This is a genomic window from Pasteurellaceae bacterium RH1A, from assembly GCA_012221805.1.
Classification (GTDB): Bacteria; Pseudomonadota; Gammaproteobacteria; order Enterobacterales; family Pasteurellaceae; genus RH1A.
On the sequence record CP015195.1, the window covers coordinates 227,113 to 342,455 of the forward strand.

The window sequence follows — 115,343 nt, forward strand, 5'->3', positions numbered from 1 at the left end:
ATCTGATCCTCTTCCCCTCACAATGAAAATACGGTTAAGGGAAATTTTTAAATCCCCCTAACCCCCCTTTTTCAAAGGGGGGAATTTTTTGGGAATGTATATTAATCCGGCGAATAATAAAGCTTGCCGATCTCAATCCGTTGGCGACCGGTTTCTAGACGCCACTTGTTGCTGTCCCGCAGGGAATAGACACAGCCGCAGTATTCCTGCTGGTAGAAACGTTCCCGCTTGCTGATTTCGATCATGCGTTGCGAGCCGCCGCCCTTACGCCAGTTGTAGTCCCAGTAAACCACATCATCATACTTTTCTGCTGCCCGATGGCCACAGCCGTTGATCTGGTTCATGTCCTTCCAGCGGGAAATGCCCAAGCAAGAGGTAAAGACCGGGAAGCCATTTTCGTGGGCGTATTGGGCCGCCTTTTCAAACCGCATATCAAAACACATGGTGCAGCGAATGCCTCGCTCGGGTTCCCACTCCATGCCTTCGGCCTTTTTGAACCATTCCTTGCGGTCGTTTTCGTAGTCATCATCCACATCAATAAAGGGAATATTGTGCTTTTCGGCAAAGCGAATATTCTCCTCCTTGCGGATCATATACTCCTTGAGTGGGTGGATATTGGGATTGTAGAAGTAGATGGTAAACTCAATCCCCGAAGCCAAAATGGCCTCCATGACCTCGCCTGAACAAGGTGCACAGCAGGAATGCAGGAGCAGTTTGTTATGCCCATCTGGCAATTCCAATTTAGGGCGAACAAAAGGAGCGTTTGGATCCTTCTGCCGGCGTCTAGCACGGACGCTTTGTTGGTGTTCAAGCGGTTGCATTAGTCAAATAATCCCTTGATGGTGAGAGCCAACCAGTCCCAGGCCTTGCCGAAGATGCCGGCTTCTTCCACATCCTGCATGACTTGCAGATCAACACTGGCAATATCCTTGTCATTGAGGGTATAAATCACCTTACCCACCACTTGGCCACGAGCCAAAGGAGCCTCAAGATGTTTACGTTCTAGCTGGTAACGGGCCTTGAGTTCGGCTGACTTGCCCTTTGGCACGGTAATAAAACTGTCCTTGAGTGTGCCTAGTTGCACCTTGTTAAGTGAGCCATAATAAACCGACTGCTCAGACACATTTTGGCCGGCTGAAAGCGGTTTGAGGGTTTCAAAGTTGGCAAAGCCCCATTGGAGGAGCTTCTTGCTCTCAACCTCACGGCCCTTGTAGGTTGGCACGCCCATGACCACCGAAATTAAGCGGGTGTTGGAATTGGTGGCCGAAGCAACCAAGTTGTAGCCGGCCTGATCGGTGTGGCCGGTTTTCATGCCATCTACTTGAATAGATTTGTCGTTTAACAAACCATTGCGGTTATGCTGCTTGATCTTATTGAAGGTAAACTCTTTTTCCGCATAGATTGGGTATTCTTCAGGCAAATCACGAATAACGTGGGCGCCGATAATAGCCATATCACGGGCAGAAGAATATTGCTCTGGGTGATCGAGGCCGTGAACAGTAGCAAAATGGGTGTTTTTCAGGCCGAAACGTTGCACATAGTCGTTCATCTTGGCGATATAGGCCTGTTCAGAACCGGCAAGATGATCGGCAACCGCCACCGTGGCATCGTTACCTGAAACAATGATAATCCCCTTGTTGAGATCACCCAAGGAAACCTGCTGGTTCACATTGAGGAACATGAGGGAAGAGCCTTTAAATTTCGGATTTTGGCTCCAAGAGTTTTCGGTAATGGTCACCAAGTCCTCATTACGTGCCCTGCCCTGCTTGACCTCTTGGCCTAGCACATAGCTGGTCATCAGCTTGGTCAGGCTGGCTGGATATTGACGTTGGTCTGGGTTAAGACTGGCCAAAATCGCCCCTGAATTGTAGTCCATAAGGACAAAGGTTTGGGCGTTGAGTTGTGGGGCGGTTAGGCCATAATCCACATCATTGGCCTGGCTGGTCAGGGCAAAACTCGCCAGGCTGACACTTAGAAAGAGTTTCTTCAAGTTCATTATCTATCCTATTTATTTTTGAGAATAAGTGAAAATTTGGTTATGGGTTAAACGGGCCAGTTGGCGCTTCACCTGGCTGGACTCTAGGTTGCTGCTGGTATGCACCACCAAGTCAAAGCCCTTGCCATTCGCTCGCAGCTCGGTTTTAGGCTTAATGGCCCGGGCCAGTTGCTTGGCTTCTTTTTCGCTTTTCAGGCCGGCCACCTTGAGGCCAAAGGCTGGCTTAGAGGCATTGGCCTTGGCAATCTGCTCCTTGGTGGCAGGTACAGCCTTGACGGCCAGGTTATCACCAGAACCCCGCACCTTGAGGTTTAGGCCCTCTTTTTTGGCCAGGCGAATCAGGGATTGGGTACCCTTGCCTGAAATATAGCCATCTTTATCCACCTGCAAGGCTTCAACCCGCACCTTGGCCACACCCGAATGCACCATGCCAATTTCAGCCGCAGCCGCCTTGGACAGGTCAATGATCCGCGCCTTGCTAAATGGGCCACGGTCGTTAATTTTCACGATAACCTGACGGCCATTACGCAAATTGGTCACTAAGGCATAAGAACCCAAGGCCAAGGTTTTATGGGCAGCAGTATAAAGTTTATCGTTAAAAATTTCACCATTAGCGGTCTTTCTGCCATTAAATTTCCCTGTGTAGTAGCTGGCAACGCCTGTGGCACTGTATAAGCGGGAGCTTTCCTTGCTGGCCGTGGAGTAGGTTTTACCCTTTTCGCTGTAGCTGTAACGCTTGGTGGACACCTTGGTTGGCTGTAATTTAGCCCCTTTTACACCATAAAGCCGCTTGGTTTCATTGGTTGTTTGTTTTTTTGCACTGGATTTTACCGACTTCTTGGTGGTCGATTTTTTCGTGCTTATCGCGGTTTTGGCCTTGCTGGTTTGGGTCGTCTTGGCCTCTAGGGCAAGTGGATTGAAGACCAAGAGCGAGGCCAGTAACACCAGTGCAATTTTCTTTAATTGCATAATATTCTCCTATACAAGCGGTTGCTTTTGCAGGTTTTTTCCCATTTTTGACCGCTTGTTAGCGGCTATAAGGGTTGTCTGCCTTTCGTTTTCGATGCACATACACCGACATCATGAGGCCGAAAGCGGCCATAAGGGTCACGAAAGAGGTTCCGCCGTAGCTAAATAAGGGTAAGGGCACGCCCACAACAGGCAGAATGCCACTTACCATACCAATATTGACGAACACATAAACAAAAAAGAGTAGGGCTGTGCCGCCAGATAAAATACGCCCGAAGGCTGAGTCGGATTTGGCCCCGATCATCAGGCCCCGTGCAATAATAAACAGATAAATCCCCAAGAGAATGAGTACGCCAATCATGCCGTGTTCTTCACTCAAGACTGCAAAAATAAAGTCGGTATGCGGTTCAGGCAAAAATTCTAGTTGGGATTGCGTGCCTTCCATCCAACCCTTGCCCTCAATACCGCCAGAGCCGATGGCAATCTTGGACTGAATAATGTGGTAGCCCGCCCCCAATGGATCCTTCTCAGGGTCTAACAAGGTCATCACCCGGGTTTTCTGGTAGGGGTGCATGAGGTAGAACCACATGATGGGAATAAAGCCCGCTAGAAAGACCACGCCCGCCCCAATAAGTTTCCAACTTAAGCCTGCCAAAAAGAGCACGAACATCCCGGCAGCACAGACCAAAATTGAAGTACCCAAATCTGGTTGAGCTGCAACCAAGAGGGTTGGCACAATAATAATAGCCAGGGCAATGGCCGTATCCTTAAAGGTGGGCGGCAAAGGCCGATTGCCCAAGAAAGTGGCCACCATCAGCGGCACGGCCAGCTTGGCCACCTCAGAGGGCTGAAAACGCACAAAGCCCAAGTTGAGCCAGCGTTGCGCCCCCTTGGAGGTTTCCCCCACCAAGTCCACCAAGACCAACATCACAATACAAACGGCATATAAATAAGGCGAGATCCGCTGGTAAAAACGGGGTGGAAAGAAGGACATAACCAACATCACCCCCATACCTAGGCCCACCTGCACCACCTTGTTGGTAAACATCCGCTCGCTGCCGCCGCTGGCACTGTAAAGCACCAGCATACCGTAGGCCGAAATGGCCACCAGGCCCACTAGCAGGAAAATATCCAAGGAAAAAAGTTTCCAAAAACGTTTAAAAAAGGCCTTACTCACGGGTTTCCTCTTTAGCAAGCGGTTCAGTTGGGCTGGTTTCTTGCAAATTTTTTCTTAACACATAGTCCAAAATCTTACGGGCCACTGGGGCAGCTGCACTGCCCCCCCACCAGCATTTTCTAAAATCAGTGAAACCACGGCTTTGGGTTCTTCATAAGGGGCATAGCCAATAAAGAGGGCGTGGTCGTGTAGCTCCTTCCTTAGGGTCTTGGCATTATAGTTCTGGTTTTCGGCCAAGCTAAAGACCTGGGCTGTCCCGGTTTTGCCCGCGGCCCGATAAGGCGCACCTGCAAAGGCCTTGCGGCCGGTTCCGTTACTGGCATTGATCACATTGTACATACCATAACGGGAGGCCTGCCAGTAGGCTTTAGGCACATCGTTTAAGTCTTCATAGAGCAAGGGGTCTTTGTAGGGTTCAATCTCCTTGCCCATGATTTCCTTCATCAAATGTGGGGTATTCACCTTGCCATCGTTAATCACAATGGCAGTGGCCTTGGCCAGTTGTAGCGGGGTTGAGGTCCAATAACCCTGGCCAATCCCAACGGGAATGGTATCGCCCTGGACCCAAGGCTTCTTGTAACGTTTCTGCTTCCATTCCCGAGTGGGCATAATGCCAGATGATTCCTCGGCAATATCAATGCCAGTTTTAACCCCAAAGCCAAAGCGTTTCATCCAATCCGACATGCGGTCAATGCCCAAGTCGTAGGCCAGTTGATAGAAATAGGTATCCGAGGACTCGGCGATGGCCTTGTTTAAATTGGTCACCCCATGGCCTGAACGCTTCCAGTCACGATAACGTTTGGTGGTGTTGGGCAAGATCCAATAGCCTGGGTCGAAGACCGTGCTGGTGGTGGTAATCTTATTTTCCATCAGGCCGGCAATGGCCATAAAGGGCTTAATGGTGGAGGCCGGCGGATAGACCCCTTGAGTGGCCCGACTATAGAGGGGACGGGCAGGGTCGTCCAAAAGTTGCTTATAGTCCCGGCCAGAAATCCCGCCCACGAAGAGGTTGTTGTCGTAGCTCGGGTTGGTGACCATGGCCAGAATGCTGCTGTCTTTAGGATCTAAAACTACTACGGCCCCCTTGTGATCACCCAAGAGGTTGGCCACATACTGTTGAATGTCCACGTCAATGGTCAGCTTGACGCTGCTGCCAGCCACCGCAGGCTGATCCCGCAACTTGCGAATCACCTTGCCCCGGTTGTTGATTTCCACCTCTTCAAAGCCCGTTTGGCCGTGGAGCTGATCCTCATAAAACTTCTCAATCCCTAACTTACCAATATCGTGCGAACCCGCATAATTGCCGAATTTACCCGCCTCAATCAGCCTTTGCTTGTCCTTGTCGTTGATTTTGGCCACATAGCCGATGAGATGGGTTAAGACATCGCCGTAAGGGTAATTACGCTTAAAATAAGGGTGAACATCCAGGCTCGGGAAGCGGTGCTGATTGACGGCAAAGCGGGCCATCTGCTCCTCAGTCAGGTCGCCCTTGAGCAAAATCGGCGTATAGCGGGAGGTGCGTTTTTTCTCCTTACGGAAGGCTTCAATATCCTCCTCGCTCAGGCCAATCACGCTTTTGAGTTCGGTTAAGGTGGCTTCTAAATTATCGGTTTTCTCCGGCACAATATAGAGGCCGAAGAAGGTCAGGTTCTCGGCCAATACCTTGCCATTGCGGTCGTAAATCAGGCCTCGTGTTGGCGGCACAGGCAGGAGCTTGATGCGATTGCCGTTGGAGCGGGTTTGATAGGAGTCGTAATTGACCACCTGTAGGCTATAAAGATTAGCAAATAAGACACCCGTTAGGCCCAAAACCCCCAAAAAAGCAATAAGGGCACGGCGGGCGAAAAGGTTACTTTCCGCCACGCTATTACGCACAATTTGCTTGGGTTTTGCTTTCTTTCCTTTGCCAAACATAAGTCTTTACTATTCTCGGTGATAGGGATGATTGGTGGTCAGCGACCAGGCACGATAGAGGCTTTCCGCCACCACCACCCTAACCAAGGGATGAGGCAGGGTAAGGGGAGAAAGTGACCAGCTCTGCTCGGCCGCCGCCTTGCATTCAGGCGATAGGCCTTCAGGGCCGCCAATCAAGAGGCAAACATCTCGACCATCGTTTTTCCAGGCCTCCAATTGCTCAGCCAACTGCTCGGTTTTCCACGGTCGGCCGGGAATATCTAGGGTAACAATCCGCCCCCGGCCAGCAGCTGCCAGCATGGCCTTGCCTTCCTGGTCTAAAATCCGCTTAATATCAGCATTCTTGCCCCGCTTGCCCGCTGGAATTTCAATCAATTCAAAGGGCATATCCTTAGGAAAACGGCGTTGATATTCCTCAAAACCGGTTTTAACCCAATCAGGCATCTTGGTGCCAACCGCAATCAGTTGAATCTTCATCTTAGAGCAAAGCCTAGGCCCAAAGTTTCTCTAGCTGGTAAATTTCCCGGCTTTCCTGCTGTAAAATATGCACAATGGCCTGGCCAAAATCGACCACCACCCAATCAGCCGTGGCCTTACCCTCTGAGGCAAAGACTTCCACACCGGCCTTTTTGCTTTCTTCCACCAGGTTATCAGCCATGGAGCCCACATGACGGCTGGAAGTCCCGGTACAAATAATCATGGTATTGGTAATGCTGGACTTACCCCGCACATCCAGGGCCTGAATGTCCTGGGCCTTGAGGCCGTCCAAGGTTTCGACTAAAAATTCTGCTAAATTCATTGCTATCTCAAATCTATTTACTTAAAAGAGCGGAATTTTAGCATAATTTTCAACAGATTGAGCGACCAGCAAAAGAAAAGCGGTTGGTTTTGCAAAGAAATCTGCAAATCCAACCGCTTGCTCTTTTGGAAAAAAGACTAACTATTGACCATAATCCGAGAAATTCGCCCAGCCTTTTCCTCTTCCTCACGAATGGTCATGACCTCACAACCGTCCTTGGTCACCACAATTTGGTGTTCGTACTGGGCTGAATGGCTGCGATCCTTGGTTTTAACCGTCCAGCCATCTGACATGAGGCGAATTTCCTTCTTGCCGGCATTGATCATCGGCTCAATGGTAAAGACCATACCCTCTTGCAGTACCACGCCACCGTCATCGCCGTGATAGTGAATGACCTGCGGATCGCAGTGGAACTCAGTGCCGATACCATGGCCGCAGTATTCCCGCACCACCGAAAAGCCCTGTTTTTCCACATACTGCTGAATCACCCGGCCAATTTCTTTAAGGCGAATGCCCGGCTTAACCGCCCGCAGGCCCACATAGAGCGACTCTTGGGTGACTTCGCACAGACGTTGGCTTTTGACATTGGTTTCCCCGCCCACGATGTACATTTTGGAGTTATCGCCAAAGTAGCCGTCCTTGATCACGGTCACATCAATATTGATAATATCGCCCTTCTTCAGCACCTTACCTATGCTTGGAATGCCGTGGCAGACCACTTCATTGACCGAAATGCAAGTGGCATTTGGGAAGCCGTGGTAGTTAAGGCAGGCAGGAATCACCTTCTGCTCATTGACCATATAATCGTGGCAGATCTTGTCCAACTCGCCCGTGGTCACGCCCACCTTAACATAGGGTTCGATCATCACCAGTACATCAGAAGCCAGCTTACAGGCCTCCCGCAATTTTTGGATTTCTTCTTCCGTTCTAATTGGGATATTTTTCATAATTTCTCTTATAAAATATTGAAAACATAAGCACCAGCCTAAAGGCTGGCGCTATCGATATCAGTAAATATTAGCTATTGTCGCATTTTTGAAAGGCCTTCGTCAAAAGTGATTTTTGCAAGTTTTTTGGGGAAGTGACCGCTTGTTGATAACTTTGCTTCCAATCATTTATATAAAACGCAGTTATTTTTTATGCAATTATTGCAAAAAAAAAAAATCAATTTACAATGCTTTTTTACAGCTAAATAAGTAAAAATTAGGTTATTTATAAACGGTAAACAAATCAAAACCTCTCATTTTACCTTCTTTCTTCTCCCTAATAAGTTTTATAGAGCTGCTTATTTTAAAGCAATATTTCCTATTTATTGGAGTAAAAAATGTCTAATACTGACCATTCTAATCATCAACATTTCGCATTTTCATCTCTCGAAAATATTCGCAAACGCCTTCTAGATTTAACCAACCGAAGCCCCTTACTTAACTATAAGTTTCCTAAGGTCAGATCGCTAAACCTCTTTGATTTATCTCCTAATGCTATTGTTGAACTTTTGTCTAAGGGGGGAAAATTAGGCTTTCGCTATGTCCCCCTGCCAAGTGAAAAAGAGTTGATAGAGCATGGATATATAGAGGCCTCTGCGGAGAAGAAGATAGTAAGCTTAGATAAAAAAACCAATCTAGAGGATGAAGAAGACCAAGAAGAAAAAATCAACATTCCTCCTGCGGAGGAGTGGGCCAAAAAGATTGGATTAAATATCCAACATGATCTGCCCCTGACCAGCCAGCAGCTCCATACTTTTCAGACTACTCTTTATCCAACCCAGTTAGATAACAAATTAAAGTCCCTACGACTACAGGCTGAATCAGCCATTGAAGAAACAGGGGCCAATATCCTCTATCTAGTTTTAGGCTTCTTGGAGTGGCAGGAAGAGGGTAATTCGGCCCAGAAAAAACGTCACCTAGCCCCCCTCTTTACCCTACCAATTCAAATTACCGCTGAACGTATTGATGTTAAAACCGGTACTCGCTTATATTCCATCAGCCTCAAGGATGATGACAGCTTTAGCAATGTGACCCTAAAAGAAAAGCTAGCCAATGATTTTGGCCTAACCCTGCCTCTGGTTGAAGAAGATACCCAGCCCGAAGATTATTTCAAAGCAGTGGAAGATATGCTGGGCAACATTAAGCCAGATTGGAAGATTAAACGCTACGGTTGCTTGGCCTTGCTCAACTTCTCTAAACAAGCCATGTATGAGGATCTCAATCCTGAAAATTGGCCCGCATGGGCCCCGCTTGAGCAACATCATATCGTTCAACAGCTCTTTGCTACACATACCACCAAACCTGCCGAGGGAAGCTTAACCCGCTTAAGCGAATACCCTCTAGATGAGATGGGCAGGGATATTCATCATCAATTTCCCCTTATTTATGATGCCGATAGCTCCCAGCATAGTGCTTTGATTGATGCGGTAAGCGGAAAGAATTTAGTGATCGAAGGCCCGCCTGGGACGGGTAAGTCGCAAACCATTACTAACCTGATTGCAGCTTGTCTCAATAGTGGTAAGACAGTCTTGTTTGTGGCAGAAAAAATGGCCGCCCTTAATGTGGTAAAAGACCGCTTAGATCGAGCGAGCCTGGGAGATTTCTGCTTGGAATTGCATAGCCACCGCACCAACAAACAGAAGATGTTGACGGATCTGGTGCAAAAAATGGACAAACAGGACAAGTATAGAGATATTAAGCACATTGATGATGAAATAGACCGCTACGAAAACTATAAAGAAAAGCTCAAATACTATGCCGAATTGCTCAACCAAGAATGGCAACAAACCGGCAAGACTATTCACCAAATTTTGACAGGAGCAGTTCGCTATCGCCACGAACTTGAGCTTTCACCCGACCAAATATCCCTTGATGATAGCAAAATCAATCAGATCACCAAGCTTTTAAGCACAGAATTAATTGAAAGCGGTAAGATGTTAGTTGATATTTACAAACAGGTAGCTGAACAGTCTCCAGACGGAAATATAGAGAGCCATTACTGGCATGGAATTCAAAAAGAAAGCTTCCTAGACTATGAGGAAAAAGCCCTAATTGATGCTCTGAAACAATGGAATAGTGCTCTAGAGGCCCTTTATGCTTTTTATCAAGAGTGGCAGGCAACTTTTGGTTTTGAGCTTGAGTTTTCTTTATTGGGTGAAGATTTAAGCAGCTTTTCTACCGCATTGAGTGAATTACCTGTCTTGCAAGGAGGAGAGAAGTTTAGTGCAGACTTGGCACAGGGAGAAAATATTCAAGCCCTCAGCCAATTTGTGCAGGATTGTAAAACCGTGCAAGATCACTTTGCTCAAGCGGCAAGGATAATCAAACAAGATAAGATCAATGCCCCACAAACTATTGTGCAAATTTTCCAAAAAATTGACCCGCTTGTGGCTCTTTATCCAGACCTAAATGTCAGTCTAAGCCAGTCTGCCTTCCATTTGGAAACAGCTCGTCAAATACAAGCTAAACTTAACCTGCTGGAATCCGAATTAGAAAAAATTCGCCCTAATTTACCTACTGATTTGCAACCCATCTTACACTGCAATTTATCCAGCTTTGAAGAATTGACAACCCTTGTCAAATTCATTAACCACCTGCAACCAACCTTGTGGAATAAGCGAGAAGCTTTGTTTGATGATGTAGATCTTGCTCCCTTGCTTAGTGAATTGGAACGGCGTTTTAGCCTCTTACATCCATTACATCAAAAACTTATGCCGGTTTTCCAACTAGAACAAGTGCCGGATTTAGCAACACTTCGCCAACTTCGTACTTACCTGCAAAATGGTGGGTTATTTAGGATTTTTTCCAGCCAGTGGCGAGGAGCAAAACGGGATTTACTTGCCTTAGCCAAAGAGGAACAAGCAGATTTCGACAAGTTGCAAAGCCTGCTACCTGATCTTATTCTCTATCAGGAGTTATTACTTAAAATTAAAGATCTCAACCATAGCAAACCTCGCTTGAAAAAATATTATCAAGGCATTAAGACGCCTATTTCAGATTTAAGAAATCTATGGAATTGGTATCAGGAAGTACGAACAGAATACGGCAGAGGCTTTGGTGATAGGGTAAAAATAGGCTCAGCGCTCTTTAGCCTAAACCAAGATTTAGCATTTGCTCTCAGTAAAAGTTATGAGCAAACATTGGCTACTTTGATAAAAGATATTCAAACAGGGATTAAATTGCTAAACACCCCAATTAAGCCACTCTATCGCATCGGTCCAGAGACCAATTTATCCGAAGGTTCTAATCCACTAGAGCAATTGATTAAAACCTTGGTTCAGGCTCAAACAGGATTAAGTGATTACTTTGCGGAGGGAAAACTAACCCTTAGCCAAATTATGCAGGCGACACAGGGACTAAAAGAAGCCCAAGCCCTCAAAACAAAAATAACCAACAAGAAAAACACTCTGACCTTCTTGCCAGCAAGTTGGACAACGGATTTTGATAGTCAAGCGATTACCGAAGCAGATCAAACCCTCTTGGTGATGCAAAGCCTCAACCGCCACCCACAAGTGCTAGAGGCTTTTTTAAGCACCCCAACCCAAACTGGTTATTTGTCCTTGCAAAAACTTGCTGAAAAGCTACCGCTTGTCCAAGCTCACCTAAGCAGCAAAGAAAATGCCTTTATGCAGGCAGGCCAAGTGGACAGACAGCTTTGGATTGACTCGCAAGACAGCCTAGAAGCCCTCTTACAGAAGAACCAAATCGCCATCGCTAAACCACGCTGGTTACATACTTGGACGCAATATCAACAAGCTAAACAAGAGATTATGCAGCAAGGCCTAGGCAAGATTATCGCTTGCTTGGAGCGTAAAACTCTAGATCCTGACCAGCTTCATACAGCAATTAACCTAGCTATTTATCACCAGTTAGCCCAAGAAATTTTTACCAACAACCCTGATATTCGTAAATTCAATGCCACGAGCCATAACAGTATTATTCAACGCTTTAGGGAATGCGATAAGCATTTGATGGCTCTACAACAGGAGAAAATTGCCTATAATGCCTCTCGCAGGCCGGTAGCAGCAGGGACAATGTCGGGCTTGGTGCGTAACTATACCGAGGCGGCTTTAATTCGCCACGAACAAGCCAAAAAAACCCGCCATATTTCCATTCGAAACCTCTTGGATCGGTCTTCCAATGCTATTCAAGCTTTGATGCCATGTTTTATGATGAGCCCGATGTCCGTTGCTCAATACCTCAAACCAGGTAACTTCCAATTTGATGTAGTGGTTATGGATGAAGCCTCACAGATCTTACCAGAAGATGCAATTGGAGCCTTGGCTCGTGGTATGCACCAAGGCTCTTCTGTGGTAATTGTGGGCGACCCTAAACAGTTGCCACCAACCAGCTTCTTTAGTGCTAGTCTTAATCAGGATGAGATAGATAACGACGCTATTGCGGTAGAAAAAAGTGAATCGATTTTAGATTCAGCCATGAACCATCAGCTCTTTAAGACCCGCCGCCTGCGGTGGCACTATCGTTCCCGCCACGAATCCCTCATTGCCTTTTCTAACCAGCAGTTCTACGATTCTGATCTAGTACTCTTCCCCTCACCAATGGAAAGAGCCGGTGATTTAGGTATCCGTTGGCACAGAATGCAAGGGTTGTTTGAGAACAAGATCAACCGCCAAGAAGCCCAAGCCATGGTCCAGATGATGGCAAAAATCCTCCGCCAATCACCAGAGGAATCTATCGGCCTGGTGGCCATGAACAGCACCCAGCGGGATGCCATTAGTGAAGAACTTGATCGTTTCTTACAAGACAATCCTGATGTACAAGACTTATATGAGAAAAAGGCAAAAGTTGAGCCTATTTTCGTCAAAAACCTTGAAAACGTACAGGGTGATGAGAGAGATGTTATCCTCATTTCCATGACCTATGGGAGGAAAAAGGCAGGTGAACGGGTTATGCAAAACTTCGGCCCAATCAATGCTAACGGTGGTTGGCGACGCTTGAATGTACTCTTTACCCGAGCCAAAAAACGCATGCACATTTTTTCCTCCATGGGCTCAAGCGACATTGTCCTGACTCCAACAAGCTCACAAGGCTTACGAGCCTTGCATGATTTCTTGGCTTATTGTGAAAATCAGCAAACCTACACCCTTGACCGCCCTGAGAATGAAACAGACAGCGACTTCGCCCTTGCCGTGAAAACAGCCCTGGCCCAGGCAGGTTATAACAGCCAGCCACAAGTAGGGGTAAATGGCTTCTTCTTGGACCTTGCGGTTCGCAATCCAAATTACCCAAGCCAGTTCCTCATAGGGATTGAATGTGATGGCCCAACCTACCATTCTGCCAATACTGTCCGAGACAGAGATCGCCTCCGTCAAGAGGTCTTGGAAAACCTAGGTTGGGAAATCCACCGCATTTGGTCTACCGACTGGTATAAAAACCCCGAAGCAGCGCTAACACCTGTATTACATCGCTTGAAGGCTCTTCAGGAAAAATCTGCTCTGGAAGCCGAAAATCCACTGGATTGGTCGCTTGATTTTGACTTCACTCCGCCAGCTAAACTTGACCTTATTGAAGCAGATGGAGAAGAGTCGGAGGTATGCCCAGACAAGCCCCTGCTTGCACCTTGTGCTGAGGATCTAGACTGGTTTGAGCAACCCTTATCACTTGAAGAGGCGATAATTATAGGTGTGATTGAGCCTGCTCAACTGGAAGATATTGAGCTTGAAGAAGTTGGCTTTGATAAAGAAAAAGAGCCTGAGCCAACCCTGATTTCTCAATCTCCAGAAAGCCTGGTAACTAAGCCTATTGAGGAAGAGTCTCCAGCCCTAACCCTTAAGGAACGCTTACAGGCCCTAGCCCAGGAGATTGAGCAGGCCAACCCAAATCCAACAGGCAACCGCCTCTTAAGGCCTGGTATGATTGAAATGTTCCTAATCCATCAACCCTTTACCAGAGAAGACTTTTTAAGAGAGATTCCTGACTACTTCCGTAACGGCACAGCGGTTGAAGAAGCCCGGGATTATTTGGATAGAGTCTTGGCAATCATTGCTGAAGGCTAAGTAACAAGAGGTGCAGATCAATTTTGCACCGCTTGTTATCGTGATAGGATTTTTATTTATGACAAATATCTTTAAACAAGCATGGGAAGGTTTGTTTGGCTCATCCCCAAAAAACGATGTTGATTCCAAGCTCAAAAAATTAGCTGAACAAGGTCAGGCAGACGCTCAATGCGACTTAGCTCAAGCCTATTATGAACAAGAAAACTATACCCTAGCCAAAATGTGGTTTCAGCAAGCAGCTGAACAAGGCCATACACGGGCCCAACACGAATTAGGTCTTATGTTTTTTGCTGGACATGGTGTGGCACACAATATTGAATTGGCACAATATTGGCTAGAGCAAGCAATTGAAGGAGGGCGCTCTGATAGTCTGTTTGCCTTAGAGAATATAAGAGAAAATACCAATGCTTACAGTCAAGAAAGGATTTACTTTTTGCAGGAACAAGCAAAGCAAGGAGATGCAGAAGCCCAATTTGAGCTAAGTCTAGCTTATTATTATGGCCAAGGTATTGAGCAAAACTTTGATCAAGCCATTCTTTGCCTTACAAAAGCCGCAGAACAGGGACATTTTATCGCTCAATACAATTTAGGCATTTCTTATGAAAATGGACAGGGAGTGAAACAAGATTACAATCAGGCTATCTATTGGTATCAACAATCCGCCCAACAAGGCTACCCTGACGCCCAATATAATTTAGGTGGAATGTATTTTCACGGAATAGGTGTAAAACAAGACTATCAAAAAGCAATATTTTGGTATGATCAGGCAGCAGAACAGGGCTATGATGGAGCTTATGTCAATTTAGGATTTGCCTATTTGAATCTAGAAGGTTCAGAAAATATGGATCAAGCCTTTAAATGGTTTAGCAAGGCGGCTGATGAAGGAGATGCTAGTGGCCTATATATGTTGGGAGGTTGTTACATGGAGGGGATAGGCACCACCAAGAATCTAACCTTAGCAAAAAAGTATTTTGGTCAAGCCTGTGATCGGGGACTTCAAGAAGGTTGCGAGGCCTATCAGGATTTGCACAATAGAGAAAGATAGTACAAAGCAAGCGGTGCAAATTTTTAAAAATTTTGCACCGCTTGCAATCTAACGATACCTATCCAAATAACGATAATACTGCTTTCCAATAGCCATAGCCGATTTCTTGACCCACTTCCCTCCATAGATACCAGGCACCTTAAGTTTTTCAAATACCCTTAAGCGTTCATCATTGCCCCCTATAGCTTCGGCCATAATTCTGCCCGCTAACCCCGTGAGAGCTACCCCGTGGCCTGAAAAGCCTTGGGCGAAGTAGATGTTGGGTTGGATACGCCCAAAGTGAGGGGTGGAATTGATAGTCATATCAATGGGGCCAGCCCAGCCGTAGTCGATTTTAACCGCTTCCAACTGAGGAAAGACCTTAAGCATATTGGCCCGCATTTGGGCGACCATATCCACGTTTGTGGAGGAATCACTGCCAAAGAGCAGGCGGTTGTCAGCGCTCAAACGATAGTAGTCTAAAAAGAGATTGTTGTCGCAGACTGACATGCCGTTGTTAATCACACTGTCGGCGGTGGCCTGATCCAGCGGTTCGGTGGCGATAATAAAACTCTCCACAGGCAAAATCTTGCGGGCAATGCCCCGATGGATAGACTTGGGCAGGGCATCAATATAGGCATTAGTGGCTAGCACCACATTTTCTGCCCGAACGCTGCCTTTGTCGGTTTTAACGGTCACGATAGCTTGCCCTGAAAGTTCCAGCACAGGCGATTGTTCGTAAAGGGTTACCCCCTCTTGCACACAGGCTTGAGCCAGACCTAGGCAATAATTGAGTGGGTGCAAGTGGCCTGACTGGCTGTCATAAAGCCCCCCCACATAAAGCTGACTGCCAACGTGGGCTTGCACCTGTTTTCTATCCCAAATTTGCCCCTGTTGGTAACCGAAGATTTCACGGCTGGCCTTGTCGGCTTCGATTAAGTCCTGCATACGGCGTTCGTTCAGGGCCAAAGTGGCATAGCCCCGCTTCCAGTCGCATTGAATGCCATATTTGGCTATCCGTTCATCGATGATATCAAGGGCCTCCAGCGACATGGCCCAGAGCTTGCGGGCATTTTCCAGGCCGACCGTTTCGATATATTCATCAATCCCGTCCTCAAAGCCGTTAATGGCCTGGCCACCTGACCGACCCGAAGCCCCAAAGCCCACTCTGGCCCCTTCCAGCACGATAACCTTCTTGCCCTGTTGGGCCAGTTCTAGGGCGGTGGAAAGGCCTAAAAAGCCGGCTCCAATAACGCAAACGTCGGCAGATTGGTCGCCTTGTAGGGCTGGAAAGGAAAATTCTTGGTTACGGGTATCAAAATAGTAGGACTTGCGATGTTCCTGATGGGCAAATTTCAGCATAAAAGATAAAAATAAAGAAAAGTCGCTGAATTATAAGGGATTTTGGGAGATTTATGAAGAAAGTGTTTTGAAATGGCGCACCCGAGAGGATTCGAACCTCTGACCGCTCGGTTCGTAGCCGAGTACTCTATCCAGCTGAGCTACGGGTGCGTTGATTGACTTACTTGTTCTTTTCACATTTTAGGGGATAGAAATAAAATGGCGCACCCGAGAGGATTCGAACCTCTGACCGCTCGGTTCGTAGCCGAGTACTCTATCCAGCTGAGCTACGGGTGCTGAACAAGTAAATGGCGGTGAGAGAGGGATTCGAACCCTCGATAGAGCTTTTTAACCCTATACTCCCTTAGCAGGGGAGCGCCTTCAGCCTGCTCGGCCATCTCACCATCATTGGTTTGTGGAGGCGTATGATATAGATTTATGAAAATATGTCAAACGCTTTTTGGCAATTCTGACCTGTTTGTGCAGTTTGCAAGCAAAATGCCTTATTTTTGGATCTTTTGGGCGATCAGGTCTGCAAAGGCTTGGGGGTTTTCCCAATGGGCATTGTGGCCTGCATTTGCAAGAATATGATGATTTAGGCCCGCAAATTCCACCATAGTGCGGAATTTTTTATCCCGCTGGCCAATTACAAAATGGATATTGGTGGCCTGTTTGAGCTGTTTTAAATAATAGGGCTGCTTGGCCAGCGATGTTGCCATAAGTATTTGGGCGATTTGCCTACCATCATTATGCTTGCGTTTTGCTATCAGAGCCTGCCTTTTTGCAAGATTGAGATCAGCAAAGACCGCTTGCTGGTACCAATCTTCCAACACGCTTTCAATGGGTTCAGAGGAAAAACGCTCCGCCCAGGCCTGATCGTTAGCCAGGCGGACTGCACGCTCCTCTTCCGTTGCCAAGCCTAGGTTTGCCCCCTCTAAAATCGCCCCCTGTAGATTAGGATTATTGGCTTGCAGGGCGTAATCCAGGGCAATCCGCCCACCCAGGGAATAGCCTACCAGCCAAAAGGGTTGAGAGCCAATCAGGTTTTGAAGGGTTTGATCTAGCCAGCCCCTGACGGCTGCAAAACTCTGACAAACGAGAGCTTGGTTGCTTCCGTGGCCAGGCAAATCTAGGGCAAGCGGGTAAAAAGCAGGATTTTTTTGCAAATGGGATAAAACGGCTGACCAGTCGTCTTGGGAGCCAAGGAGGCCGTGGAGAAAAATAATTCGCTCCCCCCGTTTACGGGGGAGCTGCCGAAGGCTGAGGGGGAACGCTTGATGATGGCGCCAGCGTCCTCGCTGGTGCCTTATTATGATAAGCACCAGCCTGGAGGCTGGCGCTATCTATGGGGAAGCTTCGCTCACTCATCCTTAATCAATCGATGCTCTCGAAATCTGCTCAATCAAGGACTTATAGAGGTTACTGCCATCCTGATCATTAACCTTGATTTCCACAATGGTCACGCCCCGGCGGGCATAGGCCTGTTTGAGCTTGGCATTGAGATCAGCCCAAGTGAAGGGGCGGATATATTCCAAGCCAAACATGGTGGCGATTTGGGAGAACTCAAAATTATGCGACAGGCGGTAGAAGCGATCCTTGGCCTTGGCTTCCACCGGCAGCATATCGAAAATAGCCCCACCGCTGTTATTGACCACAAAGAGAATGGTCGGGTGGCTGATTTGGCGTAACAAGGCGACAGAGTTGAGATCGTGCAGGGCGGATACATCGCCAATCACCCCCACAGTTGGCCGTTCGCTGGCCTTGGCCAGGCCTGCCATGGTGGCAATGAGGCCGTCAATCCCGCTGGCTCCACGATTGGTAAAGACTGGGTAGGCTTCAGGCAGCTTGCACAGTGCATCCACCAGGCGGACAAAGAGACTGTTGCCGATAAAGAGATTGCCATTGCTAGGCAGCACCTGCTGGATATGGTGGGCCAATGAAGCCTCGTTGAGGTTGCCGCCCACCTGCTGTTCGATAAAGCCAGCACAGAATTGCGACAGGGCCAGAGGCTCCAAGAGCCAAGGTTTTTGGCGTAGGGCTGGGTGAACCCGGGTAAAATGATGAGCCTTGGCCACAAAGCGGGTTTGGCTGTGGGCGTGAGGATTGATGTAGTCCTGATACTCATCCACCAACCAATATTCGCCCTTAAAGTCAGCCAAGAAATTATTGACCCGCTTGCTGACCACCTGGGTGCCAAATTGCACCACAATATCGGCCTGCAAGAGGCGCTGGCGGACAGTTTCGTTAGACAGCCAAATATCCGCATAAGGCAGGCTGGCTTCAATGCAGGATTGCACATCACTCAAAAGACACCAGCCCAGGGTTTCAGCCCAAAGTTTAAGGCCGGAACCCTGTTCAATCGGCAGCTTACCAACAATCACCACGCCCCGTTTGGTGCGCCAATAGTCCCAGTTTTCATGCATAAGCACATCTTTTTGGGTAGCCTGACCATCCAACCACTTGGCTTGTGGCTGGTTGAGCCAACGGGAAAGCGGGGCCAGCCAAGGGTCAGCCCCAATCGCTGCCTCATCGGCCTGGTAGAGGGGTTCGGCAAAAGGCGCGTTAACATGTACCACTCCACCCTTTTGGGCTTGATCGTTGCAGGCCTTTTCAACTGAGGCTGCCAGCCAGTTAGCGGTATAATCCCGGCTTGGTTTAGGTAAATTAAGGCTAGCCACAGGGTAGGAGGCAAAAATGCCTTGCTGTTCAATGGCCTGATTGACCCCACAGCCGATCAGCTCTGGCGGACGGTCGGCCGACAGCACAATCAGCTTCTGGTGGGTTAAGCTGGCCTCAATCACCGCAGGATAGAGGTTGGCCACCGCCGTGCCCGAGGTTACGATCACCGCTACAGGTTCATTGGTCGCCTTAGCCATCCCCAAGGCGAAAAAGCCCAGGCCCCGTTCATCAAAATGGCTGTGGCATTGCACCAGGCCCAGGCCTTCTAAATGGAGGGCCTCAAGGGTAAGCGGGGTGGAACGGGAGCCAGGGGCGATACAGATGTGCTTGAGGCCATAAGGCAACAAGGCGTGTAGCACCACCCTGGCCCAAGAACGGTTAAAAGCGCTTGTGCTGTTCATGTGGTCTTTTTCCTAGGAATTGGGCTTCAAATAAGGGCTATGATATAACAAGATTGGGTTTGTTCAAAATGGAAAGCAGGGATTGGCCGGCCTTTTGGGGCTTATCTGATGAGTAAGGGAAACAAGCGGTCGGTTTTGGGCTGGAATTTGCAGGTTTTTAGGGGGAGGTGACCGCTTGTAATATGATAATTATCCCTTTGTTATACAATTAATTAGCTGCTGGCTGGCAGATTTTAACTGATTGGCTTCTTTTGTGGAAAAACCGAGATCGGAAAAAACATTGCCATCAGCAGGGGTGATGTGGCGAATTTGAGTATCAATTTTTTCCATTGTGTAATTCCTTAATTGCATTATACCTAGCTTCGATAATTTATAAGATATCTATATACCCCCAAATTAAATTTCAAACCTACCTAAATAAAAGCAGTCGGATTTGCAAATTTTCCTGCAAATTCAACCGCTTGGCGATTACCTGTGTTTGTTTTTTATAAGGGATGTAGGGCATTCGTAACTCGCTTGAGGGGAAAAATTAAGCTAGATAATGTCGCCTACATCAGGAATGTACTCACTCATAGTATCTCCTTACCCACAAGTTCACTCGTGGATATTGCAAGTTGCATATTGCCTCCCGTGTCTTGAATATTGTTATACTTTGTAATAACTGATTATTTAACAGGGCAATGTGTTTGAGAAGCATAAAAATGCGGCCTCTTTGCAAGTTTTTTGCAGATTTGACCGCTTTTTAATATAAATATATTGATAACTAAGATTTATCTTTTTTCTTATCTGCTGTTTTTGCAGCTAATACAGCAAGGCCTGCAACACCAGCAGCTACTAACACATTACCCAAGAAACCACCTACTGCTTTATCAAAGTCTTTGGCTCCTTTTTTGCGTCTATCATCGACAGAATCCTCTTTGACACAAGCAACCAGTTTATGATTAGAACCCCAATCAGCTTTAAATCTGTTTTTTGCTTCAGTTACATTACGAGCAACATACTTAAAATAAGCACGACTATTAGTATGAGTATTTATTGAAGTAACTGTGAAGTGGTAAAGTTTTTCAGACATTTTGATCTCCTATTTTAATTTTTCAATTAACCAATAGCGGTTATTTAATAAGAAGGTTTCCACTGTTGAAAGACTTACTACAAATCTTATCTGGCCTGGCAATACGTTATAAATAATCCCCGCAACTCGGATAATCATCTCATCATTTTGCAAAGCAGATGCCGTTAAGGTTAAACCGTTTGATTTTAGTTTTTCAATAATACCATCAGCATTATTTTTTAAGAACTTTCCTAAAACGGAGTTATCTTCAGCGTCTTCTTTAGATTTAGTTGGTTGAGAATTTATTTCCTCACAAAGATAAGGAGCCTCAGGTTCGTTAATTCCATCAGTTCTTTCGCTAAGACAACAGCTAACTTCTGGCTGCTGAACAGCCTCTAGTTCTGAATTTCTTACTATTTTTTTAGATTTGTGTATAGATTGGTTTACTGGTGAATTTTCTGTTACTAATTCAGACTCTTTAGTGATAAGAGTAATATTTTTAGGTTCTTCAACTCCATTTTTCACAAACTCAATAAATTCAAAAAGGTATTTTGCTAATAACTTAGTGTCTTTTTCAGAAGAAATACACCAAATTCTGTAATGTATATTTGCTTCAGAATTTACAAAAAACATATCTGATTTATTGCTTGTTACTTGTGAGAAATCCCTTAAATCTCCCCAAGAAACACGACTATAATACTTGTGATAAAATCTATCTTTTGTAATAATTAATCCTTCTTTTGCACTACCAAAAACAGTATTATCCAAAAGCAATACGACATCTTCAGGTTTAATATTTTCCGCATAAGTTTTTATCGCATTAAAGAGTTTCTTTTCTGGAATATTAGGATACACATATATTGACGAATTTTCAAACATTGGCGGTGTTGGATTTTTATTCATAATAATTACCCCTGTGACCTTTTTTCTAATAGTATTGTTTAGCTTCCTCTGTCAAGAGGAAGCTAAAGGGTATACCCTTTGCTAATCGTTCATTCTTTAGACAAACAAAAACCCCTAGAACCTTCCAGCTCTAGGGGCTTTTTATTGATTTTAACGGTAGGCAGGGATGCCCACCCTACGAATTATTCTTCGCTAAAATCACCTTCTGCATTGAGTAATGCAGCAAGGTTTTGTGTGGCTTCATCTGCCACGAACTCAAATTCGGCTTCAATGTCCGCATCGGTGGCGAAGCTTGACACTGGGGCTTCATTTGCAAGTTCTGGGGCAATTACGTCCGCTTGTTGGCGTTTCTTGGCTCGAGCTTGGTGGTAGGCAAAGCCTGTACCAGCTGGAATTAAGCGGCCAACGATAACGTTCTCTTTGAGACCACGCAACTCATCACGTTTACCTGCAACCGCAGCTTCAGTAAGCACACGGGTGGTTTCTTGGAAGGAGGCCGCAGAAATGAAGGATTCTGTGGCAAGTGAGGCCTTGGTAATACCCAAGAGTTCACGTTCAAATTCCACCAGCGGTTTGCCTTCTTCGGCACGTTTGCGGTTGACGATTTTCACGCGGGCCACTTCCACTTGCTCGCCTTCGAGGAACTCGGAGTCGTAAGCATTGGTGATGGTGGCTTTACGCAACATTTGGCGAACGATTACTTCGATGTGCTTGTCGTTAATTTTTACCCCTTGGAGGCGGTAAACTTCTTGCACTTCGTTGACGATGTACTCAGTTACGGCGTGAACACCACGCAGGCGGAGAATATCGTGTGGCGTTTCTGCACCATCTGAAATCACATCACCACGTTGTACCATTTCGCCTTCAAACACGTTGAGCTGACGCCATTTTGGAATCATCTCTTCATAGGCCTCACCCTCGGCTGGAGTAATCAGCAAGCGGCGTTTACCCTTGGTTTCTTTACCGAAGGAGACGATACCTGAGATTTCCGCAAGAATTGCAGGCTCTTTCGGCTTACGAGCTTCAAAGAGGTCGGCAACGCGTGGAAGACCACCGGTAATATCCTTGGTTGCGGTCGATTCTTGTGGAATACGAGCAAGCGCTTCACCCACGGAGATTTCTGCACCATCATTTAAGGTCACAATGGCCTTACCTGGTAAGAAGTATTGGGCTGGCACGTCTGTACCAGGAATCAATACATCATTGCCTTGGGCATCCACTAAGCGGATGGCTGGGCGGAGATCCTTACCTGCTGTTGCACGTTCACCCACATCTTGTACTACGATGGAGGAAAGACCGGTGAGCTCATCGGTTTGGCGGGTAACAGTCAAGCCGTCCACCAAGTCGCTGAATTGAATGCGACCGCTTACCTCAGAGATAACTGGCATGGTGTGCGGATCCCAGTTGGCCACTACTTCACCGACTACCACTTTGTCACCATCATTTTTGCTGAGCACTGCACCGTAAGGCACCTTATAGTTCTCTTTGGTACGGCCGAAGGTGTCGATGACGGTTAATTCGGTGTTACGGGAGGTAAGCACAATCTTACCGTCTTTATTGGTAACGAATTTCGCGTTGGCCAGTTTGAGTGTACCGGCATTTTTCACCTGAATGCTAGACTCTTTAGCTGCCGCAGAAGCTGCACCACCGATGTGGAAGGTACGCATGGTAAGCTGTGTACCAGGCTCACCGATAGATTGGGCAGCGATAACACCCACTGCTTCACCTTGGTTGATGAGGTGACCACGGGCCAAGTCACGGCCGTAACATTTGGCACAGACACCGAAGTCGGTATCACAGGTTACCACAGAACGTACCTTAACGCTGTCTACTGAGTTTTGGTCTAAGACATCACACAGTTTTTCGTCTAAAAGGGTGTTACGGGCAATCAACACTTCGTCTGAGCCTGGTTTTAACACATCTTCAGCCGCCACACGACCAAGCACAAGCTCACGCAATGGCACTTTCTCATCACCACCCTCGATTAACGGGGTCATGACGATACCTTCGTGGGTGCCACAGTCGTCTTCTACGATCACCAAGTCTTGGGCTACGTCTACCAAACGACGGGTCAAGTAACCAGAGTTAGCGGTTTTCAAGGCCGTATCGGCAAGACCCTTACGGGCACCGTGGGTTGAAATAAAGTACTGAAGAACGTTCAAGCCTTCACGGAAGTTTGCCGTGATTGGGGTTTCGATGATGGAGCCGTCTGGACGAGCCATCAAACCACGCATACCGGCAAGCTGACGAATCTGAGCCGCAGAACCACGCGCACCAGAGTCAGCCATCATAAAGATACTGTTGAAGGAGGCTTGTTTTTCTGGGTTGCCTTCACGGTTGATGACTTCCTCGGTTGAGAGGTTTTCCATCATGGCTTTTGCAACACGTTCGTTGGCTGCCGCCCAAATATCGATCACCTTGTTATAGCGTTCGCCAGCAGTTACAAGACCTGAGTTGAACTGCTCTTGGATTTCCGATACTTCAGCTTCCGCTGCACTGATGATGTCGTGTTTTTGATCTGGAATCACCATATCATCAATACCAACAGAGGCACCAGAACGGGCCGCATAAGCAAAACCGGTGTACATAATTTGGTCAGCAAACATAACCGAAGCCTTGACCCCTAAGCGGCGGTAACATTCGTTAATTAGCTTAGAAATGGCTTTTTTGCCCAAGGTTTGGTTGAAGAGGCTGTAAGGCATACCTTTTGGTGAAATCATCCAAAGAATAGCACGGCCAACGGTGGTATCGACCAAGTTGGTTTTGGCTTCAAATTCGCCTGCTTCGTTCTTCTCGTATTCAGTTACACGCACTTTAACACGTGAGTGAAGTTCTGCCTGACCGGTGCGGTAGGCTTTTTCAGCTTCACGTGGGTCTAGGAAGTACATGCCTTCGCCCTTGCCGTTTACCTTCTCACGGGTCATATAGTAAAGACCGAGAACAACGTCTTGTGATGGTACGATAATCGGATCACCGTTGGCTGGTGATAGCACGTTATTGGTGGACATCATCAAGGCACGGGCTTCTAATTGGGCTTCAAGGGTAAGTGGTACGTGTACCGCCATTTGGTCACCATCGAAGTCCGCGTTGAAGGCCGCACACACAAGCGGGTGAAGCTGGATGGCCTTACCTTCGATCAAGAGCGGTTCAAAGGCCTGAATACCCAAACGGTGCAGGGTTGGTGCACGGTTAAGCAGGATTGGGTGTTCACGGATAACTTCGGCTAGGATATCCCATACAATCGGCTCTTCACGCTCAACCATTTTCTTAGCAGCCTTGATGGTTGAAGCAATGCCACGGCTCTCAAGTTTGGAGTAGATAAATGGACGGAAAAGCTCCAAGGCCATTTTCTTCGGCAAACCACATTGGTGGAGTCGGAGGTATGGGCCTACGGTGATTACAGAACGGCCTGAGTAGTCCACACGTTTACCGAGCAAGTTCTGACGGAAACGGCCCTGTTTACCCTTGATCATATCGGCAAGGGATTTAAGTGGGCGTTTGTTAGAACCGGTAATAGCACGGCCACGGCGACCATTGTCTAATAATGCGTCCACAGACTCTTGTAGCATACGTTTTTCGTTACGTACGATGATGTCTGGGGCAACCAAGTCTAAGAGACGTTTTAAACGGTTGTTACGGTTGATCACACGGCGATAGAGATCGTTCAGATCTGAGGTCGCAAAACGGCCGCCATCGAGTGGCACGAGTGGACGCAGATCTGGCGGAAGCACTGGAAGCACGGTCATCACCATCCATTCTGGTTTGTTGCCAGATTGAATAAAAGCCTCTAGGATTTTCAGGCGTTTAGTGATTTTCTTGCGTTTGGTTTCTGAATTGGTTTCTTGTAATTCTTCACGCAAGACTTCGCACTGGTGCTCAAGGTCGAGGTCACGCAAGAGGGCTTGGATACCTTCTGCACCCATTTTAGCCTCAAACTCATCGCCCCAACGCTCTTCCGCATCCCAGAATTGTTCTTCGGTGAGTAGCTGACCTTTTTCTAAGTCAGTCATGCCTGGCTCGATCACCACATAGCTTTCAAAATAAAGCACACGTTCAATATCACGCAGTGGCATATCCAAAATTAAGCCGATACGGGACGGCAGCGATTTTAAGAACCAGATATGTGCCACAGGGCAGGCAAGTTCGATGTGGCCCATACGGTCACGGCGAACCTTGGTTTGGGTCACTTCAACGCCACATTTTTCACAGATCACACCACGGTGTTTTAAGCGTTTGTACTTACCACACAAGCACTCGTAGTCCTTAACTGGCCCGAAGATACGAGCACAGAACAAGCCATCACGTTCTGGCTTGAAGGTACGGTAGTTGATGGTTTCAGGTTTTTTCACCTCACCGAAAGACCAAGAACGGATCTTGTCTGGTGACGCTAAACCAATTTTAATCACATCAAAATCGTCTGATGATTTAGATTGTGCTTTTAAAAACTTTACTAAGTCTTTCACTTTTTGCCCCTGTTGAGGTTGTTTTTGTTGGCAGGAAGCCTGCCTTACGAAATTTTTTGCCTTCTGCTCCCTCCCCCGCCTGCGGGGAGGGTTGGGGTGGGGGGATTAACTTACAAGCGGATTAAATTTTCCCAAAATTTGCAAATTTTGCCGATTTTTGACCCGCTTGTCTCTTGAGCTTCGCTCAATCCCCCCTCCCTAGCCCTCCCCCGTAAACGGGGGAGGGGATTTTCATCGGGAGGGTTTAGGCCTCATCCAGCTCCATATCAATCGCCAAGGCACGGATTTCCTTGGTGATTACGTTAAAGGACTCTGGCATACCTGGTTCCATATAATGGGTTCCGTCCACGATGTTCTTATACATCTTAGTACGGCCGTTTACGTCATCCGACTTAACGGTAAGCATTTCTTGAAGGGTATAAGCCGCACCATAAGCTTCAAGTGCCCACACCTCCATCTCACCGAAACGCTGACCACCGAATTGGGCTTTACCACCCAGCGGTTGTTGGGTAACCAGGCTGTAAGAACCGGTTGAACGGGCGTGCATCTTGTCATCAACCAAGTGGTTGAGTTTGAGCATATACATATAACCTACGGTTACAGGACGCTCGAATTTCTCACCGGTACGGCCATCATAAAGGGTGATTTGGCCTGAAGTTGGCAAGCCACCTAACTCTAATAAACCCTTGATTTCGCTTTCGTGGGCACCGTCAAATACTGGTGTCGCAAGCGGTAGACCCTTACGTAGGTTGTTGGCCAAGCGGATCACTTCTTCATCAGAGAAGGTGCTGAGATCCACTTCTTGTGCACCGTGGCCCAGGTCGTAGGCTTTTTGCATATATTCACGCAATTTAGCCACAGACTGTTGTTGCTTGATCATTTCGTTGATCTTGTCACCGATACCACGGGCAGCTAAGCCTAAGTGGGTTTCCAAAATCTGACCGATGTTCATACGAGACGGTACGCCCAGTGGGTTGAGGACGATTTCAACTGGCTGACCGTTTTCGTCATACGGCATGTCTTCCACAGGGTTGATTTTTGAGATAACACCCTTGTTACCGTGACGGCCGGCCATCTTATCGCCTGGTTGAATTTGGCGTTTAACCGCGAGGTAAACCTTAACCACTTTGAGCACGCCAGGGGCAAGATCATCCCCTTGAATGATCTTGTTACGCTTGATTTCGAGCTTGCGTTCAAACTCTTTGCGGAGTTCTTCGTGCTGTTCGGCAAGTTGCTCAAGCTGGTTCTGTTTGGCTTCGTCGTCAAGGGTTTGTTCTAACCACTTGTCACGGCTGAGCTTGTCTAGGTCAGCTTCTTTCACGCCGCCTGCAATCAAGAGACCACGCACACGAGCAAAGAGGCCTGCTTCTAAGATCTCGAACTCTTCGGTCAAGTCTTTCTTAGCATCACGCAACTGCATTTCTTCAATTTCTAATGCACGCTTGTCTTTTTCCACGCCATCACGGGTGAATACTTGAACGTCGATAACCGTACCTGATGTACCGTTTGGCACACGAAGGGAGGAGTCTTTCACATCAGAGGCTTTTTCACCGAAGATAGCACGGAGGAGCTTCTCTTCTGGGGTAAGTTGGGTTTCGCCTTTTGGCGTAACTTTACCAACCAGAATATCGCCACCTTTTACTTCAGCACCGATGTAAACAATACCAGATTCGTCCAATTTGCTAAGGGCAGACTCACCCACGTTTGGAATATCGGCAGTGATTTCTTCTGCACCCAATTTGGTGTCACGTGCCACACAAGAAAGCTCTTGAATGTGGATGGTGGTGAAGCGATCTTCTTGTACCACACGCTCAGACACCAACATGGAGTCTTCAAAGTTATAACCGTTCCAAGGCATGAAGGCCACACGGATATTTTGACCAAGGGCAAGTTCACCTAAGTCTGTTGAAGGGCCATCGGCAAGGATTTCGCCACGTTCCACAGGCTCGCCCAATTTCACACATGGAATTTGGTTGATACAGGTGTTTTGGTTAGAACGGGTGTACTTGATCAGGTTGTAAATATCAATACCTGCTTCGCCTGCAATGGTTTCATCTTCGTTAACTTTCACCACGATACGAGATGCATCCACATACTGAATGGTACCACCACGTTTAGCGATAACTGCCACACCAGAGTCAAGGGCGATTGGTTTTTCCATGCCCGTACCGACTAATGGCTTGTCAGAACGGAGAGTTGGTACAGCCTGACGTTGCATGTTGGCACCCATCAAGGCACGGTTAGCATCGTCGTGCTCCAAGAATGGAATAAGGGCCGCTGCCACAGAAACCACCTGCTGAGTGGAAACGTCCATATATTGGACTTCTTCAGGGCGATAGAGACCAGACTCACCACGCTCACCACGAGCCGTTACATAGGTGTCGGTAAAGCGGAAGTTTTCATCTAAGTTTGAGTTAGCCTGAGCGATGATGAAGTTGGTTTCATCAATGGCTGAGAGGTACTCAATTTCTTCAGTTACTACGCCATTTACCACTTTACGGTATGGGGTTTCCAAGAAGCCGTAGTTGTTGGTACGGGAGTAGACTGAAAGCGAGTTGATCAAACCGATGTTCGGGCCTTCTGGGGTTTCGATTGGACACAAACGGCCATAGTGGGTGTTGTGTACGTCACGCACCTCAAAACCTGCACGCTCACGGGTTAAACCGCCTGGACCAAGAGCCGAGATACGGCGTTTATGGGTCACCTCTGAAAGCGGGTTGTTTTGGTCCATAAATTGCGAAAGTTGCGATGAACCAAAGAATTCTTTAACCGCGGCTGAAATTGGTTTGGCATTGATGAGATCTTGCGGAGTCACTCCGTCTAGGTCGCCTAGGGAGAGGCGTTCTTTCACCGCACGTTCTACACGTACCAAGCCGATACGGAATTGGTTTTCTGCCATTTCGCCCACAGAGCGGATACGACGGTTGCCCAGGTGGTCGATATCGTCCACTTCGCCGCTGCCATTACGGATGTCCACCAATTTCTTCATTACAAGAATGATGTCTTCCTTGCTTAAAATGCCTGTGCCTTCGCCTTCTGGAATGTTGAGCGAGCGGTTGAATTTCATTCGACCTACTGCAGATAAGTCGTAGCGGTCGGTTGAGAAGAACATATTGTCGAACAAGCCTTCTGCCGCTTCTTTTGTTGGCGGCTCGCCTGGACGCATCATGCGGTAGATTTCCACCAAGGCACTTAAACGGTCGTAGGTTGGGTCCACACGTAAGGTTTCAGAAATGTAAGAACCTTCGTCCAAGTCGTTGGTAAAGAGGACTTCAATTTCCTTGTGACCTGCCTGGCTGAGCTTAGCCAAGAGCTCCAAGGAAATTTCCATATTGGCCGCACAAAGCACTTCACCAGTTTCAAGATCAATGTAGTCTTTGGCAGATACCTTGCCGATGATGTATTCCACAGGCACATCAATAAAGGCAACTTTATCCTTTTCCAACTCACGCACGTGACGAGCCGTAATACGGCGGCCTTCTTCTACATAGACCTTACCATTGGCTTCAATATTGAATTTAGCCGTTTCACCACGCAAACGCTCTGGCACAAGGGTCATTTGTAATTGATTGTTGTCTGAAACCTTGTAAGTGACCTTTTCAAAGAAGAGGTTGAGGATTTCTTCAGTGGTGTAGCCAAGTGCACGCAAGATGATGGTGGCCGGCAATTTACGGCGACGGTCGATACGGGCGTAGAGGTTGTCTTTCGGGTCGAACTCGAAGTCTAACCAAGAACCACGGTAAGGGATAATGCGGGCATTATATAAAACCTTACCTGAGGCGTGGGATTTACCCTTGTCTGAATCGAAGAACACGCCTGGGCTACGGTGTAATTGCGAAACGATAACACGCTCAGTACCATTGATTACGAAAGTACCGTTATCGGTCATGAGTGGAATTTCGCCCATATAGACGTTTTGTTCTTTGATGTCTTTAACGGTGCCAGCTGCTGCTTCACGGTCGTAGCTGACCAAACGCAGTTTTACCCGCAGTGGGGCGGCATAGGTGGTGCCACGGATTTGACATTCACGCACGTCAAAAACAGGCTCGCCAAGTTCATAAGAAACGTATTGCAATTCAGTTGCCCCATTGTTGCTCACAATTGGGAAGACTGAACGGAATGCCGCTTCTAAACCTTGTTGTCCTTCAGGATCTCTTTGGATAAATTTATCAAAAGAATCAAGCTGAATGGTTAATAAATAAGGGACGTTAAGCACTTGCGGACGTTTGCCGAAGCTCTTACGGATACGTTTTTTCTCAGAATATGAGTACGCCATTGTTGGGCCTCTAGTTTATTGATTCTCTTTGGGTTGATGTTTCACAATCCTGCCGGTTGGCTGGAAGTGGCAGAGTACGAGGTGTCGTTTTCCCCTCAACCAGGCTGTAAGTCAAAAATCACTACTTACAGGGGTTAAGCGGTGCGGGAGTGCTCACACAAGCGGGGCAAAAATAGATAAAATTTGCAAATTTTTAGCAAAACCTTACCGCTTGCAAGCCAAAATTCAAGCCAATTAAAACGACGAAAATTGCTCAAATAACAAAACACAAATAGCTGACTGGATTTTCCGTCAGCTAAAAGGTTTAAAAGGGTTGGTTATTATAGTATTTTGGTTAAAATTTGGCAAGATGGAATTTATAAATTGATGGCTTCTATTAAGCAGGAAACCGTCTTCGCATCTCACTGATCACCTCTAGCGGATCGAGATTTAAGCCCTCACAATAGGCTAAAAACTCAAACACATCCAAACGCCGATCACCTGTTTCTACTTTTCCAATAAAGGAATAGAGCACGTCCATTTTTTCAGCTAATGCACGTTGAGTTAGGTTTAATTCCTGGCGGCGTTTAAGGAATAAATCCCTAAGCCATTGATGTTCAGCAGAGTGAATGGATAAACGTAGGTTCTTCATTGAACCTATTTTAGGTTCTAAATTTATTGAACCGTTTTTAGGTGCAAGCTATAATGCAATTGAACCTGTTTTAGGTTCAAAATATACCGTAACTCATTTAGGAGAACCAAATGATGAAAAAAATCTTCGTTTTATGTGTTTTAGCCGGCCTTACATCAAATGTTTTTGCTGCCAGATGTTCCGATTTTGCAACCCAACAATAAGCCCAAGCCTATATGAACCAGACTGGTGCTAGAAATTTAGATCGAGATAGAGATGGCGAAGCCTGTGAATGCTTGCCTGGAGGCAGTAAATATGGCCATAGTATTTGTCGTCGATAAGTGAAAACCAATATGAGAAGAAAGTTATTCTTCCTAACATTTACCCTTTTCACTAGCTCTCAAGTTTTTGGAAACAGCTCTAGGCTTGTCGATTGCCCTGAGGAATTAAATATCAAGGAACAATCAACACAACAGTGTCTAAAAGGCAAAGTAAAGCTCATTAACCGTTATCAACCTGAACTGGAAGATAATTAGGCTTAAAGAAACAAAACCCCGATATAACTATCGGGGTTTATTATATATCATAAACTATCTCGCTCTTGAGGCGGGCTGAGGTCACGATCTTCTAGAGTTTGGATAAAAGCATCATCAAAACCTGAAAAAAGATCTAAAAATCTATCATCTGCATCCAGCTTAACGGTGTTTAAAATCTTATTTTCATTATATTCAAACATAATTTTTGTATTAATTCCTTGGACTGTTAATATTTTGAAGCCTATATTTTATTCCCTAGGATAACAAGTTACCCACGGACAAACAAAAACCCCGATGTTTCCATCGGGGTTTGAGAACCTTTAGAAGGGTCAGTATCCGTTATTACTTAACTTCTACTTCTGCACCAGCTTCTTCTAATTCTTTCTTAAGGGCTTCAGCTTCAGCTTTAGAGATGCCTTCTTTGAGGTTAGCTGGAGCGGACTCAACGAGGTCTTTAGCTTCTTTTAAGCCTAAGCCTGTTGCACCACGTACTGCTTTGATTACAGCTACTTTGTTAGCACCAGCTGATTTCAATACTACATCGAATTCAGTTTTTTCTTCTGCTGCCGCTGCACCAGCTGCTGGAGCTGCTGCGACCGCCGCTGCTGCTGAAACGCCGAATTTTTCTTCCATCGCTGCGATAAGTTCAACGATTTCTGATACTGATTTAGAAGCAATCGCTTCAATGAGTTGTTCGTTAGTTAATGACATAACAATCGATTCCTAAAATAAATAAAATTAAACGAGATAAGAAGTGCTTTAGACTTAAGCTGCTTCTTGTAATTTGTCGCGTAATGCTGCCAAAGTGCGAACAAGTTTGCCTGCCGCAGCTTCTTTCATTGTGCCCATTAAACGTGCGATCGCTTCTTCGTAAGTTGGTAGTGTTGCTAAGAATTCAACATCCTGTACCTTACCTTCAAAGGCTGCACCTTTAACTTCAAACTCTTTGTTTGCTTTTGCAAATTCAGTGAACAAACGTGCGGCTGCACCTGGGTGTTCAGTTGAGAATGCAATAAGAGTTGGACCGGTAAACTTATCTGCTAAGCATTCGAATTCGGTGTTTTCTACGGCACGACGTAATAGGGTATTACGTACAACACGCATAGAAACGCCCGCTTCACGAGCAGACTTACGTAACTCAGTCATTTTTTCTACAGTCACGCCACGTGAGTCGGCGATAACAGCAGAAAGGGCACCTCTGGCAGCTTCGTTTACTTCAGCAACAATTGCTTTTTTGTCTTGAAGATTTAATGCCATTGGTTTTAGCTCCTGATACACTCCACAAAAAGCGTGGAATTTTACAAAAAATCTCAAAAACGCACCGCTTGCACGGCTATTCTTGAGCCTCTGGTGTCCAGAAGCAGAAAATTCTGTCTGTTCACCATCTATGTAGGACATTAAGCGTTGCCGCACCTACAGTCTTGGACGGGGCTTGATAGGCAAGCACCATCAGATTTACCGCCTAAACGGCAAAAAGAGGCGACATTATAGTCAGTCGCCTCCTGCTTGTAAAGGCCTTTTCGCAATTAAAACGATCTTTTAGGATCTTAATCTTCCTTGCCCAAAAGCTGATTGACCTCGCTCTTATAAAGCACGGCCTTGGCCCCGAAAATGGCCTGGATGCCGCCGCCTACTTCCAGTACGTCAATGGCACCAAGGCGTTTTAAATCCAGCTTATTGACGCTGGCCACGTTTTTAACAGAGACCCGAAGGCGAGTAATACAGGCATCCACATTTTCAATGTTATCCGCCCCACCAAGTGCCGTGATGATCTTGCGGGCATTATCGGTTAAAGACGTTTCGGTTTGCTCAAGGACATCCTCCACATCATCGGCCCGGCCTGGAGTGGCCACGTTAAACTTGCGAATCAGGAAGAGGAAGGAGAAGTAATAGAGCAAGGCCCAAGGCAGGCCGACCATGACCACTCGTAGCCAATGGGTGTTTTCATTGCCCTGCAAGATACCGAAGAGCAAGAAGTCGATAAAACCTCCAGAGAAGGTGTTACCGATGGAAATGTTGAGCAGATCGGCAATATAGAAGGAAACCCCATCTAAGAAAGCATGGAAGACATAGAGCCAAGGGGCCACAAAGAGGAACATAAACTCAATCGGTTCGGTAATGCCCGTGATAAAAGAGGTTAAGGCAGCACCCAAGAAAAGACCGCCGATTTTAGTCCGTTTGGCCTTAGGCACGGCATGATACATGGCCAAACAGGCCGCTGGCAGGCCGAACATCATGGTGTCAAAACGACCGGCAAAGAAGCGAGTGCCTTCAGTAAAGAGGCCTTGGTGGTTAGGGTCGGCCAACTGGGCAAAAAAGATTTTTTGAGCGCCCACAATGGTTTCGCCATTAACGATTTCCGTGCCTCCCAATTCGGTGTACCAGAAGAGCGGGTAGATCATATGGTGTAAGCCCACTGCCCCACTTAAACGCATGAGGAAACCATAGAAGAAGGTCCCGATTTCGCCCATAGCCGCAATGCCCTGGCCGGCAGACACCAGCCAGCCTTGGAAGGTTGGCCAAATAAGGAAAAAGATGGCCCCAACAAAGATGGCCGCAAAGGCCGTCACAATGGGCACAAAACGGGAACCGCCAAAGAAGCCCAGGATTTGCGGCAGTTGAATGTTGTGGTAGCGGTTATGCAGTTTAACCGTGATCAAGCCCATCACCAGCGCCCCAATCACGCCCGTATCAATGGCTGTGACCTCAGGCGAAAACATAGGGATAAGAGCAGCAATGGTGCCGGTCATAATCAAATAACCCACCACAGCCGCTAAAGCCGCCACGCCCTTGTCCCGCTTGGCCAGGCCAATACCCAAGCCGATACAGAGCAAAAGAGCCAGATTAGCAAAAACCACCGTTCCAGCGGCTGACATAATCTGGAAAATCCCCTGAAGGGTTGGGTTATCCAGCACAGGATAGGCCTGGATGGTGGCTTGATTGGAAAGCGCCCCGCCAATCCCCAAGAGCAAACCCGCAGCTGGGAGAATAGCAATGGGCAACATAAAGGCCTTACCGACCTGTTGAAGTTGTTTAAACATAGAACCTCCTTAAATAAAACGCCTGCTTATTATGGATCAAGTCCGATGAAATGTAAGCAAAATTTGCAAATTTTCCGCCTTTTTGGCCCGCTTGTTGAGAGTAACAAGCGGGTAACTTTCTGCGATTTTTTGCAAAATTTGAGTTATGCCCCAAACAGATCTATACTGTTCAAGTTTAAGTCTTTATAGGAACTTGTTATGCGTATTGATACTTCTGAATTGTGTGATGTGTATTCCGATCAGGTGGACGTGGTTGAACCCATTTTATCCAGCTTCGGCGGCGTGCCTGCCTTCTTCGGCAAAATTACCACGGTCAAATGCTTTGAAAGCAATGGCTTAATTGAAGAAGTGCTGGAAGAAAATGGGGAAGGCCGGGTTCTGCTGATTGATGGCGGCGGCTCGGTACGCCGTGCGCTTATCAATGGCGAACTGGCCCAACTGGCGGTGGATAACGGCTGGGAAGGCATTATTGTTTACGGTGCCGTCCGTCAGCTGGATATTTTAGAAACTCTGGACATCGGCATTCAGGCCATCGCCCCTATTCCAGTGGGAGCGGACGAGCAAACCATCGGCGAAGTTGATACGCCAGTTAATTTTGGCGGCGTGACCTTCTTCCCAGAAGACTATGTTTATGCCGATTTAACCGGTGTCATTCTTTCGCCTGAATTGTTAGACCTAACCGATTTTGCCGAAGACGAATAAAACACAATGCCAGTTATACTGGCATTTTTATTGACCAAGTGACAAGAATGCGAATGATTTCGCCACAAATTTTTTCTAATTGATAAAATTTGCGAAATTTTTGCAAAAAATATTGACAAAAACTGCCTTGACAGGTAGACAGGTAGACAGGTAGACAGGTAGACAGGTAGAATAATAGGGTAAATTTGAGGACAGTCCAAGACTTTAAAGACTTTATTCATAAAATCCTTCATCGTAGTAAAGCTCAAATTTACAAACTAAAATGGATACTCTGACCAAGTATCCATTTTTTCTTTTTAGGCTTTTTTCAGCACCACCAAGCACCGCTCTCCCACCAAGTCCGGCACCACAAGCGGGTGGATTTGCTCGATTTTTACCAAATCCTGAATAGGACTGGCTTCTTCCTCTGAAAAAATCCCCTTAAGGGCATAAAAACGGCCGTTTTCATTGGGCAGGTGATAACACCAGTCCACCATATCCTTGAGCGAGGCAAAGGCCCGGCTCAGTACACCATCAAAGGTTTGGCCCTGGTATTCCTCCACCCGAGCTTGAACGGCCTGCACGTTCTTAATTCCCAACTGCAAGAGCACCTGTTGAATAAAGCGGATCCGCTTGCCCAGGCTGTCCAGCAGAACAAACTCCTTATCAGGATTGATAATGGCCAGAGGCAGGCCCGGCAGGCCGGGGCCCGTGCCCACATCGATAAAACGTTGGCCCTCTAGATAAGGGCTAACCACCAGGCTGTCCAAGATATGCTTGACCCACATTTCATCAGGGTTTCGCACCGAAGTCAGGTTGTAGGCCTTGTTCCACTTGTCCAGCAATTCAACCAGCTTGAATAGCTGATTTTTTTGCTGATCGGACACAGAAAAAGGCAGCTCTTTGAGCAGGCTTTCGGCCCTTGCAAGATTCATCATAATTCGCCCCGCTTGAGCATACCTTGTTTTTTCAAGGACACCAGCAAGATTGAAATGGCTGCCGGCGTAATGCCTGAAATCCGTGAGGCCTGGCCGATGGAAACTGGGCGATGTTGAAGCAGTTTAGCCCGCACCTCGTTGGATAAGCTTTCTACCTTGTCATAGTCAAAGGCCTCTGGAATGAGGGTGTTCTCATGGCGTTTATGCCGTTCAATCTCATTTTGTTGGTGCTCAATATAGCCCTGATACTTGATGGAAATCTCTACCTGTTCTGCCGCCTGCCTATCTTCTAGGGCAGGAGCAAAAGGCTCAAGGGCAGTCAGTTTATCATAGGTCACCTCTGGCCGGCGGAGCAGATCTTCGCCGTTGGCTTCACGGGTTAGCGGGCTATTGACCATCTGATTAACCGCCTCTAAGTGGGCCGATTGCGGGTGAATCCAGATCTGCTTGAGGCGTTCTTTCTCCTTGGCCATATTGTCCATCTTCTGATTAAATCGGGCCCAGCGGGCTTCATCAATCAAGCCAAATTCGTGGGCGATTGGGGTTAGGCGGATATCGGCATTGTCTTCACGCAGGAGCAGGCGGTATTCGGCCCGGGAAGTAAAAACCCGGTAAGGTTCTTTAGTGCCTAGGGTGCAGAGGTCATCCACCAAGACCCCAGTATAGGCCTGGTCACGGGTTGGGTACCAGGCATCACAGCCTTGAACCTGCAAGCCAGCATTAATCCCGGCCAAGAGGCCTTGGGCGGCGGCTTCTTCATAGCCCGTTGTCCCGTTGATTTGGCCGGCAAAGAAAAGCCCCTCAATAGCCTTGGTTTCTAGGGTCGGTTTAAGATCACGTGGGTCAAAGTAGTCGTATTCAATGGCATAGCCTGGCTTGATAATCCGGGTTTTTTCCAGGCCCTTCATGGAATTAACAATCCCCATCTGCACATCGAAAGGCAGGCTGGTAGAAATCCCGTTTGGGTAAACTTCGTTAGAGGTCAGGCCTTCTGGTTCTAGGTAGATCTGGTGGCCGTTACGATCACCAAATCTCATCACCTTATCTTCAATGGATGGACAATAACGCGGCCCGATCCCCTCAATAATCCCCGTATACATAGGGCTACGATCCAGATTATTGCGGATAATATCGTGGGTTTCCGTATTGGTATGGGTGATATAGCAAGGGATCTGGCGAGGATGTAGATCGGTACTGCCCATAAAGGAAAAGACCGGCAGTTCCGCATCACCATGTTGTTGGGCTAAGACCGAAAAATCAATGGTACGAGCATCTAAACGAGGAGGGGTACCGGTTTTAAGCCGATCCACTCGTAAATTGAGATCACGCAAGCGGGCCGCCAAAGTAGTGGCCGCTGGATCGCCTGCTCGTCCACCCGCATAGTTATCCAAACCAATATGGATCTTACCGGCCAAGAAGGTGCCTGCAGTCAAAATAACTGATTTGGCCTTAAAGGTCAGGCCCATCTTGGTCACTGCCCCCACCGCACGGTGGTTTTCGACCAAAATATCCACCACTTCCTGCTGGAAGATATCTAAATTAGGCTGGTTTTCAAGGGCAACTCGCACGGCTTGGCGGTAGAGCACCCGGTCGGCCTGGGCCCGAGTGGCTCGCACAGCAGACCCCTTAGAAGAATTGAGGGTACGGAACTGGATCCCGGCCTGATCGGTAGCTAAAGCCATCAACCCGCCCATGGCATCGATCTCCTTGACCAAATGGCCCTTGCCGATCCCCCAATGGCTGGATTACAGGACATTTGGCCCAGGGTATCAACATTATGGGTAAGAAGGAGGGTTTTTAGCCCCATGCGGGCTGGTGCAAGTGCTGCCTCCGTGCCTGCGTGACCACCACCAACGACAATCACATCATAAATTTGGTTATAAATCATATCTTCTATCAAGTAACAAAAAGTGGGCTATTTTACCTGAAAAAAGGCATTTCTCAAAAAGGCTTTTGGAAAAGTTTAACGCACTAATATAAAAGATCTATTTATATATAAAGATCTTGTTATAGTGATTATTAGTGATCGCAAGATCTGTGTATAAGTAGATCTTCTCTTCTAAGATCAAGTGCTTATGAAGATCATAACCCTTTAAGATCTTGCTTTTTAGATCAAGAAAGAAGGTGGATAAGCAAGCGACTTATGCACAGTTCTAGAATGTTGCTTAAAAAATAAGGAATAATACTTAGCTTATCTCAAGGATTTTCGCTACTTATCCACAGCTTTTAAAAATCCCTACCTACTTGTAAAACTCATTTATCTATTTCAACAAGCAGGCTGGGATAATGATACTTTTATTGAAGGGGGTTTTTAGCTTAAATCTACATTCTTTGTTGCGAAGATATAGGTTGTGGCAAACCCAACAAGGTATGCTGTGACTGTACCACATAAGTAAATGGCAATTGCAGGCAGAATACCATTATTTGATGTCATTAAGGGAATAGCCAATAGGCCAGATGGGCCAAAGACGGTATTTAAGCCCATAGGGAAGCCTAAATAGGCTATTAGTCCAATCACAAAACCGCCTGCTGCACCACCAATACAGGCAGTAATAAAAGGTTTGACTCTAGGTAGTGTTACCCCATAAATAAGGGGCTCTCCCACACCTAAAAAACCTGGAATAATCGCTCCTTTAATTTGCGTGCGTAAGGTAGAGTTTTTATGAGCTTTAACATAAAGGGCAATTGCTGCTCCCACTTGGCCGGCTCCTGCCATAGCTAAAATAGGAAATAGCGCATTAAAGCCTTGGGTTTCAACTAGGGCAAAATAAACAGGTACAAAACCTTGGTGAATACCAAACATCACCGCAATTAAAAATAAGCCAGCCAGTATTGCGCTGCCTAGAGGATTGCCATTGAGATGGCTAAAGAGCCAAGACATTCCATCAAACAAAAGAACCCCAATAGGCATAATGATCAGGAAGGTGAATATGCCCATAACCAGCAAGGTCAGGGTGGAGGTTAGCACCATATCCAAGTTATCAGGTATTTGTTTACGGATAAGTTGTTCAACTTTTGCACCAATAATGGCAGCAATTAAAACCCCTATAATATTGCCTCTAGGATCTATACTTAAACCAAAAAAGGTAGACATTCCAGAATAAATACCTGCTTTCGCATCGGGGTTATAGCCTAAAATAAAGAGCGAAGCGATAATAGCACCATTAACCCCGCTGCCACCAAAAGCTTTAGCGGCATTGTAGCCGATGAGAATGCTTAGGAAGCTAAATAAGCCCTTACTGAAAACCTTCATATAATTAACCAGCTCAACCAAGAAGGTATTGGGGCTTTCATGGCCTGTAATAAACATTTGTTGGAAAAGGGTAGCAAAACCCAGTAATAGACCAGCTGCGATAAACCCTGGAATAAGCGGGGTAAAAATGGTGGCAAACTTGGTTAAAAATTGATGGAGCTTACTGGTTTGTTTGGCCTTAATTTCTTGTTTATGTTGTTTTGCTAATTGGGCCAAAGAAAGGGCATTTTCGTCAGCCAATAATTGGTTCATCAACTCTGCAGCCTTGGCGGCCTTACCAGGCCCTAAAATAATTTGTAGTTGGTCTTCAACTTCAACAACACCTAAGACACCAGGAAGTTTTTTTATAGAGGCAAGATCAACAAGATTTGGGGTATGTAATGATACTCTCAAGCGGGTCATGCAGTTGCCCGCTCTTGCAATATTGGTTGGCCCACCTAAATGTTGTAGTAGTGCCATCATCATTGTTTTATCAAGTGCTGACATAATAGGCTCCTCTTTAGGTTAGTTAATGATTAAATCCCTTTTTCTTTTCATTTCCTTTGGGCTTATTGTCTATCTAAATTTAAAAAAAATCTGAGAGATCGATCACAAAATACATAAAAAAATCTGCATCTTAATCAGTTGGGCACAACGTTTGGGATGCAGATCAATAAGAAGTTTTATATAACTATATTAGGCTTAACACCAATATTTATCAATTTCCGCCCGAATGGCTTCAGCCGTCTGTTTACCCTTTTCACCCACTAGGGCACGGCCAGCAATAAAGGCCTTGGCGTTTTTAATTTCCTTGAAGAGGTGGATGTCTTCAGGCACGATACCGCCGGTAATGGAAAGCTCTAAGCCGAGGACTGAAAGCTGTTTCATCAGATCCACATCTTCAGCCGTCCAGCCCTTGCCCGCTAATTCTGCATCACGGGAACGATGGTAGATGGCTTGTTTTACGCCTAATTCCACCCATTCCTTGGCATCTTTTTCAACAGTCCAGTTGCCGTAGATTTCGATTTGGATCTCTTTTTTCACCTTGAGTTCTGGGTGAGCAGCGTTGAAGTCATCCGCGACTTTCTTGCAAGCCGCTTTGGTGGCTGGATGGGCAGCAGCAGAGACGGTCAACCAGTCAGCACCGGCTTCAAAGGCCATTTTGGCCAGGATTGCACCGCCATCGGTAGTCTTAAGGTCACAAACAATGATGTGGTTTGGGTGAAGGGCGCGTAGGGTTGAAACCGCTTTCATGCCCTCGGCACAGGCTAAGATTGTACCGCATTCGATGATTTCTACTACGCTTTCAGCCTGTTTAGCGTCAGCAACGGCTTTTTCTAAACTTAAAGAATCAAGGGCGATTTGGAGGAGGGGTTTTGACATATATTATTCCTTTTAAGATTGAAATTGGGTTGTACTGTTCCCCCCTTTGAAAAAGCAAGACTGTCAAGTCCTATTGTAGGGACGCATTGCATGCGTCCGTTGCGATATAAAAATCACAGATAAAATAGAATTTATTTCGTTTACGGACGCATGCAATGCGTCCCTACCAATCACATTGAATTTATTATTTAGAACTTGACAGCCCTGCTTTTTCAAAGAGGGGAACTTATGTGCGTAAAATCAGTTCGTGCATTTACGCTGGGTTTGATCTTAATTCAGCGCTGCATCAATCACCGCATAAACGTCTTCAGCAGTATTGCAATGGCGGATCTTGTCTAAATCGACACCGGTATCGCTATCAGGGTCGTCTAATACTTGGGTGATTTCCATTAAACCTTGCATATGTTGGTCAGAGTCGCTGCCTGCAAGGGTGAGAAGCACGGAAACAGGTTCATCTTCGCCATCGAAATAAACCGGTTCTTTGAGGGTAACTAAAGCGAAGGAGGTTTTAATTACCCCTTCTTCTGGGCGGGCGTGCGGCATGGCCAGGCCTGGGGCCAGAATGATGTAAGGGCCTAATTCTTCGACCTTGCTGATGATATTGTCGTAGTAACGTGGCTCAATGGTGCCGGCCTCAATAAGGAGATCTGTACCTAATTTTACGGCTTCCTTCCAGTTAGCGGCAGTTTGGTTGAGGCGGATGGAGTTGTTTTCGATAAGAGATTGTTTGAGGTTCATACTGCGTCCTTAAAATTGAAATCCAGATAGAAACAAGGCATACCTTGTCCGTTTGGGTGCGGGCAGGGCATACCCTGTCCCTATCTAGAAAATTAAATTATGCGTGTTGATGTTTTTCAATCAGGGCAACCAGTTCATCACCGAAGGAGTTCGGGTTTAGCATATTTTGTACGCCTAATACTGATTTACCTTCGCCCACTTCAATTTCGCCTGCTAGGTGTTTAGACGAAACGATAATGTCCACTTCGCTTAATTTACCCTTGTAGTCAGTCACGGCACAAGAGTCCATGACATTTGGGATACCACGTTTGTCTAGGTAGCCCTTAATTTTCATTTTCATCATCATAGATGAGCCTTGGCCTGAACCGCACACTGCAAGAATGCGGATTGGTTTTAGGCCCGCTTGGGCTGCTTGTACAGGTGCAGCTTCTTGTGCTGGAGCTTCAGGTGCTTCATCTAAACCATAACCGTCCATTTGTTCAAGGGTTTTGCCAGCGGCAGCCGCTGTGGCTTCATCGGCACATAATTGACGGCCTGCGAAGAACATATAAACCATTGAAAGGGCCAAGATAACGAAGAAGAAGCCAGGGATGCTGATGATACCTTGTAGGACTGGTGGGAAGAAGAGGGCCCAGTCAGCCATACCCATCCAGCCATTAAAGACGGTACCTTGGCTTTCAAGCATTTGGATAACCCAAGCAGAGCCTAACACTTCAATCATCCCCATCACGAAACAGATCTTCATCACAGCCTTCCAGCCACCGAATTGGTTGGCAAAGACACCGATAGTGGCGTTAGAGAAGAACATTGGGATAAAGCCCGGGATGATGAGGATTGGTGAGCTAAAGCCGAGGAGGAGACCAACCGCCACGAATTGACCAATTGCACCCCACATGAAACCAAATACCATGGCATTTGGGGAGAAGGCGTAGATGGCCGCACAGTCAATGGCCAATACAGAGTTTGGAATGAGACGTTCAGAAATACCCTTGAAGGCTTCAGAAAGCTCGGCCACGAACATCCGTACACCGGTAACGATGATTTGGATGGCTACCGCAAATTTGAGACCCATTTCAAGAATGTACATAAACCAGTGGGTCTTGCCTGCCATTTGTTGCAGGTTATCTAAACCGAAAGATAGGAGGATAATGCCAAAGAAGATGGTCATCACAAGGGCAGTAGCTGAGATACTGTCGTGGAAGATATGTAACCATTTTGGTAGGTTCATATGGTCAACAGAGTCTTTTTTGTCACCGAGTTTCGGGGCAAGTTTGACTGCAATCCAAGAGGCGATTTGTTGTTGGTGGCCGATAGAGAAGCCTGCACCGCCTGTTACCGCTTGAGTTGGTTTGTACATGATGTTGGAAGAAATACCCCAGTAAAGGGCCATCAGTACCGCGGTATAAATCACAGTTTCCCACATACTTGCACCGATAATCATATAGAAAACCGCCACAAGGCCAGCTTGTTGGAACATGATGTGGCCGGTGAGCATAATGGTACGCACACCGGTAATCCGTCTAAATACCACTAAAAGGATATTTAAGAAGAGGGCAAGAATGACGGCATAACCCACCCAGGCATAGTTATCTGCCATGGTTTGAATGGTAGCCTGCATACTGGTGTAGGGGTCAATTACCGCACCGGTAAGGTTGTGGTATTTGGATAAGCCTTCAATGACCGGTTTGAAGTTAGAAACTAAGAAACCAGAACCGGCCTGCACGATAAAGAAACCTACGATGGTCTTGATCGTGCCTTTGATAATGGTGGTGGTATCTTTTTTAAGGAGAATGTAGCCCAAGCAGGCAACAATACCTAGTAAGAAGGGGGCTTTTGACAAGACTTGATTGTTAAAGCCTAAGAAGAGTTCGTATAGCATTTCCATAGAAAGCCTCTATATATTGGAGTGAATGAAAAAAAGCATTAGGTTGTATGACCCAATCCTAGTCGTTGAGAATGATATACAACAGTCAAAGATGGAAAAAGATGTTTTGTGATTATTTGTGATGGTGATCACATTTTTAAGTGGAAATTTACAAAACTCCTCTATTGCTAGAGGAAGATCCATATAAAAACACAAGATTGATAGATGTTTTTAATGATGGTTCAAGGGTTTATTCAAGCGGTCGAAAAATTGAAAAAATTGACAAAAAAGGGGATGGAATGAAAAAAGTTAGACCTAGATCACAATTTTACAAAAAAGTGTTTTACAAAAAGATATGATTGTTTATGATTGTTTGTGATTGTTTTGGCTGGGTAAGCCAACCCCTTTCTATCTTATTTTTAACGCTTAAAGGAGCGAACAATGAGCAAAATTCAAGAAATCACCCGTGAAAGTTGGATCCTATCAACCTTTCCAGAATGGGGCACTTGGTTAAACGAAGAAATCGAAAACGAAGTCGTGCCAGAAGGCAACTTTGCCATGTGGTGGTTGGGTTGTGTCGGTGTTTGGATTAAGACCCCAGCAGGCGCCAACATTTGTATGGATCTCTGGTGTGGCCGTGGCAAAAGCACCAAGAAGGTAAAAGACATGGTACGGGGCCACCAAATGGCCAATATGGCGGGTGTGCGTAAACTGCAACCTAACCTCCGTGCCCAGCCAATGGTGCTTGACCCATTTGCCATTAACCAAGTGGACTTCATTCTTGCTTCCCACTATCACAGCGACCATATTGATGTAAACGTGGCTGCCGCTATTGTCAATAACCCAAATCTTGACCATGTTAAATTCGTAGGCCCATGGCACTGTGCTGAACTCTGGAAAAAATGGGGCGTGCCAGAAGAGCGTATCATCGTGGTTAAACCTGGCGATGTGGTTACTCTCAAGGATGTAGAAATCCACGCCCTAGACTCCTTTGACCGTACCTGCTTAGTGACCCTGCCAGTTGAAGGGGCAGAAGAAAACGGCGGCGAATTAGCAGGCCTTTGCCCATCTGATGAAGAAATGGGTCGCAAAGCAGTGAACTATGTCTTTAAAACCCCAGGTGGTACCATTTACCACGGGGCAGACTCCCACTACTCTATCCAATTCGCCAAACATGGTAAACAATTCGATATTGATGTCGCCCTTAATAACTACGGCGAAAACCCAGTAGGTATTGCAGATAAGATGACATCTGTCGATCTACTCCGTATGGCAGAATGCTTGCGTGCGAAAGTCATTATTCCAGTCCATCACGATATTTGGACCAACTTTATGGCCAGCACCCAAGAGATCATTGAATTGTGGCGGATGCGTAAAGACCGTCTTCAATACAAATTCCATCCATTTATTTGGGAAGTGGGTGGCAAATATGTTTATCCACGCGATAAGGACTTAATTGAATACCACCATCCACGTGGTTTTGATGATTGTTTTGAACAAGAACCAAACATTCAATTTAAATCTATGTTATAGTTGTTTTGCTCTCCCTAAGCCTTTTGGGGAGAGCTTTTCTCTAAGAGGCTGCGGGCAAGGTTGAGCAGTCTTTTTCTGTTTTTATAAGATAAACTGGGCGAATAATAATGAATGAAAACTATCGTCACCAACAACTACTGGAGCTGGTTAATCAGCAAAAAAGAATATCCACGGCCGATATTATTCGTGCCTTAGCCGTTTCCCCTGCCACGGCCCGCCGGGACATCAACAAACTCGATGAAATGGGCCTCTTAAAGAAGGTACGTAACGGGGCGGAGGCCTTGGATGCCAATTCCCTGTTAAATTCTAAGAAGCTAGAAAAAAAACAGGTTCTCCAGCGTCAAATCAATAATTTAGACGAAAAATCCCGTATTGCGGAAGCCGCAGCCAAATTGTGTGAAGACGATAGCAGTATTATTTTAACCTGTGGTTCCACCATGCTTTTATTAAGCAATTTCCTTTGTGGACGAAATTTGCAGGTAATTACCAATTATCTCCCGCTTGCTAATAATTTAATTGAGCAAGATCATCAAAATGTGGTGATTATGGGTGGCCAATATAATAAAAATCAAGCCATTATGCTGTCGATCAACAGTGAAAAAACCGAATATGCCGCTAATATTATGTTTACCTCTGGTAAAGGCCTGACGGCAGAAGGTCTTTATAAGAATGATATTTTAATCGCTAACTCTGAACAGCATATGATTGAAAAGGTGGATAAACTGGTGGTTTTGCTAGACAGCACCAAGCTAGGCAAGCGAGTTGGTATGCTCTTTAGCGAATTGGCTAAAATTGATGTCTTAATTACGGGAAAAGAAGCTGATCCTGAAATTGTGCAGCAATTGAGGGATAAGGGATTGAAGGTGATTTTGGCCTAAAATCCCCCTTTGAAAAAGGGGGGCTAGGGGGATTTAGCTAACTAAAAGGATCTAAAACATCATGGAACCTTATTTAAGCCAACTAAAGGAAAACTTCCGCTCTCTTAGAAATGAAATGACGAAAGAAGAGCAACTTTTATGGGATAAATTGCGAAGAAAGCAAATACTTGGCATGCAATTTTATCGCCAAAAACCTATTCTTAATTATATTGTGGATTTTTATTTCCCCAAAGCAAGGTTAGTTATTGAGTTAGATGGTGGCCAGCATTACGAACCATAACATCAAATAAAAGATAAATTACGAGATCAGGCATTACAAAATTTAGGTTTAACCGTTTTTCGGTTTAATAATTATGAGATATTGAGTAATCTGGATAATATATTGGAGATGATTTATCAGTATCTTAGTCGTTTTGAAAATAGTTAGATAGCTAAATCCCCCTAGCCCCCCTTTTTCAAAGGGGGGAATATAAAAAGGATGGGAGGGTATTTAGTTAATAAAAAAACAACCTCACCCAAGGATCTCCTATGAGAAAACACAAACTCGGTATTTATGAAAAGGCTCTGCCAAAAAACATCAGTTGGCAGGATAGACTCTCCATCGCCAAGGCCTGTGGCTTTGATTTTGTAGAAATGTCGGTGGACGAAACGGACGAGCGTTTGGCCCGCTTGGATTGGTCTAAAAAAGAACGGCTTAAATTGGTCAAAGCCATCGTCAATACAGGTGTGACCATTCCTTCCATGTGCCTGTCTGGCCATCGTCGCTTCCCTTTTGGCTCCCGTGATGAAGCCACCCGCCAAAAGGCCTACGAAATTATGGAAAAGGCCATTCAATTTGCCGTAGATACGGGCATTCGCACTATTCAACTGGCCGGCTATGACGTTTATTACGAAGAGCAGGACGAGGGCACCATTCAACGCTTCCAAGAGGGTTTGGAATGGGCTGTTGAGTTGGCGGCAAGCAACCAAGTGACCCTGGCCGTGGAAATTATGGACACCCAATTTATGAGTTCTATCACCCGCTGGAAGAAATGGGATGAGCTTCTGCGTAACCCATGGTTTACCGTTTATCCTGATGTCGGTAATGTCTCAGCCTGGAATGACAATGTGGCCGAAGAATTTGCCCTCGGCATGGACAAAATCTCGGCCATTCACCTTAAAGACACCTATAAAGTGACTGACACCTGCCCAGGCCAATTCCGGGATGTGCCATTTGGGGAAGGCTGTGTGGATTTCAAAGCTTTCTTTGAAACCCTGGCTAAACTCAATTATCGTGGGGCATTTTTAATTGAAATGTGGACAGAAAAAGCCGAAGAGCCGATTGCCGAAATCATCAAGGCTCGCCGTTGGATTGAAGAACAAATGAAAGCTGGAGGATTCCAATGTTAAAAGAACTAAGAGAACGGGTACTCAAGGCCAATCTTGAGCTGCCAAAATATGGCCTAGTGACCTTTACCTGGGGCAATGTGAGCGAAATCGACCCTGAAACCCGCTTGGTGGCCATTAAGCCATCCGGCGTAGAATATGATGTGATGACCGCCGACGACATCGTGATTGTCGATTTAGACGGCAACCGAGTATGGGGCGATAAGAAACCTTCATCTGACACCCCAACTCATTTAGAGCTCTACCGCCAGTTCCCAAACATCGGCGGCGTGGTGCATACCCACTCCCGCCATGCGGTGGGCTGGGCCCAGGCGGGTGAAGATATTTTGGCCCTTGGCACTACCCAGGGCGACTACTTCTACGGCTCTGTGCCCTGCACCCGTAAAATGACCCCTGAAGAAATTGCAGGCGAGTATGAATTGGAAACCGGCCGAGTGATTGTGGAAACCTTCCGTAAACGCAATATTGACCCAAATATGGTGCCGGGCGTGCTGGTTCACTCCCACGGGCCTTTCACCTGGGGTAAGAATGGCCACGATGCGGTGCATAATTCGGTGGTGCTTGAAGAAGTGGCCTATATGAACTTCTGCTCCAAACTCATTCGTCCAAATGTGCAATCTATGCAGCAAGAACTGCTCGACAAGCACTATCTGCGCAAGCATGGTAAGAATGCCTATTATGGCCAGTAGGCTGAATGGTATTTGAAAAAGATAGCGCCAGCGTCCTCGCTGGTGCTTCTTTTATGCTAGCCTGGAGGCAGGCACCATCTACCTCTATAAGGTTTTAAGCTCCAATTTTCCCCCAAACCTCTGCCCCAATACTTTCCCAAAGTCCTCGATCTCATCTGGCTTAATCCCCAAAACCAAGTCAATCTTCTCCCCAAAGGCTTGTTCTTCAAGCTCAATCTGCCATTCTTGGAACAGGTGTTGTAAGGGTTGAAACTGATCGTAGTCGCACTGCAAGCGGTAGGATTTTCGCAAGATTTTGCAAATTTTCTCCACCTGTTTTAAGGCTTCTTTGACCCCGTTGCCGTAGGCCCGTACCAGGCCTCCAGTGCCGAGTAGTATTCCGCCATAGTAACGCACTACCACAACACTGACCTCACCCAAGCCACTGCCCAAGAGGTAAGAGAGCATGGGCTTACCTGCCGTGCCGGAGGGTTCGCCGTCGTCGGAAAAACCGTATTGTTGGCTATCTTGGGGCGAGCCGGCCACCGTTGCCCAGCAGTGGTGGCGGGCGGTGGGGTGGAGAGTCTTGATTTCAGCCCAAAAGGCCTTGGCCTCTTCTAAACCCTGGGTGGGGCGGAGGTAGGTAATAAAGCGGCTTTTCTTGATTTCTTCTTCAAAAACCACCTGGGCTTGGGGATAAGGTATTCCATAATAAGAGCACAATAGACAAAAAGGGCGAAAATCATACCCTAAATGGGCCTAGGCAGGCAAAAATCTGGGGCAAAGTGTGAGCTACTTAACATTTTCATAACAAAAATATTGAGTTGAGGCCTGGCTTGGTATATCTTCAGAGCGTTATTTGACACAACACTACTGTAGGAAACCATTATGAAAAAATTGCTTAAACTTTCTCTTGTTGCAAGTCTTGCAACAGCGGCTTTTTCTGCCCAGGCTGAAGAACAATTTATTACCATCGGTACAGGTGGCCAAACGGGCGTTTACTATGTGGTGGGTCAGTCTATCTGCCAATTAGTTAATCGTGATACGGCCAAAACCAACATCAAATGTAATGCCCCATCAACAGGGGCGTCAGTGGCCAACCTAAACGCCATTGCCAGCCAGCAAATGGATATGGGGATTGCCCAGTCAGACTGGCAATATCATGCCTATAACGGCTCAAGCTCTTTTGAGGGCAAGAAAAACGAAAAATTACGGGCCATTTTTTCTATTCACCCAGAACCGTTTACGCTTATGGCACGGGATGATTCTGGTATCCAGTCTTTTGATGATCTGAAAGGCAAACGGGTAAACGTGGGCGACCCAGGTTCAGGCACCCGTGCCACCATGAGCGTTATCCTCAATGCCAAGGGCTGGACGGATAAAGAGTTCAAAGTGGCTTCAGAACTCAAACCAGCAGAAATGGCCTCTGTGATGTGTGATAACAACCTAGATGCCATCACCTACAACGTGGGCCACCCTAACGGCGCCTTAAAAGAAGCTGCGGCCTCTTGTGCAGCCCACCTAGTGCCAATCACCGGCGAAGCCATTGATAAATTGGTGGCCGATCACTCTTACTATGCTAAAGCGGTCATTCCAGGCGGCTTATACGCAGGCACAGACAACCCAGTGGATACCTTCGGTGTTTATGCCACCCTTGTGACCTCAAGCGATGTGTCTGAAGACAAGGTTTATGCTGTGGTGAAAGCGGTCTTTGATAACTTCGACCGCTTCAAACGCCTCCACCCAGCCTTTGAAAATCTCAAACAAGAAGATATGATCAAAAACGCCCTTTCAGCCCCACTTCATGATGGTGCGGTGCGTTACTATAAAGAAAAAGGTTGGATTAAGTAATCGGCTTGATAGTCTAGGAGATGGCGCAAGCGTCCTCGCTTGTGCCTGAACCTCCCATGATAATCAGCACCAGCCTGGAGGCTGGCGCTATCAAACCTAAACAAGCGGCTTAAAATCATGAAAAATTTGCAAATTTCAGTGTTTTTTTAACCGCTTGCTAGCCCTAAATAACCCTTCTTAGCCAAGAAGGGTTCCCTGTTTTTAAAACCGTGTGGAATTCACTATGGCTGAAACAAAATCTGTTAATTATGACGACCTGCAAGATATGGTCACTTCCAATGATTCAGGTGGCCGTACCCCCTTTGGTTTGACCAAAAAAATCATTGTCTGGACGGCCATTCTCTGGTCTCTTTTTCAAATTTATTATGCCTCCCCCTTTCCCTTTACCCTGCAAGAGTGGCTGCGGGCGGCAGGCTTTGAGCTAAATGTGGTGGTGGACGACACCAAGGCTCGTTCCATTCACTTGGCCTTTGCCATGTTCCTGGCCTTCCTTTCCTACCCGGCCTTTACCAGCTCGCCCAAGCACCGTGTGCCGCTGATTGACTGGATCTGTGCCACGGTCGGGGCCTTCTTGGGGCTTTACTACCTCTTCTTCTATGATGGATTAGTGACCCGCTTCGGGGCGCCCATTATGCAGGACATTATCGCCGGCTGTGTGGGCATTGTGCTCTTATTGGAAGCCACCCGCCGCAGCTTAGGCCTGCCTTTGGTACTGATTGCCATTGTTTTCTTGCTCTATAACTTTTTCGGCCAATACCTGCCCAGCAGCTGGCTGATTAGCCATCGTACTGGCTCGTTGTCCCATATCATCAACCAGCAATGGGTGACGACTGAAGGGGTCTTTGGCATTGCCCTGGGCGTTTCAACCAAGTATGTCTTCCTCTTCGTCCTCTTTGGGGCCTTGTTAGACAAGGCGGGCGCAGGCAATTACTTTATCAAAACTGCCTTTGCCTACCTGGGCCATCTACGGGGAGGGCCAGCCAAGGCGGCAGTGGTCTCCTCGGGTTTAACTGGCTTGATTTCAGGCTCATCCATTGCCAACGTGGTCACTACCGGCACCTTCACCATTCCTATGATGAAGCGGGTGGGCTTTACCAATGAAAAAGCAGGGGCGGTGGAAGTGGCTTCCTCGGTCAATGGCCAGATTATGCCTCCCGTTATGGGGGCAGCGGCCTTTTTGATGATCGAATACGTCAATATGCCCTATAGCCAGCTCATCACCCACGCCTTCCTGCCAGCGGTGATTTCCTATATTGCTCTGGTCTATATTGTGCATTTGGAAGCCTGCAAGATGAACCTGCAAGGTTTGGAACGGACTGATCCGCCTAAGCCCTTTTTAATTAGCCTGATGCGGGCCCTTGCAACCTTTATCATCATCTGCCTGCTCTATTTCGGAGTGAAATTCGGCCTAGGCTGGATTAAGGTGGTGGCACCAAGCCATTCCTTCCTGATTATCTGCTCGGTACTGGCCTTAGTTTATGTGGGCTTGATTTACCGTGTGGCCCAGTTCCCAGACCTGCAGCCAGATGACCCCAATGCTCAAATCGTCAAACTGCCATCGGCCAAGCCAACCGTTAATGCAGGCCTCCATTACCTCCTGCCAGTGGTGATCTTGCTCTGGTGCTTGATGGTGGAAATGCTCTCTCCAGGCCTTTCAGCCTTCTGGGGCACCCTGACCCTGATTGCCATTCAACTGACCCAACGCCCTCTGCTCTACTTCTTCCGTAAGCAGGCGGTAACAACAGCTCTCTTCAAGCAGAGCTTCCAAGATGTCTTAGATGGCCTAGAAACTGGGGCCAGAAACATGACTGGTATCGGCCTAGCTACGGCTACGGCTGGCATTATCGTGGGTGTGGTTGCCCTAACAGGCTTCGGTGTTCAGCTATCAGGCGTGATCGAAATGCTCTCTATGGGCAATGTGCTGCTTATGCTGGTCTTGGTGGCCATTTTTAGCCTTATCTTGGGTATGGGCCTGCCAACCACAGCCAACTATATTGTGGTCTCCTCCCTAATGGCTTTGGTTATTGTGGAAGTCGGCAAGCAAAATGGCCTGATTGTGCCGCTGATTGCCGTTCACCTTTTTGTATTCTACTTCGGCATTATGGCCGATGTGACTCCGCCAGTGGGTTTAGCCTCCTTTGCAGCGGCGGCCATTTCAGGTGGCAGCCCGATTAAGACGGGTTTAGTGGCCTTCTTCTACAGCCTGAGAACGGCCATTCTGCCCTTCCTTTTTATCTTCAATACCGACCTGCTCCTCATTGATGTGGGCTGGGCCAAGGGCTTGCTGGTCTTTGTGACGGCAACCATCGGGATCCTGCTCTTCACAGCGGCCACCATGAACTATTTCTTAACCAAGAATAAGATCTGGGAAACCCTCATCTTAATTTTTGCGGCCTTTATGCTTTTCCGCCCAGGCTTCTTTATGGACAGGGTTTATCCAAGCGAGCGGCCGGTTGAAGTCGCCCAGCTGGTGCAAGAGTTGGAACAAACCCCTGTCGGCCAAAATATCACCTTCAAGGTGGCCGGCCTCAATCCTTACGGCAAGCCGATTGAGTTCTTCGCTCAACTACCCGTGCCAGAGGGCAAGACGGGGGAAGATCGCCTCAAGTCCTTGGGTTTAACCCTCTTGGATACGGGGGAACAAATCGAAATTGACGGCCAAATGAAACCGAAAGTCTTGATTGATATGGTGGAAATCGACTCGCCAGCCGCCAAGGCAGACCTGAACTGGGATCAAACCATTCTTAGTATCAGCCTGCCGCAAGAAGCCCCAGCTAAAGAATGGATGTTTATTCCTGCTCTCTTGTTGGCCTTCTTGGTTGGTCTCAACCAACGCCGGCGGGCAAAATCTTAAAGGTATTTTGATGGCGCCAGCCTCCAGGCTGGTGCCTTTATCTATACTTATCAGCACCAGCCTAGAGGCTGGCGCTATCCATTTAACTAGGAAAATATATGTACAACAAATTACTGATCGTGGTGGACTTAAACAATCCCCTCAGCGCTAAATATGTGGTGGACGCCGCCCTTGAGCTGACCGCCCACAACCCTAACGCCGTCTATCGGGTTTTGACCATTATCGAACCAGTCGATAACAGCCTGATTTCCGCCTTCCTGCCCAAGAACTTCGATAAATCGGTTCTGGCCGAGGCCAATAAACAGCTGCACGAATTCACCCAGTCCAGCTTCCCTAAAGATGCCAAGGTGCAACACATTGTGGCCTATGGCACCATTTATGAGCAGGTCAATCAAATCGCCAACGATAAATCGGTGGACTTGATTGTCATGCTGGCCAGCAGCAAGGCCAATGCCGCAGGCTTAAGCAACAACACCCGCCGAGTGGCCAAATACAGCGGCAAGCCTGTTTTGGTGGTTCGCTAATTTAGAAAACAAAAAAACGGTGCCCAAGCACCGTTTTCTTTTCATGATGGTTATTTGGCCAATAATTCTGCCTTAACCGCCTCCCCATAAATTGGGGCTAGGGTCTTATCATAGGCCGCAGCCAACTTGCCATTTTGTTTGAGGTTTGAGATTTCTTGATTCACCCAGTCCAAGAGAGTCTTGTTGCCCTTTTGCACGGCGGGTGCAATGTTCTCAACTGGCCCCAGGTTGCCAATGGCCACCTTATAACCTGTGTTTTCCTTGGCCCAGGCCCATAAGAGGGCATTATCGTGGGCTAAAGCTACCCCACGGCCGTCTTTGAGAGCGTCAAAGGTTTCGGTATTTTGGTCGAACTTGAGCAACTGAATATCAGGATGGTTCTTGCTGAAATAAGCATCGGCTGTTGTGCCCTTATTGACTAAAAGGGTTTTGCCCTTGAGCTGTTCAACATTCTCAATCACCGCACCTTCAGGCGAAACCACGCCCAGGGCCACGTTCATATAAGGGCTGGCGAAATCCACCACCTCGGCCCGCTCTGGGGTTTGGGTGAAGTTGGCCAAAATTAAATCGACCTTGCCTGATTTGAGGTATTCCACCCGGTTGGCCGCTTCCGTCAGCACAAACTCAATCTTATCTGGGCTGCCCAAGAGGCTGGTGGCCAAGTCCTTGGCAATTTCAATATCAAAGCCCTGGTTTTTGCCATTGGCATCCACATAACCAAAAGGCGGTTTATCGCCAAAGACCCCAATGCGAATCACGCCCTTTTCCTTGATTTGAGCCACAGAATCGCTGGCCTTAGCGGCTTCTTCCCCACAAGCCGTCAGGCCGAAGGCGGTGACAGCTGCAACTAAGAGGGTTTTGAGGGTGGTGCTAAGTTTCATAAAATCTCCTGTAATATAAAAGTGATGTCGGGCTTATTGTGGCCAGTTTGAGGAGGAAAGTGAAATAAATGAGGAGCATTTTTCATAACCAAAGGCTATAAGATGAGAGAACAAGCGGGCGAAAAAGAAGGGAAATTTGCAAGTTTTGGAGGGTGTTGAACCGCTTATAGAAAAAGAAAAAGCCGTGAGAGACACGGCTTCCTATGATAAAATCCTTTTGTGCTACTGGTAGGCTCGTTTTTCGGGCTACTGCAATAGCACGAGAGCCTAAATCATCCTTAGTAGCACTAAGGAGGCTTGCAATGAAAAGCACGATCGTATGCTTATTGATACTGGCTGCACTTATCGCAGCAGTTGAAATTTACACTGTCTTTCAACTTATCGCACTGATCTTGTAAGCGGCACTGCAAGGGGCGGATTGAGTTCCCCACCCCGACTTCATTATATTACCCCTATTTTTAACCTTTCGCAAATTTTTCCCCATAATCAATAAGCCATCCCCTGCAAAAACTGCTTGGCCCGTTCGGTTTGGGGTTGGCTGAAGAAGATCTCAGGGGCGGCTTCTTCGATGATTTGGCCCTTGTCCATAAAGATAATCCTGTCGGCCACCTTGCGGGCGAAGTTCATCTCGTGGGTAACAATCAGCATGGACATCCCTTCCTGAGCTAGTTCTAAAACCACATCCAGCACCTCCCGCACCATTTCAGGGTCTAGGGCGGCAGTGATTTCGTCTAGCAAAATAATCTCTGGGTTCATACACAGGGCACGGACAATGGCTATCCGCTGTTTTTGTCCGCCTGATAGCTCCCGAGGAAAGGCGGTTTTGCGATCCAGCAGGCCAACCCTTTCTAAGAGTTTGTCTGCCTGGGCTTCCACCTCTTTTCGTTCCCGTTTTTGGGCCTGAAGGGGGCCCAGCAAAATGTTGTCAATCACATTCAGATGGGCAAAAAGCTCATAGCTTTGAAAGACCATGCCCACCTTCTGCCGGGCCTGCTCCCAGCTGACTTCTTGGCCAAATTCGCCTACCTGTTCTAAGTAAATTGACCCACCCTGTTTTTCCTCTAGGCCGTTAATGCAACGCAGGAGGGTGGATTTTCCGCAGCCCGAAGGCCCCAAAAGGACGACCACCTCGCCCTTGTTGAGCTGGAGGTTAAAGGCAGGTAGGGCGATAGTGTCGCCATAGCGTTTGTGGAGATTGGTAATTTCAAGCAGTGCCATAGGGAGTTCTCGCTAAATATAAATAGGGTGGCTACCCCTGCCATTTTCTTTCCAGGCGGCTGGCATACCAGGACAGAGGGTAGCAAATCAGAAAATAAAGCACAAAAATCAGGCCATACACATAAAAAGAGGCGTTGGGCTGGGTCAGTAGGGAGTTTTCAATAATCTGCTGGCCAACCTTGACCACCTCAATCACGCCGATCAGGGCAGCCAGGGAGCTGGTCTTGATCATGCGGGTAAAGAGGTTGATGGCAGGAGGTAGAACCCGCCGGGTGCCTTGGGGCAGTTCGATAAAACGGAAGATCTGGAAGCGGCTTAGGCCTATTGCCTTGGCCGATTCGATCTGGTGTTTTTCAATAGAGCCCAAGGCCCCCCGCACCAGATCGCCCATTTCGGCCGTGCCCCAGAGGACAAAGACCCAAATACAGACCCAGACATTGCTCAGGTGAATATTGGTCCAGGTGGAAAGGCCAAAATAGAGCACAAAAAGCCAGACCAAAATCGGTACAATACGGATGATTTCCAGATAAATCCGGCAACTTAGCTGCACTATCTTGTTATTTGACCGCATTAATAAGCCAAAGAGCGTCCCAGTGACCAGGGAAATACCCACCGAGATAAAGGAAATCTGGGCGGTCAAGCCCAGGCCCTGGAGCAAACGCAGGGCATTTTGCCCCTCAAACAACCAATCAAAGCCCATATTTGGCCCTCCTTACCCGATTTTCTGCCCAGCGAGCCAGGAGGGACAGGGGCAGTAGAATGATAAGATAGCTGACCAAGAGCAGAAAAAGAGCCTCGTTGGTCTTGTAGTCCATGCCGATGATGTCCTTGGTCACAAACATGAGTTCGGCCACCGCCACCGCAGAAATCACCGAGGTTTCCTTAATCAGAAAGAGGACATTAGCCCCAAAGGCAGGTAGGGAAATGGCCCAAGCCTGGGGCAGGACGATAAAGCGAAAAACCTGAACGGGTTTCAACCCCAGGGCCTTGCCGGCCTCGACTTGACTAGCAGGTACGGCCTCAATCCCAGCCCGAAAGGCTTCAGCCATATAGCTGCCACCTAGGAAGGTCAGGGCTATAATCCCACAGGTAAAGCCGTCCCACTTGATACCGATCTTGGGCAGACCGTAATAGAGGAAGAAGAGCTGGATAAGCAGCGGCGTGTTGCGGGAAAGCTCAATATAGGCCTGGGACAAGCGGGTCAAAAAGGGCGAAAATTTGTAAGAGGTTAGCAGGGCGATGAGCAAGCCCAAGATACTGGCCCCCAGGATCCCCCAAAAGGACAGTTGCAGGGTCAGCCAGCCCGCTTCTAAAAATTTGGGGCTGGCAGCAAGGACATAGGACCAATTCATAGGTGATATAAGCGGTGGAAATAAGGCCTATTTTGCCAAGTTGGGCGGGAAGAAGGAAATATAAGGCGGGAATGTTTTATAAGGTTTGGTTATAAAAATCGATCTAAAAGATGGCACCAAGGCCCTTGTTGGTGCCTAAATTTTCCAGCACCAGCCTGGAGGCTGGCGCTATCGTGCCTTGGGTGGATTATTGGCTTAAGGCCAATCTTGCCTTCAAGCCCCAATAAGAGGTCAGCCCTGTGGTGTGGTGGGCGATTTGGCCGTCTTTGAGGAGGATGATGGTTGGGGTGGCTTGAATGTTCCAGGTTTTGGAGAAAGAGCCGTCTGGATCATTGATGGAAGCGAAACTATAGCCCTTTTGCTGGAGGAAGGTTTTCACCTCTTCATCGCTGCCTGATTTAAGGGCCACGCCCAAGACAGGTAGGCCATCTTCGTGCAGGCTTTGAATGGCAGGAGAGGTGTAGTCGCAGTAGCCGCACCAAGAACCCCAAAAATAGAGGATCATGGGTTGATTATGGCTAAGCTGGGCCAGCACTTTTGGTTGATTATCTAGATCATAAAGCACGCTTTGGGCTAGTTGAGCTGGGGCGCTGGGCTTGCGATACCAGTCCATAACCAGGGATAGGCCTAAAAAGAGCAGGCCAAAGACCAGGATATTCTTGAGAAAGCGGATAACAAGCGGGGTAGATTTCTTCATTTTTTGCAAACCTTAGCCGTGATAGTTGAGGTAGTAATCGGCGCCTCGGGCGATCATTCGTAATTGCAGCACTACCCGTTTTTTGAGTTTTTCCCGCTCGGTCTGGTTCATATCTAGGGCGCCAGCACCAGCGGTAAAGACGATGGTCACCATGCCTTCTGACTGAACATAGGCCAGCTCCCGATTGTGGTTGGGGTCTTTGAGGGCGATATAGTCGGCCAGTTCGGCCACAAAGTGCTGGATTTCCCGAGAGGCAGCGGTACGGAAGGCTTGGGAGGTGCCAGAGCTTTCCCGCAGCAGGAGGCGGAACATATTGGGCCGCTGCTCAATAAACTCAAAGAAGGTTTCAACTGAGGTGGAAACCACGCTGCCACCATTTTCAATCCGCTTGCGGGCCTGACGCATAAGTTGGCGGAGAATGAGGCCAGACTCATCCACCATGGCCAGGCCCAGTTCGTCCATGTCCTTAAAGTGGCGATAAAATGAGGTGGCGGCAATGCCGGCCTCCCGGGCCACTTCTCGTAGGCTGAGGTTGGCAAAGCTCTTTTCGGCACTAAGCTGGTTGAAGGCTGCATCCACCAGGGCCCGGCGGGTTTTTTCCTTTTGCTGGGCCCGAACCCCTAAGCTACTCACAGTTCTTCACCCACAATCTGTTTGATGGCCTGGGCTAGGCGTTCATAACGCAGGCGGAGGGGGGAGCCAGGCCGATAGACCAGGCCCACAGAGCGGAAGGGTTGAGGTTCTGAAAAGGCCAGGTATTCAATCTTATTATTAGGGTTAGCGCGGCTGGCCAGTGAAGGCATAAAGGTTATACCCGCATTGGCGGCTACCATATTGCGGAGGGTTTCCAGGCTGGTAGCTCGGAAATGCACATTTTCTTTAGCTCCCACCGACAGGCAGTAGTCCAGGGTTTGGTTACGCAGGCAGTGACCATCGTCTAGCAACATCATTTCCTGATCTTTCAGCTCGCCTAGGTCAATTTGTGGACGCTTGGCCCAGGGGTGCTTTTGGCTTACGGCCAGTTGCATTCGCTCCTTGAAAATTGGCACTTCGATAAAGGGCTCACTTTCCCTGCAGAAGGCCAGGATACAGCAGTCCAGCTGGCCAGACTCCAACTGCATGACCAGTTGCGGGGTTTGTAGCTCGTAGAGGAAGAGTTCCAACTCAGGGAATGCTTCCTTGAGGGCTGGAATAATAATGGGGGAGAGATAGGGGCCGAGGGTGGGAATAATCCCGATATGAAGGGGGCCTGACATTTCCTTGCCCTGGTTGCTGGCCATTTCCCGCAGGGTCTTGACCTCCCGCAGGACTGCCTTGGCCTGATCAACCAACATGAGCCCCGATTGCGTAAAAAGCACCTTGCGGCTGGTGCGTTCCAGCAAAATGGTGCCCAGCTCATCTTCCAGCTTGCGGATCTGGCCGCTCAGGGTGGGTTGGCTGACATTACAGGCATCGGCCGCCCGGCGGAAATGCTTGTATTCTGCCAGGGCGATTAGGTATTCCAGGTCACGGATATTCATAGGCTCTTCCTAAAATCTCAATCGTAAAAATAGGCAGAATTATGGCATATTTTGCGGTAGAATACTTGCGGATTTTTTTAACAATGTGTAAATTAGGAGAAACCCAATGTCTTTAACTGATATGACAGGTAAAAAAGTACCTTCAGTCACCTTCCACACCCGCCAGGGCGATGCCTGGGTGGATGTTACCACCAGCGAATTATTCGACAACAAAACCGTTGTTGTTTTCTCTCTCCCGGGTGCCTTTACCCCAACTTGTTCTTCCACCCACTTACCACGCTATAACGAACTTGCCTGTGAATTTAAGGCTGCCGGCGTGGACGATATCATTTGTATGTCAGTCAATGATACCTTCGTAATGAACGCTTGGAAGGCCGATCAAGAGTCTGAAAACATCACTGTGATTCCAGATGGTAACGGCGACTTCACCCGTGGCATGGGCCTATTAGTTAGCAAAAATGACCTGGGTTTTGGTGATCGTTCATGGCGTTACTCTATGCTAGTGCGTAACGGCGTGGTAGAAAAAATGTTCATCGAACCAGAAGAGCCAGGTGATCCGTTCAAGGTGTCCGATGCCGATACCATGATCAAATACCTCAAGCCTGAATGGCAAGCAAAACCGTCTGTGTCTGTTATCACCAAACCAGGCTGCCCATTCTGTGCCAAGGCCAAGACCCTTCTCAAAGCCAAGGACTACACCTTTGAAGAAATCGTTTTAGGCCGTGACGCCAGCACCATTTCTGTGCGTGCTATCACTGGCAAAACCAGCGTACCACAGGTCTTTATCGGCGGTCAGTACATTGGTGGCAGCGAAGAGTTAGAAGCTTATTTTGCGGCTAAGTAAAGCTGATTAGGTAAGCAACAAGCGGTTGGATTTGCAAGATTTTTTGCAAGTTTAGCCGCTTTTTTGTACTTTAGATGGCGCCAGCGTCCTCGCTGGTGCCTGCTCGATCGAGAAATTGAAGCACCAGCCTGGAGGCTGGCGCTATCTAGTACCCCGCTGAATTAAAATCTGGCAAAAACTCATTCGTTGCCAAACGCTTAACTAGAGTTTCAATCGTCCCATCTTCTTTCAACACCAACTCCCGCCAGCCCTGGGGCAGCATATCTAGGGTAAAGGTATTGCAATGAGGCTTAAACTGAATACAGGTAGAAGGCGTGGCCAGCACCCGATAATGGAGCCAGTGGCTGTCCACTTCCTGATGAATATGGCCGTGCAAAAAGGCCCTAACATTGGTATGAGGGGCCAGGCAATCTTCCAAATCATGTAGGTTACGCAGGCTGTGCTGATCAAGCCAGGCTGAGTGGGTTGGCAAGAGGTTGTGGTGCAGGCAGATTAGGGCGTGGCGGCCGGCAAATTGGGTCAGCATTTGGCTTAACCAGCTTAACTGATAGGAACCCAGCCTGCCGTGGGGCGAACCATAAACCTGGCTATCCAACATCAAAATAACCCAGTGCTGGCCGGCTAGGATTACCTTATGGGGGAAAATATGAGGTTGTTCGGCCAATTTATGGGGCATGGAAGTGGGGCAATCGTGGTTGCCCTGGAGCCAAAAGGTAGGCAGGCCCAGGGGTTTAACCATTTGGGCAAAGCGTTGGTAGCCGGCTTCATTATTGTCTTGGATCAGATCACCTGTGGCCAAGAGGGCATCAAACTGCCCGCCTTCCGCCCCAATGGCCTCCAACACAGCCTGAAAACTTTGGGCCGTGTTTACGCCCAATAATTCCCCCTGGCTGTCGGCGAAGAGGTGCATATCGGTTAATTGAAGGAGGCTGATGGTTGATTTCTCGGGTACAAGCTGATAAATGGTTTCCATATTGGCCGACTGAATTACAAATAAAGTCAAGTAGCCAATACTTTACCCCTTTCTGCCCGGCCTTTCAGCAAGCAAACTTCAAAAGTGTGCGATAACGCACATTTTTCACAAAAGTTTACACAAAATTTGTACAAAAAATGCGATTTTAACCCGCTTGTTGGCTTAAATAGCGGCTATAGTTGAGCTGCAACCATTGCAGGCCAATAACTGCGATCACATTGTCGATCTTGCCCTCTTGCACCCACTCATAGGCCTGTTCACGGCTGACGACATGGACGAGAATATCCTCATTTTCCTCTTCTAAACCGTAAATTCCGCCGACTTCTGAGCTATCAACCAGGGCTAAAAAGAGGTGTAAACGCTCCAACTGGCCGCCTGGGCTGTCCCAGACGCTGAGGGCGTGCTCTACTTTTGAAACCGTCAAGCCTGCTTCTTCCTGGCTTTCTCGAATGGCCACCTCGGCCGGGCTTTCGCCTGTATCTACCATGCCAGCAATCAGTTCCACCAACCAAGGGGAGCTGTCTAATTGAGGGTTATAGGCCCCAATCCGCACCTGCTCGACCAAGACCACGCTGTCCCGCACTGGATCGTAGGCAATCACGGCCGAAGCCTCGCCCTTCATCAGGAGTTCCCGCACCACCACATCACTGGTGCCGCCCTTAAAGAGCTTGTGTTTGAAGAAGATTTTTTTCAGTTCGAAATGCCCCTTATAGAGCACTTCTTCCTTGATGATTTCTAAATCCTGCTGCTGAAATTGATGAATACTGGCCATAGGTTCTCCTAGCTACGTTTAAGTTTGTCAGTATGCACAATAAAGAGGGCAATTATCATCACTAAAATGGAAATGGAAAATAAAAGCGTGTGCATGGCATTGGAATGATCGACAATGATGAGGCGTATCATGGCGGTGATACCAATGTATAAAAAATACCTGAGCGGAAAGTGATAGTTATACTTAAAATATTGCACGATCAGGGCCAAAAACTCAAAATAAAGGAAGAAAATCACGATTTTCTCGACAATTTGGAATTTTTCGCTTTGGTGTCTGAACAACTCAATTAAGGAGAAAGCCTCGTCAAAAAGGGCATAGGCAAGGAGGACGCCTGCCAAAAGCAGGGAGATATTGAGGGTCCATTGGAAGATTTCAGACACCACTCGGCCAAAGCGGGAGTGCTGTTCTTCAAGACTAAGTTTGGGCATAAGCTTCCTTATTAACATGATAGACAAGCGGGTCAGGCAGGTGGATTTTTTGCAAAACGGCCTGCTTAAGCTGGAAAGTTTGAGGCACAAGCCCCTCGCTGGTCTGGTAAAAATAACTTAAATAACAAGGGCCTAATTTTACAAAATCTAGCTGGCCTTGGGGGCAATGAGCAGAAAAAATTTTCTGGGCTTCAGGCAGGTGGCGGACCTCAGACAGTTTAACAATCCCCACCCCTTGTGACTTAAGCACTGCCTCTCTCAAACACCAAGAGAGGTAGAAATAATCTGACAAATTTTCCACCCTTTCTGCATAGGCCAGCTCTTCTGGGTTGGCATAATGGTTGAGTAAATCCCGAAATCGGCGGGTTTTCTGCGGATGCTCCAAGTCAATGCCAACCGCTTTTTTAGGGCGACCAACCGATAAGATTACCGCCACATAGTCGCCCGAATGGCTGATATTAAAGTCAATTTCTTCAGCCTCCAAATAAGGCCGGCCGCTGGCCGTGCGTTGGATATGGTCTAGCAAACGGCTATCCAAGCTTGCTTTTTCAAACAAGAGATGGAGCAAATAAAAGGCCATTCTACGAGCCTGCCATTTTTGCACTTGGCGGGCATTGGGCTGAATTTGGGGCGGCTTGGCGTAATCCCAAAAGCGCTTAGGCACAGGCTCCTCAAGATGGGCAAGAGCAATGAACAGACAGGGGTTTATCACAGGTTTTCCTCATTTAACATTTGCAAATTCTAGCAAAAAATCGACCGCTTGCGGGGAATTTCCGCCCATTTGGCCATTTAAGCCCTATAATAAGGGGCCTGTTAAAAAGGATTTCTTATGTCAATTTACGAACGCATTTTCCACGCCGTCTTGTTTGAGCTATTAGCCCTTATCCTGTCAGTTATCGGCCTAGTTCTTTTTACCGATCACTCCGCCAGCGACTCCGCCCTCATGACCCTTTCCATCGCCACCATTGCCATGCTCTGGAACTTCGTCTTTAACTGGGCCTTCGACAAGATTTTCACCGGCAAACGGGAGGAGCGCGGCTTCTGGTTTCGCATTTTCCACACCATCACTTTTGAGGCAGGCCTGCTGATTTTTACCCTTCCTCTTGTGGCCTATATTATGCAGGTTTCTTGGTTAGAAGCCTTTATTATGGACATTGCCCTTACCATGTTTATTCTGGTCTATGCCATGGTCTTTAATTGGATTTATGATCATGTGAGGTTGAGGTTTGTTGGACAATAAATAACTTGCAAGATCATGCTAAATTACCCCTATAATACAAGCGCTCTCAAGATCACAAAAATTTGCAAATGAGGACTTATGTCGTTAGAAATTGAAAATAGCTGGCCTGCGGCAGTGAAATTAACACTGCCGATTTTTATGGGCTATTTTGCCGCAGGAGTGGCCTATGGAATGTTGGCCACAGCGGCGGGGATGCCAGCCTGGTTTACCTTTGTCATGTGCTTTACCGTCTTTTCAGGCACGGCCCAGTATGCGGCCATTCCCTTTTTTGTCTCGGGGGCGGGGTTGCTCTCGGTCTTTTTGAGCACCTTTTTGATGAGCCTGCGTTTTATTTTTTATACCCTCAATATGCAGGCGGTGCTGCCCAAGGAAAGGCTTAAGAAGGTGGTTAGCCTTATGTTTCTGACCGATGAAAACTTTGCCCTGCTCTCGACTTTTCCGGCCCAAGTTCGCCAATCTATGATCCTTAAATGCTCAGTGCTGGGTGTGGCCTATTGGACGCTGGCATCCTTGGTCGGCATTTTATTAGGCGATTCGGTAGCAGGCCTGATCCCGCATCTGGATTTCGCCCTGCCCTGCTTGTTCGCCATTCTGGCCTATGAGCAATACAAGGGCCAAAAACAATGGAAGCCCTTTGCCATTGCCTTGGTGGGCTTTGTCTTGGCCAAGCAGATCAGTTCAGAAGCAGTTTTATTGGCAGCGATTTTGATTGCAATAGTGATTGTGGCCTGCCTGCCACAGCGTTTCTTGATGGGGAGTAAATAATGGATACCTTAGATATTATCGCCATGTTGTTGGCCCTGGCCTTGGGCACCCAGCTTTGCCGTTTTTTACCCCTGGTTCTGCCACAAGCGGTGGTTTCTCATCCTATTCTTGCAAAATTAAATCGAACTCTGCCCCTGGTTATTTTGCTCCTGTTGGTGCTTACCAGCCTGAGTTTCCCCCAAGTAGACGAGGGCTACCAGCTCTTGATTGCCCAGGTGCTTTCCTTAGGTTTAGTGGTGGCTTCTTATCGATGGTTGGGCAATGTTTTGCTCAGTGTGGCCTTGGGGATTGGGGGGATGAACGGCCTATTATGGCTCTTATAAAACCCAACAAGCGGTCTCTTTTCTTCAAAAATTTGCAAATTTTCGCTAAAATCAGCCCGCTTGTACCTATATTGAGACCCTATGAACAAACCACTTGCCATCTTTTTAATGGGCCCGACTGCTTCGGGCAAGACCGATTTAGCCATCGCCCTTAGGCAACACCTTCCGGTTGAGGTGATTTCGGTGGATTCTGCCCTGATTTATAAGGGCATGGACATCGGCACCGCCAAGCCTAGCCCGGCTGAACTGAAATTGGCCCCCCACCGCCTGATTGACATTTTGGATCCGGCTGAAAGCTATTCGGTGGCCAACTTTCGGGAGGATGCCTTAAGAGAGATGGCAGACATCACCGCCCAGGGCAAGATTCCGCTCTTAGTGGGCGGGACCATGATGTATTACAAGGCTCTACTGGAGGGGCTTTCCCCTCTGCCTTCGGCTGATCCTGAGCTTCGGGCCAGTATTGAAGAGCGGGCTGAAAAAGAGGGCTGGCCCAGCCTGCATGCGGAGCTGGTCAAGATTGACCCGGTGGCTGGAGCTAGGATTAACCCCAACGATAGCCAGCGGATCAACCGAGCCTTGGAAGTCTTTTATCTGTCGGGACAAACTATGACCGAGCTGACCGCCCAAGCCGGAGAAAGCCTGCCCTACCGTCTCCTGCAATTTGCCATCGCCCCCAAGATCGGGCCGTCCTCCACCAGCGGATTGAGCAACGTTTTCACAAAATGATGGAACTGGGCTTTAAAAAAGAAGTCCAAGCCCTATATGAGCGGGGGGATCTGCACAGCAATCTGCCTTCCATCCGTTGCGTGGGCTACCGCCAGCTCTGGGAACACTTAGAGGGCCAGATTTCGCTGGATGAGGCCGTTTTCAAGGGCATTTGTGCCACCCGCCAGCTGGCCAAGCGGCAGATTACCTGGCTAAGAGGTTGGAGCAGTGAGTTAGAATGGCTAGACAGCCTCGATCCAGCCGGATCTTTGCATAAAATGATTGAAAAGATCGGCCAATCTCGCTAATATCCCTCTGCCTTTGGCAATCGAACAATTTAACAACAATAAAAAGGACAATAAAATGGCAAAAGGTCAATCTTTACAAGATCCATACTTAAACGCACTTCGCCGTGAACGCATTCCAGTGTCTATTTATCTGGTCAACGGCATTAAATTACAGGGTCAAATCGAGTCTTTCGACCAATTCGTGATTTTACTTAAAAACACCGTCAGCCAAATGGTTTACAAGCACGCCATTTCAACCGTGGTGCCAGCCCGGGCCATTTCCCACAACAACGGTGGCAACAATCACAACAATAACGCAGCCGCATCAGCCCAATACCAACAGGCTGAATCAGAGACTGCCAGTCAAGACCAATAAGCCTTGACCACTTCTCATCTCCCACCAAACGCAGACCATCAGCCTGCGTTTGGTTCTGTCTTTTCTGAAAACCAGGCTCTGGACTATTCCCATCAAGAAGAACGGGCCATTTTGGTTCATGTTTTTCTAGCCGGCCAAAAAGACTTAGACAACCTAGCCGAATTCCAAACCCTGGCCCAGTCGGCAGGGGTAGAAATTGCCTCCATCCTAACCACTGCTCGTGCTACACCTCACATTAAATACTATGTCGGCCAAGGAAAAGCCGAGGAAATCCGAGATGCTGTGGAAGCCTTTGGGGCCAGTGTGGTCTTGGTTAATCATCAACTTAGCCCCGCCCAAACCCGCAACTTATCTTCTCTTTGCGATTGTCGAGTGGTGGACAGAACCGGCCTGATTTTGGATATCTTCGCCCAACGGGCCAGGAGCCACGAGGGCAAGTTGCAGGTGGAACTGGCCCAGCTCCGCCATCTAGCTACTCGCTTGGTCAGACGGCTGGGCAATCAGGATCAGCAAAAGGGCGGGGCCGTTGGCCTGCGGGGCCCGGGCGAAACCCAGTTAGAAACCGACCGCCGTCTCATTCGGGTGCGGATTCAACAGCTGCAAAACCGCCTGGACAAGGTCAGCAAGCAACGCAACCAAAACCGCAAGACCCGCCAAAAGGCCGATATTCCGACTGTCTCTCTGGTGGGCTACACCAATGCCGGCAAGTCTACCCTCTTTAATGCCCTGACGGCTTCGGATGTTTATGTGGCCGATCAGCTTTTCGCTACCCTAGACCCAACGCTGCGTAAGATCCAGCTCCAGGACGTAGGCACAACGATTTTGGCTGACACCGTGGGCTTTATCCGCTTCCTGCCCCATGATTTGGTCTCTGCCTTCAAGTCCACCCTGCAAGAAACCACCGAAGCCTCGCTTTTGCTGCATGTGGTTGATGGGGCTGATGAACGGAAAAACGAAAATATTGATGCGGTCAATGCCGTGCTGGAGGAAATTGAGGCGCTAGATCTGCCCACCCTCTTGGTCTATAACAAGGTGGACAAGCTAGAAGGGATTGCTCCGCATATTGAACGCCGGGAGGATGGCACACCGATTGCTGTTTACCTATCTGCCCAAACTGGCCAGGGCTTAGATCTTTTACTTGAGGCCATGCGGGAGCGACTCAAAAATGAACTGGTGCAGGAAAGCCTGCTTCTGCCTGCTACAAGCGGGGCCCTTTACGCCAAATTTTACAAGGAGGGCTGTATCCGTGCTGAACACTTCAATGAATTTGGCGACAGGCTGATTGAAGTGGAAGTGGACAAGGTGCAGTGGCACAAGTGGCTCAAACAGCACCCTGAAATTGAAGAGTTTGTGGGTTTTGCCCAGGACTTTGAGTAGGGCCAGCCTCAATCTTAATTATCCTTTCTCAACCAACCTAAGCCCAATCCTACCAGGGCAAAAGGCAACCATTCCATACTGTAGGCTTTCAGTGGCAAGGCCTGCATAAATTCAAGGTTAAGCACCGACAAAATCGACACGATGGTGACCAGGCCCACCGATAGACGCTGGGCCATCAGGGGGACTTTCACAAAGAGATGGGTCAGCAAGACCAAGATCACGGTTATCACAATCGGATAAAGAATAAGCAACACCGGCACCGACCCCTTAATCACCTCATTCAAACCCTGGTTGGCAATTACGAGACCAATGAGGGTAAAGACCAGGGCATAGTGTTTATAGGCCAGTCTAGGGTAAAGTTGATGGAAATATTGGCTGACTGACACAATCAGGCCTACGGCCGTGGTTAAACAGGCCAAGGAGACAATCACAGCCAGCACCACCTGTCCAGCCTTGCCGAAGGCTTGATGGGCGACTGAATTCAGGATAAAGGTGCCAATGTCCTGCTTATTCTCGCTTAGGCTAGCCAAGACCTCGGGCGACAAAGTGACCTTGTTGCCAATCCAGGCCAGTGAAACATAAACCAAACTTAAGGCAATGGCCGCAACAAGACCCGATAAAATAACCTGCTTGGTTAAGTGTTCCCCCGCAATGCCCTTGGCCTTAATGGCTGCAATCACAATCACCGAGAAGATAATGGCCGCCAAGGCATCCATAGTGAAATAGCCCTCCAAAAAGCCCTTGAAAAAGGCAGAACCCTCTTCTGGCATGGTGGTGATATGCAGGGTTTTATCTTCAAAGAGGAAAAAGGCCCGCAAGACCAAGGCCAAAATGGCACAGAGCAAAATCGGGGTTAAAACCGCCCCAATTCTAGACACCATTTTACTGGGCGACAGGGCCAGCCATAGGGCAAGGGCAAAATACACCAGGCTAAAGGCTAGCCGAATGAGATCAGTGGGAGCGTCTAAACTTGGCAAAATAGCCATTTCATAGGCGGTGGCCGCCGTTCTGGGAATGGCGAAAAAAGGCCCTAAACTTAAGTAAATGGCCATTAAAAATAGGGTGGAGAAAAGAGGGTTGATCCGATTAAGGGCCTCTTGATAGCCATTGGTGTAATAGGCACTGATAATCACCGCTAGAAGGGGCAGACCCACTCCAGTTAAAATAAAACCTGAAATAGCAAAAATAAATTCTGACCCACTTTGCAAGCCTAACTTAGGTGGAAAAATTAAATTACCCGCCCCAAAAAACATGGCAAAGAGCATAAAGCCAACGATAAAAGTATTTTTATTAAACATAAATCAATTTATAAAATTTAGAAAAAAACAATTATATAATAATTTATACAAATTTATAAACCCTATTTTTTTATACCTTTTGCAAGGTAACTAATTTGCCAGTTAAGTAATTTTTGATATGCAGAAATTTTATTAACTGAAGGGTTTTCTATGTTTTCTCCAACGTGTAAGCTTTCTTTGTTTAACCATTTGTATTTTGGTAGGTCTGGATTTGTTAAATCTACAGCACCTTCTTCATCAGCCCATACATTACTATTAAAGGCAAAGTTATCACTGTTTTCAAACATGTTCTGCCCTCCAACAGTCCAAAAAGATGCTTCTGAAAGGCTAAGGGCATATAAGGTTGGCATAACATCTTTATGAGAGCCTATCTTGTTGGGATTGAAATTCAGTTTGAGCTGTTCTTTAAATCTGTCTGGAATATGGATAAAAAATGGAACAGCATTCATTAAAGCAAGCTCTTTAGGTAGTTCACTATACATTGACCGAATATGGTGATCTCCTGTTGCTGAAATAATGGTGTTGTTTTTTGTTTTTTCATTTTGAGAAACGCTTTGGATAAAATCACCTAAGCAGCTTGCTGAATATTGAAATGTCTCTAAGATATTCTTTCTTTCTAAGTTGCTATTACCTAACCTCTTATCTAAACAAGTAACATCAACCTTATTCGGTTTGTAGCTTCTAGGTGGCATATAGGGAGGGTGGTTAGTTATTGTTAATAAGCTAATAAAAAGAGGTTCTTTACTCTCAAGTAACAATTTTTCTGCTAGTAAGAATGCATATTCATCAGGAATTCCCCAATAGGACTGATATTTTTTTGCCTCTGGGTATAATTCGATAATGGTGTTCTGATCATATACTAGATCCACGCCTTGTAATGGTAGGTAAACGCCTAAACTTCTCCACATAGCACTGCCAGAAGTAATAAAAATGGTTTTATATCCATTTCTTTTATAGGTTAAGAAAGCAGTTTCTTTTAGCTTAGTATTCTGTTCTGTTGATTGGCTAATATTTTCAATAGGGCTATGAAATAAAATCGATCCTAAAGAGTGCATTGTGCCATTATAGGAAGATAAGAAACGTTTAAAGACATAATCATTTTCAAAAAATGGACGTAAGCTACCTAACAAATCATTGGTTTGTTTATTATCAAACTGTAAAATATTTGAACCAAAACTTTCCATAATGGCAAGAACTACATGTGGTTTGTTGTTTTGAATAAAAATATTTTTTTCAGTTTTATTATATAGTTCTTTTCGAGATAGTGCTGTCAAGGCCAAATCTTCTCCCTCTTTCATATCAACAGGCAATAAAGAAATCTGTTTTTTTCTATCTCTAAAAACCCATTCTAAGGCGGTAACACCATTAGGAACCATTTTATTGATTATACTAAGAGAAGACACTTGAGAATGCATTCTTGTTAGAGGTTTTGATTTGATTGTTCCCCGTATGAAATACACAAATAATATGATGGATATTATGAAGGTAGTATAAAAGACAGAGTTATTGTTTAAATAAATATAATTATCCAATGGAAAAATTAAAATACTTATAGATATAACAGATAGCATTAAGATTACACCAATTGTTTTGAAAACAGGGTAATCATCCATGATGTTCTTTAAAACAGCCTTTGTATCATCTTCAATGAAACCGAATATGAATAGATCATAATGGTTGTTATAAGTCTTAAAATAAAAATAATTCCCTATGCAAGAAGATATCAAAATAAATGATAGGATAAATGTGTAAATATTTAAAAACACAGATAGATAAGGTTGAGCAAGGTTGAGTTTATATAACAAAGCACCGAATAATAAAATAGGCGATAAGACGATTGCAATCACTTTTGCATCGAATCGGCTTCCCATTATCATCATTTTAACTATTGTGCTTTTATTAGCAGTAAGGATGTTGCTAGAGATAAACTCTTTTTTCATTTTATTTCGGATGAAAAATAAAATAGATAAAAGATATAAAAAGAGTATAAGGATATTTAATAACATAAATTTACTGATTAATGTGTAATAGTCTGCATTATAGCGCTTTTTGCGAAAAATTTGCAAAAAAACACCATTTTCAGCCCGCTTGTATTCCTTTTAGGCCCAAGATTCTCTATAATTAGGCCTATTTCTGTTCTTTAAAATCTGGTGGATTATGAACCCAATGTTAAACATCGCCATTCGTGCTGCACGAAAGGCCGGCAATATCATTGCCAAAGGCTACGAACAAGCTCCTCAAGACACTTTTGTTGAGAACAAAGGTGCCAACGACTACGTTACCGCTGTGGACAAGGCAGCGGAAGAAGCAATTATTGAAGTTATCCGCAAATCCTATCCTGACCACGCCATCGTGGGTGAGGAGTCTGGGATTTTAGCGGGTGAGAACAAGGATGTGCAGTGGGTGATTGATCCGCTAGATGGCACAACCAACTTCGTCAAACGCCTGCCGCATTTTGCCGTATCTATTGCTGTGCGTGTGAATGGCCGTACCGAGGTGGGCGTGGTTTACGACCCTATCCGTAACGAACTCTTTACTGGCGTACGGGGCGAGGGGGCTAAACTCAACGAATTCCGCCTGCGTGTTGACACCGAACGCCGTGACCTTAACGGTGCCATCCTTGCCACTGGCTTCCCTTTCAAGGCACCACGCCACCGCCCAGCCCATTTAGCCATGCTTGAAGCCCTGATGAACAACGGGGTAGCCGACTTCCGTCGGACTGGTTCAGCGGCTTTAGATTTATGCTATGTGGCTTCTAACCGTGTCGATGGTTATTTTGAAATCGGCCTCAAACCTTGGGACTGTGCCGCAGGCGATCTGATTGCCCGTGAAGCAGGTGCACTTGTGACCAACTTTGTCGGTGGCACAGACTACCTTAAATCAGGCAACGTGGTCGCCGGCAATGGCCGTGTGGTTAAGGGCTTATTAAATAGCTTGCAGGCGACCTTGACGGATGAGTTGAAGGCGTAATTGACGCTGGTATTGTCCTTAAATTCGATGATAGTCTTCCTTGCTCGATCAGTTCCCCTCTTTGAAAAAGAGGGGTTAGGGGAGATTTTTCAGAAGTGAAAACGAAGAAAGGGCGAAATTTTGGGGAATTTTTCCCACTTGTTAGTTAGCAAAATCCCCCTAGCCCCCTTTTTCAAAGGGGGGAATAGTAGAAAAGGGGAACGATGCCTCTGATTACCTAAAAAGATAAACCTATGCAAAAAACTTACCCCCTATTAAGACAAATTGATTCGCCGGAAGCCCTGCGTTTGCTGCCTAAAGAAGACCTCAAGCCCTTGTGCGATGAGTTGCGGGCTTATTTGTTGGAATCGGTCAGCCAGTCCAGCGGCCACCTGGCCTCAGGCTTGGGCGTGGTTGAACTTACGGTTGCCCTGCATTATGTTTATCAAACCCCCTTCGATCAGCTCATTTGGGATGTGGGTCACCAGGCCTATCCGCATAAGATCCTGACCGGCCGCCGTGACCAAATGCACACCATTCGCCAGAAAAACGGCATTCACCCCTTTCCTTGGCGGGAAGAAAGCCCTTACGATGTGCTAAGTGTTGGCCACTCCTCCACCTCCATCAGTGCTGGCCTGGGCATTGCTATTGGGGCGGAAAAGGAAAATGCCGGGCGGAAAACCGTCTGTGTGATTGGTGATGGGGCCATTACCGCTGGTATGGCCTTTGAGGCCATTAACCATGCAGGCGATCTGCACACCGATATGCTGGTTATCCTCAACGACAATGAAATGTCCATTTCGGAAAACGTGGGAGCCCTCAATAACCACCTGGCCCGTCTCCTGTCAGGCTCCCTCTACACCACCATTCGTGAGGGTGGAAAGAAACTCCTGTCTGGCCTGCCACCCATTAAGGATTTTGTCCGCAAGACCGAAGAGCACGTCAAGGGCTTTGTGTCGCCGGTCGGTACCATGTTTGAAACCCTGGGTTTTAACTATATTGGCCCCATTGATGGCCACGATGTGGAAGAGTTGGTTTCGACCCTGAAAAATATGCGTAACCGCAAGGGCCCGCAGTTCCTGCATATTATGACTAAAAAGGGCAAGGGTTATGAGCCGGCTGAGCGTGACCCGATTGGCTTCCACGGCGTACCTAAATTTGATCCGAAAAGTGGTGAACTGCCAAAAGGCAAGTCTGTTCCAACCTACTCTAATATCTTCGGCGATTGGCTGTGCGAAATGGCAGAAAAAGATCCGAAAATCATCGGCATTACCCCAGCCATGCGGGAAGGATCGGGCATGGTAGAATTTTCCAAACGCTTCCCAAGCCAGTATTTTGATGTGGCCATTGCTGAACAACACGCCGTAACCTTCGGGGCAGGCCTGGCCATTGCAGGTTACAAGCCAGTGGTAGCTATTTATTCCAGCTTCCTGCAACGGGCCTATGATCAGCTTATTCACGATGTAGCTATTCAAAACCTGCCGGTGATTTTTGCCATCGACCGAGCCGGCATTGTCGGGGCAGACGGCCAAACCCACCAGGGGGCCTTTGACCTGAGCTTTATGCGTTGCATTCCTAATATGACCATTATGGCCCCATCTGACGAAAACGAAATGCGTCAAATGCTCTACACGGCTTATAGTATGAACAGCCCAGTGGCGGTGCGTTACCCACGGGGCAATGCCCAAGGGGTGACGCTGGAGCCCATGCAGGCACTGGAAGTCGGCAAGGGCAAGGTGCTAAGAGAGGGGAAAAAGGTCGCCATTCTTAACTTCGGTGCATTGCTGAATGAGGCCAAACCGGTGGCAGACAAGCATGATTTAACCCTGGTAGATATGCGTTTTGTTAAGCCTTTAGACGAGGCTCTCATCGCCCAACTTGCTGACAGCCACGATGTTTTAGTAACCTTGGAAGAAAACGCCATCCAGGGCGGGGCAGGCAGTGCGGTCAATGAATACTTGCAAAAAATCGGCAAATTTAAGCCGCTTGTTATGCTGGGGATTCCTGATTTCTTTGTGCCACAAGGCACGCAGGCTGAAGCCTATGCGGATTTGGGACTAGATAGTGCAGGGATTGAAAAGCGTTTAGCGGGGATGTTAGGCCTATAATCGCACAATATGGAAAAGGGTTTAAGGCATAGGCCTTAAACCCTTTTTTTGTGTATGAAATGCTTAAATTCCTAAGCTGTCCCAGATTTCATCTACTCTTTTAACCACTTCAGGATCTTTTTTAATTGGCGTGCCCCATTCTCGGCTGGTTTCGCCCGGCCATTTGTTGGTGGCATCAATGCCCATCTTGGAGCCTAGGCCAGCCACAGGGGAGGCGAAGTCCAAATAGTCAATCGGGGTATGTTCAATCAGGGTGGTATCCCTGGCTGGGTCGCAGCGGGTGGTGATTGCCCAGATCACATCCTTCCAGTCCCGAGCATTGACATCATCATCGCAGACAATCACAAACTTGGTGTACATAAACTGGCGCAGGAAAGACCAAACCCCCATCATGACCCGCTTGGCATGGCCAGCGTATTGTTTCTTCATGGTCACCACGGCTAAGCGGTAGGAACAGCCCTCAGGTGGCAGGTAGAAGTCCACAATTTCAGGGAATTGCTTCTGCAAAATAGGGATAAAGACCTCATTTAGGGCCTCGCCCAAGACCGCTGGTTCATCTGGTGGCCGGCCGGTGTAGGTGGAATGGTAGATGGCATCCTTACGCATGGTAATGTGGGTTACGGTAAAGACCGGGAAATATTCCTGCTCATTGTAATAACCCGTGTGGTCGCCATAAGGCCCTTCCAGTGCGGTTTCGGCTGGGTCGATATAGCCTTCTAGCACAATTTCAGCACTGGCCGGCACGTCCAAATCATTGCTGAGAGACTTAACTGTTTCGGTCTTATTGCCCCGCAGGAGGCCAGCAAAGGCGTATTCGGAAAGGGTGTCTGGCACAGGGGTAACGGCGGCCAAAATGGTGGCTGGATCGGCTCCTAGGGCGACCGACACCGGGAAGGGTTGGCCTGGATGGGCTGCTTGCCATTCCTGAAAGTCCAGGGCCCCGCCCCGGTGGGAGAGCCAACGCATAATGAGCTTGTTCTTGCCAATGAGTTGCTGGCGATAGATGCCCAAATTCAGTCGTTTCTTGTGAGGCCCTTGAGTAATGGTTAAGCCCCAGGTCACCAGTGGTGCCACATCGCCCGGCCAGCAGTGCATGATGGGGAGCTTTGTCAGATCGACCTCATCGCCTGTCAGCACCACCTGCTGGCAGTCCGCCTTGCTCAAGGCCTTGCTAGGCATATTGAGGATTTGCTTCCATTGAGGCAGTTGGCCGATTAAGTCCTTGAAACCCTTGGGTGGCTCAGGCTCTTTCAAAAAGGCCAAAAGTTTGCCCAGCTCCCGCAGGGCCGACACATCTTCCTGGCCCATCCCCATGGCCACCCGTTTAGGTGTGCCAAAGAGGTTACAGAGCACGGGCATATCATAGCCCTTGGGGTTTTCAAAGAGCAGGGCCGGCCCACCCATGCGTAGGGTACGGTCGGCAATTTCGGTCATTTCAAGGTGGGGGTCGATTTCCTGTTTAATCCGCTTCAGCTGGCCTTGGGCTTCCAAAAGATCAAGAAAATCGCGTAGGTTTTTGTATTTCATAGGCACTTATCTTATGGATTGGAGCTTGGCGAACTCATGGATTCGGCCATCTTAATACTGCGTTCAATGGTCTTATGCCGTGGGTCGTCCTCAGGCATAAAGCGTTGCATCATCCTCCAGGTGGTGGCAGCCATCTTATAATCTTCCTTCTCAAAGGCTCGGAAGGCCAGGAGGCTGAGGGCTTCTAGGTTGGTGTGATCCACCCGTAAAATCTGCTTGAGCAGTTCCTCACCTTGATCCTTGTCCGATTGGGCTTCTGAGAACATAAGGATTTGGGCCAGGCTAGACTTATACTGCAAATTATCCGGCTGGAGGGCGGCGGCCTTTTTAAAGCTGTCTAGGGCCAGTTGGCCGTTGTCGCTGGCCATGCCAATTTGGCCCAGCATAAACCAAGACTTATCGTCCTGCGGATTGCTTTGCAGTTCCACCCTGAGGGCCACGGCAAATTGGTTCATCTCTTGTTCGGTGAGTGGCTCATTCTGCTCATTCTTAATCCGTTCGTAGAAATAATCTAGCTTGGTGTGGCTGGCATTGAGCATGCTATTGGCCTGCCAGGAACCGACTGAAAAATAAATCCCCGTACTCACGGCGGTCACCAGCAGGGCCAGGGTGGCAAACCAGATCTTGCCGTAGCTTTTGGCGGCCACAGGTTTGGTTTCAGCCTGCTCTGGAATGTCGTCTAAGAGGCTTTGTTGCAGCTCTTGCTTGGCCCGTTCGGCATCCTCAATCACCCCCTCTTGGACCTCTTGTTCTACCTCCTTGAGGCGTTCAAAATAAAAGGCCTTGTTAAGGCTGTCTCGTTCAGTGCTGTTGAGGCTAACTGATTTTTTGAGAAGCGGATAAAAGGCAATCAGGCAGATGATGAGTGTGATGGCTACGAGGCTTATCCAGAAAATCATGGCTTATCCTTATCTAAAATTTGTTGCAGACGGGTTTGATCGAGTGCATTTGCAGGTTTTTCGGCTTTCTGGCCCGCTTGTTTGCGTCTAAAGACCAAGATTCCACCCAGCAAAATAAGCAAAAGAGGCAGGGCCCAGAGGAAAATGGTGGCTGGGGTCATGGGCGGATCGTAGGTCACGAAATTGCCATAGCGTTCTACCATATAGTCCACCACCTCGTCCTTGCTCTTGCCTTGCTTGAGCAGTTCGAGGGTCTTGTTCCGCATATCAGTGGCGATGGTGGCGTTGGAGTCGGCAATGTTGTTGTTCTGGCATTGCGGACAACGCAGCTCGGCCACCAGGGATCGGTAGTCGGCTTCCTGTTTGGGGTTATCGAAGGTCTGTACCTCAATGCTAGCAAAAGCAAGCGGGGCGACTAGACTTAAAAGTGCGAAGATTTTTTTCATGTTTACTGGGCGACTAATTTATCGTAAATGGGTTTAAGGGTCTTGTGCCAGACCTCATCATTAACATCACCGGCGTGGCGGTAGTAGATCTTGCCTTGGCCGTCTAGGATAAAGGTTTCAGGGGCACCATAAACCCCTAAATCTAAGCCTAAAGAGCCTTTAGGGTCAAAGACGATGGCTTGGTAAGGGTCGCCATAGTCTGCCAGCCAGCGAATGGCCTTTTGGCGGTCGTCCTTGTAGTCCACTCCGACAATTTCAATCCCTTGAGCGGCCAGTTCGGTTAGGTACTTATGTTCGGCATAGCAGGTCGGACACCAGGTGGCCCAGACATTAAGCAGGCGGGGCTTGCCGGTTTTAAGCACGCTTTCATCGACAAATTTTGCTGGGTCTTGCACCGATTCCAATTTGAAGCTCGGCACAATCTTGCCCACCAGGGCAGACTCTAATTTTTTCGGATCTTCACCACCGGCATTGCGTTGCAGTTGGACGGTAAAGGCCACAATCAGGACTAAGAAAAGCCCCAGGGGAATAAGGAGTTTTTTGTTCATATTTAAAAATTAGGTAATCATCAAACGATGGCGCCAGCCTCCAGGCTGGTGCCTCAATCTCTTTTTCGGCACAGGCGTGGACACCATCTTATTCAAAACATCAAAATGTGATTAAACGTGATCGGTAGGGACGCATTGCATGCGTCCGCAAACGAAGCATTATATCAAATGTTGATGAGGCATAAATATCGCAATGGACGCATGCAATGCGTCCCTACAAAAGGCGATTTAAGTTCAAAGACAAGTTTTTGAACAGTTGTGGCGTTCACGCTTGCGCCATCCTCTTTTGGTGAGGAGATGTTGTATTTTAAGCCATTTCAGCAAAAAATCACAAAAATCTGCATTTTTTCTGATTTTAGATAATAAAAAACCCCAAGCCTAGGCTTGAGGTTAGAAATCTGGCGGAGGAAGTGAGATTCGAACTCACGGAGGGCGTTAACCCTCGCCGGTTTTCAAGACCGGTGCATTCAACCGCTCTGCCATTCCTCCGAGTTGATGCGTTGGTTCACTGTGATGGCGGAGGAAGTGAGATTCGAACTCACGGAGGGCGTTAACCCTCGCCGGTTTTCAAGACCGGTGCATTCAACCGCTCTGCCATTCCTCCACAGCGAAAACAGGCAGAATGATATAGATTTCATACAGGGTCGTCAAACAGAAAAAAAGGAATTGAGGCCATTTGGCTTGTTTTTCATCAATTTAAGCAAGTTTGCATAGAAAATTTTGGCCAAAACTGGTATTTTTACACCTTATTGCAAATGAGAAGAAGAGAGAAATATGTTGCTGGCCATTTTAACCATTCTTGCCTATTTAAGTGCCCTCTTATGGATTATGCCCACCATCGTCAAGGTTGATTACAGCGGTAAACCCAATGTTAAGGCGGTCTTCCTTATTGGCCTGGTGGCCGTGCTCTTGCACTTTTTCAACCTGTCCCAGCAGGTTTGGCAGGGGGAGGGGCAAAATATCACGGTCACCAACATCGTTTCTCTTATGAGCCTGATGATGAGCACCTTTGCCACCTTTGCCCTGCCTAAGTGGCGAACCATCTGGCACCCGCTCTCGGTACTTTATGTTTTGGGAATTGTGTCGGTTGCCCTGTCCAGCTTTGTTAGCGGCAACTTTATCAAGCACCTGGAAGAAGACAGCGGCCTGCTCTTCCACTTGGCTATTGCGGTTTTCTCTTACGGCCTCTTTTTTATCGCCCTGCTCTACGCTTTTCAGCTCAAGTGGTTGGACAAGAAGCTCAAGAGCAAGAATATGGTCTTTTGTACCCTCTTCCCGCCGCTGATGACAGTGGAACGCCACTTCTTCGCCCTGACTCTTTCAGGCCAGGTTTTGCTTAGTATCGCCTTGATTACAGGTATGATTTACCTGCACAACTTCTTCGCCCCTGAACAAGTGCATAAGGCGGTCTTTTCCTTTATGGCCTGGATTGTCTATGCCATTCAGTTATTGGGCCAATGGAAGCTGCATTGGCGTGGAAAACGGGTGCTAATTTATTCAATTTCGGGTATGATATTGCTCACGATCGGCTATTTTGGTAGTCGAGTGGTTTAAAATCATGTAGCCACGAATGGAAAGCGGTCGGAAATTTGCAAAAATCTGCAAAAAAGCGACCGCTTGTTGTTTAACCAACATAGGATTTTTACCTTGGACAGTATTCCCCTGAGTAGCCTCTTTATTACTCTCGCTATTCTGCTTTTTTTATCTGCATTTTTCTCGGGCTCTGAAACCGCCCTCATGTCCCTCAACCGCTACAAGATGCGGCACCTGGCCCAAAATGGCCACCGTGGTGCTAAGTTGGCCGAGAAATTATTGGCCCGCACCGATCATCTGCTTAGCCTTATCCTTATCTGTAACAACCTGGTCAATATCGTGGCCTCAGCCATCGCCACCATGATTGGTATGCGGATCTCAGGCGATGCTGGTGTGGCCATTGCCACGGGCCTGCTGACCTTTGTTATGCTAGTTTTTGCGGAAATCCTACCCAAAACGACTGCTGCCATTTACCCTGAAAAAATTGGCTTTTTTGTCAGCTACATCCTAACTCCGCTGAAAAAAATCCTCATGCCCTTGGTCTTTTTGATGAATGTAGTTATCAGCGGTTTGATGAAAGTCTTGCGTATCCGCCAGCAGGAAAAAACGGGCTTGAGTGCCGAGGAATTGCGGGGGTGGTGCTGGAAGCCGGCCGCTTTATCCCGACTGAGCACCAGGAAATGCTGGTGTCTATCTTGGATTTAGAAAAGGTCACAGTGGACGATATTATGGTGCCCCGCAACGACATCGGCGGGATTGATATTGATGACGACTGGAAGGCCATTATGCGTCAGCTCACAGGCGCAGCCCATGCCCGTGTGGTGATTTACAAGGGCAATATGGACAAGAATATCCTAGGGATTTTGCGGATCCGTGAAGCCTTCCGCCTCATGCTGGACAAGAATGAATTTACCAAGGAAACCCTGATTCGGGCGGTGGATGAAGCCTATTTTATCCCTGAAGGCACGCCCCTGACCACCCAGATGATCAACTTCAAAACCAACAAGGAACGGATTGGCCTGGTGGTGGACGAATACGGCGACATCAAGGGCCTGATTACTCTGGAAGATATTTTGGAAGAAATTGTGGGCGAATTTACCACTTCCAGCGCCCCAACCCTGGAAGAAGAGGTTAAACCCCAAATGGATGGTTCGGTTATTATTGAAGGCTCGGCCAACCTGCGGGATCTCAATAAGATGTTTAACTGGGAGCTACCTTTGGATGAAGCCCGCACCTTTAACGGCTTTATCGTGGAACACCTGGAAAAAATCCCGGATGAAGATACCGAGTTTGTGATTCAAAACCTCAAGATCACCGTCCTGGAGGTGGGGGAAAATATGGTTAAACGGGCCAAGGTGGAGCTTGTTGCCCAAGAAGAGTAGCCCACACCCACAAGCGGGTAAAAAGGGTCAGAAATTTGCAAAAAAATCCTGATTTTGCCCCGCTTGTTGTTTATTGGAACTGGATTTCCTAAGATAGCGCCAGCCTCTAGGCTGGTGCTGAAAAAAATAAGGCACCAGCGAGGACGCTGGCGCCATCCGTGCTTTATAAGTTTAACTGTTTTATCAACCTCTCCGCATGGGCCTTAGCAAGCCTTCTCACCCTTTCCTTATCTTCTTCTTTTTCAGGATACATATCAAAAGAATAAATTGGCTCTAGCCAGTTTAAGCCGCAGTATTTGGCTGTGTCTTCAAACATCTGTAAGTAGCTGCCCACTGGGCGGAAGGGCTGGCCGCTGTAGTCAATTTCTCTGCCGCCGACGGTGCAGGAGACAAGCAGAGATTTGCCTGCAAGCCTAGCCCCCTCTCCATAAGCAAAGCCAAAAGCAAAGACATCATCAATCCATTTTTTCAAGAGGGCTGGGGCGCTATACCAATAGAAGGGAAATTGTAAAACGATAGTGTCTGCTGCAAGCAAAGCGGCCTGCTCTTGGGCAAGGTCAAATTGGTAAGCGTTTGCCTGCTTGGCTAAATCTCGCACAAGTAAAGTGCCTTGAGCCTGGTTTTGCAGGGTTTCAATGATGGTCTTGTTGGCAATCGATTGGCTCAGATCGGGGTGGCCAGAAATAATCAGCGTTTTTTGCATATTATCCTACCTAAAAAAGTAAAAATTGCCTTGGAGTTTACGCTAAATGACGGCTTTCACCCCCAAGATTTTTTCAATTTTGTGACCTTCTTAACAAAAACGACACAAACTACCGTTTTTTCGTTATTTTCGGTTTTAAACTATTGAGGAGTATCGTATAATCCTTGCCGTTTGATTATAGATTGGCACGGAATAAAAAATGTACGATTTGTGCCAGTTAAGCAAAAGGGCGCTAAATGTCTGCGGTGATAAAAAGAGCAAAGCAAGATTACCTTAAACTCTTAAAAATTGAGCTGGCACTCTTAGTTATCACAAGCCTTATCCTTGCTTTGGTCAAGGGTTGGGTTGCCATCTCCTTTGTTTTGGGGTGTTTGGCGGGCTTTGTTCCCTACTGCGTATTCGTATATTGGATTTTTTTTCGTCAAAAATCTGCAAAAAATCGCTCCCCTATGACCGCTTTCTATCAGGGGGAAGGGATCAAGTGGGTTTTGACCATTTTATTGATTATTGTGGTATTAAAAGGCTATCCCCAACGGGATTTGGGCCTCTTCTTTTCAGGCTACTTTTTAATGCTGTTTACAACCAGTTTTCTGCCCTTGGTGGCAAAACTGAAAGCGTAAGACTCAATTTCTATTTATTTTTAAAAGGATAGTTTATGGCTGGGCAAACTACTGCTGATTATATTACCCACCACCTGACGTTTTTAACGACAGGTGAGGGCTTCTGGCACGTCCATTTGGACTCCTTATTTTTTACCCTTGTTGCAGGTATCTTGTTCCTTTGGGTTTTCCGCCGTGTGGCGAAAAACGCAACGACAGGTGTGCCAGGCAAGCTACAATGCTTTGTTGAGATGATTGTAGAATGGGTTGATGGTGTGGTGCGGGATAACTTCCACGGCCCTCGCCATCAGGTTGCAGCCATTGCGCTGACCATTTTCTGCTGGGTCTTCTTACTCAATGCTATTGACTTAATCCCTGTGGATTTCCCACCGCAATTTGCTGAAATGTTAGGTATTCACTACCTGCGTGCGGTTCCAACAGCGGACATCAGCGTGACCCTTGGTTTGTCTATCTGTGTCTTTGGTTTAATCATCTTCTACACCGTCAAATCCAAAGGTTGGAAGGGTTTTGCCAAGGAATATACCTTACATCCATTTAACCACTGGGCCATGATTCCAGTAAACCTTATTCTTGAGTCAGTTACCCTGCTTGCCAAACCTGTTTCCTTGGCCTTCCGTTTGTTCGGTAATATGTATGCAGGTGAGCTTATCTTCATCCTGATTGCGGTGATGTATATGGCAGATAACTTTGCCTTGCAAGCCTTGGGTATTCCGATGCACTTATTGTGGGCCATCTTCCATATTTTGGTTATTACCCTACAAGCCTTCATCTTTATGATGCTGACGGTGGTTTACTTGAGTATGGCCTATAATAAGGCAGAGCACTAATTTAACGCCTTCCTCCGCTTGCGGGGGAGGGAAAAAGAGAAACGATTTTTTTAACCCGACCATCTGGTCAAACTTTTTCAACCCTTAACCTTAACCATTCTTGGAGAACATTATGGAATCTGTAATTACTACAACAATCATTGCATCTGCTATCTTATTAGCTGTAGCTGCATTAGGTACTGCTTTAGGCTTTGCCCTTTTAGGTGGTAAATTCTTAGAGTCTTCAGCTCGTCAGCCTGAGCTTGCTAACAGCTTACAAACCAAAATGTTTATCGTGGCAGGTCTTTTAGATGCTATCTCAATGATCGCTGTAGGTATCGCATTACTATTCATCTTCGCAAACCCATTCATCGGTTTATTAACTAACTAATTGTTGAGTAAATTAACCTTAGATAATTTTTCAACTATTAGGAGGTTGTTGTGAACTTAAATGCAACACTAATCGGTCAAGCAGTTGCCTTCGCACTCTTTGTGTGGTTCTGTATGAAATTTGTTTGGCCGCCATTGATTAAAGCGATTGAAGATCGCCAATCAAGTATCGCCAATGCCCTTGCTTCGGCTGAAAAAGCCAAACAAGAACAGGCTGATACTGAAAAATTGGTTGAGCAAGAGCTAGCAAAAGCCAAGGAACAAGCGCAGCAGATTATTGATCTTGCCAATAAGCGCCGTAACGAGATTCTTGACTCCGTTCAGGCTGAAGCAGAAGCAGAGCGCGCTCGCATTATTGAGCAGGGCTATGCAGAAGTGGAAAGCGAGCGTATCCGTGTTCAAGAAGAGCTTCGTCAAAAAGTGGCGGCATTGGCTGTGGCTGGTGCTGAGAAAATTGTCGGCCGTACGGTGGATGCCGCGGCAAACAATGACATTATTGATAAGCTAGTTGCAGAACTATAACGAGGTGGGGCAGATGTCAGAACTTATTACAGTAGCTCGCCCCTATGGCTCAGCAGCTTTTGATTTTGCTTTAGAACAAGGTCAGCTAGATAAATGGCAGGATATGCTGGGTTTTGCGGCCGCCGTGGCCCAAGACGAGCAGATTGCCAGCTACTTAAGCTCATCCCTTGCACCGCAACAGGTGGCAGATCTCTTTATCAGTATCTGTGGCGATGAACTTGACCAGTATGGGCAAAATTTCATTCGTATTATGGCTGAAAATAAACGCCTTGCGGCGTTACCTTCGGTATTAACCGCATTTCTTCAATTACGAGCAGCACACGAAGCCGTTAAAGATGTCTTTGTGACCGCCGCCTCGAAATTAACGAAAGCACAAGAAAGTAAAATCGCAGCAGCGATGGAAAAGCGACTCGGCTCCAGTGTGCGTATCGTGTCCAATGTGGATAAATCATTGATTGCAGGGGTTATCGTGCGTTATGACGATACCGTGATTGATGGCTCCAGCCGTGGACAATTAAACCGCCTAAGCCAAGAGTTGTGCTTGTAAGAGGAATAAAAGATGCAACTAAATTCAACCGAAATTAGTGAATTAATTAAAAAACGTATTGCCCAGTTTAATGTGGTATCTGATGCCCAAAGTACCGGGACAATCGTTTCAGTAAGTGACGGGATCATTCGCATCCACGGCCTTGCTGATGCTATGCAGGGGGAAATGATTGAGCTTCCAGGCAATCGTTACGCCATTGCATTAAACTTAGAAAGAGATTCTGTAGGTGCTGTAGTGATGGGGCCTTACGCTGATTTAGCGGAAGGCATGACAGTCAAATGCACAGGCCGTATTTTAGAAGTGCCAGTGGGCCGTGGCCTATTAGGCCGTGTGGTCAATACTCTTGGCCAGCCAATCGACGGTAAAGGCGAAATCGACAATGATGGTTTCTCCCCTGTTGAAGTGATTGCCCCAGGTGTAATCGACCGTCAATCTGTTGATCAGCCAGTACAAACTGGTTATAAGGCTGTGGACTCCATGGTGCCAATCGGCCGTGGTCAGCGTGAGCTTATCATCGGTGACCGTCAAACAGGTAAAACCGCTCTAGCCATTGATGCCATCATCAACCAACGTGATTCAGGCATTAAATGTATCTACGTTGCAGTAGGCCAAAAAGCTTCAACCATTGCCAACGTGGTGCGTAAATTAGAAGAACACGGTGCGCTTGCCAACACTATCGTGGTTGTGGCTTCTGCTTCAGAATCTGCCGCCCTTCAATACCTTGCCCCTTATGCAGGTTGTGCAATGGGTGAATACTTCCGTGATCGTGGTGAAGATGCCTTAATCGTTTACGATGATTTATCTAAACAAGCGGTTGCTTACCGTCAAATTTCCTTGCTTCTTCGCCGTCCGCCAGGCCGTGAAGCCTACCCAGGTGACGTATTCTACCTCCACTCTCGCTTACTTGAGCGTGCAGCCCGTGTTAATGCGGACTATGTAGAGCGTTTCACCAATGGCGAAGTCAAGGGTAAAACAGGTTCTTTAACCGCCTTACCAATTATTGAAACCCAAGCAGGTGACGTATCCGCCTTCGTTCCAACCAACGTAATCTCGATTACTGATGGTCAGATCTTCTTAGAGTCCAGCCTCTTTAACGCCGGTATTCGCCCAGCGGTAAACCCAGGTATCTCGGTTTCTCGTGTTGGTGGTTCTGCCCAAACCAAATTGGTTAAGAAAATGGCCGGTGGTATCCGTACTGCTCTAGCCCAATACCGTGAATTGGCCGCCTTTGCCCAGTTCGCTTCAGACTTAGATGAAGCCACACGCAAACAGCTTTCCCACGGTCAAAAAGTAACTGAATTACTCAAACAGAAACAGTTTGAGCCAATGTCTGTTGCTCAACTTGGTTTAGTTTTATTCGCTGCTGAGTTTGGCTATTTAGATGATGTTGAACTTGAGCGTATCGGCTCATTTGAAGCAGGCTTGCTTGAATATGCTGCCAGCCAACACGGCGACTTTATGAAAGACTTAAGCGCCTCTGGCAACTACAACGACGACATTAAAGCCCAATTAACAGCCATTGTTGAAGGCTTTAAGAAAAACAGCTCGTGGTAAGCTAACAGCGGAGAATAACTATGGCAGGTGCTAAAGAGATAAAAACCAAAATTGCGAGTGTTCGTAATACCCAAAAGATCACCAAAGCAATGGAAATGGTTGCTACCTCTAAAATGCGTAAAGCACAAGAGCGTATGGCAGCAGGTCGCCCTTATTCGGATACTATCCGTAAGGTGATCAGCCATATTGCCAAAGGAAGCATTGATTACAAGCACCCGTTTTTAACTGAGCGTGAAGTGAAAAAAGTAGGCTTTTTAGTGATCTCAACCGACCGTGGTCTCTGCGGCGGCTTGAACATCAACCTCTTTAAAGCCACTTTAAATAGCGTCAAAGCGTGGCAGGACAAAAACGTCAGTGCGCAGCTTGGGTTTATCGGTTCAAAAGGTGCAGCCTTTTTCCAACCAATGGGCTTGGAAATTAAGGGGCAGGTATCAGGCCTCGGCGATGCACCGCAAATGGAAGAGTTAGTGGGTACGGTTAATGCCATGATTAAGGCCTACCGTGAGGGCGAGATTGATGCGGTTTATATCGCATACAACCGCTTTGTGAACACCATGTCACAAAAACCAACCATTGAACAGCTCCTTCCATTGCCTGAATTAGAAGACGATAACCTAACAAGCGGGTCAAATTGGGATTATATTTACGAACCAAATCCAAAGGTCTTATTAGACACCCTATTGGTTCGCTACTTAGAATCTCAGGTTTATCAAGCAGTCGTTGATAACCTTGCATCCGAACAAGCAGCTCGAATGGTAGCAATGAAAGCAGCAACAGATAATGCTGGTACATTGATTGATGAATTACAATTAGTGTACAACAAGGCTCGCCAAGCAAGCATTACAAATGAATTAAACGAAATTGTAGCAGGTGCTGCGGCAATTTAATCAAAGAGGAACGGTAATGGCAACGGGAAAAATTGTACAGATCATCGGTGCGGTCATCGATGTTGAGTTTCCGCAAGATGCAGTACCAAAAGTATATGATGCATTGAACGTTGAAACAGGTTTAACCCTCGAGGTTCAACAACAATTAGGTGGTGGCTTGGTGCGTTGTATCGCATTGGGTACATCAGATGGTTTAAAACGTGGCTTAAAAGTCACCAATACCAATGAGCCGATCCAAGTACCAGTGGGTACTAAAACCCTGGGTCGTATCATGAACGTATTGGGTCAGCCAATCGATGAAGCAGGCCCAATCGGCGAAGAAGAACGCTGGGCGATTCACCGTGAAGCGCCAAGCTACGAAGATCAGGCCAACAGCACAGAACTCCTTGAAACAGGGGTAAAAGTGATTGACTTAATCTGCCCATTCGCTAAGGGTGGTAAAGTAGGCCTATTCGGTGGTGCGGGTGTAGGTAAAACCGTAAATATGATGGAGCTTATCCGTAATATTGCGATCGAACACTCTGGTTACTCCGTATTCGCAGGCGTGGGTGAGCGTACCCGTGAAGGTAACGACTTCTACCACGAAATGAAAGACTCCAACGTATTGGATAAGGTATCCCTGGTTTATGGTCAGATGAATGAGCCACCAGGCAACCGTCTGCGTGTGGCACTAACAGGCTTAACCATGGCGGAAAAATTCCGTGATGAAGGTCGTGACGTGCTCTTCTTCGTCGATAACATTTACCGTTATACCCTAGCGGGTACAGAGGTATCCGCCCTTCTTGGCCGTATGCCATCTGCGGTAGGTTATCAGCCAACCTTGGCCGAAGAAATGGGTGTGCTTCAAGAGCGTATCACTTCAACCAAAACAGGTTCTATCACCTCGGTGCAAGCGGTTTACGTACCTGCGGATGACTTAACTGACCCATCTCCAGCGACAACCTTTGCCCACTTAGACTCAACCGTAGTATTAAGCCGTAACATCGCCTCCCTTGGTATTTACCCAGCGATCGACCCGCTTGATTCTACCTCTCGCCAGCTCGACCCGCTCGTAGTTGGTCAAGAGCACTATGATGTGGCCCGTGGTGTACAGCAAACCCTACAACGTTATAAAGAGTTGAAAGACATCATCGCCATTCTTGGTATGGACGAGCTTTCAGAAGACGATAAACTTGTGGTGGCCCGTGCCCGTAAGATTGAACGTTTCTTATCACAACCTTTCTTCGTGGCAGAAGTGTTCAACAGCACACCAGGTAAATATGTGCCATTAAAAGAAACCATTCGTGGCTTCAAGGGCATCTTAAACGGTGACTACGACCATATCCCAGAACAAGCGTTCTATATGGCAGGTTCAATTGACGAAGTGGTTGAAAGAGCCAACAAGCTATAATGTTTCCTTAAGAAACAAAGGAGAACAAAATGGCAACTGAATTTGAACTTACCGTGGTAAGTGCCGAAAGCAAAATTTTCTCGGGCCAAGTGACCAGCGTGCGTGTCAGTGGTACAGAGGGTGAATTAGGGATCTATGCAGGCCATACTCCCCTTTTAACCTCCATCAAGCCAGGTATGGTGAAGTTCACTTTGGCTGATAACAGCGAGGAAGTGATCTACGTTTCGGGCGGCTTCTTAGAAGTGCAACCGACTGTGGTAACTGTCTTGGCTGATGTGGCCATTCGTGGTGACGAGTTAGACGAGCAACGCATTGTTGCCGCCAAACGTGCGGTGGAAGAGAAACTCTCCAAAACCCACGATGCGGACTTAACCGCCAAACTTGCACGAGAAATTGCAAAATTAAGAGTGTACGAATTAACCAAAGGTGCCTTAAGCGCCAGACGTTAAGAGACTGTCTAAAAAACCCAACCTTGTGTTGGGTTTTTTGTTGGCATAAGGAATATAGGCTTTCTTCTTAAGAACCATTCTTAACAAGTAAAAACTATATTTGACCCCAATCAAGAAAAGCTCAAATAATCCCAAAAATACCCCTTAAGGGTAGTGAATACCCCTTCCTAAACTATAGATAATAAGTTACCGATATTTATATCTATGGAGAGTTTGATTTTTGTCCAATTCACCTGAACAGCCATCCCTTTCCCGCCGAGGTTTTCTGCGAGGGCATTTTTTAAATGCACTTAAAGATGAGAAAACCAAGTTGCAGGGCAGTGATGCGCTTCGTCCACCTTGGGCAAATCTTGCAACTTTTTTAGATAAATGCACCGCTTGTAACCAATGTGTGCTGGCCTGTGAAACTCAGGTGCTGGTTCAAGGGGCAGGCGGCTATCCTGAAGTAGATTTTAGCCGGGGTGAATGCAGCTTCTGCCAAAAATGTGTGGATGTTTGCCCTGAACCCATTTTTCTGCCTGTAAGTGAAGCGCCTTGGCAGCATAAGGTGGAAATCCAGGCCAACTGCCTGGCCCAAAGCCAGATTGAATGTCGTTCTTGTGAGGACAATTGCGAAAGCCGAGCCATTATTTTCCGCCGTCACTTGGGCGGAATTGCCATGCCGAGCTTGGACTTGGAGGCTTGTAATGGCTGTGGGGCCTGTATTCGAGGCTGTCCGACAGGGGCGATTAGGGTGTTGAGAGCCTAAAATTAAAATCTTTGATGGCGCCAGCGTCCACGCTGGTGCCAATAACCACAAAGGCACCAGCGTGGACGCTGGCGCCATCAATAAGAGTAGAACCAATAGCGTGAGAAACGTAACCGATAAATTAGAACACGATCAGGTCGATGGCAACTGGTATGTCTGTAGCCTTGTAGTGCAGGCCAAGCCTGAGAAGTTGGAGAGTGTGAAAGCGGCCATTACTAATTTGCCTTATGCCGAAATTCACGGTGAGAAGCCCGATGAGGGCAAGTTAGTGGTGGTCTTGGAGTCTGATTACCAGCCTGATTTGGTGGGTAAGATGGACGCCATTAAGGACATCAGCGGGGTGATTGTGGTTTCGCTGATTTATAGCCATCAGGATGAGCAATAAGTAATACGGTGGTGGGGATTTCCCTACCCTAGATTTAAGTTGATTTTTTATAAACGTGGGGAACACAAAATGGAACTCAATCGTCGAGATTTTATGAAAGCAAATGCAGCCGCAGCGGCTGCGGTTGCTGCAGGTATTGCCATACCTGTCAAAAATGTCTATGCCGATGACAACTCAATCAAGTGGGACAAGGCCCCGTGCCGTTTCTGTGGTACGGGCTGTAGCGTCTTGGTGGGGACAAAAGACGGCCGTGTGGTGGCATCGCAAGGCGACCCAGATGCAGAAGTAAACCGTGGTTTGAACTGTATCAAGGGCTACTTCCTGCCGAAAATTATGTACGGTAAAGACCGTTTAACCGCACCAATGTTGCGGATGAAGGACGGCAAATTCGACAAGAACGGCGAATTTACCCCAATTTCTTGGGATGATGCCTTCAAGATCATGGCAGAAAAATTCAAGGCGGCCTATAAAGAGCTTGGCCCAAATGGTGCTGGTATGTTTACCTCTGGCCAATCCACCATTTTAGAGGGCATTGCCAAGTCCAAACTCTTTAAGGCAGGTTTCCGCTCTAACAATATCGACCCGAACGCCCGTCACTGTATGGCGTCTGCGGCCGTGGCCTTTATGCGTACCTTTGGTATGGATGAGCCGATGGGCTGTTATGATGATATCGAACAAGCTGATGCCTTCGTCCTTTGGGGTTCCAACATGGCCGAAATGCACCCAATTCTTTGGTCACGTATTTCTGACCGCCGCTTGTCCAGCCCAGATGTCCGTGTGAACGTGCTTTCCACCTTTACCCACCGCTCTTTTGAGTTGGCGGATATGGGCGTGGTCTTTAAGCCGCAAGCTGACCTGGCTATTATGAACTACATCGCCAACTACATTATCCAAAATGGGGCGGTGAATGAAGACTTTATCAATAAGCACACCAAATTCAAACGTGGTGAAACCGACATTGGTTACGGCCTGCGTGAAAACCATCCGCTTGAGCAAGCGGCGAAAAACGTCAAAACGGCTGGCAAAATGCACGACAGTAGCTTTGAGGAATTCAAGCAATTAGTGTCTGAATATACCCTCGAAAAAGCCCACGAAATTTCAGGTGTGCCGACCGACCAGCTTGAAGCCTTGGCCAAACTCTATGCCGATCCAAACAAGAAGGTAGTTTCCTTCTGGACCATGGGCTTCAACCAACACGTCCGTGGCGTGTGGGCCAACCACCTTATCTATAACATCCACTTGCTGACAGGTAAAATTTCTATTCCTGGCTGTGGCCCATTCTCCTTGACTGGTCAGCCATCAGCTTGTGGTACAGCCCGTGAAGTGGGTACCTTCGCCCACCGCTTGCCTGCGGACTTGGTGGTCACCAACCCGAAACACGTTGAGACCGCTGAAAAACTCTGGAAGGTGCCAACAGGCGTTGTTCAAACCCAAGTGGGCTACCACGCCATTGCCCAAGACCGAGCCCTCAAAGACGGCAAAATGCGGGTGCTTTGGCAGATGTGTAACAACAATATGCAGGCCGGCCCAAATATCAATCAAGACCGCTTCCCAGGCTGGCGTGATGAGAAGAACTTTATCATCGTCTCCGACCCATACCCAACAGCTTCCGCCCTGGCTGCTGACTTGATTTTACCAACCGCTATGTGGGTGGAAAAAGAGGGGGCTTACGGTAATGCAGAACGCCGTACCCAGGCCTGGTATCAACAGGTTAAAGCCCCAGGTGAGGCCAAATCTGACCTCTGGCAGTTGGTGGAATTTTCCAAATACTTTACTACTGATGAAATGTGGCCAGCCGAAGTTTTGGCAGCCAACCCAGAATACAAGGGCAAAACCCTTTACGAGGCTCTCTACCTCAACGGCCAGGTCAATAAATACCAAGTGCCGACCGACAAACCAGGCTATATGAACGATGAAGCCGATCACTTTGGTTTCTACCTGCAAAAAGGCTTGTTTGAAGAGTATGCCGAATTTGGCCGTGGCCACGGTCACGACCTAGCCACCTACGAAACCTACCATAAGGCCCGTGGTTTACGCTGGCCAGTGGTGGACGGTAAGGAAACCCTCTGGCGTTACCGTGAAGGTTACGATCCATACGTCAAAGAGGGCGAAGGTGTGGCCTTCTATGGCTATCCAGACAAGCGTGCCATCATTCTGGCTGTACCTTACGAGCCACCTGCGGAAGCCCCAGATGAAGAGTACGATTTATGGCTCTCTACTGGCCGTGTGCTCGAACACTGGCATACAGGTTCAATGACCCGCCGTGTGCCGGAGCTCCATCGCTCCTTCCCCAACAACCTTGTTTGGATGCACCCATTAGATGCTAAAGATCGTGGCCTGCGTCACGGGGATAAGGTAAAAGTGATCTCTCGCCGTGGCGAAGTGATTTCCCACCTTGACACCCGTGGCCGTAACAAGGTGCCACAAGGCTTGATTTATACAACCTTCTTTGATGCAGGTCAGCTGGCCAACCGAGTAACGATTGACGCCACCGACCCAATCTCCAAAGAGACCGACTTTAAGAAATGTGCGGTTAAGGTTGTGAAGGCGTAATCACAAGAGTGGTTGATGGAGAATGATGAACGTCTGCTAAGCTCGATCTGATCCCCCTCTTTGTAAAAGAGGGGTTAGGGGAGATTTTAACGGACGTGTTAGCGAAGTGAGATAAACAAGCGGAGTAAAAAGAGCTATTTTTTGCAAAATAGATAACCAGCTTCGTTTTCACTGCTGAAAAATCTCCCCCCTGCCCCTCTTTTACAAAGAGGGGAGTTTTACCGAGGTTTTGCAAGATCTCCACCCAAACCAACCGCTTGTAAGATAAACAAATATGAAACTCGACCCAAACCGCCGCCAGTTCCTGAAAAACGCCACCCGCACCGCAGGTGGTGTCTGTGGCGTGGGGATTGTGTTGGCCCTGCAACAAAATCAAAGCCTGGCCAGAACTGGGGTGGCACTTCGCCCGCCAGGGGCCTTGCCTGATGATAAGGACTTCACCGCCGCCTGCACCCGTTGCGGTCAGTGCGTCCAGGCCTGTCCTTACGATATGTTGCACCTGGCTTCGCTCCTATCGCCCATGGAGGCTGGCACGCCCTACTTTATCGCCCGGGATAAGCCTTGCGAAATGTGTCCGGATATTCCTTGCCAAAAGGCCTGTCCGAGTGGGGCGCTTACACCAGAGCTCGCGGACATCAACGATGCTCGTATGGGCTTGGCGGTGTTGCTGGATCATGAAACCTGCCTCAATTGGCAGGGGCTGCGTTGCGATGTTTGCTATCGGGTCTGCCCGCTGATCGACAAGGCAATCACCTTGGAAATGCAACGCAACACCCGCACCGGCAAACACGCCCTCTTTATCCCAACCGTGCATTCTGATGCTTGCACTGGCTGCGGAAAATGCGAGGAAGCCTGCGTGCTGGAAGAGGCAGCCATTAAGGTTCTCCCGATGGAGTTAGCCAAGGGAATGTTAGGTAAGCACTATCGTCTGGGCTGGGAGGAAAAAGAGAAGGCGGGCCATTCGCTCTTGGATGAAACCAATCCAGAAGGCATTTTAACCCTGCCAACCCGACTGCCCGAGGGAGTGAAATAATGGCGAATTCACCCAAAAATGCGGGCTTAGAAGCCCGAGAAAAACTGGGCTGGTGGCGAGCTAACCGCTTCTTGGTGCTAAGGCGGTTGAGCCAGTTGAGCATTATTTTAATGTTCCTCAGTGGGCCATTTTGGAATGTGTGGATTTTAAAGGGCAATTACAGCCAAAGTCTCTTGTTAGACCTTGTGCCTTTGACCGATCCACTCATTACTGCCGAGAGCCTGGCCACGGGCTATTTGCCTAAATGGGAAACCTTGCTTGGAGCAGGGATTGTGGTGGCCTTTTATGGCCTCATCGCCAGCAAGCTCTTCTGTGCCTGGGTCTGCCCACTCAATATGGTAACTGACACCGCTGCCTGGCTCAGACGTAAATTAGGCATTCGCCAATCGGCCAAACTGCCCCGCAATTTACGCTACTTTATCCTGGCCATGATCTTGGTCGGCAGTGCGGTATCTGGCACCCTCTTGTGGGAGTGGATCAACCCGGTTGCTGCCCTTGGGCGAGTGTTCGTCTATGGCCTTGGGGCAACGCTTTGGTTGGTCTTGGCGGTTTTCTTATTTGATTTATTGATTGTGGAACACGGCTGGTGCGGCCATCTCTGCCCCATCGGTGCGACCTATGCCTTAATCGGGGCCAAGAGCCTGGTGCGGGTCAATGTAACGGACAGAAAAAAATGCGACCGCTGTATGGATTGCTATAACGTCTGCCCTGAACCGCAAGTGCTGCGAATCCCGCTCAACGGCAAGCCTGATGAAAGCCAAATTGTGCTATCCAAAGATTGTATTAGCTGCGGACGTTGTATTGATGTCTGTGCTGAAAATGTTTTTAATTTGACCACACGTTTTAACGTGCAACGGAGTGAACCATGAAAAAGTACCTCACCCTCTTATTAACGGCCTTGGCCGGCCTGGCCTTTGCCAACCCAACGGTTGAAAAAGTCCCTTCTACCATCGAAGAAGGGGTGGAATCTGTCGCCCCAGCCTTCCACAATATGCCAAAAGACACAGGCAAGATCGGCATTAGTTTTGTCAATCAGCCGCCGATGATCCCACACAGTGTAAAAGGCTACCAAGTGACCAAAAACACCAACCAATGCTTGAGCTGCCACGGGATTGAACACTACCAAACCACCGGCGCCCCTCGCATTAGCCCAACCCACTTCCAAGATCGGGACGGCAAGGTAATGGGCAACACTGCCCCTCGCCGCTACTTCTGCCTCCAATGCCACGTGCCGCAGGCAGATGTTGAGCCAATCATTGAGAACAAATTTAAATCCACCTTTGGAGGCTAAGAATGAAAGACAAGATTATTGGCCTTATCAAGGGCTTCTGGAAGTGGTTTAGAAGCCCCAGCAAGATTGCAGTCGGCACCCTGATTGTGGTTTCTGCCCTGGGTGGTATCTTCTCTTGGGTGGGCTTTAACTATGGTTTAGAACAAACCAACACCGAAGAGTTCTGTATCAGCTGCCACACCAACGACGTATGGCAGGAGTACATCCATACCGCCCACTACCAAAACCGCTCAGGCGTGAAGGCCACCTGCCCAGACTGCCACGTTCCCCACGAATTTGCCCCAAAAATGTGGCGGAAGATTGTGGCAGCCCGTGAAGTCTTTGCTTGGCACATGGGCTGGACGGAAACCATCGACAAGTTCAACGCCCGCCGCCTCCACATGGCCGAGCGTGAATGGGAGCGGATGAAGGCCAACGACTCGCAAGAGTGCCGCAACTGCCACAACTTCGAGAACATGGACTTCTCCCAACAGAAAAACGTGGCCCAGCAAATGCACACCATGGCCATCGAACAGGGCAAAACCTGTATCGACTGCCACAAGGGTATCGCCCACGATCTGCCTGATATGAGCGGTGTCAAATCAGGTTTCAAACCTGAAGAGAAACCTGCTAAATAAAACAAGCGGGTTAAAATTCACAAAAACTTGCAAATCCCCGTCCGAGAGGTTGGGGATTTTTTTAGGGCTTGAAAAATACGACACAAACAGCCACACTAGCCCCGTATAAGGAGCTTACATGAAAAAGAATATCCTCGACCTTATCATCACCCTAGGCAGCTTTTTTCTTATCACCCAGGGCTTTGACTGGTTTGATAAAAATTTCCCCTTTAGCATTCCTAAGCCCTGGTTTTATTTTGGCTTGTTTGTCTTGCTGGTGGTCTATTTGATGCTGACCCGACATGGCCGTAGGAAGAAGCAAGATTAATTACATCTACCCCGCCAACCGCTGCAAGAGCCTGTCCATGGCTCGATAGCCCAAGGCTTCGGCTAAATGAGCCTGTTGAATATCCCTTTCTCCTGCTAGGTCTGCAATGGTGCGGGAAACCTTGAGAATACGGTGGTAGGCTCGAACCGATAGCCCCAGCTTGGTCAAGGCATTTTCCAAGAAGAGGGCTTCCCTGTTGCCAATGGCACAATCCCGTTCAATTTCCTTGGTGGTCAGTTGGGCATTGATCTTGCCTGCCCGAGCCAGTTGAATTTCTCTCGCCTTAAGAACCCTCTCCTTGACCTGAGCCGTAGTTTCGCCTCGGTTGTCCGTATTATTTTGCAAGGCCCCTTGGGCAGAAGAGGTACTTCAATGGACAGATCAAAGCGGTCTAAAAAAGGCCCTGACAAACGGTTGAGGTAACGCATGACCTGCTGGGGCGAGGCTCGATTATGGGTGCCCTGATAATGGCCGGTCGGGCTGGGGTTCATGGCGGCAATCAGCTGAAAGCGGGCAGGGAATTGCACCTTGGCATTGGCCCGGGAAATGATGATTTCGCCCGACTCCAGGGGCTGGCGTAGGGCATCCAGTACCTTGCGTTCAAACTCAGGCAACTCATCTAAGAAAAGAATGCCGTTATGGGCCAGGGAGATTTCACCCGGTTTGGGGATGGTTCCTCCGCCCACCAGGGCCACCATAGAAGCCGAGTGATGGGGGGAACGGTAGGGCCTTTGCTTCCAGTTGTGGAAATTAAGTTCGTTCTGCACCAGGCTGGCCACGGCAGCAGTTTCAATAGCCTCATCATCGCTCATTTCAGGCAGGAGATCGGCCAGGCGGCTGGCCAACATGGTCTTGCCCGTGCCGGGTGGGCCTAAAAAGAGCAGGTTATGCTGGCCGGCAGCGGCAATCATCAGGGCTCGCTTGGCGTGCTCCTGGCCGATAATATCAGTCAAGTCCCGGCTGATAAGCGGGGTATTTTGGGCATTTTTTTGCGGAAGTTGCTGGGCGATGGGCAGGCTGTCCCGATTATTGAGGAAATTGACCACCTGCAAGAGGGAGGCGGCACAGAAGGTCTGGGTATTGGAAACCAAGCTGGCCTCGTTGCTGTTGGAGCGGGGCAGGATCAGCTCCCGCTTGGCGGCTTTTGCTGCCAGGGCAGCTGGAATGGCTCCGTGCACTCCTCGCAAAAAGCCAGTCAGGGCCAGTTCGCCCAAAAATTCAAACTGTCGTAGCTTGTCGCTGTCGATTTGGCCGGAGGCTGCCAAAATCCCAATAGCGATGGGCAGGTCAAAGCGGCCACCCTCTTTGGGCAGATCGGCCGGAGCCAGATTGACGGTAATCCGCCTGGCTGGGTATTCAAAATTAGCATTGAGCAGGGCACTGCGGACCCGATCTCGGGCCTCCTTGACCGTGGTTTCAGGCAGGCCGACCAGGGTCAGGCCGGGGTTGCCGTTACTCATATGCACTTCAATGGTGACCAAGGGGGCTTCTACCCCGATAGAGGCTCGGCTATAGACAATGGCAAGAGACATGGCTTTTCCTTTTGCAAAAATTTTGGCTTTTTTACCCGCTTGCCCCGCTCAAGAAAAGGGGCAATCTTTATTTTTTCGATCCAGATCGAAAAATTGAAAAAATCTGCGTGCCAAAAAGGCCCATTGGGCATAAACTTAAGCATTTTCAGTTTTGAAACAAGAGGGAAATATGCAGCAAGATGTGATTGTCGTCGGTGGTGGCATGGTGGGAGCGGCCACGGCCTTGGGCCTGGCCAATTTGGGGCTAAAAGTGGCACTTTTGGAGAAACACCCCCTGCCGACCTTTGAGCCTGGCCAGCCCTATGATTTACGCATTTCTGCCATTAGCGTTACCTCAGTCAAACTGTTGGAAAAACTTGGTGCCTGGCAGGCCATTGAAGCCATGCGGGCCAGCCCCTATGATGGCCTGGAAACCTGGGAGATAGAGGGCTTTGATACGGCCTTTAAGGCGGAGGAAATCGGCCTAGACAAGCTGGGCTTTATGGTGGAAAACAAGCTGATACAAATTGCCCTCTGGCAGGCCTTGGCGGATTTTTCCAACTGCCAGCAAGCGGTCGGTTTTTCCCAACTTTCTGCAAGTTTCCATGATGGGCTTTGGCAGGTTAGGGCGGATGATCAGATCTTCTCCGCCCCGCTGGTCTTGGCCTGTGATGGGGCTAATTCTCAAGTCCGCCAATGGGCTGGGATTGGTTTAACCTCTTGGAACTATCGCCAGCACTGCTTGCTGGCCGTGGTCGATACTGAAGCCGCCCAACAGTCTGTTACCTGGCAGCAGTTCTACCCTTCAGGCCCTCGGGCTTTTTTACCGCTTCTCGGCAATCAGGCCTGCCTGGTCTGGTACGACAGCCCAGAACGGATCAACCAACTCAAACAGCTTACGCCTGAGGCCTTAACAGAGCAAATCCACAGCCATTTCCCGCCTCGTTTGGGGCGAATTAAGGTGCAAAAAGCAGGGGCCTTCCCCCTTACCCGCCAGCACGCCCAGCACTATTTTAAGAATGGCATTGTGCTTTTGGGCGATGCGGCTCACACCATCAATCCTCTGGCCGGCCAAGGGGTAAATCTAGGCTTTAAGGATGTGGCTGCCCTGCTGGAGATCTTTGAAAAGGCCCTCAATAAGGGTGAGGACTTGCACAGCCCTGAGGTCTTAAAACGCTATGAAAAACAACGCCGAGCGGATAATTTGCTCATGCAAACCGGCATGGATGTCTTTTACAAGGCCTTTAAAACTGATTTACTGCCAGTCAAAATCGCCCGTAATTTGGGGCTGATTGTGGCCGAAAGGGTCAAGCCCTTGAAGAAATGGGCTTTGAAGTACGCCATTGGCCTATGATGTTTCGGCCAGTTGAGCTTCCACGGCTTTAAGCATATCTGAGACTGAGCAATTCAGCCCTCGTGCCAGCTTAAATAAGGTGGTAAGCGAGGGTTGCTGCTGGCCTAGTTCTAATTTACTGATGTAAATTCGTTGCAAATCGGCCTCAAACCCTAATTCTTCTTGGGTGAGATTGGCTTGCTTGCGTAAGGCTCTTAGGGTTTTGCCAAAGGCGATAAGGGTTTGTTCCACGGGGTTTCTCCTACAGTTGTAGGAATTTCAACAGCGTGTTATATTTCAGTCTTCATATAGGTGTATGAATTTAATCTTTTACCCTCAATCTTTTAGGAGAAAAACATGAAAATCCAAAATCTTGCAACCCTTTTATTGCTAAGTTTTGGCTTGGCAGCTTGTGGCAGTTCTGGCAATTCAAATGGCGATGAGGTTAATCGCTTAAAACAAGAACTGTCGGAAACAGGCAAAAAATTAGAAGAGGAAACGGCTAAAATGGCCCAAGAAACTAAAGAAAAAGAAGAGGCACTCAAGCAGCTTGCCAATAAAGAGGCGGAGCTTAAACAGTCACAAGATCAGGCCAAGCAAACTTCCGACCAACTCAAACAGGAGCAGGCAAGATTGGCTGCGGAAATTGCAGAAAAACGCCAGGCTTTGGATCAATTAACGGCCAAGCAGAAGGTATTAGATCAAACCAAAAACGATCTGAAAGCAGCAGAGGAAAAGTTACGCCAAGTTGAATTAATGAGCCAAGGTGAAAGCCTTGCCAAACAAAAGGCCTTGAAGGATTTAGATAATGCCAAAGAAGCTGTGAAATTAGCGGAAGAAAAGTTGAAATTAGAGGCAGAAAAACTCAAGCTTAGTCAAGATCAGGTAACCAATTTGACAAGAGCGAAAGCTGAGGTTGAGGCTGATTTAGCCAACAAGGAGCAAGAGCTAAAATACCTTAATAGCAAATTGCAAGTTTTAGAAAAGGAAAAGCAGGCTCAATTACTTGAGGCAGAAAAACTGGCGGTAGAAAAGCAAAGAGTGGCGGAGGAAAATGCTCGGTATATTGAGGAAGAGAAGGCCTGGTTTAAATCTCAAATGGGTAGTGAAGAGATGGATAAGTGGCGTAATTACGGTAATAAATTTAATGTAGAAACACGGAATTTTTCTTATATAGAGGTGGATGGTAAAAAAATGGATGTTGATCGTAATTTACCATTTGAGAGAAAGGCTGGTTCTAGAATATATTTTGGGCAAGATCGTGGGTATGTACAGAACTATTCGGCTGTATTGGGCCGTGTACGTGATGCTCGAGTAAGTAAAGATGGGGAAACCACCTCTTCTCGTTTTACGATTGATAGTGTAATTGGAGATTTGACTTCAAGTGATGTGGTTGCCCAAACCAAAGGAACGGCAAACTATCAAGGTATTGCATTTGGTGCTTATGGGGTAGGTAACTTTGCCTATACGGTTGATTTTGATAATAAATCAGGATCAGGCAGCATTAAAAATTTGGTTGATGTGGCTGATGTTTCAGATGTGGTACTGCATGAAGGTAAGATTGACGGCAATATTATTCAATCAAGCGTAGTAACTGAAAATCCTTTCTATAAGGCGGAGGGAGCATATGGCCCTGTTTCAGGCACTTATACCCTAGGCCTCTATGGCCCGAATGCTGAGGAAGTCGCAGGTCGAGTAGTTTTTGATAATGTGCCAAATTCCATGCGCCGTGCAAACCTTAAAACCCCAGAGGGTGGAAATACGGCTCATATTGGTTTTGCTGGCACAAAACAATAAGATGTTTGACGACAAGCGGGTCAAATCTGCAAAAAACTTGCAAATCTGGCCCGCTTGTTGCCTTATTTACGTAGCTTAACGGTTTCGATTTCGTGGTTTTCACCCTTGACCAAGATGAGGTTGGCCCGTTCTCGGCTGGGTAGGATATTTTGGCGTAAATTCAAGCCGTTGATTTCATCCCAGATGGTGGAGGCGGTGGTAATGGCTTCCGCTTCCGTGAGTTTGGAATAGTGGTGGAAGTAGGCGTTGGGGTCGGAGAAGGCGCTGCGGCGGAACTTGAGGAAGCGGTGAATGTACCACTTTTTCAAGAGGGCTTCGTCAGCATCAACATAGACAGAAAAGTCCACAAAATCAGATACAAAAACATTATGCGGGCTGGAAGGGTAGTTCATTCCACTTTGTAGGACGTTGAGGCCTTCTAAAATCACGATGTCGGGCTGATCGACTGTGTTGAATTTATCGGGAATGATGTCGTAGGTCAGGTGCGAATAAATCGGGGCCTGAACCTTGCGTTTGCCAGATTTGAGATCGGAAACAAATTCCACCAAGCGGTGGATGTCGTAGGACTCGGGAAAGCCCTTTTTCTTGAGCAGGTTTTTCTCGGTCAGGGTTTTGAGTGGGTATAAAAAACCGTCAGTGGTGATTAAATCCACTTTTCTATCATGTGGATAGTGGGAAAGCAGGGCCTGCAAAATACGGGCCGAGGTGCTTTTGCCCACCGAAACGCTGCCGGCAATGCTGATAATATAGGGCACTTTTGGCGGTTCAACCCCTAAAAAGCGGTGCAAAACCGCTTGGCGTTGCAGGTTTTCATCTATGTAGTAGTTGATTAAACGGGCCAGGGGCAGGTAAATAGTGCGGACTTCTTCTAAGGAGAGGTCTTCGTTAAAGCCTTGTAGGGGTTTGAGATCTTGTTCGGTCAGTTTGAGGGGAACAGATTTTCGCAATTCCGCCCATTGTTGGCGGTTAAAGGTTAAAAAAGGACTGATTTTGTGGCTCATGGCCCGTTCTCAATAATGGTTTGGCAGAAATGGATAAGTTAAATATTACAATATAATGGCAGGAAAGGGGCATAAATTCAGGTGATTTTGTTAAAAAAACGGCCGTTTTGCATAATTTAAAAGCAAAAGAAGTGATTTTTTTAGAATTTTTGAAAAAAGTGCTTGCACGAATTCCAGAAATCCCTAAAATACGCACCACTTGCTTACGACATGTAACGCCGACTTAGCTCAGTAGGTAGAGCAACTGACTTGTAATCAGTAGGTCACCAGTTCGATTCCGGTAGTCGGCACCAGCTTGAGTGTAACAAGTATCAAAAATCGTGTGGAGGGATTCCCGAGCGGCCAAAGGGGGCAGACTGTAAATCTGTTGGCTCAGCCTTCGAAGGTTCGAATCCTTCTCCCTCCACCATTCCTTTATGCTAATGGGACAGATGAATTTAGAACGGCGGGCATCGTATAATGGCTATTACCTTAGCCTTCCAAGCTAATGACGCGGGTTCGATTCCCGCTGCCCGCTCCAAGCGCTGATATAGCTCAGTTGGTAGAGCGCACCCTTGGTAAGGGTGAGGTCGGCGGTTCAAATCCGCCTATCAGCACCACTCTCTTTATTCTCTTAAACATTTCATAAAACAGTCAGATTCTTTTGGTTAATGTGGTAACGTAAACCATCGTAACCGTGTTTGTTTAGAGGGACTTTCTCAATGTCTAAAGAAAAATTTGAACGTACAAAACCGCACGTAAACGTGGGTACAATCGGCCACGTTGACCACGGTAAAACAACCTTAACAGCCGCAATCACTACCGTATTATCAAAACACTTCGGTGGTGCAGCGCGTGCATTCGACCAAATCGACAACGCGCCAGAAGAAAAAGCGCGTGGTATCACCATCAACACTTCACACGTTGAGTACGATACAGAAACTCGTCACTATGCCCACGTTGACTGCCCAGGACACGCGGACTACGTTAAAAATATGATTACGGGTGCGGCCCAAATGGACGGTGCTATCTTAGTAGTAGCAGCAACAGACGGCCCAATGCCACAAACTCGTGAGCACATCCTTCTTGGCCGCCAAGTAGGTGTTCCATACATCATCGTATTCTTAAACAAATGCGACATGGTGGATGATGAAGAGTTATTAGAATTAGTTGAAATGGAAGTTCGTGAACTTCTTTCTCAATACGACTTCCCAGGCGATGACACACCAATCGTACGTGGTTCTGCCTTACAAGCCCTTAACGGCGTTGCAGAGTGGGAAGAAAAAATCTTAGAACTTGCTAACCACTTAGATACTTACATCCCAGAGCCAGAGCGTGCAATCGACAAGCCGTTCCTTCTTCCAATCGAAGACGTATTCTCAATCTCAGGTCGTGGTACAGTAGTAACAGGCCGTGTTGAGCGTGGTATCATCAAGTCTGGTGAAGAAGTTGAAATCGTAGGTATCAAAGAAACCACCAAAACAACCGTAACTGGTGTTGAAATGTTCCGTAAATTGCTAGACGAAGGTCGTGCAGGTGAGAACGTTGGTGCGCTACTTCGTGGTACAAAACGTGAAGAAATCGAACGTGGTCAAGTACTTGCTAAACCAGGTACAATCACGCCACACACAGACTTCGAATCAGAAGTTTACGTACTATCAAAAGAAGAAGGTGGTCGTCACACTCCATTCTTCAAAGGCTACCGTCCACAGTTCTACTTCCGTACAACTGACGTAACGGGTACAATCGAATTACCAGAAGGCGTAGAAATGGTAATGCCAGGTGATAACATCAAGATGACTGTAAGCCTCATTCACCCAATCGCTATGGACGAAGGTCTTCGTTTCGCGATTCGTGAAGGTGGTCGTACAGTAGGTGCTGGTGTTGTTGCGAAAATCATCAAGTAATTGATGGTCTAAGAGACAAACCAAAAGAAGGCAGAGAGAAATCTCTGCCTTTTTGTTTTTGGGGACAAGCGGGTTGAAAGCTGAAGAAATTTGCAAGAACCTATTCTGTAAATACAAGCAGTCCTCTTTCCCTAAAAACTTGCAAAAAAAACTAAAAATTCCCCCGCTTGTATAACATTCCCGCCTGATATTTGTTAGACTTTCTTCCCTCTAGCACTTTCAAAGAAGATAAGATATGACCCTTTCCCGCCGCCAATTTTTGCAAAAAACTGCCCTTGCTGCAGGGCTGATCGGCCTGCCTGCTCCGCTTTTGGCTCAAGATAGGCCTGCTTTAAAAATTCCGCCTCTGATTGAGGTTGGCCGTGGCCGGCCGGTGAGGCTGGACTTCCGCCCTGCTCAAACCCAGTTTAATCAGGGTAAGTTGGCCGATGTTTGGGGGGTGAACGGCCAATATCTGGGGCCTACGGTGCGGGTGCGTTCAGGCAACTTTATTAAGCTGACCTACAACAACAGCCTGCCCCAGGCCTTGTCTGTCAATATTCAGGGGCTTTTAACCCCAACTGAGATGCTGGGTTCCAAACAGCGTAAGATTGAGCCTAAGGCTAGCTGGTCGCCCATTGTTAATATCAACCAGCCGGCGGCTACAGCCTGGTACCATGCCAGCACCCTCTTTAATTCCGCCTTTCAGACCTACCGTGGCCTTGCAGGCCTGTGGATGATTGAAGATGAGAACAGCCGCAAGCTCAAGCTGCCCAATCAATACGGGGTCAATGACATTCCGCTGATTTTGCAGGATCAGCTTATTAACACTCAGGGTGTGCAGGTGCTGGATAACCAGGCACCGCAGTTTTTGGGCAACCGCCTCTTTGTGAATGGGCAGGAGTCGCCGCATTTGGTGGTCTCCCGTGGCTGGGTGCGGCTGCGTATCGTCAATGCTTCCCTTTCTCGGGCCTATGATTTGGCCTTGGACAATGGCCAGCCTCTTTACCTGATTGCAACTGGCATGGGCATGTTGGCCGAGCCGCTGGCCCAGGAGCGGATTTGGCTGGCCCCATCCGAGCGGGTAGAGGTTTTGGCCAATCTTAACGAGGGCGGCCAGGTGTCTCTGATTACCGGCCAAAAGCGGGGGATCTTGGACAAGGTCAGCCAGCTTTTTGCCGATAATGACTACCTCAAAGATAATGTGATTTTAGAGCTGCGGCCTGAGGGCTTGGTGTCGGTCTTCACCGATCTGCCCCAGCTTACGCCAATCAATCTAGATGACTTTAAGCTCAAAATTGACCAAGAACGCAAGTTCAACCTCCGCCCGCTGGATCGTACCATCAACCAACAACGCTTCGACCCTAAACGGATCGATTTTACCGTCAAGCAGGGCAGTGTGGAACGCTGGTATTTAAGCTCGGTCGATCCTATTGGCTTTAATATCCAGGGCGCCAAGTTTATTGTGGAAACACGCTCTGGCAAGCAGGAGTCCATTAAAAAACTGGCCTGGCAGGACACGGTCTGGCTCAACCCTAATGAATTGGTGACCATTTTGGTCAAGTTCGATCACAAGGCCAGTCAGGATCTGCCTTTTAGCTATGGGGTGACGGATCTGATGTTAGCCGATAAGGGAGCCATGGGCCAGTTTACTTGCGAATAAAGGGAAAATCCACACCGCTTGTGGATAAGTTGTGAGAATAATGGGTGAAAGCCTAGGATAGTTAAGCTAAGACATTGATTTTAAATAGCTTACTGACATGTTTCTGTTTGCCCTTTTTGAGATGAAAGTCCCTATTTTTTGCTTATAAGATAGGCAAAAAAGCAAGCAAATTTGCTTTCCATCCAGGCCTGGGGATTTATCCGAACCAACTGTGGATAATCTTGTGATAGATCTGATTAAAGTCCGTGAATTATTTTGAATAAGGATCGAGATCCTTAAAATAGATCATATAAAACAAAGAGTTATAGCGCTGTGAATAAGCGGTTTTAGAAGGGGAAAATATTGGTTATTTTTTAATCTATATTGCTTTTGCTATAACCCCCCCTCGCAAGCGGGGGAGGAAATTTTTCCTCACGCAAACGTTTTCGTTTTTCCTCAATTTCCGCTATAATCCCCGCCAAATTTCCCTATTTTCTTTTTAGGATCACCCAATGACAGTACATGTTTTCCCAGGTTCGCCTGCCCTTTCCTCCTTCCGTATCAACCAACTTCTACAAAAATTCCAAGCCAACCAGCTCCCAGTCCAATCCGTCTATGCCCAATATGTGCATTTTGTGGAGCTAAACGCACCGCTTGCAACTGATGAAGAAACCAAACTCAAAGAACTCCTCCACTACGGCCCAACCCTGGCCGAACACGAGGCCAAGGGCGAAACCTTTATCGTCATTCCTCGTTTAGGCACGATTTCTTCTTGGTCATCCAAGGCAACAGACATTGCCCATAACTGTGGCCTCAACCAAGTGGCACGGATTGAACGTGGTTTGGCTTATTACTTTGAATTTGAGCGTGCTTTAGATGAAAAAGAGACCGAAAAACTGACCGCTCTTTTACACGACCGTATGATGGAAACCGTGATTCGCAGTGAAGATGAAGCTCAAGCCCTCTTCCGCCATCAAGAGCCAAAACCATTCACCACGGTGGATATTTTGGGCGGTGGCAGAAAAGCCTTGGAAGACGCCAACGTTAATTTGGGCTTGGCCTTAGCAGAAGATGAAATTGATTATTTGGTGGAAAACTTTACTGCCCTTGGGCGTAATCCGAACGACATTGAGCTTTATATGTTCGCCCAAGCCAACTCGGAACACTGCCGCCACAAGATCTTCAATGCGGACTGGGTGATTGACGGCGAGAAACAGGAAAAATCTTTGTTCAAAATGATCAAAAACACCTTTGAGCAAACCCCTGACTATGTGCTGTCTGCCTATAAGGACAACGCGGCGGTAATGGAAGGCTCCAAAGTCGGCCGTTTCTTTGCCGATCAGGACGGTCAATACCGCTACCACCAAGAAGACGCGCATATTTTAATGAAGGTGGAAACCCATAACCACCCAACCGCCATTTCCCCTTTCCCAGGCGCATCAACGGGTTCAGGCGGTGAAATCCGTGACGAAGGGGCGACAGGCCGTGGGGCCAAGCCAAAGGCTGGCTTGGTCGGTTTCTCTGTGTCTAACTTGCTGGTGCCAAACTTTGAACAGCCTTGGGAAAATCCGCTTTCAAAACCAAACCGCATTGCATCTGCCCTAGACATTATGATCGAAGCCCCACTGGGCGGTGCTGCCTTTAATAATGAATTTGGCCGCCCGGCACTCTTGGGCTATTTCCGTACCTATGAAGAAAAAGTAAATAGCTTTAACGGAGAAGAAGTGCGTGGCTACCATAAACCGATTATGTTGGCTGGCGGTATCGGCAACATTCGGGCTGAACATGTGCAAAAGGGCGAAATCCCTGTTGGAGCCAAGTTAATCGTGCTCGGTGGCCCGGCGATGAATATCGGTTTGGGCGGCGGTGCGGCATCGTCAATGGACAGCGGTAAGTCCAAGGAAGATTTGGATTTTGCGTCTGTTCAGCGTGAAAACCCAGAAATGGAGCGTCGCTGTCAAGAAGTCATCGACCGCTGCTGGCAGTTGGGTGACGACAACCCGATTCTCTTTATTCACGATGTCGGCGCTGGTGGCCTATCCAACGCGATGCCTGAATTGGTGCACGACGGCGACCGTGGCGGTAAGTTCGACCTGCGTTCTATTCTTTGTGATGAGAAGGGAATGTCACCGCTGGAAATCTGGTGTAACGAATCGCAAGAGCGTTATGTGCTGGCGGTTGCCCCTGAAAAATTGGAGCTTTTCACCGCCCTTTGTCAGCGTGAACGTGCCCCATTTGCGGTAATTGGTGAAGCGACTGCAGAGAAACATCTCACCCTGCACGACAGCCATTTCGACAATAATCCGATTGATTTGCCGATGAATGTGCTACTGGGCAAAACCCCGAAAATGACCCGTAACGTGGTGCAAAAAAGCGTGCAAAATCCACCGCTTGTACAAGATGATATTCAACTTAAAGAAGCCCTACACCGTGTGCTCCGCTTACCAGTCGTAGCCGAAAAAACCTTCCTGATTACCATTGGCGACCGTTCGGTAACGGGAATGGTAGCCCGTGATCAGATGGTCGGCCCGTGGCAGATCCCTGTATCAGACGTAGCCGTCACCACCGCTTCACTCGACAGCTACCACGGCGAAGCAATGGCAATGGGCGAACGTGCCCCAGTGGCTCTCCTAGACTTCGGTGCGTCCGCACGCCTTGCCGTTGCCGAAGCTATTACCAATATTGCCGCCACCAATATCGGCGACATCAAACGGATTAAACTCTCTGCCAACTGGATGTCGGCGGCAGGCCACGGCGGTGAAGATGCCGGCTTGTATGAAGCCGTCAAAGCCGTGGGTGAAGAACTCTGCCCGGCACTAGGCTTAACTATTCCAGTGGGCAAGGACTCAATGTCGATGAAAACCACTTGGCAGGAAAACGGCGAACAAAAAGCCGTGACCGCCCCGCTTTCCTTGGTAATTTCCGCCTTTGCTCGCGTGGAAGATGTTCGCAAAACCGTCACCCCACAACTTCGCACCGACAAGGGCCAATCTCGCCTATTGTTGATTGATTTAGGTGAAGGCAAAAATCGCTTAGGGGCGACCGCACTTGCTCAGGTTTACAAGCAACTGGGCGACCAGCCTGCCGATGTGGTGAACGTACAAGCCCTGAAAGACTTCTATAATGCAATGCAAGCACTCGTAGCCGATAACAAACTGCTTGCCTACCACGACCGCTCAGATGGTGGTTTAATCGCCACCTTGGCAGAAATGGCCTTTGCTGGCAACTGTGGTGTGGATGTGGATATTTCCGCTCTCGGCGACAAGGACTTGGCTGTACTCTTTAACGAAGAATTGGGTGCGGTGATTCAAGTTGCCGACAGCGAGCTTAACGCCGTGCGTGATGTACTCAAAGCCCACAACCTTCTCCATTTAACCAAAGAGCTAGGAGCAGTAACGGCAGACGACCGCTTTGAAATCAGCCGTGGCAGCCGCAAGCTACTCAGCGAAAAACGCTCTGAACTGCGTGGTATTTGGGCGGAACTGACCCACCAAATGCAACGCCTGCGTGACAACCCAGAATGTGCCGATCAAGAGTTCGCCACCAAAAAAGACAAGGAAAACAAGGGCTTATCTGCCTTCCTAACCTACGATGTAAATGAAGACATCACCGCCCCTTACATCAACAAGGGCGTGAAACCGAAAGTCGCCGTCCTGCGTGAACAAGGGGTAAACAGCCACGTGGAAATGGCCGCCGCCTTCGACCGTGCCGGCTTTGCTGCGGTGGACGTGCATATGAGCGACCTAATGGCAGGCCGTTACAATCTCAAGGACTTTAATGCGCTTGCTGCCTGTGGCGGTTTCTCCTACGGAGATGTGCTAGGAGCTGCGGGCGGCTGGGCCAAATCGGTTTTGTTTAACCCAGAATTGCGTAATCAATTCAGCCAATTCTTTGCCAACCCGAATACACTGGCACTTGGCGTGTGTAACGGCTGCCAATTTATCTCCAACCTTGCCGAGATTGTCCCAGGTACAGAAAACTGGCCACGCTTTGTGCGTAACAAGTCTGAACGCTTTGAGGCTCGTGCGGCCATGGTCAAAATCAAGGACACCAACTCCCTCTGGTTCCAAGGTATGGCAGGCTCCCATATGCCAATCGCTGTTTCCCACGGCGAAGGCCAGGTGGAATTTAAATCCGCCGATCAACTGGCTGGCTTAAAAGCCCAAAACTTAATTGTGGGGCAGTACATCGACAGTCACTTAAATGTGACTGAGCAATATCCAGCTAACCCAAATGGATCGGTGGATGGGATTACCATTATCACCAACCTAGACGGACGGATTACAGCCATGATGCCGCACCCTGAACGGGTCTTTCGTGCGGTGAGCAACTCTTGGTATCCTGAGGATTGGCAGGAAGATGGGGCTTGGGTGAGGATCTTTAGGAATGCGAGGGTGAATTTTTAGTTTTGTGAGGTAGATCACAGACAGGAATGATTAAAAGGCGGACAATAGGCGAGGGTTTATTGTTCGTTTTTTATGAGCAATTCTGGTAAATTAAACAACTTTTTATATGAATGTCTATAATTTTAAAAAGGAGAATATATTGTCTATTACAAACTTCAATACTGAAAATAATTCTTTTAGCAAACTTATTTCAGATAGAGCCATTTTTAAAATACCAAAATTCCAACGTGATTATAGTTGGAGCAATACTGAATGGATAGAGCTATGGGAAGATATTGATACATTATTAAAAGAAGATGACTCTCACTACATGGGCTATCTAGTCTTACAAGCCGTAGGGAAAAATACCTTAAATGTTATTGATGGACAACAAAGAATTACCACTTTATCATTGATAATTTTAGCAGCAATGAAAAGTCTAAAGAAACTAATAGATAAAGACATAGATAAAGATAATAATCAAACTAGGCTTAATGATATTAGAAATAGATTTATTGGATATCAAGACAATGTTACGTTAATAAACAAAAATAAATTAGAATTAAATAGAAATAATAACAGATATTACAAAGATTATATTGTTCCTATACTAGAGGAATTACCTAAAAGGAACTTTAATGAAAGCGAGCATTTATTAAGGAAAGCGTTTTTATTCTTTAATGATAAGATTGAGTCTGTCATCAAAGATAAAAATGACAAAGGGGCTGAAATTGCAAAATTAGTTGAAAACATAGTTGAAAATTTATTTTTTACAGTAATCACAGTAACAAATGAATTAAATGCATATAAGGTTTTTGAAACATTAAACTCAAGGGGAGTAAAACTTTCTTCAACAGATTTATTAAAAAATTATTTATTTTCTATTGTTGACACCCCTAACTCAGAAAATGCATCTTCTGAAGTTGAAGAGTTAGAAGAAAAATGGAATAGAATAGTAAATAGATTAGGAAATAATAACATATCTGATTATCTAAGAGTATTTTGGCTAAGTAAATACGAATTCGTTAGATCTATGAATCTATTCAAAACTATTAGAGGAAAAATTAAATCTAGAGAGGATGCTTTTAGACTTATTAATGACATGGATCAAAATCTAGACACGTACCTGCTATGTGTATCACCTGAACAGGAACAACATACAAGTAATAATGAACCAGAAATAAAAGCATCTAAACTACTAAAATTATTTAGGATAAAACAACATTATCCAATAATAATGGCTGCTAAAAGAAAGTTCACCGAAAAAGAATTCCAAAAGACAATAAATTATTTATCTATCATAGCATTTAGATATACAGTTATTGGTAACCAACCACATGGTGATCCAGAAAAAATATATTTCTCTATAGCTCAAAAAATTGAGTATGGAGAACTTAAAAAGTCTATTAATATAGCTCAAGATCTGAAAGTTTATTATCTGTCAGATAAAAACTTCACTACATCATTTGAGAATAAGTTAATAAACACAAAAGATTCTAAGAATAATAAAATAGCAAGATACATTTATTCAGAAATTGAGGGTAAAATGGGTGGAAATAAATTAGATCCTGATGATAATTCCATAACCATAGAACATATTTTGCCTCAAAATCCTAATGATAGTTGGGGAAATATAAAAAGTAATGACAGGGAAAAATATACTTATCACATTGGAAATATGATTCTATTAGAGAAAAATCTTAATAAAGAAGCGGAAAATGATAGTTTTGAGAGAAAAATTGAAATTTTTAGAAAGAGTAAATTTAAGCAAGTTTCAGAACTAGTTATTTCATTAGAGAATGATAAAAGGTCTTGGGATGGAAAAAGTATAGAAAAAAGAGCCAATGCACTATCAAAATATGCGGCTGATATATGGAAGATACAAGGTTTAGATTAATAGATATCTATGTACCTATGGCCGCGAGTCTCCGATAGCGTCAGCGTCCTCACTGGATGATATATCATCAGGCACCAGCCAGGTGACTGATCACAGGGCTGGCGCCATCAATGACCATCAATGTTACGGTAAAACCTTATGATATATAAAGTATAAATCTAGATTCTCACCTCATTCTAACAAAACCCAAGCGGTCTAAATTTTCTCAAAATTTGCAAAAACTCCCTAAAACCAAACCGTTTGCCTGCCAATCTGTTGGCTAAAGAGAACTTGTTGAAGACTGAGAGCAAGCCCAAGACTATCTTACCAGCCCAGCCAACCCAATCTCCACATACACCTTGACAAATAATGCACGATCCTCTAAAATTTGCCGTCCTCTCTTTTTTGAGAGGCGATTAACTTTTGTATTCTATTTAAACTGGAGCTTTATTAATGGCAACTATCAACCAATTAGTACGCAAACCGCGTGTGAAAAAGGTTGTAAAAAGCAACGTTCCTGCATTAGAGGCTTGCCCGCAGAAACGTGGCGTGTGCACCCGTGTGTACACTACTACACCTAAAAAACCGAACTCAGCACTACGTAAAGTATGCCGTATTCGTTTAACCAATGGCTTTGAAGTTACTTCATACATCGGCGGTGAAGGTCACAACCTTCAAGAGCACAGCGTTGTGCTTATCCGTGGCGGCCGTGTGAAAGACTTACCAGGTGTGCGTTACCACACCGTGCGTGGCGCATTAGACTGTGCTGGCGTAAAAGATCGTAAACAAGCCCGTTCTAAATACGGCGTTAAACGTCCTAAGGCTTAATGGATCTCCGTTAAGTAAGGCCAAACGTCTAAATTAGTCAAAAAATTTAAACCATAAACTCCAGTCAAGATGTAGCAAAGCGCTACAAAAGATGAGTTTTGGATACCCTGAAGATTTAAAATACGGAGAAATTCCCAATGCCACGTCGTCGTAGTGTTGAACCTCGCAAGATTCTTCCAGATCCGAAGTTCGGTTCAGAGTTACTTGCAAAATTTATTAATGTTTTAATGGTAGATGGTAAAAAATCTATCGCAGAATCAATCGTTTACAGTGCTTTAGAAACTTTAGCACAACGTACTGGCAAAGATGCTTTAGAAGCTTTCGATGCTGCGCTTGAAAATGTACGTCCAACTGTGGAAGTAAAATCACGCCGTGTGGGTGGCTCTACTTACCAAGTGCCAGTTGAAGTGCGTCAAGTGCGTCGTAATGCCCTTGCAATGCGTTGGATCATCGAAGCTGCCCGCAAACGTGGTGACAAATCCATGGCCCTTCGTTTGGCTAACGAATTATCAGATGCCTCTGATAACAAAGGTTCAGCTGTTAAGAAACGTGAAGACGTTCACCGTATGGCTGAAGCGAATAAAGCATTTGCTCACTATCGTTGGTAATAAGCTTTTGATTTTAAAGGGCTTCATCTCAAAACTTGTGGTGAAGCCTTACCCTTATCTATACTCATATTAAATCCAATAAGGTAATAATAATGGCACGTACAACCCCTATTGAAAGATACCGTAACATCGGTATCAGTGCTCACATTGATGCTGGTAAAACAACCACTTCTGAGCGTATCCTGTTCTATACAGGTGTGAGCCACAAAATCGGTGAAGTTCACGATGGTGCTGCGACAATGGACTGGATGGAACAGGAGCAAGAGCGTGGTATTACCATCACTTCTGCTGCAACCACAGCCTTCTGGTCTGGTATGTCACAACAGTACCCACAACACCGTATCAACGTAATCGACACCCCAGGACACGTTGACTTTACTATCGAAGTAGAACGTTCAATGCGTGTACTTGATGGTGCGGTAATGGTTTACTGTGCGGTAGGTGGTGTTCAACCACAATCTGAAACCGTATGGCGTCAAGCTAACAAATATGGTGTACCACGTATCGCGTTCGTTAATAAAATGGACCGTACAGGTGCTAACTTCCTTCGTGTTGTTGAGCAAATCAAAACTCGTTTAGGTGGTAACTCTGTTCCACTTCAACTTCCAATCGGTGCTGAAGAAAACTTCAAGGGCGTGGTTGACTTGGTGAAAATGAAAGCCATCAACTGGAACGAAGAAGACCAAGGTATGACCTTCACTTACGAAGATGTACCAGCTGAAATGTTAGAGCTTTGCGAAGAATGGCGTAACAACTTGGTTGAAGCGGCTGCGGAAGCCTCTGACGAGTTAATGGACAAATTCTTCTCTGGTGAAGAATTAACTGAAGAAGAAATCAAAACAGCTCTTCGTCAGCGTGTTCTAGCCGGTGAAATCATCCCTGTTTGCTGTGGTTCAGCCTTTAAAAACAAGGGTGTTCAAGCCATGCTTGATGCGGTAATTGATTACCTCCCAGCACCAACAGACATTCCAGCCATTAAAGGTATCAACGAAGACGAAACGGAAGGCGAGCGTCACGCAAACGATGATGAGCCGTTCTCAGCCCTTGCATTTAAAATTGCAACTGACCCGTTCGTGGGTAACTTAACCTTCTTCCGTGTGTACTCTGGTGTAATCAACTCTGGTGACACTGTTTACAACTCTGTGAAACAAAAACGTGAGCGTTTCGGCCGTATCGTACAGATGCACGCCAACAAACGTGAAGAGATCAAAGAAGTTCGTGCAGGCGACATCGCCGCTGCAATCGGCCTAAAAGATGTGGGTACTGGTGATACCTTATGTGCCCAAGATGCACCAATCATCCTTGAGCGTATGGAATTCCCAGAGCCAGTAATCTCTGTAGCGGTTGAGCCAAAAACTAAGGCTGACCAAGAGAAAATGGGCTTGGCCCTTGGCCGTCTTGCTCAAGAAGACCCTTCATTCCGTGTTCACACTGATGAAGAGTCTGGTGAAACCATCATCTCAGGTATGGGTGAGTTACACTTAGACATCATCGTTGACCGTATGAAACGTGAGTTCAAAGTGGAAGCTAACATCGGTAAGCCACAAGTATCTTACCGTGAAACCATCCGCACCCGTGTTAATGATGTGGAAGGTAAACACGCAAAACAATCTGGTGGTCGTGGTCAATATGGTCACGTGGTGATCGACCTTTACCCATTAGATCCAGAAGGCCCAGGATATGAATTCGTCAACGAAATCAAGGGTGGTGTTATCCCTGGTGAATACATCCCAGCCGTTGATAAGGGTATCCAAGAGCAACTTAAATCTGGTCCATTAGCGGGTTACCCAGTAGTAGATTTAGGCGTACGTTTACACTTCGGTTCATACCACGATGTGGACTCATCAGAATTGGCCTTTAAACTTGCTGCCTCTTTAGCCTTTAAAGCGGCCTTCGCAAAAGCCAGCCCAGTTCTTCTTGAGCCAATCATGAAGGTTGAAGTTGAAACTCCACCTGACTACGTGGGTGATGTAATTGGTGACTTAAGCCGTCGTCGTGCGATGGTAAACGGCCAAGAAGCCAACGAATTTGTTGTTAAGATCGATGCGGAAGTTCCACTTTCAGAAATGTTCGGTTATGCAACAGACCTTCGTTCACAAACCCAAGGTCGTGCGTCTTACTCAATGGAACCATTGAAATACGCAGAAGCACCAACTAACGTTGCAGCAGCAGTAATTGAAGCACGTAAAAAATAATTTTTTTCAGCAAACCGCTCTATAAGCTCAGGCTTATAGAGCCTTTCATAGGAAAATTGACAAATGTCTAAAGAAAAATTTGAACGTACAAAACCGCACGTAAACGTGGGTACAATCGGCCACGTTGACCACGGTAAAACAACCTTAACAGCCGCTATCACTACCGTATTATCAAAACACTTCGGTGGTGCAGCGCGTGCATTCGACCAAATCGACAACGCGCCAGAAGAAAAAGCGCGTGGTATCACCATCAATACCTCACACGTTGAGTACGATACAGAAACTCGTCACTATGCCCACGTTGACTGCCCAGGACACGCGGACTACGTTAAAAACATGATTACTGGTGCGGCCCAAATGGACGGCGCTATCTTAGTAGTAGCAGCAACAGACGGCCCAATGCCACAAACTCGTGAGCACATCCTTCTTGGTCGCCAAGTAGGTGTACCATACATCATCGTATTCTTAAACAAATGCGACATGGTGGATGACGAAGAGTTATTAGAACTCGTTGAAATGGAAGTTCGTGAACTTCTATCTCAATACGACTTCCCAGGCGATGACACACCAATCGTACGTGGTTCTGCTCTTCAAGCCCTTAACGGCGTTGCAGAGTGGGAAGAAAAAATCTTAGAACTTGCTAACCACTTAGATACTTACATCCCAGAGCCAGAGCGTGCCATCGACAAGCCGTTCCTTCTTCCAATCGAAGACGTATTCTCAATCTCAGGTCGTGGTACAGTAGTAACAGGCCGTGTTGAGCGTGGTATCATCAAGTCTGGTGAAGAAGTTGAAATCGTTGGTATCAAAGAAACCACCAAAACAACCGTAACTGGTGTTGAAATGTTCCGTAAATTGCTAGACGAAGGTCGTGCGGGTGAGAACGTTGGTGCCCTTCTTCGTGGTACAAAACGTGAAGAAATCGAACGTGGTCAAGTACTTGCTAAACCAGGTACAATTACCCCACACACAGACTTCGAATCAGAAGTGTACGTACTTTCAAAAGAAGAAGGTGGTCGTCACACTCCATTCTTCAAAGGCTACCGTCCACAGTTCTACTTCCGTACAACTGACGTAACCGGTACAATCGAATTACCAGAAGGCGTAGAAATGGTAATGCCTGGCGATAACATCAAGATGACTGTAAGCCTGATTCACCCAATCGCCATGGACGAAGGTCTTCGTTTCGCGATTCGTGAAGGTGGCCGTACAGTAGGTGCTGGTGTTGTTGCGAAAATCATCAAGTAATTGATGGTCTAAGAGACAAACCAAAAGAAGGCAGAGAGAAATCTCTGCCTTTTTGTTTTTGGGGGCAAGCGGGTTGAAATTCTAAGAAGTTTGCAAAAAATCTGAAAAAATCTGCCCGCTTGTAGTAAAGCCTTAACATCACTGTTAAGGCTTTTTCATATCTTAAAACTTATAAGTAAATGTTCCCACAATATGGCCATAGCTGTGTGAGTTTACGCTGGTGCGGTAGGTTTTGCTGAAGAGATTACCCGACTAGGCGCACAAACGGCCATTCCAACAAGGGCGGAAGTGGAGCAATTTCTACAAACCCACTAGCCCAATCTTCTTAGGTGGACGAATGCCACTCGTCCACCTTCCCTCTCCCACAACGCCTACCAGACCAAAATTGTAAAAAATTTGTTAATAAACCCTTGCCAGCCAAATAAAAATGCGCTATAAGTGAATTATTATTCAAATTAACTGCAAGATTATGTGATTTAGGAGGGTGGATATGGCCTATCAGGTTTTTGTGGATGGTGCGGTGGGCACGACGGGGTTGCGGATTTATGAGCGTTTGAGCCAGCAGGCCGATATTGAGATCTTGAGCCTGGGTGAGGCGGATCGTAAGTCCCTGCCGGCCAGACTGGCCATGTTAGCGCAGGCGGATGTCAGCATTCTTTGTTTGCCTGATGAGGCCTCACGTGAGCTGGTGGCTCAAGCGCCAGCATTTGCAAAAATTTGCGATACATCCACCGCTTTCCGCACCCATCCTGACTGGGTTTATGGGCTTCCTGAACTGACGGGCCAGCGGGAAAAAGTCCAAGCGGCCAGCCGAGTTGCTGTGCCGGGCTGCCATGCCACGGGCTTTATTAGCCTCATTCGGCCCTTGATAGAGGCCGACGCCTTGCAGGCCGACTATTCCCTAGCTTGTCAGTCGCTGACCGGCTATTCAGGCGGCGGCAAGGCCATGATTGCGGATTATCAGGCTCCTGACAGGCCCCATTCCCTTTCCTCCCCCCGCCTTTATGGCCTGGGCTTGCAACATAAGCACCTGCCCGAAATGCAGGCCCTAACAGGCCTGGCTTCTCCTCCCATCTTTATGCCGGTGGTGG

The 115,343-nt window shown here is 47.2% G+C and carries 91 protein-coding genes, 9 tRNA genes and 7 pseudogenes (1 of these 107 running past the window's edge); 54 read left to right on the top strand and 53 right to left on the bottom strand.

Translation table 11 applies throughout. The features are described from left to right. Positions 1-101: 101 nt before the first annotated feature. The 8 genes and pseudogenes from A4G20_01200 to A4G20_01235 all read right to left on the bottom strand — a co-directional run bounded on the left by A4G20_01200 (position 102) and on the right by A4G20_01235 (position 7,802). Positions 102-821, bottom strand: a complete 720-nt coding sequence (locus A4G20_01200; GenBank protein ID QIW15073.1) for a hypothetical protein — start codon at positions 819-821, stop codon at positions 102-104. Next, positions 821-1,990 carry a serine-type D-Ala-D-Ala carboxypeptidase gene (locus A4G20_01205; GenBank protein ID QIW16819.1) on the bottom strand — a complete coding sequence of 390 codons (1,170 nt, stop codon included), beginning with the start codon at positions 1,988-1,990 and terminating at the stop codon, positions 821-823. Before A4G20_01205 ends, A4G20_01200 begins: the two co-directional genes overlap by 1 nt. 18 nt (positions 1,991-2,008) lie before the next feature. After that, on the bottom strand, positions 2,009-2,965 hold the full coding sequence (locus tag A4G20_01210) for a hypothetical protein (GenBank protein QIW15074.1): 957 nt from the start codon (positions 2,963-2,965) through the stop codon (positions 2,009-2,011). Positions 2,966-3,023: 58 nt separating this feature from the next. Then, positions 3,024-4,142: a rod shape-determining protein RodA gene (locus A4G20_01215; protein QIW15075.1), complete on the bottom strand. Its 1,119-nt coding sequence runs from the start codon at positions 4,140-4,142 to the stop codon at positions 3,024-3,026. Then, positions 4,135-6,056, bottom strand: a pseudogene (locus A4G20_01220) (penicillin-binding protein 2). Before A4G20_01220 ends, A4G20_01215 begins: the two are co-directional and overlap by 8 nt. Positions 6,057-6,065: 9 nt before the next feature. Continuing rightward, positions 6,066-6,533 carry a 23S rRNA (pseudouridine(1915)-N(3))-methyltransferase RlmH gene (locus A4G20_01225; GenBank protein QIW15076.1) on the bottom strand — a complete coding sequence of 156 codons (468 nt, stop codon included), beginning with the start codon at positions 6,531-6,533 and terminating at the stop codon, positions 6,066-6,068. 13 nt (positions 6,534-6,546) lie between these two features. Next, positions 6,547-6,855 (bottom strand): ribosome silencing factor, encoded by a 309-nt coding sequence (locus A4G20_01230; protein QIW15077.1) that lies wholly within the window; start codon positions 6,853-6,855, stop codon positions 6,547-6,549. Positions 6,856-6,992: 137 nt separating this feature from the next. Further along, positions 6,993-7,802, bottom strand: a complete 810-nt coding sequence (locus tag A4G20_01235; GenBank protein QIW15078.1) for a type I methionyl aminopeptidase — start codon at positions 7,800-7,802, stop codon at positions 6,993-6,995. A gap of 377 nt (positions 7,803-8,179) precedes the next feature. On the opposite strand from A4G20_01235, the gene A4G20_01240 reads away from it, so the two are divergent. Continuing rightward, entirely contained in the window at positions 8,180-13,858 is a 5,679-nt protein-coding gene (locus A4G20_01240; protein ID QIW15079.1) for a hypothetical protein, read from the top strand. 58 nt (positions 13,859-13,916) lie between these two features. After that, positions 13,917-14,903: a hypothetical protein gene (locus A4G20_01245; GenBank protein QIW15080.1), complete on the top strand. Its 987-nt coding sequence runs from the start codon at positions 13,917-13,919 to the stop codon at positions 14,901-14,903. A 48-nt stretch (positions 14,904-14,951) separates the two neighbouring features. On the opposite strand, the gene A4G20_01250 is transcribed toward A4G20_01245, so the two are convergent. The 15 genes and pseudogenes from A4G20_01250 to A4G20_01320 all read right to left on the bottom strand — a co-directional run bounded on the left by A4G20_01250 (position 14,952) and on the right by A4G20_01320 (position 34,183). After that, complete coding sequence (locus tag A4G20_01250) at positions 14,952-16,244, bottom strand: oxidoreductase (protein QIW15081.1); 1,293 nt, start codon at positions 16,242-16,244, stop codon at positions 14,952-14,954. Between the two features lie 73 nt (positions 16,245-16,317). Beyond that, positions 16,318-16,394, bottom strand: a tRNA-Arg gene (locus A4G20_01255). A 49-nt stretch (positions 16,395-16,443) separates the two neighbouring features. Further along, positions 16,444-16,520, bottom strand: a tRNA-Arg gene (locus tag A4G20_01260). 12 nt (positions 16,521-16,532) lie between these two features. Continuing rightward, positions 16,533-16,627, bottom strand: a tRNA-Ser gene (locus A4G20_01265). A gap of 99 nt (positions 16,628-16,726) precedes the next feature. Then, positions 16,727-17,449: a 2-succinyl-6-hydroxy-2,4-cyclohexadiene-1-carboxylate synthase gene (locus A4G20_01270; GenBank protein QIW16820.1), complete on the bottom strand. Its 723-nt coding sequence runs from the start codon at positions 17,447-17,449 to the stop codon at positions 16,727-16,729. A gap of 144 nt (positions 17,450-17,593) precedes the next feature. Next, the gene (locus A4G20_01275) at positions 17,594-19,303 is read right to left on the bottom strand and encodes a 2-succinyl-5-enolpyruvyl-6-hydroxy-3-cyclohexene-1-carboxylic-acid synthase (GenBank protein ID QIW15082.1); all 1,710 of its coding nucleotides are present in this window, start codon (positions 19,301-19,303) and stop codon (positions 17,594-17,596) included. Between the two features lie 210 nt (positions 19,304-19,513). Beyond that, positions 19,514-19,633, bottom strand: a pseudogene (locus tag A4G20_01280) (XRE family transcriptional regulator). Positions 19,634-20,066: 433 nt separating this feature from the next. Beyond that, positions 20,067-20,375 carry a hypothetical protein gene (locus A4G20_01285; GenBank protein ID QIW15083.1) on the bottom strand — a complete coding sequence of 103 codons (309 nt, stop codon included), beginning with the start codon at positions 20,373-20,375 and terminating at the stop codon, positions 20,067-20,069. Between the two features lie 9 nt (positions 20,376-20,384). Beyond that, positions 20,385-21,257: a hypothetical protein gene (locus A4G20_01290; protein QIW15084.1), complete on the bottom strand. Its 873-nt coding sequence runs from the start codon at positions 21,255-21,257 to the stop codon at positions 20,385-20,387. A 182-nt stretch (positions 21,258-21,439) separates the two neighbouring features. Continuing rightward, the gene (locus A4G20_01295) at positions 21,440-25,720 is read right to left on the bottom strand and encodes a DNA-directed RNA polymerase subunit beta' (GenBank protein ID QIW15085.1); all 4,281 of its coding nucleotides are present in this window, start codon (positions 25,718-25,720) and stop codon (positions 21,440-21,442) included. Positions 25,721-25,964: 244 nt separating this feature from the next. Further along, on the bottom strand, positions 25,965-29,996 hold the full coding sequence (locus A4G20_01300) for a DNA-directed RNA polymerase subunit beta (protein QIW15086.1): 4,032 nt from the start codon (positions 29,994-29,996) through the stop codon (positions 25,965-25,967). Positions 29,997-30,372: 376 nt separating this feature from the next. Continuing rightward, a complete protein-coding gene (locus A4G20_01305; GenBank protein ID QIW15087.1) occupies positions 30,373-30,627 on the bottom strand; it encodes a transcriptional regulator in 255 nt (84 codons plus the stop codon). Between the two features lie 857 nt (positions 30,628-31,484). Further along, entirely contained in the window at positions 31,485-31,853 is a 369-nt protein-coding gene (locus A4G20_01310; protein QIW15088.1) for a 50S ribosomal protein L7/L12, read from the bottom strand. A 54-nt stretch (positions 31,854-31,907) separates the two neighbouring features. Then, positions 31,908-32,399 (bottom strand): 50S ribosomal protein L10, encoded by a 492-nt coding sequence (locus A4G20_01315; GenBank protein ID QIW16821.1) that lies wholly within the window; start codon positions 32,397-32,399, stop codon positions 31,908-31,910. Between the two features lie 290 nt (positions 32,400-32,689). Beyond that, complete coding sequence (locus tag A4G20_01320) at positions 32,690-34,183, bottom strand: PTS glucose transporter subunit IIB (protein ID QIW15089.1); 1,494 nt, start codon at positions 34,181-34,183, stop codon at positions 32,690-32,692. 198 nt (positions 34,184-34,381) lie between these two features. Here A4G20_01320 and A4G20_01325 point away from each other — a divergent pair, with 198 nt between their 5' ends. After that, positions 34,382-34,885 carry a ribonuclease E activity regulator RraA gene (locus A4G20_01325; protein ID QIW15090.1) on the top strand — a complete coding sequence of 168 codons (504 nt, stop codon included), beginning with the start codon at positions 34,382-34,384 and terminating at the stop codon, positions 34,883-34,885. Positions 34,886-35,181: 296 nt separating this feature from the next. Here A4G20_01325 and A4G20_01330 read toward each other — a convergent pair whose 3' ends face one another. The 6 genes and pseudogenes from A4G20_01330 to A4G20_01355 all read right to left on the bottom strand — a co-directional run bounded on the left by A4G20_01330 (position 35,182) and on the right by A4G20_01355 (position 43,040). Then, entirely contained in the window at positions 35,182-35,802 is a 621-nt protein-coding gene (locus A4G20_01330) for a 16S rRNA (guanine(527)-N(7))-methyltransferase (protein ID QIW15091.1), read from the bottom strand. Next, a pseudogene (locus tag A4G20_01335) lies at positions 35,799-37,690 on the bottom strand (tRNA uridine(34) 5-carboxymethylaminomethyl synthesis enzyme MnmG). The gene A4G20_01330 and the pseudogene A4G20_01335 overlap by 4 nt, the downstream one beginning before the upstream one ends. Positions 37,691-38,113: 423 nt before the next feature. Continuing rightward, positions 38,114-39,541: a PTS N-acetylmuramic acid transporter subunits IIBC gene (locus tag A4G20_01340; GenBank protein QIW15092.1), complete on the bottom strand. Its 1,428-nt coding sequence runs from the start codon at positions 39,539-39,541 to the stop codon at positions 38,114-38,116. 195 nt (positions 39,542-39,736) lie between these two features. After that, positions 39,737-40,417, bottom strand: coding sequence for a 3-keto-L-gulonate-6-phosphate decarboxylase (gene ulaD / locus A4G20_01345; protein ID QIW15093.1), 681 nt, complete (start codon positions 40,415-40,417; stop codon positions 39,737-39,739). Between the two features lie 270 nt (positions 40,418-40,687). Continuing rightward, positions 40,688-41,155 carry a PTS ascorbate-specific transporter subunit IIA gene (locus A4G20_01350; protein ID QIW15094.1) on the bottom strand — a complete coding sequence of 156 codons (468 nt, stop codon included), beginning with the start codon at positions 41,153-41,155 and terminating at the stop codon, positions 40,688-40,690. Positions 41,156-41,252: 97 nt separating this feature from the next. Then, the gene (locus A4G20_01355; protein QIW15095.1) at positions 41,253-43,040 is read right to left on the bottom strand and encodes a PTS ascorbate-specific subunit IIBC; all 1,788 of its coding nucleotides are present in this window, start codon (positions 43,038-43,040) and stop codon (positions 41,253-41,255) included. 420 nt (positions 43,041-43,460) lie between these two features. On the opposite strand from A4G20_01355, the gene A4G20_01360 reads away from it, so the two are divergent. The 5 genes and pseudogenes from A4G20_01360 to A4G20_01380 all read left to right on the top strand — a co-directional run bounded on the left by A4G20_01360 (position 43,461) and on the right by A4G20_01380 (position 47,505). Next, positions 43,461-44,552: an L-ascorbate 6-phosphate lactonase gene (locus A4G20_01360; protein QIW15096.1), complete on the top strand. Its 1,092-nt coding sequence runs from the start codon at positions 43,461-43,463 to the stop codon at positions 44,550-44,552. A 107-nt stretch (positions 44,553-44,659) separates the two neighbouring features. Beyond that, positions 44,660-45,430, top strand: coding sequence for a transcriptional regulator (locus tag A4G20_01365; GenBank protein ID QIW15097.1), 771 nt, complete (start codon positions 44,660-44,662; stop codon positions 45,428-45,430). A gap of 61 nt (positions 45,431-45,491) precedes the next feature. Then, positions 45,492-45,857, top strand: a pseudogene (locus A4G20_01370) (hypothetical protein). Between the two features lie 101 nt (positions 45,858-45,958). Next, positions 45,959-46,819, top strand: a complete 861-nt coding sequence (locus tag A4G20_01375) for a xylulose 5-phosphate 3-epimerase (protein ID QIW15098.1) — start codon at positions 45,959-45,961, stop codon at positions 46,817-46,819. Continuing rightward, complete coding sequence (locus A4G20_01380; protein ID QIW15099.1) at positions 46,813-47,505, top strand: L-ribulose-5-phosphate 4-epimerase; 693 nt, start codon at positions 46,813-46,815, stop codon at positions 47,503-47,505. Before A4G20_01375 ends, A4G20_01380 begins: the two co-directional genes overlap by 7 nt. An 84-nt stretch (positions 47,506-47,589) precedes the next feature. Here the strand turns inward: A4G20_01380 and A4G20_01385 are convergent, their stop codons facing one another. After that, entirely contained in the window at positions 47,590-48,189 is a 600-nt protein-coding gene (locus A4G20_01385; GenBank protein QIW16822.1) for a YigZ family protein, read from the bottom strand. Positions 48,190-48,372: 183 nt separating this feature from the next. Here A4G20_01385 and A4G20_01390 point away from each other — a divergent pair, with 183 nt between their 5' ends. The 3 genes from A4G20_01390 to A4G20_01400 all read left to right on the top strand — a co-directional run bounded on the left by A4G20_01390 (position 48,373) and on the right by A4G20_01400 (position 52,713). Beyond that, positions 48,373-49,335: a C4-dicarboxylate ABC transporter substrate-binding protein gene (locus tag A4G20_01390; protein ID QIW15100.1), complete on the top strand. Its 963-nt coding sequence runs from the start codon at positions 48,373-48,375 to the stop codon at positions 49,333-49,335. A gap of 223 nt (positions 49,336-49,558) precedes the next feature. Continuing rightward, positions 49,559-52,189, top strand: coding sequence for a C4-dicarboxylate ABC transporter (locus A4G20_01395; GenBank protein QIW15101.1), 2,631 nt, complete (start codon positions 49,559-49,561; stop codon positions 52,187-52,189). 98 nt (positions 52,190-52,287) lie between these two features. Then, positions 52,288-52,713, top strand: coding sequence for a universal stress protein UspA (locus A4G20_01400; protein ID QIW15102.1), 426 nt, complete (start codon positions 52,288-52,290; stop codon positions 52,711-52,713). A 50-nt stretch (positions 52,714-52,763) separates the two neighbouring features. On the opposite strand, the gene A4G20_01405 is transcribed toward A4G20_01400, so the two are convergent. From A4G20_01405 to A4G20_01435, 7 genes are all read right to left on the bottom strand, one after another. After that, positions 52,764-53,594 carry an ABC transporter substrate-binding protein gene (locus A4G20_01405; protein QIW15103.1) on the bottom strand — a complete coding sequence of 277 codons (831 nt, stop codon included), beginning with the start codon at positions 53,592-53,594 and terminating at the stop codon, positions 52,764-52,766. 486 nt (positions 53,595-54,080) lie between these two features. Continuing rightward, positions 54,081-54,812 (bottom strand): glutamine ABC transporter ATP-binding protein, encoded by a 732-nt coding sequence (locus A4G20_01410; protein QIW15104.1) that lies wholly within the window; start codon positions 54,810-54,812, stop codon positions 54,081-54,083. A 31-nt stretch (positions 54,813-54,843) separates the two neighbouring features. Continuing rightward, a complete protein-coding gene (locus A4G20_01415; GenBank protein ID QIW15105.1) occupies positions 54,844-55,512 on the bottom strand; it encodes an amino acid ABC transporter permease in 669 nt (222 codons plus the stop codon). Beyond that, positions 55,502-56,164, bottom strand: coding sequence for an amino acid ABC transporter permease (locus A4G20_01420; GenBank protein QIW15106.1), 663 nt, complete (start codon positions 56,162-56,164; stop codon positions 55,502-55,504). The genes A4G20_01415 and A4G20_01420 overlap by 11 nt, the downstream gene beginning before the upstream one ends. Before the next feature lie 187 nt (positions 56,165-56,351). Beyond that, positions 56,352-56,861, bottom strand: coding sequence for a thioredoxin (locus A4G20_01425; protein QIW15107.1), 510 nt, complete (start codon positions 56,859-56,861; stop codon positions 56,352-56,354). Between the two features lie 12 nt (positions 56,862-56,873). Further along, the gene (locus tag A4G20_01430; GenBank protein QIW15108.1) at positions 56,874-57,494 is read right to left on the bottom strand and encodes a DNA-binding transcriptional regulator FabR; all 621 of its coding nucleotides are present in this window, start codon (positions 57,492-57,494) and stop codon (positions 56,874-56,876) included. Continuing rightward, positions 57,491-58,381 carry a DNA-binding transcriptional regulator OxyR gene (locus tag A4G20_01435; GenBank protein ID QIW15109.1) on the bottom strand — a complete coding sequence of 297 codons (891 nt, stop codon included), beginning with the start codon at positions 58,379-58,381 and terminating at the stop codon, positions 57,491-57,493. The genes A4G20_01430 and A4G20_01435 overlap by 4 nt, the downstream gene beginning before the upstream one ends. Positions 58,382-58,487: 106 nt before the next feature. On the opposite strand from A4G20_01435, the gene A4G20_01440 reads away from it, so the two are divergent. Further along, the gene (locus tag A4G20_01440; GenBank protein ID QIW15110.1) at positions 58,488-59,225 is read left to right on the top strand and encodes a glutathione peroxidase; all 738 of its coding nucleotides are present in this window, start codon (positions 58,488-58,490) and stop codon (positions 59,223-59,225) included. Between the two features lie 145 nt (positions 59,226-59,370). Here the strand turns inward: A4G20_01440 and A4G20_01445 are convergent, their stop codons facing one another. The 4 genes from A4G20_01445 to A4G20_01460 form a co-directional block, all read right to left on the bottom strand. Beyond that, on the bottom strand, positions 59,371-60,198 hold the full coding sequence (locus tag A4G20_01445) for a 3',5'-cyclic-AMP phosphodiesterase (protein QIW16823.1): 828 nt from the start codon (positions 60,196-60,198) through the stop codon (positions 59,371-59,373). 145 nt (positions 60,199-60,343) lie between these two features. Next, a complete protein-coding gene (gene nudF / locus A4G20_01450) occupies positions 60,344-60,970 on the bottom strand; it encodes an ADP-ribose diphosphatase (GenBank protein ID QIW15111.1) in 627 nt (208 codons plus the stop codon). Positions 60,971-60,978: 8 nt separating this feature from the next. Then, positions 60,979-61,398 (bottom strand): phosphate-starvation-inducible protein PsiE, encoded by a 420-nt coding sequence (locus A4G20_01455; GenBank protein QIW15112.1) that lies wholly within the window; start codon positions 61,396-61,398, stop codon positions 60,979-60,981. Next, the gene (locus A4G20_01460; GenBank protein ID QIW15113.1) at positions 61,385-62,110 is read right to left on the bottom strand and encodes a hypothetical protein; all 726 of its coding nucleotides are present in this window, start codon (positions 62,108-62,110) and stop codon (positions 61,385-61,387) included. Before A4G20_01460 ends, A4G20_01455 begins: the two co-directional genes overlap by 14 nt. 117 nt (positions 62,111-62,227) lie before the next feature. Between A4G20_01460 and A4G20_01465 the strand changes: the two genes are divergently transcribed. The 6 genes and pseudogenes from A4G20_01465 to A4G20_01490 all read left to right on the top strand — a co-directional run bounded on the left by A4G20_01465 (position 62,228) and on the right by A4G20_01490 (position 66,471). Continuing rightward, entirely contained in the window at positions 62,228-62,638 is a 411-nt protein-coding gene (locus tag A4G20_01465; GenBank protein ID QIW15114.1) for a hypothetical protein, read from the top strand. A gap of 90 nt (positions 62,639-62,728) precedes the next feature. After that, entirely contained in the window at positions 62,729-63,403 is a 675-nt protein-coding gene (locus A4G20_01470; GenBank protein ID QIW16824.1) for a branched-chain amino acid permease, read from the top strand. Further along, complete coding sequence (locus tag A4G20_01475; protein ID QIW15115.1) at positions 63,403-63,726, top strand: branched-chain amino acid transport; 324 nt, start codon at positions 63,403-63,405, stop codon at positions 63,724-63,726. The genes A4G20_01470 and A4G20_01475 overlap by 1 nt, the downstream gene beginning before the upstream one ends. 81 nt (positions 63,727-63,807) lie before the next feature. Continuing rightward, positions 63,808-64,739 (top strand): annotated as a pseudogene (locus A4G20_01480) (tRNA (adenosine(37)-N6)-dimethylallyltransferase MiaA). A 55-nt stretch (positions 64,740-64,794) separates the two neighbouring features. Further along, the gene (locus A4G20_01485; GenBank protein QIW15116.1) at positions 64,795-65,094 is read left to right on the top strand and encodes an RNA chaperone Hfq; all 300 of its coding nucleotides are present in this window, start codon (positions 64,795-64,797) and stop codon (positions 65,092-65,094) included. A gap of 3 nt (positions 65,095-65,097) precedes the next feature. Next, entirely contained in the window at positions 65,098-66,471 is a 1,374-nt protein-coding gene (locus A4G20_01490; GenBank protein QIW15117.1) for a GTPase HflX, read from the top strand. Positions 66,472-66,485: 14 nt separating this feature from the next. Here A4G20_01490 and A4G20_01495 read toward each other — a convergent pair whose 3' ends face one another. Next, positions 66,486-67,769: a branched-chain amino acid transport system II carrier protein gene (locus tag A4G20_01495; protein ID QIW15118.1), complete on the bottom strand. Its 1,284-nt coding sequence runs from the start codon at positions 67,767-67,769 to the stop codon at positions 66,486-66,488. A 62-nt stretch (positions 67,770-67,831) separates the two neighbouring features. Next, positions 67,832-69,709, bottom strand: coding sequence for a hypothetical protein (locus tag A4G20_01500; GenBank protein ID QIW16825.1), 1,878 nt, complete (start codon positions 69,707-69,709; stop codon positions 67,832-67,834). A 217-nt stretch (positions 69,710-69,926) separates the two neighbouring features. Between A4G20_01500 and A4G20_01505 the strand changes: the two genes are divergently transcribed. Both A4G20_01505 and A4G20_01510 read left to right on the top strand, forming a co-directional pair. Next, a complete protein-coding gene (locus tag A4G20_01505; protein QIW15119.1) occupies positions 69,927-70,739 on the top strand; it encodes an inositol monophosphatase in 813 nt (270 codons plus the stop codon). A gap of 233 nt (positions 70,740-70,972) precedes the next feature. Then, on the top strand, positions 70,973-72,826 hold the full coding sequence (locus A4G20_01510; protein QIW15120.1) for a 1-deoxy-D-xylulose-5-phosphate synthase: 1,854 nt from the start codon (positions 70,973-70,975) through the stop codon (positions 72,824-72,826). Positions 72,827-72,889: 63 nt separating this feature from the next. Here A4G20_01510 and A4G20_01515 read toward each other — a convergent pair whose 3' ends face one another. From A4G20_01515 to A4G20_01540, 6 genes are all read right to left on the bottom strand, one after another. Continuing rightward, complete coding sequence (locus tag A4G20_01515; GenBank protein ID QIW15121.1) at positions 72,890-74,353, bottom strand: 3-octaprenyl-4-hydroxybenzoate decarboxylase; 1,464 nt, start codon at positions 74,351-74,353, stop codon at positions 72,890-72,892. 11 nt (positions 74,354-74,364) lie between these two features. After that, positions 74,365-75,252, bottom strand: a complete 888-nt coding sequence (locus tag A4G20_01520) for a c-type cytochrome biogenesis protein CcmI (protein QIW15122.1) — start codon at positions 75,250-75,252, stop codon at positions 74,365-74,367. Next, the gene (locus tag A4G20_01525) at positions 75,249-75,698 is read right to left on the bottom strand and encodes a cystathionine gamma-synthase (GenBank protein ID QIW15123.1); all 450 of its coding nucleotides are present in this window, start codon (positions 75,696-75,698) and stop codon (positions 75,249-75,251) included. Before A4G20_01525 ends, A4G20_01520 begins: the two co-directional genes overlap by 4 nt. 2 nt (positions 75,699-75,700) lie before the next feature. Further along, complete coding sequence (locus tag A4G20_01530) at positions 75,701-76,246, bottom strand: thiol:disulfide interchange protein (GenBank protein ID QIW15124.1); 546 nt, start codon at positions 76,244-76,246, stop codon at positions 75,701-75,703. 399 nt (positions 76,247-76,645) lie between these two features. Further along, positions 76,646-76,735, bottom strand: a tRNA-Ser gene (locus A4G20_01535). 25 nt (positions 76,736-76,760) lie between these two features. After that, positions 76,761-76,850 (bottom strand) — tRNA-Ser (locus A4G20_01540). A gap of 170 nt (positions 76,851-77,020) precedes the next feature. Here A4G20_01540 and A4G20_01545 point away from each other — a divergent pair. Together A4G20_01545 and A4G20_01550 are read left to right on the top strand one after the other, a co-directional pair. Continuing rightward, complete coding sequence (locus A4G20_01545; protein ID QIW15125.1) at positions 77,021-77,800, top strand: ABC transporter permease; 780 nt, start codon at positions 77,021-77,023, stop codon at positions 77,798-77,800. Positions 77,801-77,983: 183 nt separating this feature from the next. After that, positions 77,984-79,161: pseudogene (locus A4G20_01550) on the top strand (magnesium/cobalt efflux protein). Positions 79,162-79,324: 163 nt separating this feature from the next. On the opposite strand, the gene A4G20_01555 reads toward A4G20_01550, so the two are convergent. Next, positions 79,325-79,864: a hypothetical protein gene (locus tag A4G20_01555; protein ID QIW15126.1), complete on the bottom strand. Its 540-nt coding sequence runs from the start codon at positions 79,862-79,864 to the stop codon at positions 79,325-79,327. Between the two features lie 236 nt (positions 79,865-80,100). Here A4G20_01555 and A4G20_01560 point away from each other — a divergent pair, with 236 nt between their 5' ends. The 17 genes from A4G20_01560 to A4G20_01640 all read left to right on the top strand — a co-directional run bounded on the left by A4G20_01560 (position 80,101) and on the right by A4G20_01640 (position 93,963). After that, positions 80,101-80,484 (top strand): hypothetical protein, encoded by a 384-nt coding sequence (locus tag A4G20_01560; protein ID QIW15127.1) that lies wholly within the window; start codon positions 80,101-80,103, stop codon positions 80,482-80,484. 35 nt (positions 80,485-80,519) lie between these two features. Next, positions 80,520-81,311, top strand: a complete 792-nt coding sequence (locus A4G20_01565) for a F0F1 ATP synthase subunit A (GenBank protein ID QIW15128.1) — start codon at positions 80,520-80,522, stop codon at positions 81,309-81,311. 112 nt (positions 81,312-81,423) lie between these two features. Then, positions 81,424-81,681, top strand: coding sequence for a F0F1 ATP synthase subunit C (locus A4G20_01570; GenBank protein QIW15129.1), 258 nt, complete (start codon positions 81,424-81,426; stop codon positions 81,679-81,681). Between the two features lie 50 nt (positions 81,682-81,731). Beyond that, complete coding sequence (locus A4G20_01575) at positions 81,732-82,202, top strand: F0F1 ATP synthase subunit B (GenBank protein ID QIW15130.1); 471 nt, start codon at positions 81,732-81,734, stop codon at positions 82,200-82,202. A gap of 13 nt (positions 82,203-82,215) precedes the next feature. Next, positions 82,216-82,749, top strand: a complete 534-nt coding sequence (locus A4G20_01580; protein ID QIW15131.1) for a F0F1 ATP synthase subunit delta — start codon at positions 82,216-82,218, stop codon at positions 82,747-82,749. Positions 82,750-82,761: 12 nt separating this feature from the next. Beyond that, positions 82,762-84,303 (top strand): F0F1 ATP synthase subunit alpha, encoded by a 1,542-nt coding sequence (locus A4G20_01585; GenBank protein QIW15132.1) that lies wholly within the window; start codon positions 82,762-82,764, stop codon positions 84,301-84,303. A gap of 20 nt (positions 84,304-84,323) precedes the next feature. Next, positions 84,324-85,190, top strand: coding sequence for a F0F1 ATP synthase subunit gamma (locus tag A4G20_01590; protein QIW15133.1), 867 nt, complete (start codon positions 84,324-84,326; stop codon positions 85,188-85,190). 16 nt (positions 85,191-85,206) lie between these two features. Beyond that, positions 85,207-86,580, top strand: a complete 1,374-nt coding sequence (locus A4G20_01595; protein ID QIW15134.1) for a F0F1 ATP synthase subunit beta — start codon at positions 85,207-85,209, stop codon at positions 86,578-86,580. Between the two features lie 29 nt (positions 86,581-86,609). After that, positions 86,610-87,029: a F0F1 ATP synthase subunit epsilon gene (locus tag A4G20_01600; protein QIW15135.1), complete on the top strand. Its 420-nt coding sequence runs from the start codon at positions 86,610-86,612 to the stop codon at positions 87,027-87,029. Between the two features lie 220 nt (positions 87,030-87,249). Beyond that, the gene (locus A4G20_01605; protein QIW15136.1) at positions 87,250-87,777 is read left to right on the top strand and encodes a ferredoxin-type protein NapF; all 528 of its coding nucleotides are present in this window, start codon (positions 87,250-87,252) and stop codon (positions 87,775-87,777) included. 100 nt (positions 87,778-87,877) lie between these two features. Beyond that, on the top strand, positions 87,878-88,162 hold the full coding sequence (locus A4G20_01610) for a reductase (GenBank protein ID QIW16826.1): 285 nt from the start codon (positions 87,878-87,880) through the stop codon (positions 88,160-88,162). A gap of 69 nt (positions 88,163-88,231) precedes the next feature. Next, positions 88,232-90,715, top strand: coding sequence for a nitrate reductase catalytic subunit (locus tag A4G20_01615; protein QIW15137.1), 2,484 nt, complete (start codon positions 88,232-88,234; stop codon positions 90,713-90,715). A 274-nt stretch (positions 90,716-90,989) separates the two neighbouring features. Continuing rightward, positions 90,990-91,748, top strand: a complete 759-nt coding sequence (locus tag A4G20_01620; protein QIW15138.1) for a ferredoxin-type protein NapG — start codon at positions 90,990-90,992, stop codon at positions 91,746-91,748. Continuing rightward, on the top strand, positions 91,748-92,617 hold the full coding sequence (locus A4G20_01625) for a quinol dehydrogenase ferredoxin subunit NapH (protein ID QIW15139.1): 870 nt from the start codon (positions 91,748-91,750) through the stop codon (positions 92,615-92,617). Before A4G20_01620 ends, A4G20_01625 begins: the two co-directional genes overlap by 1 nt. Beyond that, positions 92,614-93,039, top strand: coding sequence for a nitrate reductase (locus tag A4G20_01630; GenBank protein ID QIW15140.1), 426 nt, complete (start codon positions 92,614-92,616; stop codon positions 93,037-93,039). The genes A4G20_01625 and A4G20_01630 overlap by 4 nt, the downstream gene beginning before the upstream one ends. A gap of 2 nt (positions 93,040-93,041) precedes the next feature. Beyond that, on the top strand, positions 93,042-93,656 hold the full coding sequence (locus tag A4G20_01635) for a cytochrome C (protein ID QIW15141.1): 615 nt from the start codon (positions 93,042-93,044) through the stop codon (positions 93,654-93,656). A gap of 118 nt (positions 93,657-93,774) precedes the next feature. Further along, positions 93,775-93,963 carry a hypothetical protein gene (locus A4G20_01640; protein QIW15142.1) on the top strand — a complete coding sequence of 63 codons (189 nt, stop codon included), beginning with the start codon at positions 93,775-93,777 and terminating at the stop codon, positions 93,961-93,963. A gap of 6 nt (positions 93,964-93,969) precedes the next feature. Here the strand turns inward: A4G20_01640 and A4G20_01645 are convergent. After that, positions 93,970-95,495, bottom strand: a pseudogene (locus A4G20_01645) (ATP-dependent protease). A gap of 169 nt (positions 95,496-95,664) precedes the next feature. Here A4G20_01645 and ubiF point away from each other — a divergent pair. Then, entirely contained in the window at positions 95,665-96,828 is a 1,164-nt protein-coding gene (ubiF, locus tag A4G20_01650; GenBank protein QIW15143.1) for a 2-octaprenyl-3-methyl-6-methoxy-1,4-benzoquinol hydroxylase, read from the top strand. On the opposite strand, the gene A4G20_01655 is transcribed toward ubiF, so the two are convergent. Further along, positions 96,823-97,059, bottom strand: a complete 237-nt coding sequence (locus tag A4G20_01655) for a transcriptional regulator (GenBank protein QIW15144.1) — start codon at positions 97,057-97,059, stop codon at positions 96,823-96,825. The two genes, ubiF and A4G20_01655, sit on opposite strands and share 6 nt — an antisense overlap. Positions 97,060-97,164: 105 nt before the next feature. Here A4G20_01655 and A4G20_01660 point away from each other — a divergent pair, with 105 nt between their 5' ends. Further along, positions 97,165-98,604, top strand: a complete 1,440-nt coding sequence (locus A4G20_01660; protein ID QIW15145.1) for a hypothetical protein — start codon at positions 97,165-97,167, stop codon at positions 98,602-98,604. Positions 98,605-98,666: 62 nt separating this feature from the next. On the opposite strand, the gene A4G20_01665 is transcribed toward A4G20_01660, so the two are convergent. After that, positions 98,667-99,605, bottom strand: coding sequence for a type I pantothenate kinase (locus A4G20_01665; protein ID QIW15146.1), 939 nt, complete (start codon positions 99,603-99,605; stop codon positions 98,667-98,669). 217 nt (positions 99,606-99,822) lie between these two features. On the opposite strand from A4G20_01665, the gene A4G20_01670 reads away from it, so the two are divergent. The 13 genes from A4G20_01670 to A4G20_01730 all read left to right on the top strand — a co-directional run. Then, positions 99,823-99,898: transfer RNA gene (locus A4G20_01670), tRNA-Thr, on the top strand. Positions 99,899-99,929: 31 nt separating this feature from the next. Then, positions 99,930-100,014: transfer RNA gene (locus tag A4G20_01675), tRNA-Tyr, on the top strand. A 36-nt stretch (positions 100,015-100,050) separates the two neighbouring features. Continuing rightward, positions 100,051-100,125 (top strand) — tRNA-Gly (locus tag A4G20_01680). A 3-nt stretch (positions 100,126-100,128) separates the two neighbouring features. After that, positions 100,129-100,204: transfer RNA gene (locus tag A4G20_01685), tRNA-Thr, on the top strand. A gap of 102 nt (positions 100,205-100,306) precedes the next feature. Beyond that, entirely contained in the window at positions 100,307-101,491 is a 1,185-nt protein-coding gene (locus tag A4G20_01690; GenBank protein ID QIW15147.1) for a translation elongation factor Tu, read from the top strand. A gap of 235 nt (positions 101,492-101,726) precedes the next feature. Continuing rightward, the gene (locus A4G20_01695; protein ID QIW15148.1) at positions 101,727-103,133 is read left to right on the top strand and encodes a cell division protein FtsQ; all 1,407 of its coding nucleotides are present in this window, start codon (positions 101,727-101,729) and stop codon (positions 103,131-103,133) included. Between the two features lie 491 nt (positions 103,134-103,624). After that, on the top strand, positions 103,625-107,518 hold the full coding sequence (locus A4G20_01700; GenBank protein ID QIW15149.1) for a phosphoribosylformylglycinamidine synthase: 3,894 nt from the start codon (positions 103,625-103,627) through the stop codon (positions 107,516-107,518). A 139-nt stretch (positions 107,519-107,657) separates the two neighbouring features. Next, a complete protein-coding gene (locus A4G20_01705; protein QIW16827.1) occupies positions 107,658-109,394 on the top strand; it encodes a hypothetical protein in 1,737 nt (578 codons plus the stop codon). 432 nt (positions 109,395-109,826) lie between these two features. Continuing rightward, positions 109,827-110,201, top strand: a complete 375-nt coding sequence (locus A4G20_01710) for a 30S ribosomal protein S12 (protein QIW15150.1) — start codon at positions 109,827-109,829, stop codon at positions 110,199-110,201. A 137-nt stretch (positions 110,202-110,338) separates the two neighbouring features. Further along, positions 110,339-110,809 (top strand): 30S ribosomal protein S7, encoded by a 471-nt coding sequence (locus A4G20_01715; GenBank protein QIW15151.1) that lies wholly within the window; start codon positions 110,339-110,341, stop codon positions 110,807-110,809. Between the two features lie 92 nt (positions 110,810-110,901). Beyond that, positions 110,902-113,004 (top strand): translation elongation factor G, encoded by a 2,103-nt coding sequence (locus A4G20_01720; protein ID QIW15152.1) that lies wholly within the window; start codon positions 110,902-110,904, stop codon positions 113,002-113,004. Positions 113,005-113,067: 63 nt separating this feature from the next. Continuing rightward, positions 113,068-114,252, top strand: a complete 1,185-nt coding sequence (locus A4G20_01725; GenBank protein QIW15153.1) for a translation elongation factor Tu — start codon at positions 113,068-113,070, stop codon at positions 114,250-114,252. A 490-nt stretch (positions 114,253-114,742) separates the two neighbouring features. After that, positions 114,743-115,343, top strand: the 5' portion of a protein-coding gene (locus tag A4G20_01730; protein ID QIW15154.1) for an N-acetyl-gamma-glutamyl-phosphate reductase. Its footprint extends 341 nt past the window's final position; 601 of the gene's 942 nt are visible here — the first part of the coding sequence; the start codon lies at positions 114,743-114,745; its stop codon lies beyond the right edge, outside the window.

What these genes read in the sequence shown, in the direction of transcription:
- A4G20_01455 (QIW15112.1), bottom strand. Translation starts at nt 61,398, where the DNA reads ATGCCCAAACTTAGTCTTGAAGAACAGCACTCCCGCTTTGGCCGAGTG.
- A4G20_01465 (QIW15114.1), top strand. Translation starts at nt 62,228, where the DNA reads ATGTCAATTTACGAACGCATTTTCCACGCCGTCTTGTTTGAGCTATTA.
- A4G20_01420 (QIW15106.1), bottom strand. Translation starts at nt 56,164, where the DNA reads ATGAATTGGTCCTATGTCCTTGCTGCCAGCCCCAAATTTTTAGAAGCG.
- A4G20_01475 (QIW15115.1), top strand. Translation starts at nt 63,403, where the DNA reads ATGGATACCTTAGATATTATCGCCATGTTGTTGGCCCTGGCCTTGGGC.
- A4G20_01240 (QIW15079.1), top strand. Translation starts at nt 8,180, where the DNA reads ATGTCTAATACTGACCATTCTAATCATCAACATTTCGCATTTTCATCT.
- A4G20_01515 (QIW15121.1), bottom strand. Translation starts at nt 74,353, where the DNA reads ATGAAATACAAAAACCTACGCGATTTTCTTGATCTTTTGGAAGCCCAA.
- A4G20_01525 (QIW15123.1), bottom strand. Translation starts at nt 75,698, where the DNA reads ATGAAAAAAATCTTCGCACTTTTAAGTCTAGTCGCCCCGCTTGCTTTT.
- A4G20_01720 (QIW15152.1), top strand. Translation starts at nt 110,902, where the DNA reads ATGGCACGTACAACCCCTATTGAAAGATACCGTAACATCGGTATCAGT.
- A4G20_01315 (QIW16821.1), bottom strand. Translation starts at nt 32,399, where the DNA reads ATGGCATTAAATCTTCAAGACAAAAAAGCAATTGTTGCTGAAGTAAAC.
- A4G20_01425 (QIW15107.1), bottom strand. Translation starts at nt 56,861, where the DNA reads ATGAAGAAATCTACCCCGCTTGTTATCCGCTTTCTCAAGAATATCCTG.
- A4G20_01555 (QIW15126.1), bottom strand. Translation starts at nt 79,864, where the DNA reads ATGCAAAAAACGCTGATTATTTCTGGCCACCCCGATCTGAGCCAATCG.
- A4G20_01630 (QIW15140.1), top strand. Translation starts at nt 92,614, where the DNA reads ATGAAAAAGTACCTCACCCTCTTATTAACGGCCTTGGCCGGCCTGGCC.
- A4G20_01715 (QIW15151.1), top strand. Translation starts at nt 110,339, where the DNA reads ATGCCACGTCGTCGTAGTGTTGAACCTCGCAAGATTCTTCCAGATCCG.
- A4G20_01635 (QIW15141.1), top strand. Translation starts at nt 93,042, where the DNA reads ATGAAAGACAAGATTATTGGCCTTATCAAGGGCTTCTGGAAGTGGTTT.
- A4G20_01700 (QIW15149.1), top strand. Translation starts at nt 103,625, where the DNA reads ATGACAGTACATGTTTTCCCAGGTTCGCCTGCCCTTTCCTCCTTCCGT.
- A4G20_01230 (QIW15077.1), bottom strand. Translation starts at nt 6,855, where the DNA reads ATGAATTTAGCAGAATTTTTAGTCGAAACCTTGGACGGCCTCAAGGCC.
- A4G20_01250 (QIW15081.1), bottom strand. Translation starts at nt 16,244, where the DNA reads ATGCTGAAATTTGCCCATCAGGAACATCGCAAGTCCTACTATTTTGAT.
- A4G20_01415 (QIW15105.1), bottom strand. Translation starts at nt 55,512, where the DNA reads ATGGGCTTTGATTGGTTGTTTGAGGGGCAAAATGCCCTGCGTTTGCTC.
- A4G20_01690 (QIW15147.1), top strand. Translation starts at nt 100,307, where the DNA reads ATGTCTAAAGAAAAATTTGAACGTACAAAACCGCACGTAAACGTGGGT.
- A4G20_01640 (QIW15142.1), top strand. Translation starts at nt 93,775, where the DNA reads ATGAAAAAGAATATCCTCGACCTTATCATCACCCTAGGCAGCTTTTTT.
- A4G20_01405 (QIW15103.1), bottom strand. Translation starts at nt 53,594, where the DNA reads ATGAAACTTAGCACCACCCTCAAAACCCTCTTAGTTGCAGCTGTCACC.
- A4G20_01445 (QIW16823.1), bottom strand. Translation starts at nt 60,198, where the DNA reads ATGGAAACCATTTATCAGCTTGTACCCGAGAAATCAACCATCAGCCTC.
- A4G20_01695 (QIW15148.1), top strand. Translation starts at nt 101,727, where the DNA reads ATGACCCTTTCCCGCCGCCAATTTTTGCAAAAAACTGCCCTTGCTGCA.
- A4G20_01355 (QIW15095.1), bottom strand. Translation starts at nt 43,040, where the DNA reads ATGGAAATGCTATACGAACTCTTCTTAGGCTTTAACAATCAAGTCTTG.
- A4G20_01665 (QIW15146.1), bottom strand. Translation starts at nt 99,605, where the DNA reads ATGAGCCACAAAATCAGTCCTTTTTTAACCTTTAACCGCCAACAATGG.
- A4G20_01440 (QIW15110.1), top strand. Translation starts at nt 58,488, where the DNA reads ATGTCTTTAACTGATATGACAGGTAAAAAAGTACCTTCAGTCACCTTC.
- A4G20_01395 (QIW15101.1), top strand. Translation starts at nt 49,559, where the DNA reads ATGGCTGAAACAAAATCTGTTAATTATGACGACCTGCAAGATATGGTC.
- A4G20_01530 (QIW15124.1), bottom strand. Translation starts at nt 76,246, where the DNA reads ATGAACAAAAAACTCCTTATTCCCCTGGGGCTTTTCTTAGTCCTGATT.
- A4G20_01580 (QIW15131.1), top strand. Translation starts at nt 82,216, where the DNA reads ATGTCAGAACTTATTACAGTAGCTCGCCCCTATGGCTCAGCAGCTTTT.
- A4G20_01585 (QIW15132.1), top strand. Translation starts at nt 82,762, where the DNA reads ATGCAACTAAATTCAACCGAAATTAGTGAATTAATTAAAAAACGTATT.
- A4G20_01350 (QIW15094.1), bottom strand. Translation starts at nt 41,155, where the DNA reads ATGAACCTCAAACAATCTCTTATCGAAAACAACTCCATCCGCCTCAAC.
- A4G20_01330 (QIW15091.1), bottom strand. Translation starts at nt 35,802, where the DNA reads ATGATGAATCTTGCAAGGGCCGAAAGCCTGCTCAAAGAGCTGCCTTTT.
- A4G20_01410 (QIW15104.1), bottom strand. Translation starts at nt 54,812, where the DNA reads ATGGCACTGCTTGAAATTACCAATCTCCACAAACGCTATGGCGACACT.
- A4G20_01510 (QIW15120.1), top strand. Translation starts at nt 70,973, where the DNA reads ATGCAAAAAACTTACCCCCTATTAAGACAAATTGATTCGCCGGAAGCC.
- A4G20_01390 (QIW15100.1), top strand. Translation starts at nt 48,373, where the DNA reads ATGAAAAAATTGCTTAAACTTTCTCTTGTTGCAAGTCTTGCAACAGCG.
- A4G20_01500 (QIW16825.1), bottom strand. Translation starts at nt 69,709, where the DNA reads ATGAAAAAAGAGTTTATCTCTAGCAACATCCTTACTGCTAATAAAAGC.
- A4G20_01615 (QIW15137.1), top strand. Translation starts at nt 88,232, where the DNA reads ATGGAACTCAATCGTCGAGATTTTATGAAAGCAAATGCAGCCGCAGCG.
- A4G20_01290 (QIW15084.1), bottom strand. Translation starts at nt 21,257, where the DNA reads ATGAATAAAAATCCAACACCGCCAATGTTTGAAAATTCGTCAATATAT.
- A4G20_01325 (QIW15090.1), top strand. Translation starts at nt 34,382, where the DNA reads ATGCGTATTGATACTTCTGAATTGTGTGATGTGTATTCCGATCAGGTG.
- A4G20_01400 (QIW15102.1), top strand. Translation starts at nt 52,288, where the DNA reads ATGTACAACAAATTACTGATCGTGGTGGACTTAAACAATCCCCTCAGC.
- A4G20_01520 (QIW15122.1), bottom strand. Translation starts at nt 75,252, where the DNA reads ATGATTTTCTGGATAAGCCTCGTAGCCATCACACTCATCATCTGCCTG.
- A4G20_01545 (QIW15125.1), top strand. Translation starts at nt 77,021, where the DNA reads ATGTTGCTGGCCATTTTAACCATTCTTGCCTATTTAAGTGCCCTCTTA.
- A4G20_01570 (QIW15129.1), top strand. Translation starts at nt 81,424, where the DNA reads ATGGAATCTGTAATTACTACAACAATCATTGCATCTGCTATCTTATTA.
- A4G20_01435 (QIW15109.1), bottom strand. Translation starts at nt 58,381, where the DNA reads ATGAATATCCGTGACCTGGAATACCTAATCGCCCTGGCAGAATACAAG.
- A4G20_01225 (QIW15076.1), bottom strand. Translation starts at nt 6,533, where the DNA reads ATGAAGATTCAACTGATTGCGGTTGGCACCAAGATGCCTGATTGGGTT.
- A4G20_01375 (QIW15098.1), top strand. Translation starts at nt 45,959, where the DNA reads ATGAGAAAACACAAACTCGGTATTTATGAAAAGGCTCTGCCAAAAAAC.
- A4G20_01245 (QIW15080.1), top strand. Translation starts at nt 13,917, where the DNA reads ATGACAAATATCTTTAAACAAGCATGGGAAGGTTTGTTTGGCTCATCC.
- A4G20_01495 (QIW15118.1), bottom strand. Translation starts at nt 67,769, where the DNA reads ATGTTTAATAAAAATACTTTTATCGTTGGCTTTATGCTCTTTGCCATG.
- A4G20_01310 (QIW15088.1), bottom strand. Translation starts at nt 31,853, where the DNA reads ATGTCATTAACTAACGAACAACTCATTGAAGCGATTGCTTCTAAATCA.
- A4G20_01210 (QIW15074.1), bottom strand. Translation starts at nt 2,965, where the DNA reads ATGCAATTAAAGAAAATTGCACTGGTGTTACTGGCCTCGCTCTTGGTC.
- A4G20_01600 (QIW15135.1), top strand. Translation starts at nt 86,610, where the DNA reads ATGGCAACTGAATTTGAACTTACCGTGGTAAGTGCCGAAAGCAAAATT.
- A4G20_01300 (QIW15086.1), bottom strand. Translation starts at nt 29,996, where the DNA reads ATGGCGTACTCATATTCTGAGAAAAAACGTATCCGTAAGAGCTTCGGC.
- A4G20_01505 (QIW15119.1), top strand. Translation starts at nt 69,927, where the DNA reads ATGAACCCAATGTTAAACATCGCCATTCGTGCTGCACGAAAGGCCGGC.
- nudF (QIW15111.1), bottom strand. Translation starts at nt 60,970, where the DNA reads ATGGCCAGTATTCATCAATTTCAGCAGCAGGATTTAGAAATCATCAAG.
- A4G20_01340 (QIW15092.1), bottom strand. Translation starts at nt 39,541, where the DNA reads ATGTCAGCACTTGATAAAACAATGATGATGGCACTACTACAACATTTA.
- A4G20_01485 (QIW15116.1), top strand. Translation starts at nt 64,795, where the DNA reads ATGGCAAAAGGTCAATCTTTACAAGATCCATACTTAAACGCACTTCGC.
- ubiF (QIW15143.1), top strand. Translation starts at nt 95,665, where the DNA reads ATGCAGCAAGATGTGATTGTCGTCGGTGGTGGCATGGTGGGAGCGGCC.
- A4G20_01710 (QIW15150.1), top strand. Translation starts at nt 109,827, where the DNA reads ATGGCAACTATCAACCAATTAGTACGCAAACCGCGTGTGAAAAAGGTT.
- A4G20_01565 (QIW15128.1), top strand. Translation starts at nt 80,520, where the DNA reads ATGGCTGGGCAAACTACTGCTGATTATATTACCCACCACCTGACGTTT.
- A4G20_01360 (QIW15096.1), top strand. Translation starts at nt 43,461, where the DNA reads ATGAGCAAAATTCAAGAAATCACCCGTGAAAGTTGGATCCTATCAACC.
- A4G20_01660 (QIW15145.1), top strand. Translation starts at nt 97,165, where the DNA reads ATGAAAATCCAAAATCTTGCAACCCTTTTATTGCTAAGTTTTGGCTTG.
- A4G20_01285 (QIW15083.1), bottom strand. Translation starts at nt 20,375, where the DNA reads ATGTCTGAAAAACTTTACCACTTCACAGTTACTTCAATAAATACTCAT.
- A4G20_01380 (QIW15099.1), top strand. Translation starts at nt 46,813, where the DNA reads ATGTTAAAAGAACTAAGAGAACGGGTACTCAAGGCCAATCTTGAGCTG.
- A4G20_01620 (QIW15138.1), top strand. Translation starts at nt 90,990, where the DNA reads ATGAAACTCGACCCAAACCGCCGCCAGTTCCTGAAAAACGCCACCCGC.
- A4G20_01305 (QIW15087.1), bottom strand. Translation starts at nt 30,627, where the DNA reads ATGAAGAACCTACGTTTATCCATTCACTCTGCTGAACATCAATGGCTT.
- A4G20_01590 (QIW15133.1), top strand. Translation starts at nt 84,324, where the DNA reads ATGGCAGGTGCTAAAGAGATAAAAACCAAAATTGCGAGTGTTCGTAAT.
- A4G20_01625 (QIW15139.1), top strand. Translation starts at nt 91,748, where the DNA reads ATGGCGAATTCACCCAAAAATGCGGGCTTAGAAGCCCGAGAAAAACTG.
- A4G20_01320 (QIW15089.1), bottom strand. Translation starts at nt 34,183, where the DNA reads ATGTTTAAACAACTTCAACAGGTCGGTAAGGCCTTTATGTTGCCCATT.
- A4G20_01235 (QIW15078.1), bottom strand. Translation starts at nt 7,802, where the DNA reads ATGAAAAATATCCCAATTAGAACGGAAGAAGAAATCCAAAAATTGCGG.
- A4G20_01725 (QIW15153.1), top strand. Translation starts at nt 113,068, where the DNA reads ATGTCTAAAGAAAAATTTGAACGTACAAAACCGCACGTAAACGTGGGT.
- A4G20_01365 (QIW15097.1), top strand. Translation starts at nt 44,660, where the DNA reads ATGAATGAAAACTATCGTCACCAACAACTACTGGAGCTGGTTAATCAG.
- A4G20_01275 (QIW15082.1), bottom strand. Translation starts at nt 19,303, where the DNA reads ATGAACAGCACAAGCGCTTTTAACCGTTCTTGGGCCAGGGTGGTGCTA.
- ulaD (QIW15093.1), bottom strand. Translation starts at nt 40,417, where the DNA reads ATGTCAAAACCCCTCCTCCAAATCGCCCTTGATTCTTTAAGTTTAGAA.
- A4G20_01595 (QIW15134.1), top strand. Translation starts at nt 85,207, where the DNA reads ATGGCAACGGGAAAAATTGTACAGATCATCGGTGCGGTCATCGATGTT.
- A4G20_01200 (QIW15073.1), bottom strand. Translation starts at nt 821, where the DNA reads ATGCAACCGCTTGAACACCAACAAAGCGTCCGTGCTAGACGCCGGCAG.
- A4G20_01560 (QIW15127.1), top strand. Translation starts at nt 80,101, where the DNA reads ATGTCTGCGGTGATAAAAAGAGCAAAGCAAGATTACCTTAAACTCTTA.